This window comes from Nocardioides sp. BE266, assembly GCF_031457855.1.
Classification (GTDB): domain Bacteria; phylum Actinomycetota; class Actinomycetes; order Propionibacteriales; family Nocardioidaceae; genus Nocardioides.
The window spans coordinates 729,638-842,598 of the sequence record NZ_JAURTI010000002.1; the positions used below are offsets into that span (position 1 = coordinate 729,638).

General features: G+C 71.9%; 108 protein-coding genes (2 of these 108 running past the window's edge). 74 read left to right on the forward strand and 34 right to left on the reverse strand.

The window, feature by feature from the left end; all coding sequences use genetic code 11:
* The 3 genes in view from J2X46_RS07865 to J2X46_RS07875 are tightly spaced (at most 15 nt apart) and all read left to right on the forward strand, a layout consistent with a single transcriptional unit that may run on beyond the window.
* Positions 1 to 121, forward strand: partial view of a cupin domain-containing protein gene (locus J2X46_RS07865; RefSeq protein WP_310248904.1) — the 3' end only. Its footprint begins 254 nt before the window's first position; only the last 121 of its 375 coding nucleotides appear in the window; the start codon falls outside the window, past its left edge; the stop codon is at positions 119 to 121.
* Entirely contained in the window at positions 118 to 534 is a 417-nt protein-coding gene (locus tag J2X46_RS07870) for a hypothetical protein (RefSeq protein WP_310248906.1), read from the forward strand. The genes J2X46_RS07865 and J2X46_RS07870 overlap by 4 nt, the downstream gene beginning before the upstream one ends.
* A gap of 15 nt (positions 535 to 549) precedes the next feature.
* Complete coding sequence (locus J2X46_RS07875; protein ID WP_310248908.1) at positions 550 to 2,238, forward strand: hypothetical protein; 1,689 nt, start codon at positions 550 to 552, stop codon at positions 2,236 to 2,238.
* A 37-nt stretch (positions 2,239 to 2,275) separates the two neighbouring features.
* On the opposite strand, the gene J2X46_RS07880 is transcribed toward J2X46_RS07875, so the two are convergent.
* Complete coding sequence (locus J2X46_RS07880) at positions 2,276 to 3,055, reverse strand: exodeoxyribonuclease III (protein WP_310248910.1); 780 nt, start codon at positions 3,053 to 3,055, stop codon at positions 2,276 to 2,278.
* Between the two features lie 152 nt (positions 3,056 to 3,207).
* Here J2X46_RS07880 and J2X46_RS07885 point away from each other — a divergent pair, with 152 nt between their 5' ends.
* Positions 3,208 to 5,019, forward strand: coding sequence for an acyl-CoA dehydrogenase (locus J2X46_RS07885; RefSeq protein ID WP_310248911.1), 1,812 nt, complete (start codon positions 3,208 to 3,210; stop codon positions 5,017 to 5,019).
* Here the strand turns inward: J2X46_RS07885 and J2X46_RS07890 are convergent.
* Together J2X46_RS07890 and J2X46_RS07895 are read right to left on the reverse strand one after the other, a co-directional pair.
* Positions 5,016 to 6,524 carry a PH domain-containing protein gene (locus tag J2X46_RS07890; protein WP_310248912.1) on the reverse strand — a complete coding sequence of 503 codons (1,509 nt, stop codon included), beginning with the start codon at positions 6,522 to 6,524 and terminating at the stop codon, positions 5,016 to 5,018. The two genes, J2X46_RS07885 and J2X46_RS07890, sit on opposite strands and share 4 nt — an antisense overlap.
* Entirely contained in the window at positions 6,521 to 7,024 is a 504-nt protein-coding gene (locus tag J2X46_RS07895; RefSeq protein WP_310248913.1) for a PH domain-containing protein, read from the reverse strand. Before J2X46_RS07895 ends, J2X46_RS07890 begins: the two co-directional genes overlap by 4 nt.
* 213 nt (positions 7,025 to 7,237) lie before the next feature.
* Here J2X46_RS07895 and J2X46_RS07900 point away from each other — a divergent pair, with 213 nt between their 5' ends.
* Complete coding sequence (locus J2X46_RS07900) at positions 7,238 to 8,056, forward strand: M57 family metalloprotease (protein WP_310248916.1); 819 nt, start codon at positions 7,238 to 7,240, stop codon at positions 8,054 to 8,056.
* 96 nt (positions 8,057 to 8,152) lie between these two features.
* Positions 8,153 to 9,229 carry a redox-regulated ATPase YchF gene (gene ychF, locus J2X46_RS07905; RefSeq protein ID WP_310248918.1) on the forward strand — a complete coding sequence of 359 codons (1,077 nt, stop codon included), beginning with the start codon at positions 8,153 to 8,155 and terminating at the stop codon, positions 9,227 to 9,229.
* A gap of 20 nt (positions 9,230 to 9,249) precedes the next feature.
* Here the strand turns inward: ychF and J2X46_RS07910 are convergent, their stop codons facing one another.
* The gene (locus J2X46_RS07910; protein WP_310248920.1) at positions 9,250 to 10,851 is read right to left on the reverse strand and encodes a GGDEF domain-containing protein; all 1,602 of its coding nucleotides are present in this window, start codon (positions 10,849 to 10,851) and stop codon (positions 9,250 to 9,252) included.
* Positions 10,852 to 11,019: 168 nt separating this feature from the next.
* Complete coding sequence (locus J2X46_RS07915; RefSeq protein ID WP_310248921.1) at positions 11,020 to 11,655, reverse strand: hypothetical protein; 636 nt, start codon at positions 11,653 to 11,655, stop codon at positions 11,020 to 11,022.
* Between the two features lie 195 nt (positions 11,656 to 11,850).
* Between J2X46_RS07915 and J2X46_RS07920 the strand changes: the two genes are divergently transcribed.
* Both J2X46_RS07920 and J2X46_RS07925 read left to right on the forward strand, forming a co-directional pair.
* Complete coding sequence (locus J2X46_RS07920) at positions 11,851 to 12,429, forward strand: sigma-70 family RNA polymerase sigma factor (RefSeq protein ID WP_310248923.1); 579 nt, start codon at positions 11,851 to 11,853, stop codon at positions 12,427 to 12,429.
* On the forward strand, positions 12,429 to 12,869 hold the full coding sequence (locus tag J2X46_RS07925) for a hypothetical protein (protein ID WP_310248924.1): 441 nt from the start codon (positions 12,429 to 12,431) through the stop codon (positions 12,867 to 12,869). Before J2X46_RS07920 ends, J2X46_RS07925 begins: the two co-directional genes overlap by 1 nt.
* A gap of 17 nt (positions 12,870 to 12,886) precedes the next feature.
* Here the strand turns inward: J2X46_RS07925 and J2X46_RS07930 are convergent, their stop codons facing one another.
* Both J2X46_RS07930 and J2X46_RS07935 read right to left on the reverse strand, forming a co-directional pair.
* Positions 12,887 to 13,834: a S8/S53 family peptidase gene (locus J2X46_RS07930; protein WP_310248926.1), complete on the reverse strand. Its 948-nt coding sequence runs from the start codon at positions 13,832 to 13,834 to the stop codon at positions 12,887 to 12,889.
* Between the two features lie 114 nt (positions 13,835 to 13,948).
* Entirely contained in the window at positions 13,949 to 14,323 is a 375-nt protein-coding gene (locus tag J2X46_RS07935; protein WP_310248928.1) for a hypothetical protein, read from the reverse strand.
* Here J2X46_RS07935 and J2X46_RS07940 point away from each other — a divergent pair.
* On the forward strand, positions 14,300 to 16,564 hold the full coding sequence (locus tag J2X46_RS07940) for a CHAT domain-containing protein (protein ID WP_310248930.1): 2,265 nt from the start codon (positions 14,300 to 14,302) through the stop codon (positions 16,562 to 16,564). The genes J2X46_RS07935 and J2X46_RS07940 overlap by 24 nt on opposite strands.
* A 59-nt stretch (positions 16,565 to 16,623) precedes the next feature.
* Positions 16,624 to 18,300, forward strand: a complete 1,677-nt coding sequence (locus J2X46_RS07945; RefSeq protein ID WP_310248932.1) for a VCBS repeat-containing protein — start codon at positions 16,624 to 16,626, stop codon at positions 18,298 to 18,300.
* 4 nt (positions 18,301 to 18,304) lie between these two features.
* Here the strand turns inward: J2X46_RS07945 and J2X46_RS07950 are convergent, their stop codons facing one another.
* The 5 genes from J2X46_RS07950 to J2X46_RS07970 form a co-directional block, all read right to left on the reverse strand.
* Positions 18,305 to 18,979 (reverse strand): class I SAM-dependent methyltransferase, encoded by a 675-nt coding sequence (locus tag J2X46_RS07950; RefSeq protein ID WP_310248933.1) that lies wholly within the window; start codon positions 18,977 to 18,979, stop codon positions 18,305 to 18,307.
* Between the two features lie 120 nt (positions 18,980 to 19,099).
* Complete coding sequence (locus J2X46_RS07955) at positions 19,100 to 19,381, reverse strand: hypothetical protein (RefSeq protein ID WP_310248935.1); 282 nt, start codon at positions 19,379 to 19,381, stop codon at positions 19,100 to 19,102.
* Between the two features lie 154 nt (positions 19,382 to 19,535).
* Positions 19,536 to 20,168, reverse strand: a complete 633-nt coding sequence (locus tag J2X46_RS07960) for a GerMN domain-containing protein (protein ID WP_310248937.1) — start codon at positions 20,166 to 20,168, stop codon at positions 19,536 to 19,538.
* A 62-nt stretch (positions 20,169 to 20,230) separates the two neighbouring features.
* Entirely contained in the window at positions 20,231 to 21,610 is a 1,380-nt protein-coding gene (locus tag J2X46_RS07965) for a HAMP domain-containing sensor histidine kinase (RefSeq protein WP_310248939.1), read from the reverse strand.
* Entirely contained in the window at positions 21,607 to 22,344 is a 738-nt protein-coding gene (locus J2X46_RS07970; protein WP_310248941.1) for a response regulator transcription factor, read from the reverse strand. Before J2X46_RS07970 ends, J2X46_RS07965 begins: the two co-directional genes overlap by 4 nt.
* Positions 22,345 to 22,494: 150 nt before the next feature.
* Between J2X46_RS07970 and J2X46_RS07975 the strand changes: the two genes are divergently transcribed.
* Positions 22,495 to 22,905: a PRC-barrel domain-containing protein gene (locus tag J2X46_RS07975; RefSeq protein WP_310248943.1), complete on the forward strand. Its 411-nt coding sequence runs from the start codon at positions 22,495 to 22,497 to the stop codon at positions 22,903 to 22,905.
* Positions 22,906 to 23,128: 223 nt separating this feature from the next.
* Positions 23,129 to 24,622 carry a phospholipase D-like domain-containing protein gene (locus tag J2X46_RS07980; RefSeq protein WP_310248945.1) on the forward strand — a complete coding sequence of 498 codons (1,494 nt, stop codon included), beginning with the start codon at positions 23,129 to 23,131 and terminating at the stop codon, positions 24,620 to 24,622.
* On the opposite strand, the gene J2X46_RS07985 is transcribed toward J2X46_RS07980, so the two are convergent.
* From J2X46_RS07985 to J2X46_RS08000, 4 genes are read right to left on the reverse strand one after another with little or no spacing between them, the layout of a single operon-like run.
* Positions 24,589 to 25,635 (reverse strand): GNAT family protein, encoded by a 1,047-nt coding sequence (locus J2X46_RS07985; protein ID WP_310248948.1) that lies wholly within the window; start codon positions 25,633 to 25,635, stop codon positions 24,589 to 24,591. The two genes, J2X46_RS07980 and J2X46_RS07985, sit on opposite strands and share 34 nt — an antisense overlap.
* Positions 25,632 to 26,048 carry a VOC family protein gene (locus tag J2X46_RS07990; RefSeq protein WP_310248949.1) on the reverse strand — a complete coding sequence of 139 codons (417 nt, stop codon included), beginning with the start codon at positions 26,046 to 26,048 and terminating at the stop codon, positions 25,632 to 25,634. Before J2X46_RS07990 ends, J2X46_RS07985 begins: the two co-directional genes overlap by 4 nt.
* Before the next feature lie 51 nt (positions 26,049 to 26,099).
* Entirely contained in the window at positions 26,100 to 27,005 is a 906-nt protein-coding gene (locus J2X46_RS07995; protein WP_310248951.1) for a pseudouridine-5'-phosphate glycosidase, read from the reverse strand.
* Positions 27,005 to 27,895 carry a carbohydrate kinase family protein gene (locus J2X46_RS08000; RefSeq protein WP_310248953.1) on the reverse strand — a complete coding sequence of 297 codons (891 nt, stop codon included), beginning with the start codon at positions 27,893 to 27,895 and terminating at the stop codon, positions 27,005 to 27,007. Before J2X46_RS08000 ends, J2X46_RS07995 begins: the two co-directional genes overlap by 1 nt.
* Before the next feature lie 45 nt (positions 27,896 to 27,940).
* Between J2X46_RS08000 and J2X46_RS08005 the strand changes: the two genes are divergently transcribed.
* The gene (locus J2X46_RS08005; RefSeq protein ID WP_310248954.1) at positions 27,941 to 28,141 is read left to right on the forward strand and encodes a hypothetical protein; all 201 of its coding nucleotides are present in this window, start codon (positions 27,941 to 27,943) and stop codon (positions 28,139 to 28,141) included.
* A 7-nt stretch (positions 28,142 to 28,148) separates the two neighbouring features.
* Here the strand turns inward: J2X46_RS08005 and J2X46_RS08010 are convergent, their stop codons facing one another.
* Positions 28,149 to 29,354, reverse strand: coding sequence for an MFS transporter (locus J2X46_RS08010; RefSeq protein ID WP_310248956.1), 1,206 nt, complete (start codon positions 29,352 to 29,354; stop codon positions 28,149 to 28,151).
* Positions 29,341 to 29,673 carry a DUF3054 domain-containing protein gene (locus tag J2X46_RS08015; protein ID WP_310248958.1) on the reverse strand — a complete coding sequence of 111 codons (333 nt, stop codon included), beginning with the start codon at positions 29,671 to 29,673 and terminating at the stop codon, positions 29,341 to 29,343. Before J2X46_RS08015 ends, J2X46_RS08010 begins: the two co-directional genes overlap by 14 nt.
* 118 nt (positions 29,674 to 29,791) lie before the next feature.
* Here J2X46_RS08015 and J2X46_RS08020 point away from each other — a divergent pair, with 118 nt between their 5' ends.
* From J2X46_RS08020 to J2X46_RS08030, 3 genes are read left to right on the forward strand one after another with little or no spacing between them, the layout of a single operon-like run.
* A complete protein-coding gene (locus J2X46_RS08020; RefSeq protein ID WP_310248960.1) occupies positions 29,792 to 31,090 on the forward strand; it encodes a cytochrome P450 in 1,299 nt (432 codons plus the stop codon).
* 40 nt (positions 31,091 to 31,130) lie between these two features.
* Positions 31,131 to 32,174, forward strand: coding sequence for a glycoside hydrolase family 43 protein (locus J2X46_RS08025; protein ID WP_310248962.1), 1,044 nt, complete (start codon positions 31,131 to 31,133; stop codon positions 32,172 to 32,174).
* Positions 32,175 to 32,199: 25 nt separating this feature from the next.
* Complete coding sequence (locus tag J2X46_RS08030; RefSeq protein ID WP_310248964.1) at positions 32,200 to 33,006, forward strand: thioesterase family protein; 807 nt, start codon at positions 32,200 to 32,202, stop codon at positions 33,004 to 33,006.
* A gap of 123 nt (positions 33,007 to 33,129) precedes the next feature.
* On the opposite strand, the gene J2X46_RS08035 is transcribed toward J2X46_RS08030, so the two are convergent.
* A complete protein-coding gene (locus tag J2X46_RS08035) occupies positions 33,130 to 34,239 on the reverse strand; it encodes a hypothetical protein (protein ID WP_310248965.1) in 1,110 nt (369 codons plus the stop codon).
* 252 nt (positions 34,240 to 34,491) lie between these two features.
* On the opposite strand from J2X46_RS08035, the gene J2X46_RS08040 reads away from it, so the two are divergent.
* From J2X46_RS08040 to J2X46_RS08070, 7 genes are read left to right on the forward strand one after another with little or no spacing between them, the layout of a single operon-like run.
* The gene (locus J2X46_RS08040; protein WP_310248967.1) at positions 34,492 to 34,923 is read left to right on the forward strand and encodes a hypothetical protein; all 432 of its coding nucleotides are present in this window, start codon (positions 34,492 to 34,494) and stop codon (positions 34,921 to 34,923) included.
* Positions 34,920 to 36,263: a patatin-like phospholipase family protein gene (locus J2X46_RS08045; protein WP_310248969.1), complete on the forward strand. Its 1,344-nt coding sequence runs from the start codon at positions 34,920 to 34,922 to the stop codon at positions 36,261 to 36,263. Before J2X46_RS08040 ends, J2X46_RS08045 begins: the two co-directional genes overlap by 4 nt.
* Positions 36,264 to 36,301: 38 nt before the next feature.
* Complete coding sequence (locus J2X46_RS08050; RefSeq protein WP_310248971.1) at positions 36,302 to 37,138, forward strand: DUF3376 domain-containing protein; 837 nt, start codon at positions 36,302 to 36,304, stop codon at positions 37,136 to 37,138.
* A gap of 37 nt (positions 37,139 to 37,175) precedes the next feature.
* Complete coding sequence (locus J2X46_RS08055; protein ID WP_310248973.1) at positions 37,176 to 37,469, forward strand: hypothetical protein; 294 nt, start codon at positions 37,176 to 37,178, stop codon at positions 37,467 to 37,469.
* 5 nt (positions 37,470 to 37,474) lie between these two features.
* Complete coding sequence (gene mshB, locus J2X46_RS08060) at positions 37,475 to 38,380, forward strand: N-acetyl-1-D-myo-inositol-2-amino-2-deoxy-alpha-D-glucopyranoside deacetylase (protein ID WP_310248974.1); 906 nt, start codon at positions 37,475 to 37,477, stop codon at positions 38,378 to 38,380.
* Positions 38,377 to 38,730 (forward strand): hypothetical protein, encoded by a 354-nt coding sequence (locus J2X46_RS08065; protein ID WP_310248977.1) that lies wholly within the window; start codon positions 38,377 to 38,379, stop codon positions 38,728 to 38,730. Before mshB ends, J2X46_RS08065 begins: the two co-directional genes overlap by 4 nt.
* A gap of 9 nt (positions 38,731 to 38,739) precedes the next feature.
* The gene (locus tag J2X46_RS08070; protein WP_310248979.1) at positions 38,740 to 40,494 is read left to right on the forward strand and encodes a VanW family protein; all 1,755 of its coding nucleotides are present in this window, start codon (positions 38,740 to 38,742) and stop codon (positions 40,492 to 40,494) included.
* A 61-nt stretch (positions 40,495 to 40,555) separates the two neighbouring features.
* On the opposite strand, the gene aspS is transcribed toward J2X46_RS08070, so the two are convergent.
* A complete protein-coding gene (gene aspS, locus J2X46_RS08075; protein WP_310248981.1) occupies positions 40,556 to 41,890 on the reverse strand; it encodes an aspartate--tRNA(Asn) ligase in 1,335 nt (444 codons plus the stop codon).
* A 230-nt stretch (positions 41,891 to 42,120) separates the two neighbouring features.
* Between aspS and J2X46_RS08080 the strand changes: the two genes are divergently transcribed.
* Complete coding sequence (locus tag J2X46_RS08080) at positions 42,121 to 43,074, forward strand: DUF389 domain-containing protein (RefSeq protein ID WP_310248983.1); 954 nt, start codon at positions 42,121 to 42,123, stop codon at positions 43,072 to 43,074.
* A gap of 49 nt (positions 43,075 to 43,123) precedes the next feature.
* Here J2X46_RS08080 and J2X46_RS08085 read toward each other — a convergent pair whose 3' ends face one another.
* Positions 43,124 to 44,041: a GNAT family N-acetyltransferase gene (locus tag J2X46_RS08085; protein WP_310248985.1), complete on the reverse strand. Its 918-nt coding sequence runs from the start codon at positions 44,039 to 44,041 to the stop codon at positions 43,124 to 43,126.
* A gap of 65 nt (positions 44,042 to 44,106) precedes the next feature.
* On the opposite strand from J2X46_RS08085, the gene fdxA reads away from it, so the two are divergent.
* The 8 genes from fdxA (at position 44,107) to J2X46_RS08125 (ending at position 53,468) form a co-directional block, all read left to right on the forward strand.
* Positions 44,107 to 44,433 (forward strand): ferredoxin, encoded by a 327-nt coding sequence (fdxA, locus tag J2X46_RS08090; protein WP_056604759.1) that lies wholly within the window; start codon positions 44,107 to 44,109, stop codon positions 44,431 to 44,433.
* 21 nt (positions 44,434 to 44,454) lie between these two features.
* Positions 44,455 to 45,576, forward strand: a complete 1,122-nt coding sequence (gene dapC, locus J2X46_RS08095; RefSeq protein WP_310248991.1) for a succinyldiaminopimelate transaminase — start codon at positions 44,455 to 44,457, stop codon at positions 45,574 to 45,576.
* Positions 45,577 to 45,818: 242 nt separating this feature from the next.
* Entirely contained in the window at positions 45,819 to 46,811 is a 993-nt protein-coding gene (locus J2X46_RS08100) for a LacI family DNA-binding transcriptional regulator (protein ID WP_310248993.1), read from the forward strand.
* A gap of 4 nt (positions 46,812 to 46,815) precedes the next feature.
* Entirely contained in the window at positions 46,816 to 48,108 is a 1,293-nt protein-coding gene (locus J2X46_RS08105; RefSeq protein ID WP_310248995.1) for a sugar ABC transporter substrate-binding protein, read from the forward strand.
* Between the two features lies 1 nt (position 48,109).
* Complete coding sequence (locus tag J2X46_RS08110; RefSeq protein WP_310248996.1) at positions 48,110 to 49,078, forward strand: sugar ABC transporter permease; 969 nt, start codon at positions 48,110 to 48,112, stop codon at positions 49,076 to 49,078.
* The gene (locus J2X46_RS08115) at positions 49,075 to 49,944 is read left to right on the forward strand and encodes a carbohydrate ABC transporter permease (RefSeq protein WP_310248998.1); all 870 of its coding nucleotides are present in this window, start codon (positions 49,075 to 49,077) and stop codon (positions 49,942 to 49,944) included. Before J2X46_RS08110 ends, J2X46_RS08115 begins: the two co-directional genes overlap by 4 nt.
* Positions 49,945 to 49,981: 37 nt before the next feature.
* A complete protein-coding gene (locus J2X46_RS08120; protein ID WP_310249000.1) occupies positions 49,982 to 51,601 on the forward strand; it encodes a glucoamylase family protein in 1,620 nt (539 codons plus the stop codon).
* A gap of 10 nt (positions 51,602 to 51,611) precedes the next feature.
* Positions 51,612 to 53,468, forward strand: coding sequence for a GH39 family glycosyl hydrolase (locus tag J2X46_RS08125; RefSeq protein WP_310249185.1), 1,857 nt, complete (start codon positions 51,612 to 51,614; stop codon positions 53,466 to 53,468).
* A 91-nt stretch (positions 53,469 to 53,559) separates the two neighbouring features.
* On the opposite strand, the gene J2X46_RS08130 is transcribed toward J2X46_RS08125, so the two are convergent.
* The 3 genes from J2X46_RS08130 to J2X46_RS08140 are packed head-to-tail and all read right to left on the reverse strand — an operon-like array spanning position 53,560 to position 56,054.
* Positions 53,560 to 54,528: a hypothetical protein gene (locus tag J2X46_RS08130; protein ID WP_310249002.1), complete on the reverse strand. Its 969-nt coding sequence runs from the start codon at positions 54,526 to 54,528 to the stop codon at positions 53,560 to 53,562.
* Between the two features lie 13 nt (positions 54,529 to 54,541).
* Positions 54,542 to 55,507: a 2,3,4,5-tetrahydropyridine-2,6-dicarboxylate N-succinyltransferase gene (dapD, locus tag J2X46_RS08135; RefSeq protein ID WP_397213420.1), complete on the reverse strand. Its 966-nt coding sequence runs from the start codon at positions 55,505 to 55,507 to the stop codon at positions 54,542 to 54,544.
* A gap of 7 nt (positions 55,508 to 55,514) precedes the next feature.
* Positions 55,515 to 56,054, reverse strand: coding sequence for a DinB family protein (locus tag J2X46_RS08140; protein ID WP_310249006.1), 540 nt, complete (start codon positions 56,052 to 56,054; stop codon positions 55,515 to 55,517).
* A 52-nt stretch (positions 56,055 to 56,106) separates the two neighbouring features.
* Between J2X46_RS08140 and J2X46_RS08145 the strand changes: the two genes are divergently transcribed.
* The 13 genes from J2X46_RS08145 (at position 56,107) to J2X46_RS08205 (ending at position 70,810) form a co-directional block, all read left to right on the forward strand.
* Positions 56,107 to 56,685, forward strand: coding sequence for a hypothetical protein (locus J2X46_RS08145; protein ID WP_310249007.1), 579 nt, complete (start codon positions 56,107 to 56,109; stop codon positions 56,683 to 56,685).
* A gap of 160 nt (positions 56,686 to 56,845) precedes the next feature.
* A complete protein-coding gene (locus J2X46_RS08150) occupies positions 56,846 to 57,883 on the forward strand; it encodes a hypothetical protein (RefSeq protein ID WP_310249008.1) in 1,038 nt (345 codons plus the stop codon).
* 425 nt (positions 57,884 to 58,308) lie between these two features.
* Entirely contained in the window at positions 58,309 to 61,500 is a 3,192-nt protein-coding gene (gene ileS, locus J2X46_RS08155; protein ID WP_310249011.1) for an isoleucine--tRNA ligase, read from the forward strand.
* A gap of 120 nt (positions 61,501 to 61,620) precedes the next feature.
* Positions 61,621 to 62,811 (forward strand): efflux RND transporter periplasmic adaptor subunit, encoded by a 1,191-nt coding sequence (locus J2X46_RS08160; RefSeq protein ID WP_310249013.1) that lies wholly within the window; start codon positions 61,621 to 61,623, stop codon positions 62,809 to 62,811.
* Complete coding sequence (locus J2X46_RS08165) at positions 62,808 to 63,518, forward strand: ABC transporter ATP-binding protein (protein ID WP_310249015.1); 711 nt, start codon at positions 62,808 to 62,810, stop codon at positions 63,516 to 63,518. Before J2X46_RS08160 ends, J2X46_RS08165 begins: the two co-directional genes overlap by 4 nt.
* A complete protein-coding gene (locus J2X46_RS08170) occupies positions 63,515 to 64,744 on the forward strand; it encodes an ABC transporter permease (protein WP_310249017.1) in 1,230 nt (409 codons plus the stop codon). Before J2X46_RS08165 ends, J2X46_RS08170 begins: the two co-directional genes overlap by 4 nt.
* Before the next feature lie 25 nt (positions 64,745 to 64,769).
* Entirely contained in the window at positions 64,770 to 65,636 is an 867-nt protein-coding gene (locus J2X46_RS08175) for a hypothetical protein (protein WP_310249019.1), read from the forward strand.
* Positions 65,633 to 67,381 carry an efflux RND transporter periplasmic adaptor subunit gene (locus J2X46_RS08180; protein ID WP_310249021.1) on the forward strand — a complete coding sequence of 583 codons (1,749 nt, stop codon included), beginning with the start codon at positions 65,633 to 65,635 and terminating at the stop codon, positions 67,379 to 67,381. Before J2X46_RS08175 ends, J2X46_RS08180 begins: the two co-directional genes overlap by 4 nt.
* 9 nt (positions 67,382 to 67,390) lie before the next feature.
* Positions 67,391 to 68,446: a succinyl-diaminopimelate desuccinylase gene (dapE, locus tag J2X46_RS08185; RefSeq protein WP_310249023.1), complete on the forward strand. Its 1,056-nt coding sequence runs from the start codon at positions 67,391 to 67,393 to the stop codon at positions 68,444 to 68,446.
* On the forward strand, positions 68,443 to 69,225 hold the full coding sequence (locus J2X46_RS08190) for a TIGR00730 family Rossman fold protein (RefSeq protein ID WP_310249025.1): 783 nt from the start codon (positions 68,443 to 68,445) through the stop codon (positions 69,223 to 69,225). The genes dapE and J2X46_RS08190 overlap by 4 nt, the downstream gene beginning before the upstream one ends.
* Before the next feature lie 47 nt (positions 69,226 to 69,272).
* Entirely contained in the window at positions 69,273 to 69,614 is a 342-nt protein-coding gene (locus J2X46_RS08195; RefSeq protein WP_310249027.1) for a DivIVA domain-containing protein, read from the forward strand.
* A 15-nt stretch (positions 69,615 to 69,629) separates the two neighbouring features.
* The gene (locus tag J2X46_RS08200) at positions 69,630 to 70,052 is read left to right on the forward strand and encodes a hypothetical protein (protein ID WP_310249029.1); all 423 of its coding nucleotides are present in this window, start codon (positions 69,630 to 69,632) and stop codon (positions 70,050 to 70,052) included.
* Entirely contained in the window at positions 70,052 to 70,810 is a 759-nt protein-coding gene (locus tag J2X46_RS08205; protein ID WP_310249030.1) for a M14 family zinc carboxypeptidase, read from the forward strand. Before J2X46_RS08200 ends, J2X46_RS08205 begins: the two co-directional genes overlap by 1 nt.
* Before the next feature lie 12 nt (positions 70,811 to 70,822).
* On the opposite strand, the gene J2X46_RS08210 is transcribed toward J2X46_RS08205, so the two are convergent.
* Positions 70,823 to 71,638 carry an enoyl-CoA hydratase-related protein gene (locus J2X46_RS08210; protein WP_310249032.1) on the reverse strand — a complete coding sequence of 272 codons (816 nt, stop codon included), beginning with the start codon at positions 71,636 to 71,638 and terminating at the stop codon, positions 70,823 to 70,825.
* Positions 71,639 to 71,824: 186 nt separating this feature from the next.
* Between J2X46_RS08210 and J2X46_RS08215 the strand changes: the two genes are divergently transcribed.
* From J2X46_RS08215 to J2X46_RS08225, 3 genes are read left to right on the forward strand one after another with little or no spacing between them, the layout of a single operon-like run.
* The gene (locus J2X46_RS08215; protein WP_179617972.1) at positions 71,825 to 71,992 is read left to right on the forward strand and encodes a DUF3117 domain-containing protein; all 168 of its coding nucleotides are present in this window, start codon (positions 71,825 to 71,827) and stop codon (positions 71,990 to 71,992) included.
* 2 nt (positions 71,993 to 71,994) lie between these two features.
* Positions 71,995 to 73,524 (forward strand): leucyl aminopeptidase family protein, encoded by a 1,530-nt coding sequence (locus tag J2X46_RS08220; RefSeq protein WP_310249035.1) that lies wholly within the window; start codon positions 71,995 to 71,997, stop codon positions 73,522 to 73,524.
* Positions 73,524 to 73,862: a hypothetical protein gene (locus J2X46_RS08225; RefSeq protein ID WP_310249037.1), complete on the forward strand. Its 339-nt coding sequence runs from the start codon at positions 73,524 to 73,526 to the stop codon at positions 73,860 to 73,862. The genes J2X46_RS08220 and J2X46_RS08225 overlap by 1 nt, the downstream gene beginning before the upstream one ends.
* A 237-nt stretch (positions 73,863 to 74,099) precedes the next feature.
* Here J2X46_RS08225 and J2X46_RS08230 read toward each other — a convergent pair whose 3' ends face one another.
* Positions 74,100 to 74,759: an O-methyltransferase gene (locus J2X46_RS08230; RefSeq protein ID WP_310249039.1), complete on the reverse strand. Its 660-nt coding sequence runs from the start codon at positions 74,757 to 74,759 to the stop codon at positions 74,100 to 74,102.
* A 207-nt stretch (positions 74,760 to 74,966) separates the two neighbouring features.
* On the opposite strand from J2X46_RS08230, the gene sigE reads away from it, so the two are divergent.
* From sigE to J2X46_RS08245, 3 genes are read left to right on the forward strand one after another with little or no spacing between them, the layout of a single operon-like run.
* Positions 74,967 to 75,578 (forward strand): RNA polymerase sigma factor SigE, encoded by a 612-nt coding sequence (gene sigE / locus J2X46_RS08235; protein WP_310249041.1) that lies wholly within the window; start codon positions 74,967 to 74,969, stop codon positions 75,576 to 75,578.
* Positions 75,578 to 76,078: a zf-HC2 domain-containing protein gene (locus J2X46_RS08240; RefSeq protein ID WP_310249042.1), complete on the forward strand. Its 501-nt coding sequence runs from the start codon at positions 75,578 to 75,580 to the stop codon at positions 76,076 to 76,078. The genes sigE and J2X46_RS08240 overlap by 1 nt, the downstream gene beginning before the upstream one ends.
* Positions 76,075 to 77,544, forward strand: coding sequence for a trypsin-like peptidase domain-containing protein (locus J2X46_RS08245; RefSeq protein WP_310249044.1), 1,470 nt, complete (start codon positions 76,075 to 76,077; stop codon positions 77,542 to 77,544). Before J2X46_RS08240 ends, J2X46_RS08245 begins: the two co-directional genes overlap by 4 nt.
* A 26-nt stretch (positions 77,545 to 77,570) precedes the next feature.
* Here the strand turns inward: J2X46_RS08245 and J2X46_RS08250 are convergent, their stop codons facing one another.
* A complete protein-coding gene (locus J2X46_RS08250) occupies positions 77,571 to 77,831 on the reverse strand; it encodes a helix-turn-helix domain-containing protein (protein ID WP_310249045.1) in 261 nt (86 codons plus the stop codon).
* 101 nt (positions 77,832 to 77,932) lie between these two features.
* Between J2X46_RS08250 and J2X46_RS08255 the strand changes: the two genes are divergently transcribed.
* Genes J2X46_RS08255 through J2X46_RS08265 form a run of 3 tightly spaced genes read left to right on the forward strand, consistent with a single transcriptional unit; the run spans position 77,933 to position 80,814 of the window.
* Positions 77,933 to 78,610, forward strand: coding sequence for a hypothetical protein (locus J2X46_RS08255; RefSeq protein WP_310249047.1), 678 nt, complete (start codon positions 77,933 to 77,935; stop codon positions 78,608 to 78,610).
* 4 nt (positions 78,611 to 78,614) lie between these two features.
* Positions 78,615 to 79,850, forward strand: a complete 1,236-nt coding sequence (locus J2X46_RS08260) for a hypothetical protein (RefSeq protein WP_310249048.1) — start codon at positions 78,615 to 78,617, stop codon at positions 79,848 to 79,850.
* Between the two features lie 58 nt (positions 79,851 to 79,908).
* Positions 79,909 to 80,814: a calcium-binding protein gene (locus J2X46_RS08265; RefSeq protein WP_310249049.1), complete on the forward strand. Its 906-nt coding sequence runs from the start codon at positions 79,909 to 79,911 to the stop codon at positions 80,812 to 80,814.
* Here J2X46_RS08265 and J2X46_RS08270 read toward each other — a convergent pair.
* Positions 80,777 to 82,111: a hypothetical protein gene (locus J2X46_RS08270; RefSeq protein ID WP_310249051.1), complete on the reverse strand. Its 1,335-nt coding sequence runs from the start codon at positions 82,109 to 82,111 to the stop codon at positions 80,777 to 80,779. The two genes, J2X46_RS08265 and J2X46_RS08270, sit on opposite strands and share 38 nt — an antisense overlap.
* A 2-nt stretch (positions 82,112 to 82,113) precedes the next feature.
* The gene (locus J2X46_RS08275) at positions 82,114 to 82,515 is read right to left on the reverse strand and encodes a hypothetical protein (RefSeq protein WP_310249053.1); all 402 of its coding nucleotides are present in this window, start codon (positions 82,513 to 82,515) and stop codon (positions 82,114 to 82,116) included.
* Between the two features lie 193 nt (positions 82,516 to 82,708).
* Here J2X46_RS08275 and J2X46_RS08280 point away from each other — a divergent pair, with 193 nt between their 5' ends.
* From J2X46_RS08280 to J2X46_RS08295, 4 genes are all read left to right on the forward strand, one after another.
* Complete coding sequence (locus tag J2X46_RS08280; RefSeq protein WP_310249055.1) at positions 82,709 to 84,160, forward strand: wax ester/triacylglycerol synthase family O-acyltransferase; 1,452 nt, start codon at positions 82,709 to 82,711, stop codon at positions 84,158 to 84,160.
* On the forward strand, positions 84,157 to 84,501 hold the full coding sequence (locus tag J2X46_RS08285) for a DUF6912 family protein (RefSeq protein WP_310249056.1): 345 nt from the start codon (positions 84,157 to 84,159) through the stop codon (positions 84,499 to 84,501). The genes J2X46_RS08280 and J2X46_RS08285 overlap by 4 nt, the downstream gene beginning before the upstream one ends.
* A 44-nt stretch (positions 84,502 to 84,545) precedes the next feature.
* Positions 84,546 to 86,174 carry an L-glutamate gamma-semialdehyde dehydrogenase gene (gene pruA / locus J2X46_RS08290; RefSeq protein WP_310249058.1) on the forward strand — a complete coding sequence of 543 codons (1,629 nt, stop codon included), beginning with the start codon at positions 84,546 to 84,548 and terminating at the stop codon, positions 86,172 to 86,174.
* 95 nt (positions 86,175 to 86,269) lie between these two features.
* A complete protein-coding gene (locus J2X46_RS08295; protein WP_310249060.1) occupies positions 86,270 to 86,401 on the forward strand; it encodes a hypothetical protein in 132 nt (43 codons plus the stop codon).
* On the opposite strand, the gene J2X46_RS08300 is transcribed toward J2X46_RS08295, so the two are convergent.
* The gene (locus tag J2X46_RS08300) at positions 86,398 to 86,868 is read right to left on the reverse strand and encodes a DUF2505 domain-containing protein (RefSeq protein WP_310249061.1); all 471 of its coding nucleotides are present in this window, start codon (positions 86,866 to 86,868) and stop codon (positions 86,398 to 86,400) included. The two genes, J2X46_RS08295 and J2X46_RS08300, sit on opposite strands and share 4 nt — an antisense overlap.
* A gap of 138 nt (positions 86,869 to 87,006) precedes the next feature.
* Between J2X46_RS08300 and J2X46_RS08305 the strand changes: the two genes are divergently transcribed.
* Positions 87,007 to 91,860, forward strand: a complete 4,854-nt coding sequence (locus tag J2X46_RS08305) for an NAD-glutamate dehydrogenase (protein WP_310249063.1) — start codon at positions 87,007 to 87,009, stop codon at positions 91,858 to 91,860.
* A 10-nt stretch (positions 91,861 to 91,870) separates the two neighbouring features.
* On the forward strand, positions 91,871 to 92,755 hold the full coding sequence (locus J2X46_RS08310) for an SDR family NAD(P)-dependent oxidoreductase (RefSeq protein ID WP_310249065.1): 885 nt from the start codon (positions 91,871 to 91,873) through the stop codon (positions 92,753 to 92,755).
* Here the strand turns inward: J2X46_RS08310 and J2X46_RS08315 are convergent.
* Positions 92,741 to 93,511, reverse strand: coding sequence for a sulfite exporter TauE/SafE family protein (locus J2X46_RS08315; RefSeq protein ID WP_310249067.1), 771 nt, complete (start codon positions 93,509 to 93,511; stop codon positions 92,741 to 92,743). The two genes, J2X46_RS08310 and J2X46_RS08315, sit on opposite strands and share 15 nt — an antisense overlap.
* Positions 93,508 to 94,209, reverse strand: coding sequence for a FadR/GntR family transcriptional regulator (locus tag J2X46_RS08320; RefSeq protein WP_310249069.1), 702 nt, complete (start codon positions 94,207 to 94,209; stop codon positions 93,508 to 93,510). Before J2X46_RS08320 ends, J2X46_RS08315 begins: the two co-directional genes overlap by 4 nt.
* A 120-nt stretch (positions 94,210 to 94,329) precedes the next feature.
* On the opposite strand from J2X46_RS08320, the gene J2X46_RS08325 reads away from it, so the two are divergent.
* From J2X46_RS08325 to J2X46_RS08340, 4 genes are all read left to right on the forward strand, one after another.
* A complete protein-coding gene (locus J2X46_RS08325) occupies positions 94,330 to 95,682 on the forward strand; it encodes an SLC13 family permease (protein ID WP_310249071.1) in 1,353 nt (450 codons plus the stop codon).
* Between the two features lie 4 nt (positions 95,683 to 95,686).
* A complete protein-coding gene (locus tag J2X46_RS08330) occupies positions 95,687 to 96,862 on the forward strand; it encodes a CoA transferase (RefSeq protein WP_310249073.1) in 1,176 nt (391 codons plus the stop codon).
* A gap of 64 nt (positions 96,863 to 96,926) precedes the next feature.
* On the forward strand, positions 96,927 to 98,375 hold the full coding sequence (locus J2X46_RS08335) for a carboxyl transferase domain-containing protein (RefSeq protein ID WP_310249075.1): 1,449 nt from the start codon (positions 96,927 to 96,929) through the stop codon (positions 98,373 to 98,375).
* Between the two features lie 18 nt (positions 98,376 to 98,393).
* Positions 98,394 to 99,287: an alpha/beta hydrolase gene (locus J2X46_RS08340; RefSeq protein ID WP_310249077.1), complete on the forward strand. Its 894-nt coding sequence runs from the start codon at positions 98,394 to 98,396 to the stop codon at positions 99,285 to 99,287.
* 374 nt (positions 99,288 to 99,661) lie between these two features.
* Here J2X46_RS08340 and J2X46_RS08345 read toward each other — a convergent pair whose 3' ends face one another.
* Positions 99,662 to 100,603 (reverse strand): Ku protein, encoded by a 942-nt coding sequence (locus J2X46_RS08345; protein ID WP_310249078.1) that lies wholly within the window; start codon positions 100,601 to 100,603, stop codon positions 99,662 to 99,664.
* Positions 100,604 to 100,687: 84 nt separating this feature from the next.
* On the opposite strand from J2X46_RS08345, the gene ligD (J2X46_RS08350) reads away from it, so the two are divergent.
* From ligD (J2X46_RS08350) to J2X46_RS08380, 7 genes are all read left to right on the forward strand, one after another.
* Positions 100,688 to 101,602 (forward strand): non-homologous end-joining DNA ligase, encoded by a 915-nt coding sequence (gene ligD, locus J2X46_RS08350; protein WP_310249188.1) that lies wholly within the window; start codon positions 100,688 to 100,690, stop codon positions 101,600 to 101,602.
* On the forward strand, positions 101,599 to 102,285 hold the full coding sequence (locus J2X46_RS08355; protein ID WP_310249080.1) for a L,D-transpeptidase family protein: 687 nt from the start codon (positions 101,599 to 101,601) through the stop codon (positions 102,283 to 102,285). The genes ligD (J2X46_RS08350) and J2X46_RS08355 overlap by 4 nt, the downstream gene beginning before the upstream one ends.
* Positions 102,282 to 103,187: a non-homologous end-joining DNA ligase gene (ligD, locus tag J2X46_RS08360; protein WP_310249082.1), complete on the forward strand. Its 906-nt coding sequence runs from the start codon at positions 102,282 to 102,284 to the stop codon at positions 103,185 to 103,187. The genes J2X46_RS08355 and ligD (J2X46_RS08360) overlap by 4 nt, the downstream gene beginning before the upstream one ends.
* A gap of 188 nt (positions 103,188 to 103,375) precedes the next feature.
* Positions 103,376 to 103,522: a hypothetical protein gene (locus J2X46_RS08365; protein WP_310249084.1), complete on the forward strand. Its 147-nt coding sequence runs from the start codon at positions 103,376 to 103,378 to the stop codon at positions 103,520 to 103,522.
* A 22-nt stretch (positions 103,523 to 103,544) separates the two neighbouring features.
* A complete protein-coding gene (locus J2X46_RS08370) occupies positions 103,545 to 104,234 on the forward strand; it encodes a response regulator transcription factor (RefSeq protein ID WP_310249086.1) in 690 nt (229 codons plus the stop codon).
* Positions 104,235 to 104,236: 2 nt separating this feature from the next.
* Positions 104,237 to 105,433: a HAMP domain-containing sensor histidine kinase gene (locus J2X46_RS08375; protein ID WP_310249089.1), complete on the forward strand. Its 1,197-nt coding sequence runs from the start codon at positions 104,237 to 104,239 to the stop codon at positions 105,431 to 105,433.
* 41 nt (positions 105,434 to 105,474) lie between these two features.
* Positions 105,475 to 108,702: a hypothetical protein gene (locus J2X46_RS08380; protein WP_310249091.1), complete on the forward strand. Its 3,228-nt coding sequence runs from the start codon at positions 105,475 to 105,477 to the stop codon at positions 108,700 to 108,702.
* A 24-nt stretch (positions 108,703 to 108,726) separates the two neighbouring features.
* Here the strand turns inward: J2X46_RS08380 and J2X46_RS08385 are convergent, their stop codons facing one another.
* Complete coding sequence (locus J2X46_RS08385) at positions 108,727 to 109,944, reverse strand: M23 family metallopeptidase (protein ID WP_310249093.1); 1,218 nt, start codon at positions 109,942 to 109,944, stop codon at positions 108,727 to 108,729.
* A 185-nt stretch (positions 109,945 to 110,129) separates the two neighbouring features.
* On the opposite strand from J2X46_RS08385, the gene J2X46_RS08390 reads away from it, so the two are divergent.
* The 3 genes in view from J2X46_RS08390 to J2X46_RS08400 are tightly spaced (each overlapping or abutting the next) and all read left to right on the forward strand, a layout consistent with a single transcriptional unit that may run on beyond the window.
* On the forward strand, positions 110,130 to 111,425 hold the full coding sequence (locus J2X46_RS08390) for an ATPase, T2SS/T4P/T4SS family (protein WP_310249095.1): 1,296 nt from the start codon (positions 110,130 to 110,132) through the stop codon (positions 111,423 to 111,425).
* Positions 111,425 to 112,279 carry a type II secretion system F family protein gene (locus J2X46_RS08395; protein WP_310249097.1) on the forward strand — a complete coding sequence of 285 codons (855 nt, stop codon included), beginning with the start codon at positions 111,425 to 111,427 and terminating at the stop codon, positions 112,277 to 112,279. The genes J2X46_RS08390 and J2X46_RS08395 overlap by 1 nt, the downstream gene beginning before the upstream one ends.
* A protein-coding gene (locus J2X46_RS08400) for a type II secretion system F family protein (RefSeq protein WP_310249099.1) crosses the window boundary here: on the forward strand, positions 112,276 to 112,961 show its 5' portion. The gene runs 256 nt beyond the window's last position; 686 of the gene's 942 nt are visible here — the first part of the coding sequence; its start codon is at positions 112,276 to 112,278; its stop codon lies off the right edge, out of view. The genes J2X46_RS08395 and J2X46_RS08400 overlap by 4 nt, the downstream gene beginning before the upstream one ends.

Below are 112,961 nucleotides of genomic sequence, written 5' to 3' on the forward strand. Positions count from 1 at the left end.
GCCGCCCGGGCACCTCCCGCTGATCAGCGCCGGCACCGCCGTGGTCGAGTTCAGCCCGAGCGCCGACCTCGGCCGCACCATGGCGGTCGTCGAGGCCAACCTGGCGGGAGCGGCGTCATGACCGCCGTCGTGGAGGCGACGACGGTGGACGCGGCCGTGGCCCGCCTGGTCGCGTGGCTCGAGCGCGGCGAGACCGACGGCCTCTTCGCGCCCGACACCTTCGCCGACCTCACGTTCCCGCACTGGCGGCTCCAGGTGCAGGGCGCCGAGGCGATGGACCGCCTCAAGAACGAGATGCACCCGCCGGCCGGGCAGACCCGGCTCGAGGACGTCCGCCCCACCCGGACGGGGTACGTCGCCCGGCTCGAGGAGCGTTGGGAGAGGGAGGGCCAGCAGTGGTACTGCCGCGAGGCGTTCATCTGCGACCTCGACGACGAAGGACGCATCACCGAGCTGGCCTACTACTGCACCGGTGACTGGGACGAGGCCAAGGTCGCCGAGCACGCGCAGGCGGTGACGCTGATCCGGCCCTGATGCCACCATGACGACATGGGAGACGGCGAGGTAGCGGCGCGCACGCAGGAGGCGCTCGACCTCGCCGCGACCTACGTCTTCGGCACTGAGCCCGGGCGCATCCCCGCGGTTGTCTTCGAGGCCTACGACGCCACCGACGCGCCCCGCGACCGCGCCCTGCTGGCTGCCGCGCTGGCACGCCTGTGGGCGTACGCCGGCCAGCACGGGCGCGCGGTGCCCTTCGCCGTCGCGGCGGTCGGCCACGCCGAGGCGGCCGGCGACCCGGTCGTCCTCGCCGACGCCCTCGACGCAGCGCTCGCGACCCACTGGGGGCCCGACGATCTCGAGGTGCGGGTCGACCTGACCGACCGGCTCGCCGACGTGGCCGCCCACCTCACCGACGTCGACGCCCGCACGCGTGCCCACCTCTGGCTGCTGACCGTGGCCACCGAGACCCTCGACGTGCCGGGGCTGAACCGCGAGATGCGCGCCCTCGAGCGGCTCGGGGAGGAGAGCGGTCGCGCGCTGTTCTTCGCCGCCTCCCGGCGGCTGATGCTCGACCTGATGCGCGGCAACACCGACACCAGGGCACAGCTCGTGGCGCTGGCCGAGGAGACCCAGGACGAGCTGCCCGATGGACCGCTGGTGGTGGGCGCGATGCGCGGCTACGGCGGAGCACAGGCCGGCGACCAGTCGGCGCTGGAGATCGCCGACTGGGCGGCGCAGCTGGCCGTCGACGAGGGCATCCGCGAGCTCGCCGCCGAGATCGCCTGGATCTACTCGGCCCTCGGACACCCCGACCAGGCCCGGCGGCTGGCCGCGGGGTTCGACGCCCGCGTGCTCCAGCACCTGCCCCGCGACCACAACTACCTGCTCGTCCTCCAGCTGCTCCTCGACCTGGCCCTGCGCGACGGTCTCGACCAGCTGGTCGCCGACGTCACGCCGCTCCTCATGCCCTACGCCGGGCGCGCGGTGGTCAACGCCGGCGCCGTGATGTTCCACGGCGTCACCGACGACACCCTGGCCCGGGCCTGCGAGCGGCTCGGCGACCCGGAGCGCGCGGCCGCCCTGCGGGCCAAGGCGCTGGAGACCTACGAGCGGATCGGCGCGCGCTGGTGGTACGACCGGCTGCTCGCCGCCATGCCGGCCGGTCCCGAGCAGCCGGCAGCGACCGCGACGACCTCCACCATGACCCTGCGCCCCGGCCCGCCCGGGGTCTGGTTGGTCGGCCGGGGTGACGCCGAGTCGGCGCTCCCCGCCAGGAGAGGGTTCGAGCACCTCCATGCGCTCCTCTCGCGGCCCGGCGTCGAGGTGCCCGCGCTCGACCTCGCCGGTGGCGCCGGGACGGTGGTTCAAGGCGGTCTGGGTGAGGTCGCCGACGCGCAGGCGCTGGCGTCGTACCGCCGACGCCTCGCGCAGATCGACGTCGAGCTCGATGACGCCGACGCGGTCGGTGACCAGGAGCGCGGGGAGCGGCTCACGGCCGAGCGCACCGCGCTGGTCGCCGAGCTCGGCTCGGTCACCGGCCTGGGCGGACGCGCCCGTACGAGTGGCGGCAGCGACGAGCGGGCGCGGGTCACGGTCCGCAAGGCGGTCGCAGCCGCGCTGGAGGCGATCCACGCCGTCGACCCGGTGGTGGCACGCCACCTGACGGCCCACGTGCACACCGGGCTGTGGTGCCGCTACGACCCCGACCCGGACGCCCCTGTCGAGTGGCGGCTCTGAGCTGAATTGATCTCAATTCAGCTCGGGCGATGGCCGGTCAATCGAGGTCGACGACCACCGGAGCATGGTCGGACGGGGAGCCGGTGCCCTGGGCGGGGTCGCGCTCGTCGCGGTCGATGAAGGCGCCGGTGACACGCTCGGCGAAGGCGGGCGAGCCGAGCACGAAGTCGATCTTGAGGCCGCGGTCGCGCTCGAAGCGCTGGCGGTAGTAGTCCCAGTAGGTGTAGCCCGGCGCGTGGGCGCGGGTCACCTCGGCGTAGCCGTCGTCGAGGAACGCCTGGAAGGCCGCGCGCTCGGGCGGCGTGACGTGGGTCGACTTGGTGAACTGCGCCGGGTCGAAGACGTCGGCGTCGGTGGGGCAGATGTTCCAGTCGCCGACGAGCGCGGTCTGGCCGTCGAGCCAGCCGCTCGCGGTGGCGCGCAGCCGGGCCAGCCAGTCGAGCTTGTAGACGTAGTGGGGGTCGTCGGGCTTGCGGCCGTTGGGGACGTAGAGCGACCAGATCCGCACTCCACCGCAGGTGGCGCCGATGGCGCGCGACTCGGCGGCGGCATGGTCGCCGTAGGGCGGCATGTCGGTGAAGCCGACCTCGACGTCCTCGAGCCCGACCCGGGAGAGCAGGGCGACGCCGTTCCACTGGTTGAGGCCGGCGACGGCGATGTCGTAGCCGAGCGCCTGCAGCCCCATCAGCGGCAGCTGGTCCTCGCGCGCCTTGGTCTCCTGGAGGGCCAGCACGTCGATCTCGTGGCGCTGCACGAAGGCCTCGACGCGGTCGATGCGGGAGCGGAGGGAGTTGACGTTCCAGGTCGCGATGCGCACGTCCCCACCCTAGGAGTGGCCGCCCACAGAGGTGGACCGACCCTTGTCTCCGGCGGTGCGTGGGGGCATGGTGTCACCACGCCTTTCGGCGCGAACGCCCCTTCTGTCCCGAGCGGAAGGGGCGTTCTGCCGTGTCCGGGTAGCGTCGGCGCGTGCCCACCCCCGCCCAGCTGTCCACGATCCTCTCCGCGCGCGACCTCCAGTTCATGCTCTTCGAGTGGCTCGACGTGGAGCGGCTCAGCGAGCGACCGCGCTTCGCCGACCACGACCGCGACACCTACGACGCGCTGCTGGCGCTGTGCGAGGAGCTCGCCACCGACCGGTTCGCGCCGCACTACCGCCGCAGCGACACCGAGGAGCCGGCCTTCGACGGCGAGAGGGTGCACCTCATCCCGGAGATCCCGGCGGCGCTCGAGGCGTTCGCGAAGGCCGACCTCCTCACGCTCACCCTCGATGCGGAGATGGGCGGCCACCAGGTCCCGCGCGTCGTCGCCGCGGCCTGCATGGCGTGGTTCACCGCCGCCAACATCGGCACGGCGGCGTACTCCTTCCTCACCATGGCCAACGCGGCGCTGCTGCTCGCGCACGGCACGCCCGAGCAGGTCGACCGCTTCGCGAGGCCGATGCTGGAGGGCCGCTTCTTCGGCACGATGACGCTCTCCGAGCCACACGCCGGCTCGAGCCTGGGCGACGTCGTGACGCGCGCGGTGCCGGCCGACGACGGCACCTACCGGATCTTCGGCAACAAGATGTGGATCTCCGGCGGCGACCACGAGATGGGCGACACCATCGTCCACCTGGTGCTGGCCAAGCTGCCGGACGCGCCCGACGGCACCCGCGGCATCTCGCTCTTCATCGTCCCCAAGCACCTCGTCGGCGAGGACGGCTCGGTCGGCGAGCGCAACGACGTCGCACTGGCGGGGATCAACCACAAGCTCGGCAACCGCGGCACGGTCAACACGGCGCCGGTCTTCGGTGGCGGCGCGTTCACCCCGGGCGGCGAACCGGGAGCCGTCGGCTACCTGGTGGGGGAGCCGCACCGGGGCCTGTCCTACATGTTCCACATGATGAATGCCGCCCGGCTCGGGGTCGGCATGTCGGCCACCACGACGGCCTACACCGCCTACCTCAAGTCGCTGGCGTACGCCAAGGAGCGCCCGCAGGGCCGCCGGCTCGCCGGAGCCGACCCCACGTCCCCGCAGGTCCCGATCATCGAGCACGCCGACGTGCGGCGGATGCTGCTGGCGCAGAAGTCGTACGTCGAGGGCGCGCTGGCGCTGAACCTCTACTGCTCGCGCCTGCTCGACCTGCAGGCCACCGCTCAGGACGACGACGAGCGCACCGAGACCGGCCGGCTGCTCGACCTGCTCACTCCGATCGCCAAGTCCTGGCCGTCGCAGTGGGGCCAGGAGAGCAACAGCCTGGCGATCCAGGTGCTCGGTGGGTCGGGCTACACCCGCGACTACGACGTCGAGGCGCACTGGCGCGACCAGCGGCTCAACCCGATCCACGAGGGCACCCACGGCATCCAGGCGCTCGACCTGCTCGGACGCAAGGTGCTGGGCAGCGGCGGCGCCTCGCTGCTCGCCCTGGCCGGGCGGATCGAGCGCACCGTCGCGCGGGCGACCGCGCTGGGCGGCGAGCCGGCCGAGCACGGCGTCGCGCTGAAGGCGATGGTCGACCGGCTCGGCGAGGTCACCATGGCGCTCGCCGGTCTGGGCGATCCCGAGCGGACGATGGCCAACGCGACGGTCTACCTCGAGGCGGCCGGGCACGTCGTCGTCGCGTGGATGTGGCTCGAGCAGCTCGTCGCGGTGGGGGAGCAGGACGGCGACTTCTACGATGGCAAGCGCGCGGCCGCCCGCTACTTCTTCCGCTGGGAGCTGCCCAAGGTGGGGCCGATGCTCGACCTGCTCGCCTCCGGCGACACCACCACCCTCGACATGCACGCGGGCTGGTTCTAGGCAGGCTCGACGAAGGGAGTCAACAGGCCGGGCGTCGCCCGGTCGGCCAGCGCCACGGCGACGTCGAGGCGCACGTCCTTGACGAGCACGTGCTCGTGGCCCGCGGCCGTCGTCGCGGTCAGGTCGGAGAGCCCGATCCGCCGCTGCCACCACGACTGGGCGAAGACCCAGCCGATGATGCCCTCGGTCTCCAGGACCGTCCGGATCCGCGCGAGGTCGCCGCTGCCCGCGACCAGGTGGCGGTCGCCGAGCGCGTGCCCCAGGTGGCGGTACGACGCCTCGCCCACGAGGGAGGCACCCACGAGCGCCGCGACGGCGAAGGCCGTGACCCACGCCCACGACACGTCGAACCACCACGCCGCGACCCCGGCGACGGCGACCACGACGAGGGCGGCGCGCAGCTGGCGGAACCACGCCCGGCGCCGGGCCCTCGGGCCGTGCTCGACCAGCGGGCGGGTGAGCGGGTCGGGGCTCTCCAGCACGGCCTGGCCGACGCCGACGGCCACGTCGCGCGGGCACGGCGGGAGCACCTGGGTGACACCGTCCTCGACGCCGGTGGCCAGGGTGGCCAGCTCGGCGCCGCCGACGACGCGCAGCAGCGCGGGCTCGCGCAGCTCCACGCCGCGCACCTTGGCCTCCTCGACGGTGATCGAGCGGGTCGTGAACAGGCCGTGGGTCAGGTGCAGCGACCCGTGCTCGCGCACGAGCAGGAAGTTCCACCACTGCACGACGTAGCCCCCGACCGCGACCACGACCCAGCCCGCCAGGCTGCCGAAGAAGAGCACCAGCACGACCGCGACCAGGGCGAACTGGGTGATCCAGTGCCACGCCGAGGTCGCGGTCTCCTCGTTCCAGATGGGCAGCTCGTCGGCGAACTGCGAGAAGACACCGAGGGCGCCGGCGAGGATCACCAGCCGCGCCAGGCTGAAGGGGGCGAAGCGCAGCCAGGACCAGTCGATCCGGGCGAGCAGGGTGGGCGCCGGCCGGGTGACTGGAAGCAGCGCCTGGTCGGCCTCGGCCGCGTCGGTCTCGGGTGCCGGGCCGCCGGACGGAGTGGCCTCACGGCGCCGCAGGAGCGTCGTACGGAGGGCGTGCGCGTCGGCGGCAGCCAGGGCGTCGAGCGTGATGCGGTCGTCGTCGACGCCGGTTCCGACCTGGACCTTCTGCAGGCCGAGGATCCGGTGGAGCAGGGAGGCCTCGAGGTCGACGCTGCGCACCCGCTCGAGCGGCGCGGTGGAGGTCTTCTTGTTGAGCAGCCCGCTGCGGACCTGGATCTGCGCGTCGGTGAGGCGGTAGTGCGTGGTGAGCCACGGGATCGCGCCGAGCGCCAGCGGTGCGAGGATCGCCAGCGGCAGGAAGAAGGGCCACCAGCGCATGTCGCTCTGGCTGACGCCGACCAGCGCCACCACGACGGGTACGACGGCCTGCCCGACCGCCTTGACCGGGTCGAGCAGCAGCTTGCGCGGGCTCAGCCGCACCCAGCCGTCGCCGGGGGAGGGGATCACGTCGCGTCGCCCACAGTGGCGGCTGTGATCGCGGTCAGCTGCGCGACGACCTGGCGGGCGACGTCGTCGTCGAGGCAGTCGATGGTGATCGGCCCGGCGGCCGAGGCGGTCGTGACCGTGATCGAGGCCAGGCCGAAGAGCCGCATCAGCGCGCCTTGGCGCGAGTCGACCGTCTGCACGCGGCTGATCGGGGCGATCCGGCTCTGCCGTCCGATCCAGCCAGCGCGCGTGTGGACCGCGGTGTCGGAGACCTCCCAGCGATGCACCCGGAAGCGAATGCGGGGCATCGCCACGACGTGGACGACGGCGAGGATCGCGAGCAGCACGACGAGAAGCCAGGCCCAGCTCGGCACGTCGGGGACGAACAGGGCCACGGCCGCCGCCGCGATGACCAGGACCGCGTCTCCGACGAGGGCCGAGACCCTCCAGTACGGGATCGCCCGCGGCGAGACCTGGTGGGCCGGCGCGCGCAGCACCGGCGTACCCCCGCTGTCACTCATGGGGCGAGTCTTGCAGGCTGCGACCAGCGGCTCGGGGAGGGCCCCGGAACCCCACTCGGCAAAGTTGTGCAATTCGTGAATTGCTCCGCTGAGCGTGAGAACTTCTGCAACTTCATGCAATGCACTTTCCTGACCGAGCGTTCACCTTTCGCCACTGGTCTGGACCGGGTTTGTTGGAAGGGCCAACCGAATCCAACCGGAAGAAGTGAAGCAATGTTGAAGAGCTCGTTCAGTCGGATCGCGACCGCCACGCTCGGGGCCACCGCCCTGGCGTTCACGGTGGCGCCGGGCGCACACGCAGCCCGTGCGCAGGAGGACGTCCCGACCTTCCAGGAGTTCAAGGCGGCGACGTTCCAGGACGTCGGGGGTCAGTACGTCGTGAATGGCGACGAAACCATCGCCACCTCCAACCAGCTGCGTGCCTACTACGAGAAGATGGTCAACTCGCGTGACACCGACTCGCAGTCGCTCGTGGTCAACACCGTCGGCGGGTCCGACGACGTGTGGTCCGCCAGCCAGGCCCAGAACCTCACCTACTGCGTGAGCGACGACTTCGGCGCCGACAAGGCGGCCATGGTGTCGGCCATGCAGTCCGGCGCCGGTCAGTGGGAGGCGGCGTCGAGCGGCGTCGACTTCGTCTACGTCCCGTCCGCGGACGCCAACTGCACCGTGTCCAACAGCGCCGTGTTGTTCTCGGTCGAGCCGATCGAGACCTCGGAGTACATCGCGCGTGCGTTCTTCCCGAGCAGCCCGGCGTCGCAGCAGAACGTGCTGGTGGACGACTCGATCTGGAGCTCCGGCTCGTGGACGCCGTCGAACATCCTTGCACACGAGCTCGGCCACACGCTGGGCTTCCGCCACGAGCACACCCGGCCCGAGGCCGGCACCTGCTTCGAGGACAACAACTGGCGCCCGCTGACGCCGTACGACAGCGCGTCGATCATGCACTACCCGCAGTGCAACGGCTCGTCGAGCGACCTGTCGATGACCAACACCGACCGCCAGGGCGTGGCCTCCGTCTACGGCTCGTGACGTAGCCGCCACCATCGGGGGGAGGGCCCGGCCCGTCTGGGCCGGGCCCTGTCTCGTTTCGCCGGGCGGTCAACGCCCGCCGTAGACTCCCCGCCCGTGGCTCTCACCATCGGCATCGTCGGACTCCCCAACGCGGGCAAGTCGACGCTCTTCAACGCACTGACCAAGAACGACGTCCTCGCGGCGAACTACCCGTTCGCGACGATCGAGCCCAACGTGGGTGTGGTGGGCGTCCCCGACGAGCGCCTCCCGCAGCTCGCGGAGCTCTTCGGCTCGGCGAAGGTGCTGCCGGCCACGGTCGAGTTCGTCGACATCGCGGGCATCGTCGCCGGTGCCTCGCAGGGCGAGGGCCTGGGCAACAAGTTCCTCTCCCACATCCGCGAGTCGGCCGCGATCTGCCAGGTCACGCGCGTCTTCCGCGACGAGGACGTCACCCACGTCGACGGCAAGGTCGACCCCGCCTCCGACATCTCCACGATCTCGACCGAGCTGATCCTCGCCGACATCCAGACCGTCGAGAAGGCCATCCCGCGGCTGGAGAAGGAGGCGCGCGGCGACAAGTCGCTGGCCGCCACCGTCGACGCCGCCAAGGAGGCGCTGTCGGTCCTCGAGTCCGGCACCCGCGTCATCGACTCCAAGGTCGACGTCGACCTGCTGCGCGAGCTGTCGCTGCTGACCGCCAAGCCCTTCATCTTCGTCTTCAACTGCGACGCCGACGAGCTCGCCGACGAAGACCTCAAGGCGAAGATGCGCGAGATCGTCGCGCCCGCCGAGGCGATCTTCCTCGACGCCAAGTTCGAGGCCGAGCTGGCCGAGATGGACGACGACGAGATGGCCCACGAGATGCTCGGCGAGATGGGCATCACCGAGTCCGGCCTCGACCAGCTCGCCCGCGTCGGCTTCGACACCCTCGGCCTGCAGACCTACCTCACCGCCGGCCCCAAGGAGACGCGGGCCTGGACGATCCGCAAGGGCGCGACCGCCCCCGAGGCCGCCGGTGTCATCCACACCGACTTCCAGAAGGGCTTCATCAAGGCCGAGATCGTCTCCTTCGACGACCTCCTCGCCGCCGGCTCCCTGCTCAAGGCCCGCGAGGTCGGCAAGGTGCGCATGGAGGGCAAGGACTACGTCATGGTCGACGGCGACGTGGTGGAGTTCCGCTTCAACGTCTGACGACCCGACGTCGTCGCAGCTCAGGAGCTCATGCTGCCGACGTGGTGCTGGTTGCGCCCACCGCGCTTGGCGACGTACATCGCCTCGTCGGCGCAGACGACGACCGCGTGGATGCTGCGTGCGGGACCGGCCGCTCCGCCGATGCTGACGGTCGGAAGCTGTTGCGGGGCGTCGCGCACCGCGGCAAGGATCCGTCCCGCGGCCAGGTCGGTGTCCTCGGTCCCGGCGCCGGGCAGCAGCACCGCGAACTCGTCACCGCCGATGCGGGCGACGAGGTCGTCCTCGCGCGAGTTCGCATCGATCGCCTGGGCCACCCCCTGCAGCATGGCGTCCCCCGCGGCGTGGCCTTGGGTGTCGTTGACACCCTTGAACTCGTCGAGGTCGATGAAGAGCACCCCGACCGGCCGGTCCTCCTCGGTGTGCGCGAGGGCGTGGAGGTGCCGGTCGAAGGCGCGCCGGTTGGCGACGCCGGTGAGGGCGTCTGTGTCCGCGTCGCGGGTCACCTGCTCGTGCTCGGCCCGCAGCTGCGCGAAGGCGCGCATCGTCTGTGCCGCGGCCAGGGTGCGCTGACGCTGGCGCCACGAGTCGGCGGCCAGCGAGTTGCCGTACTCCAGTGCAGCCTCCGCCGACTTCGACCTGCGCGCGAGGAGCATGCTGTAGGTGTGGGCGAGCGACAGGTAGGTCGGTGACCCGCGCTCCGCGGCCGGCGCCAGCAACAGGGCCTGCTCGATGACGCTCAGGGACTCCTTGTGCCTCCCCTCACGCATCAGGGCGACTGCGAGGAACGGGACGGCCAGCACGTGGTCGTGCGCGTTGCCGAGCTCGCGCACCGCCGGGAGCAGCCGCTGGATGTCCTCGACCGCGCCTCTGGGATCGGGGCCGTCGGAGCGCGCCACGGCCTCGATGAGCAGGCAAGGCTCCCGCCAGGGTGTGACCTCCGGGAGCAGGGCCGCCCCGGCGAGCCTCTCTGCGGCGGCCGCGGCATGCGTGTGAGCGCGTGAGCTGTGCTCTTCCGCCTCTGCCCGGAGACCGACGCGGTAGAGCTCGAGGCACCACCGCAGGTGGAGGTTGGCCAGGTTGATCAACCACATGCTCGGAGCAGCGTCCTCCGGGCTGGAGTGCTCCAGGCTGATCTCGTACGCCGCCTCCTGGTGCGGCAACGCGAGCTCGTAGAGCCGCAGGGGCATGTAGCTGTTGGCGATCGCCACGTGGGCGGTGCTGGCGACGTAGCCGACGGCTCCGCTGAGCTCGAGGGCGGCCTCGGCTGCCGCCAGGTCGACGAGCACAGCATCAGCGTCATACCGGGCGGGGTCCACGTCACCGAGCAGCAACTTGGCCTCGGCTCGCAGCGCCAGGGCGCACGCACGCCACCCCTGCTCGTCGTCCCGCTCCGCCGCGGCCAGCATGTCCTCGGTCGCGGTCAGCCCCGCGGCGGCGTCGTCGTCGATCAGTGCCACCACGCGCGGGAAGTGCATCGCCGCGGGGCCGCCCTCGATCGTCCCGTCACCCAGCTCTCTCAACCGCGTCCCCGCAGTGCTCAAGACCTCGGACGCGTGCCCCACCTGGGCGCGCTGAACGAGGTGCTTGACCTCTTGCAGGAGCGGGCAGTCGTCGGCGACCATGGCTGATTCTCACTCGCACCGCGAGCTGACCGGACGACTTTCGAGTAGTCCTTTGGGGTCATATCCACGGGGTTCCACCGCGCGTCGCGGGGCTCCCCGGCGCCGCGTGGCGACTCCGGGTGGTGGGCGAGCCCCGGTCGGGCCCGCCCACCTCGGGGGTGGTCCGGGCTAGGCGATGGCCTTGCCCTCGTCGTCCTGCGTGGGCAGCCCGTGCTGGACGAACCGCCGGCGCATCTGGTCGATCTCCGGGAGGCGGGCGACGGCCTTGTCACCGGGGCACGCCTTGAAGGCGAACTTCCGGTGCGGGAAGATCGGCGCCCCCCTGCGCACCAGGCCGGCCAGCTCGCGGGCGGCGAAGACCAGGGCGATGGTGCGCACCTGGGCGTCGGTCACCTCGTCCGCGACGTTCTGCATGATCGCCGTCGCGTAGCCGTGCAGGTTGAGGTCGTTGGCGAAGCCCGGCACCTTGCGGTCGTTGACCGTGTGGGTGCCCTTGACGCCGTACGACTGGCCCTCGAAGTAGCGGCCCTCGTTGGTCACCAGGTCCTGATAGCTCACCATCGGCGGCGTCGAGAACCCGAGGGTCTCGATGAAGCGGGCGGACCTGGCGCCGTCGACGAAGCGATCGGTGTCGTCGGTGACCGTGATGTGCAGGAAGTGGAAGTCGGCCGGACCGGCCGGCATGGGGTGCGTCGTACGACGGCGTGCGTAGGAGCCGTCGGCCTGGCGCGGTGATCCCCACTGTGCGCGGGTGAAGCACTCGACGCCGGCGGCACGAAGCACCGGGATCAAGGTGGTGGTCATTGGAATCTCCCTCGTGTGAAGCCCGAGGTACGGGCGTGCCGAGGAGATGCGGGGCGGGGGCCGGCGGATACACGACGCGAGACGTATCCGTGGAGCTGTCCGCGGCCTCGTCTTCCCGACACCGCGCAGCGCCGCTGCCGGGACGCTGCCGGCGCGGCCGGGCCTAGAATCGGTCGACGAGGCGAGGAGGTGGCTGTGGAAGCGACCCATCACTCGCTGCTCGTCGCGGCTCGCGCCGGGGACCAGGCGGCCTGGGACGAGCTGGTCGCCCGGTTCAACAACCTCGTCTGGTCGGTGGTCCGGGGCTACCGGCTCTCGGCAGCGGACTCCGACGACGCCGTCCAGATGACGTGGCTGAAGCTGGTCGAGAACCTCGACCGGATCCGTGACGCGGAGCGCCTGCCGGCGTGGCTGGCGACGACCGCACGCCGCGAGTGCCTCCAGCAGCTGCGTCGCCGGCAGCGCGATGCGATCCCCGTCGACGACACAGGTCTCGACCATGCCGTCGACGATGCCGATCCGGTCGACGCCGCGGTGCTCCTCGACGAGCGCGACGGCGCGCTGTGGCGTGCGTTCACCGCACTCGGCGAGCGGTGCCGTCGGCTGCTGCGGGTGCTGATGGCCAGCCCGCCGCCCAGCTACGACGAGGTGGCGGCGGCCCTGGACATGCCTCGGGGGTCGATCGGACCCACCCGGCAGCGGTGCCTGGCCTCGCTGCGGGCCATCGTCGAGGGCGACGGCGATCTCGTGGCCGCGCTGCGTGAGGAGGAGTGATGAGCGACGACGACGAGCTGATGGCGCGGCTGAGCCGCATCGCCGCCGAGGTGGACTCCCCGCCCGACCTGGTCGCCGAGGCGGCCCGCGCGGCCTTCGTGACCCGCCGGCTCGACGCGGAGCTGGCCGAGCTGGTCAGTGACAGCGACCGCGAGGCCAGCGCCGTACGCGGGTCGGGGCCACGCACGCTCGCGTTCCGGTGGGAGGGGGCGGACCTGGAGCTCCAGCTCGAGCCCAGCTCCGGCGGTCTCGAGGTGCGGGGACTGGTCGCCGGTCCGTCGGGTCCCGTGCTCGTGGTGGTCGACACCCCCGCGACGAGCCGGGAGGTCGAGTCCGACGACCTCGGCTGGTTCAGCCTGGCGGACGTGCCGGCGGGCCCGGTGCGCGTGACGGTGCGCACCGAGCCCGGAGAGGTGTCGACCGGCTGGATCCGGACGTGACCGCGCGGGACGTTGCGCTAGAGCCCGAGCAATCCCTCGAGGCTGGGGTCGGCGTACGAGGTGTCGATGCTTGCGACCCACGGGACACCGTCGACGTGTCGAGGCGCCTCCGTGAGCAGCTTGCGTTCCGCCTCCCGTCCGGTGAGGCTCTTGTCGGCGGCGGCGAGCCGTGCGATGCACCCGGCCACCACGGCCGAGGCGCAGGACGTCCCCTCCCACAGGGCCCAGGTGAGCGTGTTCCTCTTGGCCATCGGGGCTCGCACGTCGACGCCGCGCGCGTAGACGTCGACGTGGCTCCCGTGGTTGCTGAAGCTGGCCACTGTCGGCTTCGAGACAGGGGCGCCCGGCGCCGACTCGTCGACCGCGCCGACCGCCAGCACGCCGGGGAAGGACGCGGGGTACGTCGTCCGCTCCTCGCCGTCGGTGTTGCCCGCGGCCGCGACGATCGAGACGTCCGGCCGGGCACGGATGAACGCCTCCAGGGCTCGTTCCAACGTCCGCGGTGGCTCAACCTCCCAGACCGTGCCACCGAAGGACAGGTTCACGACCCGGACGTCCATGTCGACCGTGAGGGACGCCAGAGCGGCCACGACCGCCTCGTCCTCCCAGTTCTCCACCTGGCTGGCGGCAGGGCCCTGGCGCTCCTTGTCGAGCACTCCCCACATCCGCACGCGCGCCGTCGGTGCCTCGCGGAGCACGATCCCGGCGATGGCCGTGCCGTGCCCGGCCGAGGGGAGGAGGGTCCCGGACTCGCCGTAGAGGCGGTCCTGGTCGTCCTCTCGGCAGTAGGAGACGTGGTCACCGAACCACGGCGCCGGGCGCCCGTCATCGCCCAGGACGATGCCGGTGTCGATGACGCCGACGGTCACCTCGCCGGTGTCCTCCAGGTCAGGGACCGTGACGAGGTCCAGCGTGTACGGGGCGTGGACAGTGCCGGGGACGCGGCCGCCGGAAGCTACGGACATGACTGTTCTCCTTGTGTGGTCCTGAGGTGACGTCGGGTGATGTCGACCGTGAACGAAGATGCGCCGACCCGGACCACGGATACCGTCGACGATAGGCACCAACCCGAGGGGCCGCTAGAGCTCGCGCTGGGTGCGGCGCGGCTGGCCCACACGGACTCCCGGACGGCCGAGCGGCAGGCGCGCGCAGCACTGCAGGCTGGCCCCGGCGACGCAGCGGTCGCCTCGGCAGGCGAACGCGCGCTCGGCCTGGTGGCACTGAGCCGTGGAGACCTGCCGTCGGCGCTTGCTCACCTGCGGCGCGCGGCGCGGGTGGCCGAGCGCGCCGGCGTCGGGGACCGGGCCTGCGAGGCGCGGGGGACCCTCGCGTACGTCGTACTGCTGGCGGGTGCCTCGCGGGCGGCGCTGCGCGAGCTCGACCGGGCAGACGCGACCCGTCCGCAGGGGCTGACTGCCGCGCGACTGTCCATGCAGCGCGGTCTCGTCTTCCATGAGCTGCATCGGCTCGTCGAGGCCGAGGCCAGCCACAGCCAGGCGCTGCGCACGCTCGCGGCGACGGCTGGCGACCCGCTGCTGGAGGGCGACGTGCACGCCAACCGGGCCATGGCGAGGATCAGCCTGGCCGACTGGCAGGGCGCTCGTGCCGACCTCGACGACGCCGCCCGCCTCTACCTCTCCCTCGGGCACCTCGGGCGTACGGCGATGGTGGATCACAACCGGGGCACGCTCGAGGCGCTGCGCGGCGACCTGCCGGCCGCGCTCGTCGCCTTCGACGCGGCCGCCGACCGCTACCGCCTGGCGGGTGTCGATCCCGGGCTCCTCGACGTCGAGCGCGCCGAGGCGTTGCTCGGGGCCGGGCTGGCCGACGAGGCGCAGTCGGCCGCGCGGGCGGCCATCGACCGGTTCGCCGCTGCGGGCAACCGCGTCGACATCGTCCAGGCCCGCCTCACCCTCGCCGAGGCCGCCCTGCTCGCCGGCGACCACGACCTCGCGGCGACCGAGGCCGACCTCGCGCGGACCGCCGCGCGCCAGCAGCGCCGCCCGCGCTGGGCAGCACTGGCCGGGCACCTGCGACTCCGCGCGCGTCACCTCGCCGGCGAGCGGGGGGCGCGATTGCTCGGCGGGGCCCGTCGTACGTCGGCCGAGCTGGCCGCGGCCGACTGGCCCGTGCACGCGGCCGATGCCCGCCTCGTCGCTGCGCTCGTCGCCCTGGACCTCGGCCGGCACGACGAGGCCAGGGCAGAGCTGGCGTCCGTGCGCCGCCACGTGCGGTCCGGCCCGGCCGAGCTGCGCGCTCGCGCCCACCACGCCGAGGCCCTGTGGCGTCGTACGTCGGGCGACCCGGCCGGAGCAGCACGCGCCGTACGCTCCGGGCTGCGCGTGCTCGACGAGCTCCAGGCCGTGCTCGGCGCGAGCGACCTGCGAGCCCACGCGGCCGCGCACACCGCCGAGCTGGCCCGGCTCGGTGTCGAGCTCGCCGTCGACCGGGGTGACGCACGCGGCGCCCTCGCGGCGGCCGAGCGGGCACGTGCGGGGTCGCTGCGCTTCCGATCGGCCCGACCTCCCGACGACGAAGCCCTGGTCGCCGACCTCGCGGCGCTGCGCGAGGTCGAGGCGGAGATCGCGGCGGACGGAGCGCCGTCGGCGGCGCTGCTGGCTCGCCGGGCCGCGGTCGAGGTGTCGGTGCGCGACCGCGCCCGCCACGCCGCGGCGCGACCCGAGGCGCTTCCTCCGGCCGGCTCGGCGGAGGCCCTGACCGGGCTGGTCGACGCCCTCGGCGACCGCACGCTCGTCGAGCTGGTCGAGGCGCACGGGCAGGTGCACGCAGTTGTGGTCCACGGAGGTCGACACCGGCTTGAGACCTGGGCGCCCCTCGCGGACCTCCAGCACCAGGTGCAGCGGCTGCAGGCGGGCCTGCAGTGGCTGACGGCCGGGCGGGCCTCGCCTGCGGTGCTGCGGCTGGTCGACGAGTGCGCCCGGCGTCTCGACGACGTGCTCCCGGTGGGCGCGGTCGGGGCGACCGCCGCGCCGCTGGTCGTGGTGCCGTCGGCGGGTCTCGCCTCGGTGCCCTGGTCGATGCTGCCGTCGTGCGCCGGCCGCGCGATAACGGTCGCGCCGTCAGCGGCCCTCTGGAGCGGCGCCGCGTCCGCTCGCGCTCCCCGCACCGGGGGCGTGCTGCTCGCCCACGGTCCCGGGCTCGCCCACGCCGCCGCCGAGATCCGGGCGGTGGGGCAGCTGCGGCCCGACGCGGTGCGGCTCACGGGCAGCCGGGCTCGGGCCGACGCTGTCCTGGCGTCCATGGACGGGACCGTCACCACCCACCTCGCGACCCACGGCATCTTCCGGGCCGACAACCCGATGTTCTCCCAGCTCCAGCTCGTTGACGGGCCGTTGACGGTCTACGACATCGAGCGGCTGCGCCGGGCTCCCGCCGAGGTGATCCTGGCGTCCTGCGACTCCGCTCGCTGGGGCGTCGTCGGGGGAGAGCAGGTCCTCGGACTGGCGGCCGTCCTGCTGTCGTTGGGCACCCGCACGGTGGTCGCGGCCACGATGCCGGTGCCCGACGCCGCGAGCAGGAGGCTGATGGTCCGCCTGCACCACCACCTCGCCGAGCAGGTGCCGATGGCGCTGGCCCTGGCCCGGGCGCGGGCCGACCTGCTGGGCTCGCGGGGTTACCGTGACCCGGCCGCGATCGTGGCCGCTGCGGGCTACGAGTGCCTCGGCGCGGGCTGAGCAAACCCGTGGGGTCGCGCCGCAGGCGCCCTGCGGCGACGTCTGAGTAGGCTCCGGCTGTGCACGTCCCCCGCCGTGTCGCCCGGATGTCCGGGGCACTCCTCGTGACCGCTCTCCTGCAGACCGCCGTCCCGAGCCCAGCGCTCGCGCCCGCGACCTCGCGTCTTGCGGCCGCCACCTGCACTGCGCAGGGCGGTGGTGGCCCCGTGCAGAAGCCGAAGCGGGTCCGGAACATCCCGACGGGAGAGACCGGCTGGTTCTCCTCCCCGAGCCTGGTCGACCTCGACGGCGACGGGCAGCTGGAGATCGTCGCGCCCTTCTACTCGACGTTCGTCTTCGACGCGCAGGGACGCCTCCTGGGCAAGGGGCAGTCGAGCAAGGGCCGGGTCTACGCGCCGGGTGTGGTGACCGACCTCGAGGGGGACGGCGTACCCGACATCGTCGTCGGCGGCAACGAGGGCACCGTGGCGGCGTACGAGTTCACGGGCGGCAAGCTGAGCCGCAAGCCGGGGTGGCCAGCGTCGACCAACAGCGGCGGCCAGTCGCCCGAGGTCCGCGGGCTCGCCGCCGCCGACCTCGACGGCGACGGCCGGGTCGAGGTCGTCGCGACCACCACCAACACCGCCTCCAGGGGCGCCCAGGTCTTCGTCCTCGACGCGAACGGACGGCTGTTCCAGCCGGGCGGCAACACCCGCGCCTGGCCCCGCAACCGCGGCTACGGTGCCTATGGCGAGAACGTCGGCATCGGCAACATCGACGACGACCCGCAGCTGGAGATCATCACCACCTTCGACAACCACCAGATCCATGCGTTCAACCTCGACGGCACCTCGGTGCTCGCCTCGCCGTGGTTCACGAACCGCGAGTCCGGCTCCGAGGGCAAGCGGATGGCCTGGGGTGACTTCATCCGGTGGGCCAGCCCGAAGGTCGAGCGTCGCCACTACCACCTGCACACCGGTGCCTGGCCGAGCCCGGCGCGCCAGCCCTGGCTGCAGTGGACCGCCTCGCCGCCGTCGGTGGCCGACCTCGACGGCGACGGACGCAACGAGGTGATCGGGCTCCCGAACGTCGAGAAGCACATCCCCTACCGCACGCAGGGCTACGCCTTCATGGTGCTCGACGGCGCGTACGGCGACGGCAGCCGCTCGGCGATGCGGCACCCGGGCTTCGAGAAGCTCGTCGTGTCCAACCGCCCGGTCCACCGCCCGGACGGCGACTGGTACCCGCCCAGCGGCATCCCGGCCCCGACCGTCGTCGACCTCACCGGCGACGGCCGACCCGAGATCGTCGCCGCGCTGCCCGGCGGCCGGGTGTACGCCGTCGGCCCGGACGGCCGCAGGCTCTGGACCCACACGTACGCCCCGAAGCGCGCCAAGACCTTCGCCTCCGAGGTGGTTGCGGCCGACCTGAACAAGGACGGCACCCCCGAGCTCGTCCTCGGCACCTACTCCCTGAAGCGCAACGCCGGCCACCTCATCGTGCTGTCGACTCAGGGCAAGGAGCTGTCGGACACCCGGCTGAAGCACCAGGGCCGCGACGGCAACGGCATCGGCGTACCCGCGGCGCCATCGATCGCGGACCTCACCGGCGACGGCACCCTGGAGATCGTGCTCACCACGTTCGACCACGGGATCGACGTCTACACGGTGCCGGGCTCGGGCACTGGCTGCCTGCCCTGGCCGACCGGCCGGGGGAACACCCTCCGCAACGGCATGGGCCCGGGCACCGCTCCCTAGCTGCTCAGGCCGGCTTGGTCCACGCGATCGTGTGGCGGAAGCCCAGCCTGTGGCGCATCGTCGCGCCGGGCATGACCTCCTCGACCAGCGCGCAGAGGTCGTCGTACGTCATCGTCGGGCCCTGGACCGGGTACGACGCCGGCTGCACGCCGGCCCGGCTCACGCGTGGGTGCTTCACGAAGCCGATCACCGGGTTGGTCACGATCGAGGCGGCGTCCCAGAGGTGGTCCGTCAGCGAGTCCGGCGGAGCGAGACCGACGACGAGGAACCGACCGCCCGGCGCCAGGACGTGTCGCACGTGTCGCAGCGCGGCGGATACGTCGAGGTGGTGCAGCACCGCGACCATGGTGACGAGGTCGAGCGGTCCCTCGACCTCGGTCCAGTCGCCGCCGTCGACCGCGACGTTGGCCAACCCGCCACACCTCTCGGTGGTCCGCAGCCGCATCGCCTCGTCGGCGTCGTTGCCCACGACGTGCCCGATGCGAGGGGCCAGCGCGGCCACCAGTGCGCCCTGCCCGCAGCCGACGTCCAGCGCCGTGTGCCGCTGGTCGGGGAGGTTCGCCAGGATCCACCGGTGGAAGTGGTCGTTGTGGCTCCACGGGTGGCGGGCGTTGAGCCGTGCCATCGCTGACGACACCGAGCCGCCGGCGAACGAGCCCGCCCACTGTCTGAACGCCACGCGCGGCAGTCTGCCGCGTCACCTCCCGTGCCGGTCGCACAGGTGCCTGGACGGTTCTGTTGCGCGTGGGACGACATGTCGTCCCCGCAGCCGAGGAGGCGTCCGAGACGATGGCGCCGGTCAGCTCCGCTTCACGACGAAGTGGACGCGACCGGTGTCCTCGGTCACTGCGTCGAGCAGGTGCCCGTCGACCCTGGGCTCGGCGACCCGGTCGAGGTAGATCCGGGCTCCGTCCTGCTCGACGACCTGGTCGCCCGGCTCCGGTCGCGACGCAGTGCCCACGTGCAGCGTCTCCGTGCGAGGTCCTCGAGCGGCGATCCTCAGTCCGGACCTGCCTCCGGCCATCTTGTGCGCGGTCACCCTGCGCACGACGTCGTGTGCCCGGCGAGTCATCCTGATCATGTCGGCCTCCTGTCGCTGTCGGACTCCGTGCTGAGGACACCTGCCCTCATCACGTACCGCCTCCATGAAGACAGCCGACTGGTTCCGGGACAAGGAAGTCGACACACGTGGCTCAGGACCGTCCGGCGCGCGTCATGGAGCTGTCGCGCGTTCGTCATGTACCGGGCGCGCGGCACCCCAGCTCTGCGGACCCGCTCGCAGCGACGCGGTCGGGCAGGAGCGACGCGTAGTCCTCGGCCGTGGCGGAACCGGAGACGAGCTCCCCGCCGGGCAGGGGGAGCTCGACGGTCTCTCCCGACGTGACCAGCCTGACGGCATCCACGCCGGGGGCCGAGGTCACCGAGAGCACGACCTGTCCCACCACCAGGGGGAGGCGTTCGGCGTCGCCGATCGCCAGCGGGTCGAGCTCGACCTCGGCGGTGCCGTCGTCGACCTCGACGAGGGCGAGCCGCGCGGCGGGTGGAAGTGCGGAGGCCAGCCCGGCCTCCCGCTCGGCGTCGCTCGGCGAGGCGGCCAGTGTCTCCAGCAGCTCGCTCACCACGTCGGCGGCGGGCAGGTCGCAGGACAGATCGACCGCTGCCGGGGTGAGGAGGTCGTCCCGTCCCAGCCAGAACACGAGCGGAACGTCTCGTGGCGCGTTCGCGGTCCCGCCCACTGCCCGCGACGAGGACTCGCCCGTCCCGAGCAGGTTGTAGGGCACGGCGGCGTCCGCCACGACCTCGGTGCGTTCCTCCGCAGGCAGGCCGCAGCCTGCGAGTCCCAGGATCGCACCGAGGGCGAGGCACATCGCCTGCGCCCGCCTCGCATGCGCTGACGGGTGCCTTCGGGTACGACGCCGAGCCGGGCGAATCATCCCTCCACCTCGCTTCTCTCCGCCACGGGCAGGCGGACGACGAACTCCGCCCCGCCCGCCTCGCTGTCGGTGCACCAGGTCGCACCTCCGTGCCTGCGGACGGCCTCGGCGACGATGCTGAGGCCGAGCCCGCTCCCTGTTCCCTCCTTCGCGCCTCCCGCCCGTGCGAACCGCTCGAAGATGCGCTCACGCTCTGCCTCGGCCACACCCGGGCCGTGGTCCCGGACCCGGATGTCGACCTGGGCGCTGCCCGGCACCACGCGGACGTCGACCAGCCCGCCGCCGTGCAGGTCGGCGTTGTGGAAGAGGTTGACCAGTGCACGCACGATCTGCGGTCGATCGACCTCCACTGCGGGGTCGTCGGGTCCGTCCCCGGGGACGAGAAGGTCGCTGCTCCGCCCGCTGGCCGCGAGGGCCTGCCGCACGAGCTCGCGGGAGCCCGTGACCAGCAGCGCCGAGTCGTCGATGCCGGTCTCCAACCGGCCGAGGGCGAGCAGGTCCTCGAGAGCTCGCCTGAAGCGGGAGAGCTCGTCGGCCATCAGCTGCACCGCGCGTTCGGCCTGCGGGTCGAGGCCGTGGGCGCGCTCGAGCAGTGCCAGGCTCGTCGTCAGTGTCGTCACGGGTGTGCGGAGCTCGTGGCTCACGTCCGCCGCGAACCTCGTCTCGCGCTGGATCCTGTCCCGGAGTGCGTCGACCATGTGGTTGAAGGACTCGACCAGCTCGGTCAGGTCAGGATCGTCGGTGCCGCGGAGACGCCGGTGGAGGTCGCCGCCCGAGATGTCCACGGCAGCGCTGGCGACGTCGCTCAACGGCGAGAGCACACGCCGGCTGGCAGCGCGACCCAGTGCCGCGCCCGCAACGGTGGTGAGGACAGCGCCGACGAGCAGGGCGACCGCCAGCGTGTGCAGTGTGTTGTCGAGCTCCGATGCCACTGCCACTTCGTAGTACTGCGCGTCCACCGTGGGCAGCGGGATGCCCACCACGACGGCGTTCGGCTGTGTACGCGACGTCCAGCCCAGACCCACGGAGCCGTCGTCGACGACGGGTCGTACGACGGCGGTGAGCGCCTCTCCCGACTGGTCGAGGCTCGATGAGTACCACTGCCCGCGCCGGTGGACGTACATCGACGCCCCGGCTGGCGGCGCCACCGCGCCCAGTGCCTCGCTCACGCCTGTGCCCGAGGTGGCGAGACCGTCGCGCACCAGTGCCGCGTCGGCGAAGGCCTGTCGCAGTGCCGTGCGCTCACGCTGCTCGAGCAGCAGGTGGCGCGCGGACACGTACGTCCCGAGCGAGAGCGCGACGGAGAGCAGCAGCGCTCCGACGGCGAAGGCGGCCGTCACCGACGACCGCAGCCCGGGGCGTGCGCGGAGGATCACCGCGCGTCGAGCCGGTAGCCGAGCCCGCGCACCGTCACGAGCGTCTGCGGATCCGCCGGGTCGACCTCCATCTTCTTGCGCAACCGTCGGACGTGCACGTCGACGATGCGCTCGTCCCCGAAGAAGCCCCGGTCCCAGACGTGCTCGAGCAGCGCCGTGCGGCTCAGCACACGGCCGAGGTTGTCCGAGAGGACGCACAGCAGCTTGTACTCGGTCATCGTGACGTGGATGTCACGCTCGCCCCGGCGGAGGTGGGCGGCCGCGCGGTCGAAGACGAGGGGACCGTCGCCGGAGTCGAGGACGACGACCTCTGCCTCGTGCGTGAGGGGGTCGCTCGCGGGGTCGGCGTCCGGGGCGCCGGGTGATGCGAGCGACGGCCGCCGGAGCAGCGCACGCAGCCGGGCCTGCACCTCTTCCACGTCGAACGGCTTCGTCACGTAGTCGTCGGCGCCGGCCTCGAGCGCCGCCACGATGTCCTCCACTCCGTCACGCGCGCTGACGACCACGATGGGTGCCTGCGTCTGCGGCCGTACCCGTCGGATGAACGTGAACCCGTCCACTCCTCCGAGCATGAGGTCCACCAGCATGATGTCGACGCTGGCGTCGCCCACGATGCCGAGGGCGGCCTCGGCGTCTCCTGCCTCCTCGACCTCGTAGCCGTCGTCCTCCAGGACGAGACGGAGGGACGTCCGCAACCCGACGTCGTCCTCGAGGACCAGTACGCGCGTGCTCATGCCGTCCATCGAACCATCGTGGCGGACGACGGCCTCCACCCCGAAGCGCCGGACCCGATGTCATGGAACTGCAACACGGTCATCCGGAGGCCGTCATGTGCTCGTGGCAGGGTCGACCGCCGACGCTGTGGACCCCGGTGAGGAGGAACCATGCCCTGGACCCAAGAACTCGTGCCGCTCGGCAGCGGCACGCTGACTCTTGCCGATGAGCGGGACGACGTGCGCGGCATGTCGGTGATGGACGTACGCGACCACCGGGTGGGTGAGGTGGAGGAGCTCCTGGTGGACCCGGGCGAACGTCGGGCACGGCTCCTGGTCGTCGCGTCCGGAGGCATCCTCGGGCTGGGGGAGCACCACAGACTGGTGCCGGTGGACGCCGTGTCCCGCGTACGAGCGCACGTCCGGCTCGAGCGCAGCGACCTCCACGTCGAGTCGGGGTTCGACTACGACCCGGCACCTCTCGGACCGGTCGACTACACCTCGGTCTACAGCTACTTCGGCTACACGCCCTTCTGGGAGGACGGCTACCGGGCGCCGTACTTCCTCGACCGGCGGGGGTGACTCGCCCGCCGCGGGGCGGTGGGCGTTGGGGGAGGGAGCCCCCGGGTCAGGGGCCCGGGGGCTCCTGTGATGCAGCACTCACAACCGCGGCGGTGCGGAGCGCGTCTCCCTCATGAGGAGGTCTTCGGCTGCCTGCCCACCCCGCCATTGCCTGAAGCGTCGGTCGTCGCGGCCGGCCCCACCCGAGACGTCGCCGACGGCGACCAGGAAGGTTCTTGTTCTCGTGTCGAGGTTCGTCATCGCCCTGCTCACCCTGTGCCTCGTGGGAGGCGCCCTCACCGCGGAGACCGTTGCAGCGAGCGACGCGTCGGCTGCGGCCTCGGCGCCGTCGCCCGCGACAGCGCTCACGGCCCGGATGCACGGCGCAAGCCCGTCGGCGAAGCAGGTGACCAGCACGCGCTGGCGCAGGTGGCGAGCACCGCGTGGGCCGTACTTCAACGACCCGCACCGCAAGAAGGGCTACTTCACGATCGAGCGTCAGGTCATCCGGACCATCCGCCACACGCCTCGTGGCTCGACGATCCGGATCGCGGTCTACTCCTTCGACCGGATGCCTGTCGCGAAGGCGCTGATCGCCGCCCACCGTCGCGGGGTCAAGGTCCAGATGCTGCTCAACGACCACCAGTACACGAAGGCCATGCGGGCGATCCGCGCGGAGATCGGCGCGAAGCGCTCGGCGAGCAGCTTCATCTACAGGTGCAAGGCGGGCTGCCGCAGCAAGGCCAACGCGTACAACAACATGCACACCAAGTTCTACTCGTTCTCGCAGGCAGGCAGGTCGAAGGACGTCATCGCCGTCGGCTCGGCCAACATGATGCTCAACGCCGACATCCACCAGTGGAACGATCTCTACTTCACCTCGGGCGACCACCGTCTCTTCCGGCAGTTCGTGTCGCTGTTCAACGACATGACGAACGACTACGACACGCGCCAGTCTCCGCGGTCCTTCTGTGGAACGCCCGCGGGCGCTGCGTGCAACGACAGCGTGGACAAGCACACCGTGTGGGCGTTCCCCAAGCCTTCAGGACCGAGGAACGACCTCGTGCTCGACATGCTCGGCAAGGTCCAGTGCCTCACGCCTGACGGGGCCGGCGGCGTCACCCGGACCCGTCTGGTCCTGTCCATGCACACGATGCGGGGTCGCCGCGGCGACTACCTGGCCGCTGCGATCCGACAGAAGTTCGCCGAGGGGTGCCGGTTCCGCGTCAGCTACGGCCTCATCGGCTACCACACCAAGAAGATCCTCGGCGCCCCCACGAAGCGCGGCAGGATCCCGCTCCGGTCCACCGGGCTGGACTACAACCCCGACGACAACTACGACCTCAACAAGGACGGCAAGGACGACCTGATCCTCAACTACTACAGCCACCAGAAGTACCTCGTCGTCCAGGGCACCTACGACGGCGTGCCCAACTCTCGGCTGGTGCTGACCGGCTCGTCGAACTGGGCCAGCCTCAGCACCGGCAACGACGAGACGTGGTTCACCATCCGCGGGAAGAAGGTGGCGCGGAAGTACGTCCGGAACTTCAACTACCAGTGGCGGCACAAGCGCAACTCGCGCAACGCCTACACCACGACGTACGCCAACTTCCGGGTGGCCCGGATGGTGCCCGGCACGGACGGGACCATGCGTCGCACGTTCGTCACCGAACGACGACGGGTCGTCACGGTCGAGCCCGACCGCTACCGGCCGGGCCCCTTCTGGGAATCCGACTGAGTGACGTCGAGGCTGACGTGGTCGGCCAGCGCGAGGCCGTCGCGCTCGTCGTCCCAGGCCATCGCGCTGATCCGCCAGCCGTCGGCGGTGCGGACGAGCTGGACGGACTTCATGCCGGCGCCGGGGATCCGCTCGCCGTCCATCACGCCGTCCTTGGTGTAGCGGCCGAACCAGTGGGCGACGTCGCCGAAGACGTCCACCCGGCCCCGCCCGGCGTGCTCGCTGAAGCCGGTCAGGGTGCCGTCGGTGAGGATCGTCCGGCGCGGGGAGATGAACGACTCGACGTCATCGAGCTCGGGCGCCACCCCGCACGTCCGTACGACGACCGCGCCGGGCAGCATGACCGCTCGGAGGTCGTCGAGCCGAGCATCGACGTCCGCCGCCGGCCCGGACGTGAAGGCGTCGAGGAAGCGGCGGATGACGTCCTGGATCTCGGCAGTGTCGCTCGAGGGCGAGCGCGGCGAGCGCCACTCGTCTGCGGTGAGCGCGAGGACCAGCTGGGTGACCCAGGCGCCCTTGAAGAACACGCCCTCGACGAAGCGCGCCTCCTGCCGGAAGCCGAGGCGGCCCAGCAGGCGCACGGACGGCTCGTTGCCCTCCACGACGACCGCGGTGATCCGCCGGAACCCGAGGTCGTCGAAGGCGAGGCGGAGCATCGCGGTGGCGGCCTCGGCGGCGTACCCCTGCCCCTGCGCCTCCCTCGCGAAGGCGAAGCCGACCTCCCCCTGCTCGTCGGAGGCCCACTTCATCAGGACCTCACCGATCACCCGCCCCGAGGACCGTTCCTCCACGGCGAGCACCAGCCACTGCCCGTGGGCGAGCAGCTCGGTCTGGGTGAGCTTGACCTTCAGCGTCTCCTCGGTGGCCGCGCGGTCGCGGACCGGCCACGGGACGTAGCGCACCACTTCTGGGTCGCCGTGGAAGCGCGCGAGGTCGTCGAGGTCGTCCATCCGGTGCGGTCGCAGGAGCAGCCGCTCGGTCTCGATCGGCAGATCGACGACGAGCCCGGTCACAGCGCGAAGTGCCCAGGCGCCAGGCTTCGCAGCACGCAGAACTCGTTGCCCTCGGGATCGGCGAGCACCGTCCAGGACTCCTCGCCCGTCTGGCCGACGGCGGCGCGACTCGCTCCGAGCGCCAGGATCCGCTCGACCTCGTCCTCCTGCGACACGTCGACGGGGGAGACGTCGAAGTGGATCCGGTTCTTGACCACCTTGTCCTCCGGGACCTGCGCGAAGAACATCGTCGGCACCACCGGGCCGGAGCGGACCGCCTCGAGCAGCGCCGCGTCGTCCGGCGGGGCGGAGGCGATCTCGACCAGGCCCGGCTCCCGGTCGAGGACCACCCAGCCCAGGACCTCGCACCAGAAGGCGGCGAGCCGTTCGGGGTCGTGGCAGTCGACGGAGATCTCGGTCATGCGTGAGGCCATGCCAGCGATCCAAGCACGTCGACGCGACGGAGTGACTTCGACCGCCCGGCCTCAGACACGGGCCGCGTGCTCCCGCGCGATCGCGGCGCCGAGCCGTGCGTTGTGCTCGACGAGGGCGATGTTCGCCTTCAGCGACTCGCCGTCGGTGATCTCCACGATCCGCCCCAGCAGGTACGGCGTCGCGTCCTTGCCGGTGATGCCGAGCCGGTCCATGTCGGCCAACGCCTGGTCGATGATCAGGCCGATCTCCTCGGCCGGGATCTCGGACGCCTCCGGGATCGGGTTGGCGACGACCACGCCGCCGTCGAGGCCGAGGTCCCACTTCGCCCGCATCAGTGCAGCGACCTCGGCAGGGGAGTCCACGCGCATCGGGGCGGCGAAGCCCGAGGAGCGCGAGAAGAACGACGGGAACTCGTCGGTGCCGTAGCCCAGCACCGGCACGCCGAGCGTCTCGAGCTTCTCGAGCGTCAGGCCGATGTCGAGGATGCTCTTCACGCCCGCGCAGACCACGGCCACCGAGGTGGTCGACAGCTCGGTGAGGTCCGCCGAGACGTCGTACGACGTCTCCGCCCCGCGGTGCACGCCGCCGAGCCCACCGGTGACGAAGACGCGGATGCCGGCGAGGGCCGCGAGCCGCATCGTCGAGGCGACGGTCGTCGCGCCGTGCAGGCCGCGCGAGACGACGTAGGGCAGGTCGCGGATGGAGACCTTGATGACGGACTCGTCGGAGGCGAGCAGCTCGAGGTCGTCGGCCGACAGGCCGATCGTCGGCCTCCCGTGCAGCACCGCGATGGTCGCCGGGACAGCGCCGCCCTCGCGGACGATGCCCTCGACGGTGCGGGCCATCTCGACGTTCTGCGGGTAGGGCATGCCGTGGCTGATGATCGTGCTCTCCAGCGCGACGACCGGCTGCCCGGACGCCAGGGCGTCACGCACCTCGTCGGTGACGGTCAGCATCAGCGGTCCTCCTTCAGGACGTCGGCGAGGTCGGGTCGGACGGTGTGGCTGCTCTCGATGGTGGCCGCTGCCGCGCGGTGGCCCTCGCGGGCCGCGTCGACCGGGTCGGCTCCGCCGAGCCAGGCGGCGATCCAGGCCGCGAGCATCGCGTCGCCCGCTCCGGTCACGTCGACGACGGTGGCAGGCACGGCGGGCAGGTGCACCGGGTCCTCCCCGCGGCTGCACATCCACGAGCCCTCGGCGCCGCGACGCAGCCAGACGTGCTCGACGCCCCGGTCGTGGAGGTCGACGACCGACTCGCGCCAGTCGTCGACGGGCCGGCCGGTGAGCGCCGCGAGCTCGTCGGTGTTGGGGGTGACCAGGAACAGGTCGCGCACGAGGTCGGCCGAGCGCGCCGCCTTGGCGACGGAGACCGGTTCGAAGGCGACGCGCACCCCGGCAGCGGCGGCTGCGGAGAAGGCCCTCGCGACCTGCGGCGCGGCGAGGTTGCCGTCGACCACCACCAGCGCCGCGTCGGCGAGGTGGAGTGTCTCGAGCTCGAGGGCGTCGACGGTCGCCATGTCCGACACCGCCGCCACCAGCTCGCCGCGGTCGTCGAGGACTGCGGTGTAGGTGCCGGTCGCGCCCGGCACGCGTCGTACGGCACCGACGTCGGCACCGCACGCGGCGGTCACCCGCAGCACCTCGTCGCCGAAGGCATCGTCACCCACCGCCGAGACCAGCCGGACCGGGGCGCCGAGCAGGCCCAGGCAGGCGGCGATGTTGCGGCCGACGCCGCCGGGCGAGATGCGGGTCCGACCGGGGTTGCTGGTCGCCGGGACCAGCGGCGTGGACGTGCGCGCGACGACGTCCATGTTCGTCCCGCCGACGACGACCACCCACTGGTTCACGCGCAGATCCTGACAGAGCCGGGGTGCCGGGCGTAGCGTCGACACATGATGTGGGTGACGGGGGTCCTCGTGGTCGCAGCAGTGATCTTCCTGCTCGACCGCCGCCAGAGCAGGCGCGAGCGGGAGGACCTGGCCCGGCCGGGGATCCCGGTGCGCCGTGCCCAGCCGCGCGCCGGCGTCGGCCACCTCGGCGAGGCACCGATCGGCACCCACCACCGCCTCGGCGGCCGCCGGGCAGGCGACTGAGGGTCGCTCAGATCTCGTCGTCGACGTACGACGGTCGCGCCACGCGCAGCCCCGCGAGGGTCAGCGGCACCGACGTGAGCGCGAGCAGCACGATCACCAGCGACCAGCCGTCGGTGGCGTCGCGGAGCAGGCCGACGAGGAACGGGCCGACGGCGGCGAACGCGTAGCCGATCGGCTGGACGAAGCCGGAGAGCTGTGCGGTCACCGACGGGTGGCGCGTGCGGGCGGTGATCAGCGCGATCGCCGTCGGGAAGGCCAGCCCGGACAGGCCGAGCAGCAGGGCCCACAGCCACGGGACGGTCGCCGGGGCGACCATCAGGCCGGCGTACCCGAGCGCGAGCATCACGCCGAAGGAGACCATCCACGCGTGCAGGCCCTGGCTGCGGGCAATGACGGTCGGCATGGCGAGCGCGCCGAGGATGCCGACACCGGAGAGCAGCGCCTGCAGCGCGCCTGCAGTCGAGGCGGACAGGCCGGCGTCGCGGTAGATCTGCGGCAGCCAGCCGAACTGGACGTAGGCGTGCATCGACTGGATGCCGAAGAGGACCGTCAGCGCGACCGCCGTGGGCGAGTGCGCGATCCGGCCGCTCGGTGCCGCGTCGCCACTGACGCTGTGCTCGGCGGGCGAGCGGCGCTCGTGCAGCGCCAGCCACGCCCACAGCGGGAGCGCGACCACCAGGAGCACGCCCCACATGCCGAGGCCGGTGCGCCACGAGCCCGTGGCCTCGGCCACCGGAGCCGTCGTGAGCGCGGCGACGGTGGCGCCGACCACGAGGCCCGTGCCGTAGACCGTCATCAGCACCACCGTGTGGCCGTGGGCCTTGATCCACGGCGGGACCAGGACGTTGCACACCGCCATGCCGGCGAGCGCGAGGACGGAGAGGAGCAGGAACAGCGGGACGCTGTCGGTCGTCACCCGCAGCAGCAGCCCCGCCGCCGCCGCGAGGAGCGCCAGGGCGATGCCCGTCGTCGTGCCGACCTTCCGCGCGAAGGCCACCGCCAGTGCGCCGACCAGCCCGAAGCAGAGCCCGGGCAACCCGGTCATCGCTCCGGCGACGCCTCCGCTCATGCCGAGCCCGTGGCGGACCTCCTCCAGCACCGGGCCGAGCGACGACGCTCCGGGACGCAGGTTGGCCGAGACGAGGACGACGGCGGCGAGCAGGATGCCGAAGGGGAGGGCGCGGCTGCGGGGTCGGGGCTCAGCGTCGGACACGTGCACCGACTCTAGGGAGCACCAGCAGCGCGCCGAGGACGAGGGTTGCCACGACCACGAACGCGGTCGCAGTGCCCTGCCCGCTGAGGTGGCGGAGCACCATGCCGCCGACGAGGGCGCCGAGCCAGACCACGACACCCGAGGCGACTGCGGCGGGCGGACGTCGGGCCACGACGAGCACCGCCCAGCCGACCAGCGCGCCGACGAGGAAGGGCCACGCGGTCGTCCACCAGCCGCCGGCGGTCAGGGTGCCGTAGTGGCTGAGCCGGCCGATCACCGCGAAGAGTCCGACGAGCAGGAGGTCGATCGCGAGCCACATGCGCACGACCCTAGGGCGCCGCCGTGACGGGCTCCCCGGCGGCTGCTGGCGAGGCTGGTAACTCAGGGTTACAGTCGGCACCATGACGTCGCTCGCGTCCCTCCCGGTCCCTCGAGCCATGAGTCGCGAGGTCCGGTCGAGCGTGCACTGGGGCGTGGCCCACGGCCTGCCCACGCTGCTGCTGCGACGGGCCGCCGACCGCGGCGACCTGCAGGCCCGGCTGATCCAGGTCGGGGCGCGCGGCACCGGCGACGTCTTCGACCTGATCGAGGAGATCCGCTCGCGCGGGCCGCTCTACCGCTCGCGCATCGGGTACGTCGCCACCAGCCACGCCGCCGTACGACAGCTGCTCACCAGTGACGACTTCCGTTCCGGCTTCCCGACCAACGAGGGAGCGCTGGGGCGGATCTCCCGCTGGGCCGCGCCGCGGACCCTGCACCCGGTCGAGCCGCCGTCGCTGCTCGTCACCGAGCCACCCGACCACACGCGCTACCGCAAGCTCGTGACGCGGGTCTTCACCATGCGCGCCGTCGAGAAGCTGCGCGAGCGCACCGAGGAGATCGCCACGGAGCTGCTCGACGCTCTCGAGCCGCGGGCGACGAGCACCGTCGACCTCGTCGAGTCCTACTGCGCGCTGCTGCCGGTGACCGTGATCGCCGAGATCCTCGGCGTCCCGGAGGAGGAGCGCGCGCGGGTGCTCGACTTCGGGTCGGCGGCCGCGCCCAGCCTCGACCTCGGGCTGGGGTTCCGGCGCTACCGGTCGGTCTCGCGCGCGCTGGCGCAGTTCGACGGATGGCTCAGCCGGCACCTTGACGACCTGCGCCGCGAGCCGGGTGACAACCTGCTCAGCCAGCTCGTGGCCGTGCGCGACGAGGGCGAAGGACTCGACGAGTCGGAGCTCAAGGCGACGGCGGGGCTGGTGCTGGCGGCCGGCTTCGAGACCACGGTCAACCTGCTCGGCAACGGCATCGCGCTGCTCCACGACCACCCCGACGAGCGCGCCCGGGTGGTGGCCGACCCGGCTCTGTGGCCCAACGTCGTGGAGGAGGTGCTTCGCCTCGACCCGCCCGTGCTGCTGACCGGACGGATGGCGTCCCGCGACACCGAGCTGGTCGGCCAGCCGGTCCGGGCCGGGTCCATGGTCACCGCCATCCTCGGCGGCGCCAACCGCGACCCGGAGGTCTTCGCCGACCCGTTGCGCTTCGACGTCGGCCGCGCCAACGCCCGCGACCACATCGCCTTCTCCTCCGGGCGCCACCACTGCCTCGGCGCCCAGCTGGCCCGGATGGAGGGCGACGTCGGCCTGCGGGCGATCTGGGAGCGCTACCCCGAGCTGCGCCTCGAGCCGGGTGCGCGGCGCCGGGAGACCCGGATCCTGCGGGGCTTCGAGACTCTTCCCGCCACGCTGCGACCCTGACCTCGCCCCGATCCAGCCCTCTCTCGGGTAGGTTCCCCCGGTGCCGAACCGGGGAGCAGTACGCCTGCTCGTGCTGCTGCTGACGACCGTGCTCCTCGCCGTGGGTGGCAGGGCGAGCGCTGACGTCGACGTACCCCGTCCGGTGCTCAACGTGGACTTCCCGGACCCGGCGGTCGTCGAGACGCCGGGCGGCCTGGTGGCGTACTCCACCGGCGACCGCGTGCCGTACGCGTGGGCCCGGCGCGCCGACGGCACGTGGCAGCGCGGTCGCGGCGTGCTCACCCACCGGCCGACCTGGTCGCGCGAGGGCGGCGTCTGGGCCGTCGACGTGGTGCGGGTCAGCGGCGTGTGGCTGCTCTACTACGCCACCCCGGTGCAGGGGATGGGGGAGCACGGCCGCTGCATCGGTGTCGCGCGGTCCTCCTCGGCCCGCGGCCCGTTCCGCCCCGTCGGCAGCGCGCCGCTGGTGTGCCCGTCGTACGCCAAGGTCCCGACGGCGCAGGACCCGATGCTGCCGCGCGACCCGACGCTGCCGCGCGCCGGCGTGATCGACCCGTCCTTCTTCCGCGACGCCGACGGGACGCCGTACCTCGTCTACAAGACCGACCGGACGCCCTCCTCGATCCGGCTCGTCCAGCTCAACGACGAGGGCCAGGGAGTCTCGGCCGGCGCCACCAGCGTGGAGCTGGTGCGGTCGGCCGGGGTGCTGGAGAACCCGTCGCTGGTCGTACGGCCCGAGGGCTACGTGCTGCTCCTGTCGGAGGGGGACTGGACGCGGTGCGGCTACCGCACCCGCTGGATCCGCTCCGCGACCCTGGGCGACTGGACCGTGCCCGAGACCGGGATGCTCCTCGACACCGCGACCACGGGGCTGTGCGGCCCCGGCGGCGCCGACGTCGTCGACGACGGTGCGACGCGGCTGTTCCTCCACGGCTGGACCTGTCGAGGGACGACGTCGCCATGCACGGGGCAGGGCAAGTGGGACCACAAGCCGCGCCAGCGCGGGATCCGGGCGATGTACGCCGCCACGCTGGAGTGGCCGGGTGGTGTGCCACAGGTCACCGGCTGGCTCGAGCCGCGCTGAGCCGCGCCGCACCTAGGCTCGGCGCATGGCTTCCGAGTGGGACACCCACACCGCGCTGACCGCCTCGCGTGAAGGCGCCTTCGACGCCGAGCTCGACCCGGGCTGGGTGGTGGGCGGCGGCGTCAACGGCGGCTACCTGCTCGGCATCATGGGCAAGGCGATCGCCTCGACGGTGCCCGCCAAGCCCCATCCGCTGTCGGTCAGCGCCTACTACCTCTCCGCCTCGCGCCCCGGCCCGGCCCACGTCTCGACGCGGGTGCTTCGGGAGGGAGGCAGCGTCGCGACGGTGGCCGCCGAGCTCGGCCAGGAGGGCACGACCCGCATCACGGCCCTGGCGACGTACGGCGACCTCAGCGCGATGCCGTCCGACGTCGCCACCACGGCCGTCGAGCCGGACCTCCCGCCCCTCGAGGAGTGCGTCCCGGGATCGCTCGCTCCGGAGGAGACCCGACGGATCGCCCCGATCATGGAGCGCTTCGACATGCGCTTCGACCCGGCGTGCGTCGGGTGGGCGATGGGCGCGCCGAGCGGCCGCGGACACATCCAGGCGTGGTTCCGGATGGTCGACGGCCACGACGTCGACCCGGTCGGGCTGCTGATGGTGTGCGACGCGCTGCCGCCGGTGACCTTCGACCTCGGCCGCCCGGGATGGGCGCCGACGCTCGAGCTCACCGTCCACGTCCGGGCCGTCCCCGCGCCGGGCTGGCTCAAGGTCTCCCACCGCACCCGCAACGTCGCCGGCGGCATGTTCGAGGAGGACTGCGAGGTCTGGGACTCGACCGGCCGCCTCGTCGCCCAGAGCCGCCAGCTGGCCATGCAGCCACGCGCCTGAACCGTCGTACTGGCCCTTGAGTCGCCCAGAGACTCAAGGCGTATCCCGGGCGTGTCGGGGGCATCGCTAGCCCTTGAGTCGCCCAGAGACTCAAGGGCTACAGCCGGGCGTGTCACGCTCAGGTCAGTCGAACCAACTGCGGTCCATGGCCACGATCCAGCGGCGGCGGGGGTGCTCGGTGAGTGACCAGATCCGGTCGGTCGAGGGCCAGTAGCTGAGGTCCTCCGGACCCATCGGCAGGGCCCAGCGGTGGACCTTCATCGAGCCGGGTTGCCCGGCGCAGACCGTGCCCGGCATCCACGTCCCGTGGGACACCGTGACGTGGTAGCGACCGCCGGCGATGACGGCGCCCTGCATCTGTCGTACGCCGCCCTCGTCGATGGCCAGCGGCCGGGAGAAGCCGTCGTCCCCTACGGCCAGCTGCCAGGTCGCCGGGTCGAGGGGGTAGCGAGCCAGCCGGGTCGTCGCGTCGGGGTCGGCGGCGTACTCACCCGCGACCAGTGCCGGGGGGTCGGAGCGGCGGTCGAGCGACATGAAGGAGTAGCGCAGCTTCTCGTGGCCCTCGTCGGTGAAGGCCTGGTAGGTGAAGCGGACCGGGAGCACGTAGCGGTGGCCGAAGGAGTAGAGGGTCGAGCCCTCGAGGCCGAACTTCTCCGGGTGGTCGTCGTCGCCCGCGACCCGCATGATGTCGTCGACGCGGGCGGTGACGAAGCCGCGGTTGGTCGCCGCGATGTGGAGGTAGGGCCCGGCCCAGACGATGCCGCCGGCGTGGATGTTCATCGGCTTGAGCTTCAGGTTGCCGGCCTTGTCGAAGACCGGGACCACGAGCAGGACGTGGCGGTACTTCCCGGAGTCGAGGTCGACGAAGGTCACCCGCGAGCCGCGCTGGACGCCGTCCTTGCCCGTCGAGTACCACGTCGTCACCACGACCTTGCGGCCGTCGATGTCTTCCGTGTCGGAAGAGTCGGCGCTGGTGGAGATCCCCTGCGGGTACCAGAGCTCGTCGCGCTCGTCGTAGGCGTCCCAGCGGTACGCCTCGCGCACCGCACGACCGAGCAGCCGGGGCATGACCCGCGCCCGGCGGACGTCGTACTTCAGGTCGGCGAGCAGCCCGTCGAGCCCCGTCGGCTCCCCGAGCACCGCGGCGAGGGCCGCGATCTCGCGGACGTTCTCGTCGGTGCGCTGCAGGTGGACGCCCTCGACGTACGGCGACTCCGACGCTGTCGAACGCACCGTGTCGGCAGCCGCCAGTGACGGTGTCTGGGACGACGTCTCGGTTGTGGGTTCTGGCTCGCCGGGTGGGCGCATCCCCCCACCTTATGCGGGCCCTGGAAGGGCATCGCGAGGGCCGATTGCGGTCGTCCATCCCCTGAACGAGGGACGTTGCCGCGAGGGAGCGCATCGCTGCCGTGGCGGCGCTCTGATGGGAGTTGGCCATCTCGATGGGGGAGCGGACGGGACAACGCGAGGAGAGGGTGACGACTCATGAATGCAGTCGAGGCTGTGGCAATCGTGGCAGCGGCCGGCGGTGCGGGCGGACTGACCGCCTACCTCGCCTCAGGCGGCTTCCGAAAGAAGCTGAAGCTGGAGGAGGGACCGTCTGAGACTGGCTTCGTGGGGACGATGTTCCTGGGAGCCGTTGCCGGCGTCCTCGCGTGGGTGGTCCAAGGACCGCAGGAGTCTCTCGCGGTCACGTCGGCGCTGACCGATGCGCAGGTGCCAACCTGGGGCGACGTGGTCTCCGCGGTGGGCGTCGGCTTGGCGGGATCGAAGTGGCTCGCCCAGAGCTATCAGACCAAGCTGTTCCGGTTCGTGGGCGCCCGAGCGGCGCTCAAGGATCCTGACGCTGACACGGCGGCGGCGATCTCGGGCGGCGACGTGCGCCGTGCCGCCAGCGCGGTGGGGGCGGTGTCGTGAACGGGCCGCCACAGGCGGGCTCGCGACGCGAGGTGCGTCTGGCGCTGGTGATGAACGGTGGCGTGAGCCTCGCCGTGTGGATGAGCGGGGTCACGCGCGAGATCGATGCGTTGCAGCACGCCCACGAGGACGTCCCGGCCGGCTCGAGCCCTGCGCAGGAGAAGTACCTGAAGGTCTGGCAGGACGTGCTGGCCGCTGCCCACCGATCGCGGGTGAGGGTCGACCTCGTCGCGGGGACGAGCGCCGGTGGCCTGAACGGTGCCCTCCTGGCATCCGCCATCGCGCGGGGCGAGCGCCTCGACTCCGAGCTCCGAGACCTGTGGGTGGAGGCGGGAAGTCTCGAGGTCCACAAGCTCATCCAGCCCAAGGGTTCCGACGAGCGATCTCTCCTGGGCGGCGGCTACTTCGAGCAGCAGATCGCGAAGGCACTCGGGTTGGTCAAGGACGCCTCCGGTTCCTTCACGATGGCCGGGCAGGCCGTCGGACGACAGAGCTGCACCCTCCTCACCACGGCAACGGCCTTGAGGACCCCCGGGGCGGACGACCTCGGGCCGGACAGCCGCCGCGTCTATCGGTTCACCCACCGCGTCGACCCAGACGGTGTCGCCGTGACCCCGGGGTGGGCGCAGAGCGACTTCGCGACCCATGCCGCGGCGTTGGCACGGGCCGCGCGTGCGTCCGCATCGTTCCCTGCAGCGTTCAACCCGGTCTTCGAGTCCCCCGACCTGGTGTCGCGGCGGCATGAGCGGATCGACGACGCCGCGTCCTACCTGGTCGACGGAGGCGTCTTGGACAACGCGCCGTTCGGCCCGCTGCTCGACGAGCTGCGCAAGAGGCCCATCGACGCGCCCTTTGATCGTGTCCTGCTCTACATCAAGCCGTCGGGAAGCGGAGACGGGACGACGACTCCGTTGAGCAACAATCCGTCGCCGCTTTCCGTGCTGGGACGCGTCTTCACCGCCTCCCGCGAGCCCGACGACCGGCAGGACGTCGAGGACCTCGTGGGCCTCCGGGACGAGATGCTCTACACGGGCACCATGCCTCACCTGCTCCTCTCGAGGAGCTTCGAACCTGGCTCGTCCATGTCGGGAGACGAGCTGACGGCCTCGGCCACCCCGTTGCTCTCTCACTACCGACGGGGTCGCAGGCAGGCCTTCGAGGTCGAGGCCGACCTCGAGCCGTCGGTCCAGTTCGACGTCCCCGCCATCAGCCCCCTGCCTCAGGAGGGCCCCCTCTTCGGCGCCATGACGCTCGACCAGGCGCCGGGCTCCTGGACCTGGGGCCTGTCCGCCGCCGATCGGATCCTCCGGTGGTGGGGCCGCATCCTGAACGTTCGATGAATGCAGATGGTCCGACCTGCGACGCAGCTTTCGCTGCGGTGTCTGCCGGTCAGCGACTGACCACGGTCCTCTACGAGTCCGGCGACGGCAGCTGGCCCGACGACGCCACGGTCGGCACTGTGGCCGAGCTGATGTGGACGGCCGCCGACGCAATGGCGGCGTGGTTCGCCGAATCCGGGGAGCCGGTGACTGGTCAAGAAGTCATGAGGTCATCGCTCTGCGTCGAGGTGCTCACCATGTCCTTCGCGTGGGGGCACGTGGACTCCAGCAACGTGCCCCGCTTCGCCTACCGCCAGATCACGCCCGCGGTACCGCCGCTGGTGAATCTGGAAGGGGACGGTGAGGCTCCCTACTGGGAGCGCGCTCACCTGTACGGCTCTCGCTGGGGCCACTTCGGAGCCTTCGGTGCGGATGACTGGCGGGCGAGCGACTGGTTGTGGGGGAGGCTCGACGGCGGTCGGCAGCTCGTCGAGCTGTTGGTCGACCCCGGGGACGAGCGCGAGGACCTCTTGCAGAGGCTGGGCAAGGCGATCCTCGACGAGGAGGGGGAGACGCTCGATGCGGTCCAAGGCTCGGCAAGCTCGGTGCGGAACGCAACAGCGACGAGCCTGTGGAAGGCCTTCGTCAAAGAGCTCAAGTCGCCCACGCGCGATGCCATCTTCGCCAAGCTCGAGCGGCTCCCGAGTCAGAACCTGCCTCCTGACGCGGCCGCCATGGTTCTCGCAGCCGTGGGCCGCAAGCGACCCGAGTCGACGAAGGAGAAGTGGTTCGCCAGGCGCAAGGAGAACGCCAAGCTCAGAGTGATCCGTGCCGCGTTCGCCGCTCCACGCGTCTACCTGCGCCACCGGGTCAAGAAGACACTCTCCAGCTCCTGATCGTCGCCCCGAATCCCTGGGCTGCGACACTGCGCGGGTGAGGGCGATCTTCTTCGACGAGGACGACGCGCAGGCGGTCGTCGCCCGGCTGCGGGCCGACGGGTTCGAGGCGCGCCTCGAGCGGGAGCGGCTGGCCGGTGAGGACGACGACGAGGACCACCCCTGGGCGGTCGTCAGCGACGCGCCCGCCTTCATGCTCGAGGTCCTCGTCGACACCCACGACGGGTGGCTCGACGAGGACGAGGCCGCGAACGGGGAACACACAGTGCCGCTCCCGCCGTTGGACCTCCCGACGGCGCCGAAGCGGATCAAGCGCCCCGATCTAGATTGAGGGACATGACAGCCGATCGCCGCATCATGCTGGTGCACGCCCACCCCGACGACGAGTCGATCAACAACGGCGCCACGATGGCGCGCTACGTCGACGAGGGCGTCGCCGTGACGCTCGTGACGTGCACCGCCGGCGAGATGGGCGAGGTGCTGGTGCCCGACCTGGCGTACCTCGCCTTCGAGGAGAAGGGCGGGCTGGGTGAGCACCGCCGCGAGGAGCTCGTCGAGGCGATGAAGGTCCTCGGCGTCACCGACCACCGCTTCCTCGGTGGCTTCGGTCGCTTCCACGACTCCGGCATGGCCTGGCACGAGGACGGCCACGCCATCCCCGCCGAGGAGATCCCCGACAACGCGTTCTGGACCACCGACCTCGTCGAGGCCGCCGACGAGCTGGTCAAGGTGATCCGCGAGGTCCGGCCGCAGGTGCTCGTGACCTACGACCAGTTCGGCGGCTACGGCCACCCCGACCACATCCAGGCCCACCGCGTCGCGATGTACGGCGCCCAGCTCGCCGCCGCGCCGTCGTACAAGCTCGAGCTCGGCGTGCCGCACGACGTCGCCAAGATCTACTGGACCGCCATGAGCGAGTCGCGGATGCGCGAGAGCCTCCGCAAGCTGCGCGAGGCCGGCGACACCGAGACCTTCGCCGGCATGGACCCCGACGGCAAGCTGCCGCCGTTCGTCACGCCCGACGAGCTGATCAGCGCGCGCGTCGACGGCGCGGCCACCGTGCAGCGCAAGATGGACGCGCTGGCCAAGCACGAGACCCAGGTGCAGTCCGACGGGCCGTTCTTCTCCGGCGCCGAGAGCGGTCACTCGTGGTGGTCCGAGGAGTTCTACCGGCTCGTGAAGGGCACCGCCGGCCCGACCGACGCCGAGGGCTTCGAGGCGGACCTCTTCGCCGGTCTGTGAAGGTCCTCGCGGCGCTCGTCGCCGGGGTGCTCTCGGGAGCGGCCGGCACCGTGCTCCACCAGACCTGGTGGGGGCTCGCGCTCGCCCTCGGCACCGGCCTCGTCGTGCTCGCCTGGCTGCCCCCCGGCGGCGTACGCCTCGCCTTCGCGCTGGGCTGGTGCGTGCCTGTCCTGAGGGGCGCGCTGGCCAAGCCGGCAGGCGGCTTCCTCGTCGGAGCCGACACCATGGGGTGGTCGTTCGTGGCGGGCACCTTCGTGCTCCTCGTGGCCGCGCTGGCGACGGTGCGGTCGGGCCGGCGGCCCGTCCCGGGGACCGGCGGGGGTCCAGAGGAACGAGGGTCCGTTACCTAGACTCGCGGCGTGCCGAAGAACCAGCAGCGCAGTGATGGGCAGCCTCGCGAGAAGGCGGGCGCCCGCGTCGTCGTGTGGCTGCTGCTCGGCCTGGTGGTGCTCTTCGGCGGGGCGTACGCCGCCGCGCACTACGTCGCCGGCGACAAGGTTCCGCGCGGCACGACGGTCTCCGGGGTCCGCATCGGCGGGCACTCCCAGGGCAAGGCTGCCGAGGTCCTCCGGGCCGGGCTCGCCGACAAGGTGGCCCGCGACATCGCCACGACGGTCGAGGGCCAGGCCGTGGCGATCGACCCGGCCGAGGCCGGGCTCGGCGTCGACTACGAGGCCTCGGTCGCCGAGGCCGGCGGCGAGGAGAGCTGGGACCCGGTCCGGCTCTGGAACTACTTCACCGGCGGTGACGACACCGAGGCCCAGGTGACCGTCGACGACACCACCTACAACGCCTACCTCGCCGGGCTCGACGAGCAGTACGGCGCCAAGGCCCGCGACGGCGCGGTCGCGTTCGACGGCGAGCGCATCGAGACGACGCAACCGCGCACCGGAGCCGCGCTCGACCCGGCCGACACGCTCGCCGCGCTGCAGACGGCCTTCCTCGCCGAGACGCCCGACGAGGTCGCCCTCGAGATGGCGACCGTCGAGCCCGACATCGACGCCTCCGACGTGCAGGACGCGCTCAACAGCTTCGCCTCCCCGGCCGTCGCGGCGCCCGTCACCCTCAGCTTCGAGGGATCGACCGTGAAGGTCTTCCCGAGGGATTACACCGTGGCCCTCAGCCTGGTGCCGACCAACGGCGAGCTGGTGCCCACGCTCGACCCGGCGAAGCTGGCCGAGGTCGTCGCCACCAAGGTCACCGCCGGCGCCCCGGTCGACGCGAGCATCACGCTCGTCAACGGCAGGCCCCAGGTCGTGCCGGCCAAGCCCGGGGTCACCTTCGACGAGTCCGAGCTCGAGGCCGGCTTCCTCGAGGCGGTCGCCATGCCGCAGGGCGAGCGGACCCTGTCGCTGTCGGCCAAGGTCGCCAAGCCCGGCTTCACGACCAAGGACGCCCGGGCGCTGAAGGTCAACGAGCGGGTCTCCACCTTCACGACGTACTTCCCCTACGCGGAGTACCGCAACGTCAACATCGGTCGCGCCGCGGAGATCATCGACGGCACCCTGCTCAAGCCCGGCGAGACGTTCTCGCTCAACGGCACGGTGGGGGAGCGGACCGAGGAGAACGGCTTCACCAAGGGCTACATCATCAGCGACGGCATCCTCGTGCAGGACCTCGGCGGCGGCGTCTCGCAGATGGCCACGACCCTCTTCAATGCGATGTTCTTCGCCGGCCTCGAGGACGTCGAGCACAAGCCGCACTCGTTCTACATCGACCGCTACCCGATCGGTCGCGAGGCGACGGTCGCCTGGGGTGCCGTCGACCTCCGCTTCACCAACGACACCCCCTACGGCGTCCTCATCGACACCAACGTCACGCCCTCGACCCCGACGACGTCGGGCGTGGTGACGGCCTCGATGTACTCCACGAAGTACTGGGACATCACCACGTCCACCGGTGAGCGCTACAACCTCACCAAGCACAAGACCCGCCGCATCGACTCGCTCACGTGCCACGCGAACGAGGGCTTCGGCGGCTTCGACATCGACGTCACCCGCTACTTCGAGCCGGTCAACGGCAACACCGAGACCCGCGACGACGAGGTCTTCCACACGACCTACACCCCCAGCGACACGGTCATCTGCACCAACCCCGACGCCGTCGACGAGTAGCCGCGCCGTCGACCTCGGTTTCGACACGGGCGCGGGGCGCCCTGCTCAACCAGCGGTCTGGCTACGGCGAGAGGCGGTGCAGGTCGCGCGGGAAGAGCGTGACCTCGCGGACGTTCGCCGCCTCGACGAGCCGGCCGACCCAGCGCTCGAGCCCGATCGCGAACCCGCCGTGCGGCGGCATCCCGTGCCGGAACGCCTGGAGGTACGCCGCATAGTCGGCCGGGTCCTCGCCGCGCGCGCGGATCGCCTCGTCGTACGCCGACGCGCGGTGCAGGCGCTGCCCACCCGTCACCAGCTCGAGCCCCCGGAACAGCAGGTCGAACGCGCGCGAGTAGCGCGGGTCCTCGGGCTGAGGGTGCGTGTAGAACGGGCGCTTCGCCATCGGGTAGCCCTCGACGGCGAGGAAGTCGCTGCCGTGCTCGGCGAGCGCCCAGGCCCCGAGGACGCGCTCGTGCTCCGGGGCGAGGTCGGGCTCGTCGGCCGGGGCGCCGACCAGCTCGAGGGCGTCGGCGAAGTGGATCACCGGGATCTCCTCGGGCACGACCGGCAGCCGCGCGCCGGTGCGTACGACCGCGTCCTCGCACGCTGCGACGGAGGCCACCATCCCGGCCAGCACCTCGCGCAGGACGGCGAGCACGTCGCGGTGGTCGCGGATGAAGCCGAGCTCGACGTCGAGCGAGCGGTACTCCGCGAGGTGGCGCACGGTGTCGTGCGGCTCGGCCCGGAAGACCGGCCCGACCTCGTAGACCCGCTCGAAGACCCCGACCAGCTGCTGCTTGTAGAACTGCGGGCTCTGGGCGAGGTACGCCGGTCGCCCGAAGTAGTCGACCGCGAAGACGTTCGCCCCTGACTCCGTCGCCGACTCGACGAACTTCGGCGTCGCGATCTCCGTGAAGCCGAGCCCGTCCAGCGTGGCCCGGAAGCCCTTCAGCGAGGCCGCCGCCAGCTCCCACCGCGACCGCTGCGCGGGGTGGCGCCAGAGCACGGGCGCGTGGTCGAGCAGCGTCGGCAGCGACGCGTCGAGGGCGGGTCGCCACAGCTCGACCGGCGGAGTCGCCGCAGGCTCGGTGAGCGGCTCGACGACGGCCTCGGTGACCTCGACGCCGCCGGGCGCCTGGGCGTTGGCGGTCGCGGTGCCCGTGACCCGTACGACGGTCTCCTCAGGAGGTACGACGGTCCCGGCCGGAAGCACGACCTGCGCCAGCCCGCTGCGGTCGCGCAGCACGAGGAAGGTGACGCGGGCCAGCTCGCGGCGCCGGTGCACCCAGCCCTCGAGCGTGACGGTCGTGCCGGGCTCGGCGGTGGCGAGCGATGAACAGAGCGCGCGGGCCGTCGGTTGAGGAGGTCGCGCAGCGACCGTCTCGAAACCAGGCTCGGATGGGATTTGTGGTCTCACTACTACCTCCAGGTGGATGAGGCCCTGGAGGTGTGGGCGGGGGCTAGGTCGCGGTGCCACCACACCTTCGCCGGACAGGATCGGTCCGGCCTCTCGTCGGTCACGTCGTACGCACGGACGCCGCTGCGCTGCCGGGTTGCAGGGAGGTTGTCAGGCTCCGTGGCTGTCGCGAGAAGGGTAGGCACGCGCGCGTCCGCGGGGAAATCGGTTTCTGCTGCGACACTGGCGCCGTGCTGGCCCACCTCCGCCTCAACGTGCCGACCGAGCTGAGCGAGGCGGTCGTGGAGCTCCTCCGTGAGCACGACCGCGCGACCAACGTGACCCTGGTGAAGGGCGCGTCGCTGGTGCCAGAGGGAGACCTGGTCGAGTGCGACGTCGCGAAGGAGCTGACCGGTGAGGTGCTGCGGCACCTGAAGGACCTCGGCCTCGGCGAGACCGGCGGCATCCTGGTCTCGACGCCGAGCGCGTGGCCCTTCGCCGCCGCGCGCCGTCTGGAGGAGCAGGCGCCGGGCGACCCCGAAGACGCGGTGATCTGGGACAGCGTGATCGACAAGGGCTACGCGGCGTCCCGGCCCACCGTCACCTTCCACGTGTTCCTCGTGCTCGCCACGCTGCTCGCCGCCATCGCGGTGATCACCGACTCCGCCGTGCTCGTCATCGGCGCCATGGTCGTCGGGCCGGAGTTCGGCACCGTCGCCGCCGTCGCGCTCGGCGTGGTCTTCGGCCGGTGGGGTCTCTGCGTCCGGGCCCTGCGGCTGCTGGTGCTCGGCTTCGCCGTGGCCGTCGTCGTGGTGGCCGTGCTCGCGCTGGTGGCGGACCTGACCGGCCTGGTGACCTCCGGCATGGTGTCGCGACCGCGCCCGCAGACCGGCTTCATCTGGCACCCCGACCGCTGGTCGTTCATCGTCGCCCTGATCGCGGGCGCGGCCGGCGTGCTCGCGCTGTCGACGGAGAAGGCCAACGCGATGGTCGGTGTCTTCATCTCGGTCACCACCGTCCCGGCAGCCGGCAACCTCGCACTGGCCCTCGGCACCTGGACGGTCAGCGAGATCACCGGCTCGCTCGCCCAGCTCGCGGTGAACATCGCCGGCATGGTCGTCGCGGGCGTCGTGGTGCTCGGCCTCCAGCGACTGCTCTGGCAGCGGGTCACCGCCGCCTCGGAGAAGCTCTTCTTCCGCACCTGACGTGTTGCGATGCGATCGTCCTGACGACCGCATCGCACCACGTCGCGGGTCAGGAGCCGACGAGGTAGCGGTTGGTGTGGTGGGTGACGAAGCCGTGCTGCTCGTAGAGCGCGATCGCGCCGGTGTTGACCGTCTCGACGTGCAGCATCGCCGTCGTCGCGCCGCGTGAGGCGCCCCAGTCGAGCACCTCCGCCAGGACGGCCGTCGCGAGGCCCCGGCGGCGGTGCGCCTCGTCGACGAGGAGACCCTCGACGAGCAGCCAGTCCCCGGAGAGGACTCCGCGACCGACGGCTGCCCCGGAGTCCAGGCTCACCGAGACGGCGGTCTCCGACTCGTCGATCTCTGCGGGCGCGTCGGGTGCGAGTCGTCGTACGGACCTCAGGGCTCGTGCCACCGACGCGAGCTGGGCATGGGCATCACCGTCGCCGAGCGACGAGAACCCCAGTGGGGCAAGGGTCTTCTCGACGTGCGAGCCGCGCTGGACCTGGATGTACGCCGCCTGCTCGCGCACCTCGTAGAACTCGCGCACCCGCCACGCCGCGTCGGCCCAGCCGATGCCGGGCTCGTCCATCGCGAGCGCCGAGTTGCCGCGGCGGCGCAGCCGCCCGCCGTGTGGTGGCGACGCCCGCAGCAACCAGTCGCCCAGCGGCTCGGTCTCGATCGAGGTCCAGAGCGCGCCGATGTGGAGCTCCACCTCGCGCGCCGGGACCCGCGCCCGCACCGACGCCCGCGGCGGCACCGGCTTGCCGGTGACCACGTCGGCGAGGGGTACGACGACGGGTCCGTGCCCGTCGCGGTCGATGGTCAGCGTGCCGCCACCCCATGCCGTACAGGTGCCGAGGACGTCGGTCGCGCGGCCGTCGGGGAGCAGGTGCCGGACCACGATCCGCTGCCCGACGACCTGCGGCCCGAGCGTGTGGCTGCCGATCCCGGTCTCGTCGGTGTGGGGTTCTGACGGTTCGGGCACTCCCGGATACTAGAGTGAGCCGACACGTTCCCCCATCCGTGCTCGATCCGTTTCAGGAGGACCTGGTGACCTACGTCATCGCCCAGCCGTGCGTCGACCTCAAGGATCGCGCGTGCGTCGATGAGTGCCCCGTCGACTGCATCTACGAGGGCAAGCGGATGCTCTACATCCACCCCGACGAGTGCGTCGACTGCGGCGCCTGCGAGCCGGTCTGCCCGGTCGAGGCGATCTTCTACGAGGACGACACCCCGGAGGAGTGGAAGGGCTACTACGACGCCAACGTCCACTTCTTCGACGACCTCGGCTCGCCCGGCGGCGCCGCCAAGATGGGCGTCATCGACAAGGACCACGAGCTCGTCGCCGCGCTGCCCCCGCAGGAGCACGACGAGTGACGTCTCACCTTGGTGGTTGAGGTGCGAGCGGAGCGAGCCTCGAAACCCCTCGTTTCGCAGAAGCTCCCGGACTTCCCCTGGGACAAGCTCACGACGTACGCCGCGACGGCGCGCGCCCACGCCGACGGGGTCTGTGACCTCTCGGTCGGCACGCCCGTCGACCCGACGCCCGCAGTCGTCCAGGAGGCGCTGCGGGCCGCTGCCGATGCGCCGGGCTACCCGACGACGATCGGCCTCGAGGCCACGCGCCAGGCGGCCATCGACTGGTTGGGGCGCCGTCACGGCGTGACCGGGCTCGGCCTCGACGGGGTGCTGCCGGTGATCGGCTCCAAGGAGCTGATCGGCTCGATGGCGGTGCACCTCGGCATCGGCGCCGGCGACCTGATCGGCTATCCGGCGCTGGCCTACCCGACCTACGAGGTCGGCGCCGCGCTGGCCGGTGCCGACAGCCTGGCGACCGACTCGCTCACGGCGTTCGGGCCGCGCACGCCCGCGCTGCTGTGGCTCAACAGCCCAGCCAACCCGAGCGGCCGCGTCCTGCCGCTCGACCACCTGCGCAAGGTCGTCGACTGGTGCCGCGAGCGCGGCACGATCCTCGTCTCCGACGAGTGCTACATCGAGTGCGCGTGGGAGGGTGAGCAGCCGCTCTCGATCCTCGACCCGCGCGTCAACGGCGGCTCCCTGAGGGGCATCCTCGCCGTTCACTCGCTCTCCAAGCGCTCGAACCTCGCGGGCTACCGCTGCGCCTTCGTGGCCGGCGACCCCGCCCTGGTCGGCGAGCTCCTCGCGGTCCGCAAGAACCTCGGCCTCCAGATGCCCGCGCCCCAGCAGCGCGCGATGATCGCCGCTCTCGACGACGACGCCCACTCCGTCGAGCAGCACGCCAGGTACGCCGCCCGCCGGGCGAAGCTGAAGGAGGCGCTCGAGTCGGCCGGCTTCCGCGTCGACCACTCCGAGGCCTCGCTCTACCTCTGGTCCACCCGCGGTGAGGACTGCTGGAAGACCGTCGCCGACCTCGCCGAGCTCGGCATCCTCGTCGCGCCGGGGGAGTTCTACGGCGCCGCCGGACGCGAGCACGTCCGGGTCGCCTTCACCGCGACCGACGAGCGCGTCGACGCCGCGGTCGCCCGCCTCGCCGGCTGACGTACTCCATCCCGCATGGGCGGTGGTCCACCCACATTTCTCGGCCGCCGAATGTAGGTGGACCACCGCCCGCGGGCGCGTCCCGCCGTGACTCGCCGGACGGCGGTGGCCCACCCACATTTCCGGGCTGCCGAATGTAGGTGGACCACCGCTCGGCCGGGGGTGGGGGTTGACAGACCCGTGTGACGCCAGTCACGGTGTAACCGGTTTCTGTAACCGGTTTCATCTCGGGAAGGAGTGTTATGGCGTCGACGATCCGCGACGTGGCCCGACGGGCCGGCGTCTCCATCGCCACCGTCTCCCGGGCCATGCGCGACCCCTCGATCGTCAGCGAGCAGACGCTGCGCCGGGTGCAGACCGCGGCCGACGAGCTCGACTACACGCCCTCCCACCTGGGCCGCCAGCTCGCCGAGCGCCGCCATGCCGCCAACGGCATCGTCTTCCCGGATCTCTCCGGTCCCTACTACGCCGAGGTCGTCCTGGGCTACGAGGGCGTCGCCTCCGAGCTCGGGCGCGCGGTGCTGATCCTCGCCACCCACGGACGGCCCGCCGCCGCCGAGATGATCACCCGGCTCGCCGGCCGTTGCGACGGCCTCGTGGTGGTCGCCGGCCACACCGTGCCCGACGAGGTCCTGGTCGGCCTGGCGGAGCGCGGCGTACCCCTCGTGACCGCGGCGCGGCCCGCGGTGCCCGGCGTCGACTCGGTCCGCGCCGAGAACCGCGCCACCGCCGAGGCGCTGGCCACCCACCTCGTCGAGTCGGGCGCCCGGTCGATCACGTTCCTCGGCGACCCCGACGGCGCCCCCGACGTCGCGGAGCGCCTCGCCGGCATCACCGCCGGCGCCGACGCCGCGGGCCTCGAGGTCCGCGTGCTGCCGGTCGCGAGCATGGACGAGCAGGGCGGCGCCCGGGCCGGCGAGGACCTGTGCCAGCGCCCCGGGGACCTCCCCGACGCCATCGCCTGCGCCAACGACGAGCTCGCGCTGGGCCTGATGACCTCGCTGCGCACCCGCGGGATCGTCGTCCCGCGCGACGTCCTCGTCACCGGCTGGGACGACATCATGGCCGCCCGCTACGCCGAGCTGACCACCGTCCGGCAGCCCCTCCACGACCTGGGCGCCACGGCGGCGCGCTTCCTCGACGACCTCATCGAGGGTCGCCGGGCCGAGCCGCGCCACGAGGTGCTCCCCACCGATCTCATCGTTCGATCCAGCAGTTCCCCCCGCGAAAGGTAAGAACATGACCCCCACCACCATCCGACGCACCGCACGCGCGGGCGCCGTCCTCGGGCTCGCCTCACTGGCGCTCGTGGCGTGCGGCCGTGACGCGGGCAGCGACGGCCCCGCCGAGCAGGGTGCGGCCATCGACGAGGGCAAGGCCACCGGCACCATCGAGGTGTGGGCGATGGGCACCGAGGGCGAGGTCCTCGGTGACTTCGCCAAGGCCTTCACCGACGCCAACCCCGATGCCGAGGTCGAGGTCACCGCAGTCCCGTGGGAGAGCGCGCACGAGAAGATCGCCAACGCCATCGCGGCCGGCGAGACCCCCGACGTGACGCTGGTCGGCACGACCTGGATGGGTGAGTTCGCCCAGTCCGGCGGCCTCGACCCGCTGCCCGAGGACCTCGTTTCCTCCTCCGACTTCTTCGACGGAGCGTGGGGCAGCACCGAGGTGGGCGGCACGTCGTACGGCGTCCCCTGGTACGTCGAGACGCGCGTCCTCTACTACCGCAAGGACCTCGCCCAGAAGGCCGGCTGGGACAAGCCGCCGGCTACGTGGGACGAGCTGAAGCAGTTCGCCACCGACCTGCAGGACAAGGGCGGTGCGGAGTACGGCATCCAGCTCCCCGCCGGTGGCACCGGCTCGTGGCAGACGATGCTGCCCTTCGCCTGGTCGGCCGGTGCCGGCGTGACCAACGAGGACGGCACCGAGTACACCCTCGACACCGACGAGATGACGGAGGCGCTGGACTACTACAAGGGCTACTTCGACGACGGCATCTCGCCGACGCGCCTGCTCGACGCCGGTGAGCTCGAGAGCGGCTTCGCCGACGGCACCTACGGCTCCTTCATCTCCGGCCCGTGGCACACCGGCCTGGTCGAGGACCAGGGCGTGACCGAGGACCAGTACGCCGTCGCGATGCTGCCCGGCAAGGACAGCGGCCCGGGCACCTCGTTCGTCGGCGGTGGCGACCTCGCGGTCTTCGCCGACTCCGACAACAAGGAGAGCGCCTGGAAGCTCGTCCAGTGGCTCGCCGACCCGGACACCCAGCAGGACTTCTACGACGAGATGGGCGACCTGCCCGCGGTCTCGGCCGCCTGGGACTCCGGCGAGCTCGCCGAGGACCCGCAGCTGAGCATCTTCGGCGACCAGCTCGACCACACCCTCGCCCCGCCGGCCGTGCCGACGTGGGAGGAGGTCGCCACGGTGATCGACAGCCAGGTCGAGAAGGCGACCAAGGGCGACACCTCCGTCGAGGACGCGGTCAAGGAAATGCAGCGCCAGGCCGCCCAGATCGGCACCGGTCTGTGACATGAGCGCCTCCACCAGCGCCCCTCCGGCGTCCGGGAAGACCTCCCGGGCGCCGGAGCGGGGCACACCCTCTCGCCACGTCGACCCGACGCGGCGGCAGCAGGCGGTGGCCGCATGGATGCTCGCCCTGCCGTTCGTCCTGCTCTTCGTGGTGTTCAGCCTCGGGCCGGTGCTCGCCAGCCTCGGGATGAGCTTCACCGACATGCGGCGCACCGACATCCGCAACCCGTTCGCCGTGGAGCCCGTCGGCCTCGACAACTACGTGTCGCTGGTGCAGGACCCGCTCTTCCGCAAGGTCACCCTCAACACCCTGCTCTACCTGCTCCTCGGCGTGCCGCTGACCATGGCGGTCGCGCTGGCGGTCGCGGTCGGCATCAACCGGATCGAGCGGTTCCGCGGGTTCTTCCGCGTCGGCTACTACCTGCCGGTCGTGACCAGCATCGTCGCGGTGTCGGTGGTCTGGAAGTTCCTCTACCGCGACAACGGCGGGCTCTTCAACACCGTCCTCGGCTGGGTCGGCATCGACGGCCCCGGCTGGCTCGACTCCACGACGCTGTCCCTGCCCTCGCTGGTCCTGATGGCCGTCTGGCGCAACTTCGGCACGCTGATGGTCATCTTCCTGGCCGGCCTGCAGACCATCCCGCAGGAGGTCGCCGAGGCCGCGGAGGTCGACGGCGCCAGCGGCTGGTCGCGCTTCCGCCACGTCACGCTGCCGATGCTCCGACCGACTTTGCTCTTCGGCGCGGTGATCACCGGCCTGGGCTACCTCCAGTTCTTCGAGGAGGCCTTCGTGATGACCAAGGGCGGTCCGCTCGACTCGACCCGCTCGGTCACCTACTTCACCTTCGACCAGTTCGGCTTCGGCAACTACGGCTACGCCGCCGCCGCGAGCTACCTGCTGTTCCTCGCCGTCGTGCTGCTCACCTGGGTGCAGTTCCGCTGGCTCGGCGAGAGGGAGGCTGCCAAGTGACCGTTCTCGAGAAGACCCCCAAGGCTCCGGCATCCCGCGAGGGCGGGGAGTGGCGTCGTACGCCGAAGTGGCTGTACGCCGTCCTCGGCGGCGGGCTCGTGCTCGTCGTGCTGCCCTTCCTCTGGATGCTCGTCTCCAGCATCAAGCCCGAGGCCGAGGTGCGCGCCGTGCCGCCGACCTGGTGGCCGGAGACGCTGACCCTGGAGAACTACGACACCCTGTTCACCAAGCTCGACTTCCCGACGTACTTCATGAACTCGGCGATCGTCGCGCTCGCGGTGACCGCCGGCAACATGGTGTTCTGCTCGATGCTCGGCTACGCCCTGGCGAAGCTCGACTTCCCGGGCAAGCGCGCGCTCTTCGGGATCGTGCTCGGCACGCTGATGATCCCCGGCGTGGTGACGTTCGTGCCGCTCTTCGTGCTGACCACGAAGATCGGGCTGTCCAACACGCTGCTCGGCATGATCCTGCCGTTCGTGGCCGGGCCGTTCGGCGTCTTCCTGATGCGGCAGTTCATCCAGTCGCTGCCCGACGAGCTGATCCAGGCGGCCCGCATCGACGGTGCCGGTGAGCTGCGGATCTTCTTCTCGGTGATCCTGCCGCTGTGCGGGCCGGCGCTCGCGACGCTCGGGATCCTGACGTTCCTCACGTCGTGGAACAACTTCCTCTGGCCGCTGGTGGTGGCGCAGACCGAGGACAAGTACACGCTGCCCGTCGCGCTCGCGCTCTACGCCGTCGGCCAGAACGCCACCCAGTACGGACTCCTGCTCGCCGGCTCCGTGGTCGTCGTGCTCCCCGTGCTCGTCATCTTCCTGGTCCTGCAGCGCCACATCATGCAGGGCATCGCCATGACCGGGATCAAGTAACCGCCCACCCCCTGCTCGGGCAGAGAGGCACACCCCCATGAGAAAGCTCCGCTCACCCCTGACCGCCGCGGTCGTCGGCGTCGCCACGGCCACCCTGATGGCCGTCGCATCCACCCCTGCGGCGACGGCCGGCGACCGCGGCCCATCCACCCCCGGCTCCACGTCCGGCTCCCACCAGCCCGGCTCCACGCGGGCCGTCCTCGAGGGCTACCTCGCCGACAGCTGGGACTCGATGGCCGCGATGACCGACGAGACCACGGGCCTGCCCGCCGACAACATCGGTGGCGACCTCGCCTCGTTGACGCGCAGCACCTACACCTCGCCGACCAACATCGGCGCCTACCTGTGGAGCACCGTCGTCGCCCGCGACACGGGTCTGATCTCGCGCCGCGAGGCCACCGCGCGGGTGCGTACGACGCTCGGCACGGTCGCCGGGCTGGAGAAGCACGAGCCGTCGGGCATGTTCTACAACTGGTACGACCCCGCCACCGGCGCGAAGCTCACCACCTGGCCCGAGAACGGCGACCCGGTCTACCCGTTCGCCTCGAGCGTCGACAACGCGTGGCTCGCCACCGGCCTGCTGGTCACCGAGCGCGCGATCCCGCAGTTGGCCCGCCAGGCCCGCGCGATCCGCTCGCAGATGGACTTCGGCTACTACTACAACCCGGACGAGGGCGTCCGGAAGGACCCGGCCGACACGACCGCACAGGTCGGCGGCCAGATCCGCGGCGGCTTCTGGGTCGACCCGCCTCCGGGCTGCTCGGTCGCGGGCAACTACCGCGGTGACGCGGACGTCTACTTCACCTGCCACCACTACGGCGCCTTCAACACCGAGCCTCGCATGGCGTCCTACCTCGGCATCGCCGCCGGCCAGATCCCGCAGCGCCACTACTTCGGCACGATGCGCACCTTCCCCGCGACCTGCGACTGGTCGTGGACCGAGACCAAGCCGACCGGTGAGTGGAAGCGCTACGAGGGCGTCGACGTCTTCGAGGGCACGTTGCCCTACCGCGGCACCAGGATCGTCCCGACGTGGGGCGGCAGCATGTTCGAGGCGCTGATGGTGCCGCTGTTCGTGCCCGAGGAGACCTGGGGCAAGCGGTCGTGGGGCGTCAACCACCCGCTCTACGTCCAGGGCCAGATCGAGCACGGGATGGACGAGGCCGGCTACGGCTACTGGGGCTTCTCGCCCTCCAACAACCCGGCCGGCGGCTACCGCGAGTACGGCGTCGACGCGCTCGGCATGGACGGCCCGGGCTACACCTCCGACCAGGAGCGCACCGACTGGGACCAGCCCTACGAGGGCTGCCCCGACCGGGCCGGCGAGCCCGCCCCGACGTCGTACGGCGACGGGGTGGTGACGCCGCACGCGTCCTTCCTCGCCCTGCGCTACGCACCGCGTGAGGCCATGGCCAACCTGGCCAACCTGCGCGAGGACTTCGACGCCTACGGCCCCGGTGGCTTCTACGACGCGATCGGCACCCGCAGCGGCCAGGTGTCGCACGAGTACCTCGCGCTCGACCAGGGCATGGTCGTCGCCGCCCTCGGCAACGCCCTGACCCGCGACTCCCTGCGCGACTACGTCAGCCGCGGCGCGATGGAGTCCAAGCTGCGCCCGCTCATGCACGAAGAGGTCTTCACCTCGGAAGGACGATGACGTGACCCAGATGAAGAACGCCCGCACCGACTGGGAGAACCGAATCGGCCAGCGCACCGACCCCACCTTCGGTGGTGACGCCCCGCGGCTCGACCCGCCGACCCACATCCGGGCCGAGGCGGGCGGCCAGCAGGTCACCCTGACGTGGGACGAGGTGCCCGGCGCCGTCGGCTACCAGGTCTACGCCGCCGACGAGCCCTACGGCGACTACCAGCCGGTCGACCACGCCGGCCGCGACGTGCTCGCCGTGCCGCACCCGCCGTACGCCGACACGACCGGCACGCCGGAGCGGGAGCGGTGGTACCGCGTCGCGACGCTGACCGACGTGCACGTCGAGGGCGAGCTCTCCGGCCCGGTGGCGGCGACCCCGCTGCCGGCGGCGAGCTCGCCGGTCGTGGTCGCGGTCGACGCGGACCGCGCCACCGGGGAGCTCCACCGCCCGTGGCGGCCGATGATCGGCAGCGAGCACCTCTCGCACGCCCTGTCGACCGACACGACCGGCGGCCGGGTGATCGGCGAGGAGCTCAGCTCCGCGCTGTCGGCGGCCCGCACGGAGCTCGGCGTGACCCACGTGCGGGCGCACGCGATCCTCAACGACGACGTGGGCGCCTACCGCGAGGTCGACGGCGAGCCGGTGCACGACTTCACCGGCGTCGACCGGGTCTACGACCACCTGCGCAGCCTCGACCTCTACCCGGTCGTCGAGCTGTCCTTCATGCCGCGCGACCTCGCCTCCGACCCGGCCAAGACGGTCTTCGAGTACGAGGCGATCGTCTCCCCGCCCAAGGACTGGCAGCGGTGGCACGACCTGGTCCGCGACCTGACCCAGCACCTTGCCGACCGCTACGGCCTCGAGGACCTCGTGGAGAACTGGTCGTTCGAGGTCTGGAACGAGGCCAACCTCGAGGTCTTCTGGTCGGGCACGCCCGCGGAATACCTGAAGCTGTACGACGTCACGGCCGCCGCCGTGAAGGCGGTCGACCAGCGTCTGCGGGTCGGCGGGCCGTCGTCGGCCGCGTCCGGCTGGGTCGAGGAGCTGCTCACCCACGCCGACGAGTCCGGTGCACCGGTCGACTTCGTCACCACCCACACCTACGGCTCGCCGCCGCTGGACTTCCGGCCCGCGCTCGAGCGCCACGGCCGCGAGGGCGTGCCGATCTGGTGGACCGAGTGGGGCGTCACGCCGACCCACTTCTACGAGGTCAGCGACGCCGTCTTCGCCGGCACCTTCCTGCTGCGTGGCATGGCGTCCGCGATGCGCGACCGCCGGATCGAGGCGCTGTCCTACTGGGTCGTCTCCGACCACTTCGAGGAGCTCGGGCGGCCGCCGGAGCTGCTCCACGGCGGCTTCGGCCTGCGCACGGTCGGCGAGCTCCGCAAGCCCCGATGGTGGGCGCTCGCCCTGCTCGAGGCGCTCGGCGAGCAGCAGCTCCAGGCCGAGGTCTCGGGCGACGGCGCGGACTCCCTCGTGGAGGCGCTCGCGGCCGCCGACGACGGGGGAGAGGTGACGGTCCTGACCTGGAACCTCACCCTCGACCAGACCAAGGCGTCCGGCGCTCCGGGACTGTCCCGCCGCGTCCGGGTCGAGGTGCGCGGCCTCGCTCCCTCGACGTCGTACGTCCTGCGGCACGAGCGGGTCGACGACGAGCACTCCGACATCGCCGCGGTCTGGGGCCGGATCAAGGAGGCCGACCAGGCCTGGCCGACCGACGAGCAGTGGGCAACGCTGCGCGAGGCCGACCGGCTCGACGTGCTGGCCCCCGACTCGGAGGTCACCGCCGACGCCGACGGCTCGCTGGTGGTGGAGTACGACCTGCCGATGCCGGCGATGTCGCTGCTCACGCTGACGCCGCTGCTCGCTGGTTGAGGTGCGAGCGCAGCGAGCCTCGAAACCACGGTGGACCGGGTTTCGAGGCTCGTCGCATGCGCTCCTCGCACCTCAACCAGCGGGGGATCCGTCAGTCGATCACGTCGACGTGCACGTGGTCGCGGTGCTCGAGGATCCTCCGGTCGCCCCGCGAGGACGACGGCACGCGGTAGTCGGTCCAGCCGTCGTCCGAGCGCGAGCCGGCGTGCCAGATCCGGTCGTCGAAGATGATCGTGTTGACGTCGAGGCGGTCTGCGTTGGCCACCAGCCACGTCGCCATCGCCCAGCCGCGCTGCTTGTTCTCGGCGTTGATCGGCCGCACGAAGACGTCGATCGCGCGGCCCTCGTAGTGCGCCGAGCCCTCCATGTGGCCGCTCGAGACGCCACCGGGCTCGAACCCGCCGAGCGACAGTGTGCCGAAGACGTCCTCCAGCTCCTGTCGTACGACGGCCGCGCGGGCGACCAGCCCGCTCGCGTCCAGCGAGTCGCTCGCCTCGTCGGCGTCGCCCGGCACCTCGCACCACATCGACCGAGGTGAGTTGCCCGTCAGCGCCGAGGCGAGGGCGCGACCATCCTCCTCGTGGTCGGCGTACGCCCCGGGGTAGGCCGAGCGCTGCACGGCCTGGGCGGCCTCGGTGATCTCCATCTCGCGGTAGCCGTCGACCTTGGCGAGCGCGTCGTAGAAGGCGTTGGTCGCGTAGACGGGATCCATCAGCTGCTTGACCGAGCCCCAGCCCTGGGAGGGCCGCTGCTGGAAGAGGCCGACCGAGTCGCGGTCGCCGTAGTCGAGGTTGTAGAGCTTGGACTCCTGGAAGGCGGTCGCGAGCGCGATGCTCGCGGCGCGCGCCGGCATCCCGCGCTCGATCGAGATGGCGGTGATCAGTGCGGCGTTCTCGGCCTGCTCGAGGTCGACGTCGACGGTGTGCCCGTCGACCTCCGCGGTGCAGCCGCTGGTCTGGAGCAGGGTCGGCACGCCTCCGCGGTCGACGATCACGAACACGGTCGCCGCCGCGCCGAGGGCCACCACTGCGCCGACGACGGCAGCACGCAACGACGGCACGGACGGTCCCGGGCTAGTTGGCGTGCAGCGCGGCGTTGAGGGCGATGCCCTCGCCCTTCCACGCCACGGCCTCGACGGCGCCGCTGACCGAGTTGCGACGGAACAGCACGTTGCTGGCACCCGAGAGGGTCGCCGCCTTGACCACCTGCGGCTTGCCGTCGATGTCCTTGATGGTGACCTTGGTGCCGGCGGTGACGTAGCAGCCGGCCTCCACCACGCAGTCGTCACCGAGGGAGATGCCGATGCCGGCGTTGGCGCCGATCAGGCAGCGCTCGCCGACCGAGACGACCTCCTTGCCGCCGCCCGACAGCGTGCCCATGATCGACGAGCCGCCGCCGACGTCGGAGCCGACGCCCACGACGACGCCGGCCGAGATCCGGCCCTCGACCATCGAGTTGCCGAGCGTGCCGGCGTTGAAGTTCACGAAGCCCTCGTGCATGACGGTCGTGCCCTCGGCCAGGTGGGCGCCGAGGCGCACCCGGTCGGCGTCGGCGATGCGGACGCCGGTGGGCAGGACGTAGTCGGTCATGCGGGGGAACTTGTCGACGCCGAAGACCTGCACGACGTGGCCGGGTACGACCATCCGGAGCTTGCCGCGCACCTTCTCGAAGCCCTCGACGGCGCACGGGCCGGCGGAGGTCCACACCACGTTGGCGAGCAGGCCGAAGATGCCGTCGAGGTTGACGCCGTGGGGCTTCACGAGGCGGTGCGAGAGCAGGTGGAGCCGCAGCCAGACGTCCTCGGTCGAGACCGGCGCGGAGTCGAGGTCGTCGATCTCGACCAGGCGGACCACGCGGGTGGTGCCGCGCAGGTCGTCCTCGCCACCATCGAGGTGGGCCAGGGCCTCGGACGGGCCACCCTCGGTCGCCCCGAGGACGGGGGAGGGGAACCACGCGTCGAGGACGGTGTCGCCGTGGAGGGTCAGGAGGCCGTAGCCGGAGGCAGCAGTCACCCGGCAAGGGTACGGAAGCCACCCCATCGGGTGACTACTGGCCGGTGCGACCGTCCACGCACTCGCGGACCAGGTCGGCGTGCCCGCAGTGCCGGGCGTACTCCTCGACCATGTGCACGATGATGTCGCGGACCTCCGTCGGGTCGCCGTGCACGTCGACGACGGTGTCGAGGTCGGTGCGGTCGAGGACCTCGCGTGCGTAGGCGATCTCGTCCTGCCACAGTGCGTGCGACTCGCGCACCAGGTCGTCGTCGACGTCGGGGAAGTTGAACCCGGTGTCGCCGCCCTCCTCCTGGAACAGCCGCGGGATGTCCATGCGCTCCTCGATCACCCGGCGGAACCAGCTCTGCTCGACGCGCGCCATGTGGCGTACGAGCCCGAGCAGGGAGATGTTCGACGGCGGCACCGACTTGGTTGCCAGCTGCTGCGCGTCGAGCCCGTCGCACTTCATCGCCAGCGTCCGGCGGTAGTGCTCGAGATAGCCGACGAGGCACTCCTTCTCACCCTTCGTCGGCTGCAGGTCCTGCATCCGGGGGTCCTGGTCCTGGGGCAGCCACATGCCGTCGAAGTTCATGGGGCAACCCAACCGCATGCGGTCGGCGGGCGCGAACGCATAACGTGCCGCCATGGCGTCGGGCGAGCTGATCGTGCTGTTCGGCCCGCCGGCCGTCGGGAAGATGACCGTGGGGCGCGCGGTCTGCGAGGCCTCCGACTTCCGGATGTTCCACAACCACCACACGATCGAGCCGCTGCACGAGGTCTTCGGCCAGCAGAGCCCGGCCTTCCGCACCCTCAACGGCGAGTTCCGCCGCCGGGTGATCGAGGAGGCGGCGGCGAACGACGTACGACTCGTGTTCACCACCGTCTGGAACCTCGCCGGCGAGCGCGACGCCGACTACTTCCGCGAGCTCGTCGCGCCCTACACCGACCGCGGCCTGCCGGTCCGCTTCGTCGAGCTGTACGCCGACCTCGGCACGCGGCTCGCCCGCAACGACGGCGCCGACCGTCTGGCCGCCAAGCCCTCCAAACGCGACCTCGCCGCCTCCGAGGCCCACGTCCGCGAGCAGGAGGTGGCCTTCACGATGAACACCTCGCCCGACATCTCGCTCCCCGCCGACCGGGTGCTCGCCGACTTCCCCCACCTCCGGCTCGACACCACCCACCTCGCCCCGGCGGAGGCCGCGGCCCGCATCCTCGCGATGTAGTCCAGTGGCGAGTGGCTGCCCTTGCCCGATAGTTCAGTGAGATGTGGTCGTCAGATAGCCGCTCAGACGACCATTGGCCACTGGACTACCCCGACGAAAGCGGGAAGATCCGTCCTGTGGATATCGGCTGGGAGGTCGTTCCAGCGGGAAGCCTCAACTCATGTACACCCCGCCGCCCTTCCACGAGCGACGCCCTGACCTCGTCCTGCCGGTGCGCTCGGACCCCACCGGCGTTCGGGGGCCGACGCGTGGCGAGGCGCGAGGGCCGCGCTGGCGTACGACGAGTCGGGGCCTGGTCGTTCCCGCGACCGTCGAGCGGACCGCGGGTCAGAGGGTCGTCGAGGCCGCTGCCGTGCTCGGCGAGGACGAGGCGGTCACGGGGTGGGCCGCCCTGCACTGGGGTGGCGCGGCATGGTTCGACGGCACTCGCGACGGCGTCGTACCTCTCGAGGTACCGGTCGTGGCACGGCGCCACCTCGTCGCCCAGGACGGATTCGCAGTCAGCCAGGAGTTCCTCCACCCCGACGAGATCATCGTGGTCGATGGGCTCCCGGTCACGGTGGCAGTGCGATCGGTCGTCTACGAGATGCGGTACGCCGCCAGCCTGGGCGACGCGATCGTCGCGCTCGACATGGCGTGCTACTCCGACAAGGTCTCGCTCGCAGAGGTGGCGACCTACATCCGCGATCTGGGGCCGGTCACCGGGATCCAACAAGCCCGCGACGCGCTCGCCGAGGGCGAGGAGAACTCGTGGTCGCCCCAGGAGTCGAGGATGCGCGGGGTGTGGACCCGTCGAGCCGGCCTTGCGAGGCCGCTGTGCAACGCCCCGGTCTTCACCGTCGACGGACGGCACGTCGGCACTCCGGACTTCCTCGACCCGGAGCTGGGGCTGTCGGGGCTCTACAACGGGAGCGAGCACCTCACGCTCGTTGGAGCGTCTACGGACCTCAAGCAGGAGGCTGCCTACCGCGACCTCGGGCTCGAGCCGATCGTCATGCTCTCAACCGACTGGCTCGACCTCGACGCCTTCGTCGAGCGCATCCATTCGGCTGCGCGTCGCGCGCGGTCGGCACGCGGGCCGCGGCGGTGGACCGCCGACCCACCGCCATGGTGGACGCCGACACACACCGTCGCCCGTCGCCGCGCACTGGACGACGCCGAGCGCGCCCGGCTCCTGCGCTACCGGCGGGCCGCCTGACTCTCGTTCGACCGGCCGGCGGACCCCGACCCACCACACCGGCGTACTCCAGTGAGATGTGGCTGCCGGGGTAGTCCAGTGAGTTGTGGTCGCCAGGACACACTCATGCCAGCCGTTCGCCACTGGACTACCCCGACAGTCCAGCCACTCGCCACTGGACTACCCCGCCCGGGGCGAACTGATTGGCGCGCCCGCGCGCGAGCGCCGTACGATCGGGGCAGGCGCTTGAGCCGTCATCAGCGGTGAGCCTCGGGAAGAACAGGTACGGCGATCCGGCCGCGGCCCCACTAGAACCCGACGGGTACGGCCCGACACAGCCGCAACGAAGCGGGGATCTCCGGATCCCAAGCGAGGTGGTACCGCGGCACACGTCGTCCTCGTGTCATAAGACCGAGACGTACGACGCACCGCGAGGAGCACCCCAGATGGCCTACCCCAAGGTCTCGCACACCGACGCCACCACCGTGGCCAGCAGCCCACGCTTCCCGGCGATCGAGGAGGCGGTGCTGGCGTACTGGGAGTCCGACGACACCTTCCGGGCGAGCGTCGAGCAGCGCGACGCGGGCGAGAACGGCACCAACGAGTTCGTCTTCTACGACGGCCCGCCGTTCGCCAACGGCCTGCCGCACTACGGCCACCTGCTCACCGGCTACGTCAAGGACCTGATCCCGCGCTACCAGACGATGCGCGGCCACAAGGTCGAGCGCCGCTTCGGCTGGGACACCCACGGCCTGCCCGCCGAGCTCGAGGCGATGCGCCTCAACGGCATCAAGACCACCGACGAGATCGTCGAGCTCGGCATCGAGAAGTTCAACGAGGCCTGCCGCCAGTCGGTGCTGAAGTACACCGGCGAGTGGCGCGACTACGTCACCCGCCAGGCGCGCTGGGTCGACTTCGACAACGACTACCGCACCATGAACCCGGAGTTCATGGAGTCGGTCATCTGGGCCTTCAAGCAGCTGCACGAGAAGGGCCTGGTCTACGAGGGCTTCCGCGTGCTGCCCTACTGCTGGCAGGACGAGACGCCGCTGTCCAACCACGAGCTGCGGATGGACGACGACGTCTACCAGATGCGGCAGGACCCGGCCGTCACCGTCGGGTACGACGTCACCACCGAGGGCCCGCTGAAGGGCGTCAAGGTCCTCGTCTGGACGACGACCCCGTGGACCCTGCCGTCCAACCTCGCCGTCATGGTCGGTGAGGACATCGACTACGTCGTGGTGGACGTTGACGGCACGCGCTACCTGATCGCCGAGGCCCGCCTGGCGTCGTACGCCCGCGAGCTGGGCGACGACCCCGAGGTCACCTGGCGCGGGAAGGGCGCCGACCTCGTCGGTCTGGAGTACGCCCCGCCCTTCTCCTACTACGCCGGCCACGCGAAGGCCTTCCGCCTGGTGCCCGCCGAGTTCGTCACGACCACCGACGGCACCGGGCTGGTGCACACCGCCGGCGCCTTCGGTGAGGACGACAAGGTCGTCACCGACCGCGAGGGCATCGAGGCCGTCATGCCGGTCGGCAAGGACGGGCGCTTCACCTTCCCCGTCGTCGACTACGAGGGCATGCAGGTCTTCGACGCCAACCTCCAGATCATCGACCACCTCAAGGCCGCCACCAGCGGCGAGGCCGCGGGGAGCGTCACGCCCGGCACGGTGCTGCTGCGCCGCGAGACCTACGACCACTCCTACCCGCACTGCTGGCGCTGCCGGCAGCCCCTGATCTACAAGGGCGTCTCGTCGTGGTTCGTCGAGGTGACCAAGGTCAAGGAGCGCCTGATGGCGCTCAACCAGGAGATCCGCTGGGTCCCCGAGCACATCAAGGACGGCCAGTTCGGCAAGTGGCTGGAGAACGCCCGCGACTGGTCGATCACCCGCAACCGCTTCTGGGGCTCCCCGGTGCCGGTGTGGAAGTCCGACGACGAGCACTACCCGCGCATCGACGTCTACGGCTCGTTCGAGGAGATCGAGCGCGACTTCGGGCGGCTGCCGCGCGACAAGGACGGCAACCCCGACCTGCACCGGCCGTTCGTCGACGAGCTGACCCGGCCCAACCCCGACGACCCGACGGGCAACAGCACGATGCGCCGCGTCACCGACGTCCTCGACGTCTGGTTCGACTCGGGCTCCATGTCGTTCGCCCAGGTGCACTACCCGTTCGAGAACAAGGACTGGTTCGAGCACCACTTCCCGGGCGACTTCATCGTCGAGTACATCGGCCAGACCCGCGGCTGGTTCTACACGATGCACGTCCTGGCGGGAGCGATCTTCGACCGCCCGTCCTTCTCGACGTGCCTGAGCCACGGCATCGTGCTCGGCAACGACGGCCAGAAGATGTCGAAGTCGCTGCGCAACTACCCCGACGTGCGCGAGGTCTTCGACCGCGACGGCGCCGACGCGATGCGCTGGTTCCTGATGTCGAGCCCGATCCTGCGCGGCGGCAACCTCGTCGTCACCGAGCAGGGCATCCGCGACTCGGTGCGCCAGGTCCTGATCCCGCTGTGGAACAGCTGGTCCTTCTTCAGCCTGTACGCCAACGCGGCTGGTGACGGCGCCGGCCACGACGCCGTGTGGCGGACCGACAGCGCACACCCGATGGACCGCTACATCCTGGCCAAGCTGCGCGACTACGTCGCCGCGATGACCGACCAGCTCGACAACTACGAGGTGGCCGCGGCGTGCGACTCGACGCGCAGCTTCCTCGACGTGCTCACCAACTGGTACATCCGTCGCTCCCGCGACCGCTTCTGGGAGGAGGACGCCGACGCCTTCGACACCCTCTACACGGTGCTCGAGGTGGTCTGCCGGCTCACCGCGCCGCTGATGCCGCTGACGACCGAGGAGGTCTGGCGCGGTCTCACCGGCGAGCGCTCGGTCCACCTCACCGACTGGCCCTCGGTCGACGACCTGCCCGCCGACGCCGGCCTCGCGGCGTCGATGGACACCGTCCGCGACGTCTGCTCCGCCGGCTCCGCGCTCCGCAAGGCGGCCAACCTCCGCAACCGGTTGCCTCTGCAGTCGCTGACGGTCGTCGTGCCCGACGCCTCGTCGCTGGGCGGCTTCGAACAGCTGGTCGCCGACGAGCTGAACCTCAAGCAGGTCAGCCTCCTCGACCTCGACACCCCCGAGGCGGCGTCGTACGGCGTCGAGCAGCGGCTCACCGTCAACGCGCGCGCCGCCGGACCGCGGCTCGGCAAGGACGTCCAGCTCGCCATCAAGGGCTCGAAGACCGGCGACTGGTCGGTGGCCGAGGACGGCACCGTCACCGCAGGCGGCCTGGCGCTGGTGGAGGGGGAGTACGCCCTCGACACCGTCGCCGGTGACGCGTCGGGCGGCACCGCGACCGGCGTGCTGCCGCGCGGCGGCTTCGTCGTCCTCGACACCGAGGTCACCCCGGAGCTCGAGGCCGAGGGCACCGCCCGCGACCTGGTCCGTGCGGTCCAGCAGGCCCGCAAGGACGCCGGCCTGGCCGTCTCCGACCGCATCGCGCTGACCCTCGCGGGTCCGGCCGAGACGCTCGACGCGGCGCGCACCCACGAGGCGCTCCTCGCCGAGGAGACCCTCGCCACCTCGGTGTCGTACGCCGACGCGGCCGAGGTCGCCGTCGAGGTCGCGAAGGCCTGAGCCCCCACCCACAGGTCCAGCACAGGTGGGAGCCACCTCCGTCACAGACCGCACCGCCAACCTCTCCTCCGAGGCCGCTCCGTCCCCCGCGGGGCGGCCCACCAGTCGAAGGAGAGGTCCGTGCGCGTGGGTTGGCCTGCCAAGAGGTTCTCGACCAGGCGGAGCAAGGTGGTGGCGGGCGCGGTCCTCGCGCTCGCCGTCGCCGCGAGTGCGGGAGGGTGGCTCTGGCTCCGGCCGGACGCCGAGGCTGTCGCTGCCTCGACGACGCAGACCGTCGCCACCTCGACGCTGAAGGAGACCGTCACCGCCAGCGGCACGCTGCGGGCCGCGCGGAGCGAGGACCTGTCGTTCGCTGTCTCCGGCACGGTCCGCGCGGTGCTGGTCGACGAGGGCGACCGGGTGAAGAAGGGCGCGGCGCTGGCCCGGGTGGACGCCACCTCGCTCGTCGCCGCGCGCACCGCCGCCCGGTCGTCGTACGACGCCGCGCTGGCGCAGCTCGACGAGGACGTCGACGACGGTGCGTCCGACGTGCAGGTCGCCGCCGACCGGTCCTCCGTCGTGGCCGCGCGCTCCTCGTGGGTCGAGGCGCGCGAGGCCGTCGACGACGCAGTGCTGCGGGCGCCGATCACCGGCACCGTGGTCGCGCTCGACCTCGCCGTCGGCGACACCGTCGGCTCCAGCAGCACCGGCGCGAGCACCGATCCCGCGTCCGGCAGCGACACCACCTCGACCTCGACCGCGCAGGTCACCATCGCCACCGCGCGCACCTTTGCCGTCGACGCCGAGGTCGCGGCCGCCGACATCGACGGCGTGAAGAAGGGCCTCCAGGTCGAGCTCACCGTCAGCGGTGTCGACGAGACCGTCTACGGGACCGTCGCCTCCGTCGGCGCGGTCGCGGAGACCAGCACGAGCGGCGCCGCGGTCTTCCCGGTCGTCGTCGAGGTCACCGGTCGCCGCACGGACCTCTACGCAGGCAGCACCGCCGACCTCTCCATCATCGTCTCGCAGCGCACCGACGTGATCACTGTGCCGACCCAGGCCGTGGAGACCGAGGACGGACGGGCCTACGTCACCGTCGTCGTCGACGGCACCGAGGAGCGGCGCGACATCGAGATCGGCCAGGCCTCGGGCGCATCCACCGAGGTCACCGACGGCCTCGAGGTCGGCGACACCGTCGTGGTGCCGGGCTTCACCGGACCGGGCGCAGGAAACGGCACGGACCGCGGCGGCCAGCAGGGCTTCCCCGGCGGCACCCCGCCGAGCGGCTTCCCGGGCGGCCAGATGGGCCAGATGCCGGGGGCTCCCCAGTGAGCGCCATCATCGAGCTCGCCGACGTCCGCAAGTCCTACGGCACCGGCGACGCCGAGGTCCACGCCCTGCGCGGCGTCGACGCCCGCGTCGACGAGGGGGAGTACGTCGCCGTCGTCGGCCCGTCCGGCTCCGGCAAGTCCACCCTCATGCACATCCTCGGCTGCCTCGACCTGCCGACCGCGGGCCGCTACCTGCTGGCCGGCGAGGACGTCTCCGGCATGGCCGAGGAGCAGCTCGCCGACGTGCGCAACCGCCGTATCGGCTTCGTCTTCCAGCAGTTCCACCTGCTGCCGACCCTCTCGGCGATCCGCAACGTCGAGCTCCCGCTCGTCTATGCAGGCATCCCCGGTGACGTACGACGACAACGCGCCCTGGCCGCCCTCGAGCGGGTCGGCCTCGGGCACCGCACCGACCACCGTCCGGGCGAGCTCTCGGGCGGGCAGCAGCAGCGGGTCGCCGTCGCGCGAGCGTTGGTCACCGAGCCCGCGCTGGTGCTGGCCGACGAGCCGACCGGCAACCTCGACTCGACGTCGACCCACGACGTGCTGGGCCTGCTCGACGAGCTCCACGACGCGGGTCGCACGATCGTGCTGATCACCCACGAGCACGAGGTCGCCGCCCGGGCGAGCCGCAACCTCGTCATCGACGACGGCGCGATCACCTCCGACGTACCCACCGCGCGCTCCGGCCTGGTGGTGCCGTCGTGAGCTGGTCGGAGACCCTGCGCACCAGCCTCGAGGCGGTGCGGGCCCACCGGATGCGTTCCCTGCTCACGATGCTCGGCATCGTCATCGGCATCGCGTCCGTCATCCTCACTGTCGGCCTCGGCCAGGGCGCGCAGAAGGAGGTCCGCGACCAGATCGACGCACTGGGCCGCAACCTGCTGATCGTCTCGCCGGGCAGCAGCACCGACAGCTCCGGCATGCGCGGCGGCTTCGGCTCGGCCTCGACGCTCGACCTCGACGACGCCACCGCGATCGCCGACGAGACCGTGGCGCCCGACGTCGCCGACGTCGCCCCGGTGACCACCAGCCAGTTGTCGGTCACTGCCGGCGACACCAACTGGACGACCCAGGTCTCCGGCACGACGACCTCGTGGCTCGACGTCCGCGCCCGCACCGTCGCGTCCGGCCGGTTCTTCACGCAGGCCGAGGCGGAGTCGGGTGCCGACGTCGTGGTGCTGGCCTCCGACACCGCCGGTGAGCTCTTCGACCGGGGCAGCCCGGTGGGCCAGACGGTGCGCGTCGACGGCACTGCGCTCACCGTCATCGGCGTCCTCGAGGAGTCCGGCGCCTCGAGCAGCGGGCAGTCCAGCGAGGACGACCAGGCGGTCGTGCCGCTCGCGACCGCGGCCCGGCTGACCGGGACGTCGTCGACGTCGCTGTCCACGATCTACGTCGAGGCCACCGACTCCACGACGCTCAGCGCGGCCTACCAGGAGGTGCAGGCGCTGCTGCTCAACCTGCACGACGTCAGCAGCGACGAGGCCGACTTCACCGTCTCCACGCAGGACTCGCTCGTCGAGACCGCCAACTCGACCAACGAGACGATGACGGTCCTGCTCACCGGCGTCGCGGCGATCTCGCTGCTCGTCGGCGGCATCGGCGTCATGAACATCATGCTCGTCTCGGTCAGCGAGCGCGTGCAGGAGATCGGCCTGCGCAAGGCGCTCGGCGCGACCCCGTCCTCGATTCGCCGGCAGTTCCTCCTCGAGGCCTCGGTCCTCGGCCTGGTCGGCGGACTGCTCGGCCTCGGGCTCGGCATCGTCGGCGCGCTCGTGCTGCCGTCCCTGATCGACCAGACGGTCACCGTCTCGGCCCTCGCCGCGGCCGGCGCGGTCGCCACCGCCCTCGCCCTCGGCATCGGCTTCGGCGTCTACCCCGCCGGCCGTGCCGCCCGGCTCACCCCCATCGACGCGCTCCGCAGCAGCTGAGCCACCACCTCGCAGGAGACCACCCGTGAAGAAGCACCTCGTCCTCGTCCCGGCCGCCCTCGCCCTCACCCTCTCCGGGTGCTCCGGCAGCGCCGACTCGTCCACCGCGACCGACACCACCCCCGCCAGCAGTACGCCGTCCGCAGGCGCCACGCCCGGCGGTGGTGCACCCGGCGGCGACGGCGCAGGAGGCATGGGCTTCCCCGGCGCCAACGGCGAGGTCGCCGCCGTCCAGGGCGACGTGCTCCAGGTGCAGAGCGCGATGTCCGGCCAGGTCGCGGTCACCCTCACGAAGAAGACCGAGATCACCGCCCAGGTGGCCACCGACCTCGATGCGGTCGAGGTCGGCACCTGCGTCGTCGTGATGGGCGGCGCGGACGACGACTCCGCCGCCACCACGGTGCGGATCAGCGACCCGGTGGACGGCGAGTGCACCGGAGGCACCGGCGGCGCCGGTGGCTTCCCCGGCGGTGGTCAGGGTGGTGACCAGGGGAATCGGCCCGAGCCGCCGTCCGGTGCGCCTTCTGACCTGCCGTCCGACATGCCCAGCGACATGCCGTCCGGTGGCCCCGGAGGCGGGCGCGGCAACGTGGTCGCCGGCGAGGTCACTGCCGTCGACGGCAGCGGCTTCACCGTCGCCGCGGTCGCCTTCGACTCCGGCGAGACCACCGACACCGAGGTCACCGTCGACGCCGACACGACCTTCACCACGACCGCAGACGCGAGCGCCGACGACATCACCGTCCGGCGTTGCGTCTCCGCGCGCGGCGAGGCCGACGACACCGGCGCGGTCACCGCCGAGTCGGTCACGGTCAGCGACAAGGTCGACGGCGAGTGCTCGGTCGGCGGCTTCGGTGGCGGGTTCGGCGACCCGGGGGCGAACGCGGCATGAGGCTCCCACGACGTCGTACCGGCTGGCTCGCCCTCGCCGGCCTGTCGTGCGTGCTCGTCGCCGGTGGCGCGAGCGCTGCGGCCGGCTGGGGCAGCAGCCAGGCCGACTACCGCACCGCCACCGCCGCCACGGGGTCGGTGCAGGAGCACCTCGACCTGACCGGCACGGTCAGCGCCAGCGGCCGCACCGACCTCGCCTTCAGGGATGCGGGCACGGTCACCCAGGTGCTGGTCGACCAGGGCGACCACGTGAAGGCCGGCCAGGTCATCGCCCGCACGTCGCGCACCGAGCTGCGCCGCACCCTCGAGCGCGCCCAGGCGACCCTCGATGCGGCGAAGGCCCAGCTCGCGGCCGACCTCGAGTCCCAGGCAGACGCCGTCACCTCGGCGAGCACCGTCAGCGCGACGACGAGCAGCGACTCGTCCACCGCGAGCACCGCGGCCGCGAGGACGACGGCCACCCCCGCGGTGGTCACCGTGGCCGTGCGGACCGCGGCCGACCCGGCGCTCGAGGCCGCACTGGCCCAGCTCGCGGCGCAGCAGCAGGCGGTCCTGGCGGCCCAGACCGCGGCGACGACCGCGCTCGCCACGGCGACGACCGCGCTCGACGCACAGACCACCACCTGCGCGGCCGCCCCGGCCGACCAGGCGTGTGCCGACGCGCTGGTCGCCGTCCAGTCCGCCCAGCAGGCGGCGGCCACCGCGCAGCAGGACCTCCAGACCGCGCTCGACGCGCTCGGCACCACACTCACCAGCGCCGTGGCCGCGCTCGACGCGGCCGCACAGGCCCAGGCCGACGCGCAGGCCGAGGCGCAGGCGCAGCAGCAGGGGGAGGAGGGGGAGCAGCCCGAGCAGGAGCAGCCGCAGCAGAACGAGCAGCCCCAGCAGCAGACCCCGCAGCAGCAGCCCCAGCAGCAGGCGCCGAGCGGCAACCAGCAGGCGCCGTCCGACACGACCGGCCAGGAGTCGCCGTCCGGCTCCGGGGCGAGCACGCCCACCGTGACGGCGGCGACGCTCGCGCGGGACCAGGCCGCGATCGACGAGGCGAAGGCCGCGCTCGTGGCGGCGAAGCAGGCCCATGCCGCCGCCGAGCTGGTCGCGCCGTCGGCGGGCACCGTCCGCTCGCTCGACCTCGCAGTGGGGGACGACGTCTCGGCGGACGGCGTGGTCGCCGTCGTGGTGGCCAAGGGGTCCACGACCGTCTCGGCGGCCGTCGACGTCACCGACGTGTCGGCGGTCGAGGTCGGCCAGCAGGTCGACGTGACCGTCCTCGGCTCCGACGAGCCGGTCACCGGGCGGATCACCTCGGTCGCATCCGCGCCGACGAGCGGCACGACGACGTACCCGGTCGAGGTGGTGCTCGACGCGACGGACCGGACCGTGCCCCTCGGTACGCCGGCCTCGCTGGCGGTCGTCACCGCGTCCGTCGACGACGCGGTCACCGTGCCGACCTCGGCGGTGACGACGTCGCCCATGACGAGCGTGCTGGTGCTGGACGACGACGGGACGACCAGCCGGCGCCAGGTGACCCTCGGCGCCCGCGGCTCGACGCTGACCGAGGTCACCGACGGGCTCGCGGCGGGTGACGTGGTGGTCCTGGCCCAGGTCGACGCCGACGTCCCGACCGGGGACAGCTCGACGACGTTCGGCACGGGCGGCTTCGGATCGGACTTCGGAGGCGGCTTCCCCGGGGGCACGGGCGGCGCGCCCGGAGGCGGGTTCGGCGGGCCGGGTCGGGCTGGTTGAATCGGGGCCATGCGCCTCGACCTCTCCGCCGACGTCGTCACCCTGACCGAGCAGCTCGTCAACACGTTCTCGGTCAGCCACCACGAGCAGGAGATCGCCGACGCGGTGGAGGAGGCGCTGCAGGCGCTGCCGCACCTCACCGTCACCCGGCGCGGCCACACCCTCGTCGCGCGCACCGACCTCGGCCGCCCCGAGCGGGTGGTGATCGCCGGCCACCTCGACACGGTGCCGCTCAACGACAACCTGCCCGCCCGCCGCGAGGACGGCATCCTGCACGGCCTCGGCACGTGCGACATGAAGGGCGGCGACGCGGTGATGCTCAAGCTCGCCGCCGACCTCACCGAGCCCAACCGCGACCTCACCTTCATCTTCTACGAGGCCGAGGAGGTCGACTCGGTCCACAACGGGCTGCGCAAGCTCACCGAGAGCGACCCCGACCTGCTCGCGGCCGACTTTGCGATCCTGATGGAGCCCAGCAACGCCGCGGTCGAGGCGGGCTGCCAGGGCACCATGCGCGTCGACGTGCGCACCACGGGCGAGCGGTCGCACAGCGCCCGCAGCTGGAAGGGCGTCAACGCGATCCACCTCGCCGGACCGGTGCTCGCCCGCCTCAACGACTACGTCGCCCGCCAGCCCGAGATCGACGGCCTGACCTACCACGAGGGGCTCAACGCCACCGGCATCCGCGGCGGCGTCGCCGGCAACGTGATCCCCGACGAGTGCGTCGTCGAGGTCAACTTCCGCTTCGCCCCCGACCGCAGCGGGGCCGACGCCGAGGCGTTCGTCCGCGACTTCTTCGAGGGGTACGACGTCACGGTGACCGACATGGCCGCCGGCGCCCTGCCCGGGCTCGACCGCCCCGCGGCCAAGGCCTTCGTCGATGCGGTCGGCGGCGAGCCGGCGCCGAAGTTCGGCTGGACCGACGTCGCGCAGTTCACCAAGCTCGGCGTGCCGGCGGTCAACTACGGGCCGGGCGACCCGATGTTCGCCCACAAGCAGGACGAGCACGTCCCCATGGAGCACGTCGAGCGCTGCGAGCGCACGCTGAAGGAGTGGCTGGCATGAGCGACCGGGCCAGTGAGCACGCCACTGACCGGATGAAGGGCCCGGTCATCGAGCGCCGCGGCCAGGTCCGCGAGGGCAGCACCACCGACCAGCGGCTGCTGGACTCCCGCGGCCCCACCGACTGGGTGCACACCGACCCATGGCGCGTTCTTCGTATTCAAGCCGAGTTCGTCGAGGGCTTCGGCGCGCTCGCCGAGCTCGGTCCGGCGATCGGCGTCTTCGGGTCGGCCCGCACCCAGCCCGACCACCCCCACTACGCGGTGGCCGAGCAGGTCGGCCGCAAGCTGGCCGAGGCCGACTTCGCCGTGATCACCGGCGGTGGCCCGGGCGCGATGGAGGCGGCCAACAAGGGTGCCTGCGAGGCCGGCGGCGTCAGCGTCGGCCTCGGCATCGAGCTGCCCTTCGAGGCCGGGCTCAACCAGTGGGTCGACAAGGGCATCAACTTCCGTTACTTCTTCGCCCGCAAGACGATGTTCGTCAAGTACGCCCAGGGCTTCGTCGTCCTGCCCGGCGGCCTCGGCACCTTCGACGAGCTCTTCGAGGCGCTCACGCTGGTGCAGACCCAGAAGGTGACGTCGTTCCCCATCGTGCTGATGGGGACGGCGTACTGGCAGGGGCTGCTGGACTGGATGCGCGAGACCGTGCTGGCCGAGGGCAAGATCAACGCCAAGGACCTCGACATGATGGTCGTGACCGACGACGTCGACGAGGCCGTCGGGCTGATGGTCGCCGCCCGCGCCAACCGGTGGCCGACGCCGTCGCCGAAGCGACCCGAGTGAGCTGGTCCGAGTGAGCAGGTCCGAGTGAGCAGGGGAGTGGTCCGCCGATGATGTGGCTCTTCGCCGTCCTGGTGGTGCTCGTGATGGGCGGGGTCGCGATGGTCGCCTCCGGCCGCGGCGGTGCGATGGCGCCGGCGTACGACGACCGGCCCGACCTCGCGCTGCCCGACGACCGTCCGCTCGAGGCCGGCGACCTGCGCTCCGTGCGGTTCCCGCTCGCGCTGCGCGGCTACCGGATGTCCGACGTCGACGCCCTGCTGGCGCGGCTCGCCACCGAGCTCGAGGACGCGCGCCGCACCGATGACCCGGAGGTCGCGCCGGACCCCACTCCCGATCCGGAGGGGTCTGGACCTCAGCCGGGCGCGTCTGGCGACGCCGGTCCCTCCTAGGGCAGGATTCCTCGAATGTCGTTCCCGATCGTCGTCTGGATCCTCACGGCGCTGGCCGCCGTGGCGATCGTGCTGACCCGTCTGCGCCTCAGCGGCGAGGACGCGGCCGGCCAGTTCTCCATCAGCCGCCGGATCACCCTGGTCCACTTCGGCGCGGGCATCGTCGCCCTCGTGCTGTGGCTCGGTGTCCTGGTGGCGCCGGAGGACTCGGTCGTCGGGGGACCGCTCGTCGGGATCATCGCGATCGCCGCCTGGTGGGTCACGGCCGTGTGCGGCCTGCTGATCCTGGCCCGGTGGCTGCCGGCCAAGGGGCGGCACGTCCCGGAGGCCTCCGGCGACACCTGGAGCGACGGGCCGGGGCTGTCGCTCCTCGCCCACCTCGGCATGGTGGTCGGCGTGCTGGTCTTCACCTACGCCTACCTCACTGCGGCGGTCTGATGCGCCGGCTGCTCGCGGCCCTCGGCCTCCTCGCAGCAGGCCTCACGGTGCCGGTGACGACTGCCCCCGCCACCGCCGTCGAGGCCACGTCCCCCGGACGTCCCGCGGTCGTGGAGGTGCGCACGATCGGCCACTCGGTCCGTGGCCGGCCGATCCGGGCCTGGCGGCTCGGAGAGCCCGGCAAGCGGCCGATGGTGCTGATCTCGACGATGCACGGCAACGAGCCCCACACCCGGCGGATCCTGGAGACGCTGCGTGACGGCCGCGCGATCCGTGGCGTCGACCTCTGGGTCGTGCCGACGTACAACCCCGACGGGCTGGCGCGCCACAGCCGCCGCAACGCCCACGGCGTCGACCTCAACCGCAACTTCCCCTTCAGGTGGGCCGACCTCGACGGCAACTACGAGTCCGGCCCGCGCCCGGCCAGCGAGCCCGAGACCCGGGCGATGATGGCGTTCCTCCGGGAGATCAACCCGCGGCGGGTGCTCAGCTTCCACCAGCCGCTGGTCGGCGTCGACACCGACACCAAGGACCCCGGCTTCGCCCGGAAGGTGGCCCGCGCGCTGCGGCTGCCGCGCAAGTCCCTGGACTGCGGCGGCCTGTGCCACGGCACGATGACGATGTGGTTCAACCACCACTTCGCCGGGTCCGCCCTGACCGTCGAGTACGGCGCCCGCCCGCCGCGCCGCCGGATGGTCCGTCAGGCGCCCGGGGCGGTGCTCCACGTGCTGGGCGCCCACCGCACCTCGCGCGGCTGAGCCGGCCGGGGTTCAGCGGCCCTGGAAGACGGGCTTCTCCTTCGCCACGAACGCGTCGACGGCGGCCAGGTGGTCCTCAGTGCCGCCCGTGAGCGCCATCTTCTCGGCCTCGAAGGCCAGCGACTCGTCGAGCGGGTGCGCCGCGGAGTTGGCCACCGCCTGGCGGATCGAGCCGAAGGCGACCGTCGGGCCGGCGGCCAGGCGCGTGGCCAGCTCGCCGACCGCCGCCTTGAAGCCCTCCTCCGGCACCACCTGGGTCGCCAGGCCGAGCTCGAGCGCCTCCTGCGCGGTCACGGTGCGCGGGAAGTAGAGCAGCTCCATCGCCTTCGCCGTGCCGACCAGGCGGGGCAGGGTCCAGCTCGACCCGGTGTCGCACGAGAGCGCGACTCCGGCGAAGGAGGTGTTGTAGCCCGCGGAGTCGACGAGGATCCGGAAGTCGGCGGCGAAGGCGAGGCTGGCGCCGGCACCGGCGGCGACACCGTTGACCGCCGCGACGACGGGCTTCGGCATGGTCGCGATCGCGTGCACGATCGGGTTGTAGTGCTTCTCGACGGTGTCGGAGAGCGGGATGTCGGCCTCGCCCTTGAGCCCGGCGAGGTGCTCCTTGAGGTCCTGGCCCACGCAGAAGGCGCGGCCGCTGCCGGTCAGCACCACGCAGCGCACCGTCGGGTCGTCGGCCACCTGCTGCACGGTCTCCAGCAGCAGCTCCTTGGTGGCCACGTCGAGGCCGTTCATCGCGTCGGGCCGGTTGAGGGTGATGGTGGCGACCGAGTCGACGACGGTGAGCAGGACGGGGGCGGTCTCGCTGGCGGTCAGGGGAGCTGTCATGGGGGCAGTCTGCCGGACGTTCAGCCCACGTCCGTGCGCCCTGTGGTGCCGATCACGTGGGTCATGAGGGATAATGGAGTCGTACGACGCCGATCGGGGCGGCCAGGAACGACTCAGCCGCCTCGATTCGCATGTGAAGAGCCACCATCGTCGAAGAGATGGCTGAACCCAGGAAGAGGTGCGCCGATGGCCGCCATGAAGCCCCGCACGGGCGACGGACCCCTCGAGGTCACCAAGGAGGGTCGCGGCATCGTCATGCGCGTCCCGCTCGAGGGTGGTGGGCGGCTTGTGGTCGAGCTGAACGCCGAGGAGGCAACATCTCTCGGTGACGCCCTCAAGGACGTCGTCGGCTGATCGTGGCCATCTCCACCCAGCTGCCCACGCAGGTCTCTCCACCCGAGTTCGCACTCAGCCCGGCCCTGCCGCACCAGATCGGCGGGGCCGAGGTCTGGGCCTTCCCGGTCCTGGCGGACCCGGACGGGCCCCTTCTCGGACCTGGTGCCGACGAGGCCTCCGAGGCTCTCGGCACCGACCTCCTCGCGGCCCTCGAGGCCGCGCGCGCCACGGGTCGCACCGGTGAGGTCACCACGGTGCCGGTGGCCGCCGGACCCCACGACGTGAGCCTGGTGCTCCTCGTCGGCGCCGGCGACGGGACGGTCACCGACCTCCGTCGCGCCGGCGCGGCGCTCGCCCGCGCCACCAAGGACCGTGCCAGCGTCGTCACCACGCTCGCCGCCATCGCCCCCGTCGAGGGCCTCGGTGCCGTCGTGGTCGGAGCCATGCTCGGCTCCTTCTCCTTCCACTGGCGCTCGACCGGTCCGCAGGAGCGCCCGGTCGCCCGGATCGTGCTGGCCGACGTCAGCGACGACGGTGCCGACGACGAGCTCGCCCGCTCCATCGCGCTCGGTGGCGCCGGCTGGCGCTCGCGGGCCCTGGCCACCGTGCCGGCCAACCTCAAGACCCCCGCCTGGCTCGCCGAGCAGGCCGAGGAGGTCGGCGAGGCCGCCGGCCTCGACGTGAAGGTCTGGGACGAGAAGCAGCTCACGTCCGAGGGGTTCGGCGGCCTGCTGGCCGTCGGCGGCGGCTCGGCGAACCCGCCCCGGCTGATCCGCATGGACTACACGCCCCGCGGTGCCACCAAGAAGATGCCGACCGTCGTCCTCGTCGGCAAGGGCATCACCTTCGACAGCGGCGGCCTCGACATCAAGCCCAGCGAGTCGATGCTCACCATGAAGCGCGACATGAGCGGCGGCGCCGCGGTGATCGCGGCGATGGCCGCCCTGCGCGACGTCGACTGCCCGGTCCGCGTGATCGGCCTGGTGCCGGCCGCCGAGAACTCGATCAGCGGCTCGGCCATGCGCCCCGGTGACGTGATCACCCACTTCGGTGGTCGCACCTCCGAGGTCAACAACACCGACGCCGAGGGTCGCCTCGTCCTCGCCGACGCGATGGCGTACGCCGTCTCGGAGCTCGCGCCGACCGTCCTCCTCGACATCGCCACCCTGACCGGCGCGATGAAGGTGTCGCTGGGCCAGTGGACCGGTGGCTACTTCGCCAACCACGAGGGCCTCGCCGCCCAGGTCGAGGCAGCTGCGGTCGGCTCCGGTGAGAACGTCTGGCGGATGCCGCTCGTGAAGGACTACGAGGACAAGGTGACCTCCAAGATCGCCGACGGCGACAACGCCGCCGGTGGTGCCGGGGCGATCACCGCCGCGCTGTTCCTCCAGCACTTCGCCGGCGACGTGCCGTGGGCCCACGTCGACTTCGCGTCCGCCGCCGAGTCGCCGACCGACCGCCACGAGTGGACCGCCGGACCGAGCGGATACGGTCCGCGCCTGCTGCTCACCTGGCTCGGGTCCGACGACCCGCTGGACGGCATCGCCTGATGCTCGGCCTGACCGTGCGCTGGTCCCTCGCCGACGCCGACCCCGGCGTCGAAGAGCGGCTCGCGAACTACGTCGCCGAGACCTCGCACGCCCGCTTCACCGGCATGACCGGCCTGCGCTTCAAGACCTGGCGCATGGTCCGCGGCGAGTGGTTCGAGGGCTGCTACGTCTTCGCCACCGACGAAGCCCGCGACGAGTTCCAGCGCACCTTCACCGAGGGTGCCGCCGACTCACCCGGCTCGCAGATCATCGGCTCGTCCCCGATCCTCATCGAGGCCTGCGACATCGTCGCCATCGCCGAGGGCTGGGACGGCTTCGCCGCCACGCCGAGGAGCTGATGGCGCTCGCACACCGCCGACCGGGCGGTTGGTCCGCGTCCTGACCGCCGACCGGGCGGTTGGTCCGCGTCTTGATGGTCGACCGGGCGGTTGGTTCGCGTCCGGTCGGCCGCTCACCGTGCCGTACGCGGACGAAGTGCCCGGTCAGCGTTCCTGACGCGGACGAAGTGCCCGGTCAGCGTTCCTGACGCGGACGAAGTGCCCGGTCAGCGTTCCTGACGCGGACGAAGTGCCCGGTCACGCCTCTTCCGGGGCCCATTCCTTCTTGGCGGCGAGCAAGCCGTCGCCGACGGGGAGGAGGACCGGGACGAGGGCGTCGTGCTCGAGGATGGCGCGGCCGAGGTCGCGGATGGTGACGGTCTCCTCGTCGCGCTGGGCGGGGTCGGCGACCCGGTCGTGCCAGAGGGCGTTGTCGAAGGCCACCACGCCGCCGGGGCGCAGGAGCCGCAGCGCCTCCTTGAGGTAGGCGGCGTACTCACGCTTGTCGCCGTCGCAGAAGACGAGGTCGTAGTGGCCGTCGGTGAGGCGGGGGAGCACGTCGAGCCCGGCGCCGGCGATGGTGCGGGCCCGGTTGCCGGGGATGCCGGCCTCGGTGAAGGTCTCCTTGGCGAGGCGCTGGTGCTCGGCCTCGATGTCGACCGTGGTCAGTACGCCGTCGGAGCGCATGCCGCGCAGCAGCCACAGGCCGGAGACGCCGGTGCCGGTGCCGATCTCGACGACCGCGCGCGCGTCGAGGACGGAGGCGAGGAAGCGCAGGGCCGCGCCCGTGCCGCTTCCGATCGGCGAGACGCCGACCTCCTCGGCGCGGCTGCGGGCGGCGGACAGGATCTCGTCCTCGGCCACGAAGTCCTCGGCGTAGGTCCAGCTCGCGGTCTTGATCGGCGCAGTGTGGGGCACGAGCGGACTCTATCGCGCAGCGATCTCCCGACGTGGCCGGGAACACACGAGGCACGTGGGTCGTTGGAGGGGTCGTCGGATGGCGCGGAGTTCTTGGTCGTCGCGCATGAGGTTCACAGGGAACTCTCAGGCACGGTCCCTAGCGTCAGGAAGGACAGCGAACCGTTGCAGCTGCGGTCGAGGAAGACGACGAGCCAGGGGGCACCCGTGGGCGAGCAGGTCGAGACCACCCCGGACCAGGGGTCGGTCCCGGGCGTCGTGCCGAGCTGGGACGAGGTCGTCGAGCAGCACTCCGACCGCGTCTTCCGCCTCGCCTACCGGCTCACGGGCAACCGGCCTGACGCCGAGGACCTCACCCAGGAGGTCTTCGTCCGGGTCTTCCGCTCGCTCGACACCTACACGCCCGGCACCTTCGAGGGCTGGCTGCACCGCATCACCACCAACCTCTTCCTCGACGGCGCCCGCCGCAAGCAGCGGATCCGCTTCGACCCGCTCTCCGACGAGCGTGCCGCCCGGCTGACCAGCCCGGTCGCCGGCCCCGAGCTCGCGATGGCCGACCAGACCTTCGACGACGACATCGAGACCGCGCTCGCCACGCTGCCGCCCGACTTCCGCGCCGCCGTCGTGCTGTGCGACGTCGAGGGGCTGAGCTACGAGGAGATCGCGGAGATCATGGACGCCAAGCTCGGCACCGTCCGCTCCCGGATCCACCGCGGCCGCACCATGCTGCGCAAGGCGCTCGCCCACCGCGAGCCCGCCGCCGGCCGCCAGCGCTACTCCGGCCCCGGCGCGATGCACCCCCGTGGGGCGGTGTCGTGATGACGCACCTCGGCTCCCGCGTGAGCGCGCTCCTCGACGGCCGGCTGACCCCCGAGGAGGAGGAGCGCTGCTGGGCGCACGTCCACGCCTGCCACGCCTGCCGCGACCTCGTCGAGCAGGAGGGCCGCGTCAAGACGCAGCTCGCCCAGCTCTCGCTCGGCCCGTCGTCGTGCTCGCGCGACCTCAAGTCCTCGCTGCTCGGCAGCTGCTCGGCCCTCGCGCCCGAGCCGTTCCCGACCTCGCACCAGCGCCCCCGCCGCGGCCTCGTGGCCATCGGCGGTGGCGCGGCGAGCGCCTGCGTCGTGGGCGTGCTCGCCCTCGGTGTCGCCGGTGCGCCGCGGATCGAGCCGCGCCCGCCGGCCACCGACCTGAGCCGGCCCACCGGCCCTGCCACACCCCTGAGCACCGTGGACGACCGGCTGGTCCGCACCCCGGTCTCACCCTCCCGGACGCCCCTGGCTGAGCGCTTGGTGGCGATTCGGGAGAAGATTGCTCCGTGACCGACGAGGACAAGCCCGACGAGCAGGCGCCCGACGAGCCCACGCAGCCCCTCGCGGGCTGGCGTCCGGAGCCGACGCGCCCGGCGCAGCCCCAAGGGCAGACCTACGGGGAGACCCTCGGCGAGACCCACGAGGCCGCTCCCGAGCCGTCCGCCGACGAGCACCTGATCGCCGGGCCGCCGCCGCAGAGCGAGCCGCCGTCGTACTCCTCACCGCAGCAGCTCTACGACCCGGCGCCGCCGACCGTGCCGCAGGCCGCCCCGCAGACGGTGCCGATGGCACCGCAGTTCGGTCCGCCAGTCGCCGGCCCGGCCTACTACGGCCCCGGTCCCTACGGCCGCCCCGACTACGCGCAGCCGGCCCGCGCCCGCAAGCTCCCCCTCTGGTCCTGGGTCGCCGTGGCGGCCGTCGCGCTCGTCGTGGGTGTCCTCGGCGGCCTCGCGGGGGCAGCCCTCCAGGACGAGCTGTCGTCGAGCGACGGCACCGTCGACAACGGCCTCGACGGCGTCCGCACCCAGAGCGCCGCGCCGCTCGACGCCGACAACGGGTCCGTCCCGGCCGTCGCGCAGGCCCTGCTGCCCAGCACCGTGCAGATCGTGGCCGAGTACGACGGCGAGGCCGCCGGTGCCACCGGGTCGGGCTTCGTGCTCGACCGCGATGGCCACGTCGTGACCAACAACCACGTGGTCGCCTCGGCCGCCGAGGACGACGGCCCGATCGTGGTCATCGACCACGCCGGCGACCGCCACGACGCCACGATCGTGGGTCGCAGCTCGGTCTACGACCTCGCCGTGCTCCAGGTCGAGGAGGCCGACGGCCTCGAGCCCGCGGCCCTCGGTGCCTCCCAGGTGCTCCACGTCGGCGACCCGGTCGTCGCGTTCGGCGCCCCGCTCGGGCTGAGCCAGACCGTGACCTCGGGCATCGTCAGCGCCCTCAACCGGCCGGTCACCACGGGCGACTCCGCCGACGACTCGTCGTACATCAACGCGGTGCAGACCGACGCCGCGATCAACCCGGGCAACTCCGGCGGTCCGCTGGTCAACCTCGCCGGCGAGGTCGTCGGCGTGAACTCGGCGATCGCCACCACCGGTGGCGCGACGACCGAGTCGGGCAACATCGGCGTCGGCTTCGCGATCCCGATCGAGCAGGTTCGCACGACCGTCGACCAGATCCTGCGCACCGGGAAGGCGGAGTACCCCGTCATCGGTGCGCAGGTGCGCACCAGCGGTGAGGCCGACTCCGAGGGCGCGACGATCACCGAGGTCATGCCCGACACCCCTGCCGAGCGGGCGGGCCTGAAGAAGGACGACGTCATCGTCAAGGTGGGCGACCAGCCGGTCAACGACGGCATCGCCCTGATCGTGGCCATCCGCACCCACCGCCCCGGGGAGACCGTCGAGATGTCGGTGCTGCGTGGCGGCGAGGAGCAGGTCGTCGAGGTCGAGCTCGACGGCAAGGTGGGATAGCCGCCCGGCACCGCCGCTCTGGCTGGCTAGAGGTCGGAGGACTCGCTGTCGGCGGACGCTGCGTCGGACTCCACGAACGGGTGGTCCTCGACGAACGACCTGGTCTCGGCGTACATCCGCTGGATGAACTCCTCGAGCTGGGACCTCTCCACGCGCCACTGCCCGCGACCGCCGATCTTGATCGCCGGCAGGTCGCCGCGGCGCACGAGGGCGTAGACCTGCGCGCTGGAGGTGTTGAGCACCTCGGCCACGTCGGCGAGCGTCAGGAAGCGGGGGTCCTCGGGCATGGGGTCATCGTGCCACCGACCCGGGTGCTCGCGGGCGGCGGCCGACGCGACCCTGTGGACAGACAGGTGTGAAGTCGGCCGCGCGCGGCAATGATGCTCGCGTGTCTCGGAAACCTTCTCGGAACCCGTCGCGCGACGGCGGGCTCGCCGACGTCCCTGCGGCCACCCGCACCCGCTCACCCGGATGGCGCGACCCGCGCCTGTGGATCGGCGTCGTCCTGGTCACCGGCTCGGTGGTGGCCGGTGCCCGCGTCCTGGCCGGCGCCGACGACATGACCTCGGTCTGGGCCGCCTCGGGCGACCTCGTCGCCGGTCAGGCGCTGGAGGCCGGCGACCTCTCCGCGACCCGGGTGCGGTTCGACGACGACGCCGACCGGGCGCGCTACCTCGCCGTCGACGACGAGCTGCCGGCCGAGCTCACCCTGACCCACGCGCTCGCGGCGGGGGAGCTGGTGCCGGTCGGCGCGCTCGGCGAGGCGACCGCCGACGACACCGTCTCGGTGTCGATCGCGGTGCCGTTCGAGCACGTGCCGACCGATGTCTCCCGCGGCTCGAGGGTCGACGTCTGGGTGATCGGCGAGGACCGCCGCTCCCGCGCGGCCGCGGAGCTGGTGCTCGACGACGTGCTCATCCTCGACGCGCCGGTCGTCAGCGACTCCTTCGCCTCCGCGACCAGCCGTCAGCTGGTGCTCGCGGTGCCGCAGGCCGAGGAGGAGTCGCTCGCGCAGGTGCTCGCAGCCAGCGGCGACGACCGCGTCCGCGTCGTGGGCCGGGGCTGACGCCGTGATCTGCGTGCTGCTCCTCGCCGCGGGGGAGGGGTGGGAGTCGCCCGCCCTCGCCGACCTCGAGGCGCACCCGGGCGTCGTGGTCCTCAAGCGCTGCGTCGACGTCGACGACCTGCTCGCCTCGGTCACGAGCGGCCAGGCGGACGTCGCGGTGCTTTCGCTCGACGCACCCGGCCTCGACCCCTCGAGCATCGCCCACCTGCGCCGCCACGCGGTCCGTCCGGTGGCCGTCACGACCGCCTTCGCCGAGGACCTCGACGTCCGCGAGCACGCGCAGCGCCTCGGCATCGGCGCCGTGGTCGGCGCCGGCCAGCTCGCCACCCTGCCCGAGGTCGTGACGACCGTCGAGGACGTCGCCGACACGCGCGTCCGCGCCGACGAGCCCGCGCCCCTGCCGGTCTCCGACGGCGAGTCCGGCCGCCTGGTGGCGGTGTGGGGACCCGCCGGCGCCCCGGGTCGTACGACGATCGCCACCAACCTGGCCTGCGAGGTGGCGCGGCGCGAGGCGGGCGTCGTCCTGGTCGACCTCGATCCCTACGGCGGTGCGGTGGCCCAGCAGCTCGGTGTGCTCGACGAGGTCTCCGGGCTCCTGTCGGCGTCGCGGCTGGCGGCGGCCGGCCACCTCGAGGAGCGCTTCGCCTCCGTCTGCCGTGCCGTCGGCGACCACCTCGCGGTCGTCACCGGGCTGCCCAGGCCCGACCGATGGCGCGAGGTCCGCCCGGCCCATGTCGAGCAGCTGCTGGAGCAGGCCCGCGGCCTCGGCGACGTCGTGGTCGACACCGGGTTCAGCCTCGAGGACGACGCGGGCTCCGACTTCGGCGGCCGGCCGGGCCGCAACGCGCTCACCCTGGCGGCGCTCGAGCAGGCCGACGAGGTGGTGGTCGTCGGCGCCGCCGACCCGGTGGGCCTGACCCGCCTCGCCCGCGGCCTGGTCGACCTGCGCGAGCTCACCGGCGGCGTGCCGGTCCGGGTGGTGGTCAACCGGATGCGGGGGAGCATCGGCTGGTCAGAGAAGGACATCGCGGGCATGGTCGAGGGGTTCAGCCGCGTCGCGGGCCTCCACTTCCTGCCCGAGGACCGTGCCGCGACCGACCGGGCGCTGGTCACCGGGCGGCCGCTGGCGGAGCTGGGCGACTCCTCGCTGGTGCGCAGCCTGACTGCGCTGACCGACGCGGTCTTCCCGGCCTCGGTGCGCCCGGCGGCCACGGGCGGCCGGCGTCGACGACGAGCTTGAAGATTCTGGTTTTCGTCAAGAATTCGTTAAGTTGGAGTCTGATTCAGAGGAGACTCCGATGGTTGACACCATGCGTACGACAGGCCTCGCCCTCGTCGCCCTGTCCCTGTCGCTGACCGCGGCGCCCGCCCTTGCAAAGGCTCAGGGCACGACGGGCAACGACGTGATCACCGGCAACGCCCGCGCCAACCACATCATGGCGCTCGGCGGCCGTGACCGCGTCTCCGCCAACGGCGGCAACGACACGGTCTACGCCGGCAAGGGCAACGACGTCGTCACCGGCGACGACGGTGACGACTGGATCACCGCGCAGCCCGGCAACGACTGGGTCAACGGCGGCCTCGGCAACGACAAGATCGACGGCGGCTCGGGCGACGACACGATCTACGGCGGCGAGGGCAACGACGTCCTGGCTGCGAACGTCGGCAAAGACGTGGTCTACGGCGAGGCGGGCAACGACCTGCTCGGTGGCAACAACGGCGACGACCGCCTGTTCGGCGGAGAAGGCTCCGACAAGCACATCGGTGGTGCCGGCAACGACTGGATCGACGGTGGTCCGGGCGATGACGGCGCGATCCAGGGCGGCCCGGGCAACGACGTGCTGATCGACGGCGACGGCAACGACTGGCTCGTCAAGGGCGACGAGGGCGACGACACCGTCTTCCTCGGCCCCGGTGCCGACAAGGTCTTCACCGAGCAGGGCAACGACACCATCTACGTCCTGCCCGACGGCATGGTCGACAAGATCCGCTGCGACGACGGCGGCCAGGACCAGGGCTCCGACGACCACGTCGTCTTCGTGGGCTGGCGCGACCCCGCCGACCAGGTCGATCCGTTCGGGACGTGCGAGCACGTCTCGGTGACCCAGGAGCTGCCCGCGGGCTGGCCCTACGGCCCGGTCGGCCAGCGCCCGGCGATGCAGCGGGTCACGCCGCGAACAGCAGGTACAGACCTCCCGCGGTGAACCCCACCATCGCCATCAGCAGCGGCAGCTGACCGGTGAGGTGGTGGCGCGGCGGCAGCAGCTTGATCGCCCGGTCGTGCGCGGCGACCACGCCGACCACGTGCCCGAGCACGACCGCGAGGACCTTGGTCACCGCCAGGAACGTCGGGTGCAGCGAGATCCAGTAGTTGACCTGCAGGTCGGCCGTGCCGAGGTAGTCGTCGCCGCGGCTGAACGGGTCGCTGAGCTGGATCAGCGTCTGCTGGCCGTACTCGATGAAGAACGTCAGGTAGTGGGCCACGATGTAGCCCACGATGATCGGCACGACGGAGTGCGCGAAGAGGCCGGGCAGCGCGCGCCGCGGGGTGTCACTGGTGACGCCGGTGGCCATGGTGGCAGCGGTGAGGATCAGTGCGACGCCGCCGGAGAACACGATCAGGGCGAGGGTGTCGGGCACGATCCGCGGGATCGACATCGACTGCACGAGGCCGAGCCACTCGCTCGACTCGCGGAAGGAGTCGAACGCCGTGCTGCCGAACAGGACGCCGACCACGCCGACGAGGCCGGGTCGCGCGACCAGGGTGTCGAGGTTGGCGAGCGGGCTGCGGACGACCAGCACCCCGTCACGGTGTCCCCAGATCGACAGCTTGGCGACCAGCGAGGAGTAGACCTCGAACGGGTCGGCGCGGGCCAGGAACGTCGTACCCCACACGGCGGAGCCGATGAGCATGATCCCGAGGTAGGCCGCGCACCACAGGCGCACCGGCCCGAGGTCGGTGGCGTGCGGGTAGACCAGCTCGAGCCACACGAAGGAGAACAGGCCGAGCGCGGCCGGCCAGTAGCCCAGGCGCGCGGGGTACTCGTACAGGCCCTGTCCCTCGGGCACGCCGGAGACCTTGGCGAAGAGCATGGCGATCGTGCGCGCGGGGCTGATCGCCTTGAAGAACGGGCCGAACAGCAGGGACGTGGGCACGATGCCGACCCACAGGAACACGTAGAACACCCCGAGGAACGGGTTGATCAGGGTGTCCTTGCCGAAGACCGCGGCGGCCGCGACGTAGAGGAAGAACGCCATGCCGAGCACGCGCAGCGCGATCGCCAGCGCGCGTGAGGAGGCGAAGCGGTCGAGCCACACCGGCGCCGGGCGCCCGCTCGTCGCGGCGTCGTAGCGCGGCTCGCGCCACGCGACCGCGAGCACGGTGAAGGAGACGACCAGTGCCGCGACGGCGCCGGCGATCGCCAGCTCCGAGGGGATCGGCAGGTCCTTCGCGCCCCCGAGCCCGTGGGCGGAGATCCGGCCCAGGTCCAGCTGGCCCACCCTCAGCGGACTTCGAGCTGCAGGATGATCGAGGCGGGCTCGTGGCTCTCCACCTCGACGACGCCCGGTCGGTCGATGGTGATCTCGTGCTCGCTCGTGCCGGCGTCGTAGGCGATCTCCTGCTCGGGCGTGCTGTGCACGTGGAGCTCGCCGGCCACGTCGGAGGTGATCGTGAGGTCGAGGGTCTGGCCGACCTCGAGCTCGACCCGCTCGCCGTTGGGGGTGAAGGTGTCGCCGTCGCGCGTCACGGTGACGGCCACGGCGTCGCCGCTGCTCGAGGAGCTGCTCGGCGACTCGCTCGACTGCGAGGACGGGGTGTCGTCGTCACTGCCGCCGCAGGCCGAGAGGCCGAGGGCGAGCACGAGGGCGAGCGGGGCGAGGCGCGACAGGCCGCGACGGGACACAGACTTCTCCTTCAGACGACGAATGCCACGTGACGGTGACCACGACACCGGTCGGGTCACATGCTCTGCCAGAATCCCATGCGGGACAAGCGCCACCGACGAGAGGGCACCACATGAGTGAGCGCAGCGAGCGAGTCATGCAGCACGGCGTGACTTGTGCCTCATGCGCGCACGGAGCGAAGCGAGTACGTGCATGAGTATTCGGCTTCGGCCGCGGGACCTGGCCATCCTGGCCGCCGAGTCCCCCACGACGCCCATGCACAACGCCACGGTCGAGATCTTCGACCCGGGCGACTCGGGCTTCGACCACGACCGGCTGGTGCAGCTGATCGCCGACCGCATCGCCTTCGTCCCGCGCTACCGCCAGCGGCTCCAGCTGGTGCCCGGGCGGCTCGCCAACCCGGCCTGGGTCGACGACGAGAACTTCGACCTCGGCTTCCACGTACGACGCTCGGCGCTGCCGCGACCCGGCACGATGGACCAGCTGCGCGAGCTCGTCGCCCGCATCGCGTCCCGCCCGCTCGACCGCACCCGGCCGCTGTGGGAGTGCTACTTCGTCGAGGGCCTCGAGGGCGGCCGCGTCGCGCTGCTCACCAAGAGCCACCAGATCCTCGTCGACGGCCGCGAGACCGTCGACATCGGCCAGGTGCTGCTCGACACCTCACCCGACCGCTCCACGCTCGGGCACGACGACGACTGGCGCCCGCACCGCACGGCCGGCCCGGTGGCGGCCGCGCTCAACGCGGTGACCGACACGCTGGAGAGCCCACGCACCCTGTGGTCGACGACGCGCGCAAACGCCGAGGCGGTGGGCCGCCAGGCCAGCGCCACCGGCGCCCGGGTCGCCGAGGTCGCCAACGCGCTGGCCGGGCGTGGCCCGGTGCACTCGACCCCGGTCCACCGCCGGCTGTCGCAGCAGCGCCGCTTCCTCGCGATCCGCACCGAGCTGTCCGACTACCGCGCGATCCGTGAGGTCCACGGCGGCACGGTCAACGACGTCATCCTCGCCACGCTGGCCGGCGGCCTGCGCGGCTGGCTGATGACCCGCGCCGAGTCGATGGGCGGGCTGAAGACCATCAAGGCGATCGTGCCGATGTCGGTCATCGACGACGAGCTCGAGGCGACCTCGCTCGGCAGCCAGATCAAGGGCCACCTCGTGAACCTGCCGATCAGCGAGCCCAGCCCGGTGGTCCGGCTGCACCAGGTCAGCTACGACCTCAAGGCCCACCGCGACAACGGCCGCGCGGTCTCCGCACGCCGCCTGTCCGGGATCGCGGGCTTCGCGCCGACGACGTTCCACGCGCTCGGCTCGCGCCTCGCGGCCGCGGAGCTGCGCCACGGCTTCCACGTCTCGATCACCAACGTGCCGGGCCCGCAGTTCCCGCTCTACGCCGACGGCGCGCGGATGCTGGAGTCCTACCCGGTGCACCCGCTGCTGCCCGACCACCCGCTCGCCATCGGCGTGACGTCGTACGACGGCGGGGTGTTCTACGGCATCACCGCCGACCGCGACGCCGTACCCGACGCCGACACCCTCGGCCAGTGCGTGCTCGAGGCGCTCGACGAGCTCAAGGACTCCGCATCCGACACCCGCCCGCGCGCCCCGCGGGGCAGGGGCGGGTCGGGCCGGAAGGCACGCAGGTGACCCGCCGCTACCTCCCCAGCACCCTCACGCGCCTCGCGGACGAGTGGGAGGCCGACGGCCCCGAGGTCCTCGACCCGGTGGTCGCCGACGACGACGGCGAGGAGACCGAGTACGCCGCCCTGATGACCGCCGCGGACGCCTCGGCCGAGCTCCTGGCCGGGCTGCCGGACGGTCGGCGGCGACGTGTCGTGGTGGTGGCCGAGACCGCCACCGCGGAGGGTCCGATCACCTGGCGCGACGTGGTCGCGGTGCACGTCGACGACCGCGACGACGCGGATCCCGACGACGACCTGGCGTGGTGGGCCACGCAGGAGATCGGCGACCTGCTCGGCTCCCTCTGACGGCCACTTTGAGGCGCGTGCGCCTCTCTGACACGATCAGCCGCATGGACGCGATCACCTTTCCTCCGGCTCCCACCAACGAGCCGAACCTGACCTATGCCCCCGGGAGCGCGGAGCGGGAGACCCTCGTCGCCGAGCTGGCCCGGTTGGAGAAGAAGCAGCACTCCCTGCGCGCCGTGATCGGCGGCAAGCGACGCAACGGTGGCGGGGCGGAGATGAAGGTCGTCCAGCCCCACGACCACGCCCACGTGCTCGGCACGTTCAAGAACTCCACGACCAAGGACGCCGAGGCCGCGGTCAAGGCCGCCACAGACGCCGCGCCGGCGTGGCGCGCGATGCCGTTCGACGAGCGCTGCGCGATCATCCTCAAGGCCGCCGACCTGCTGGCCGGCCCGTGGCGCCAGACGCTCAACGCCGCCACCATGCTGGGCCAGTCGAAGACGGCCTTCCAGGCCGAGATCGACGCGGCGTGCGAGCTGATCGACTTCTGGCGGTTCAACGTCCACTACGCCAAGCAGATCCTCACCGACCAGCCGATCGCGAACAGCCCGGGCATCTGGAACCGCACCGACCACCGCCCGCTCGAGGGCTTCGTCTACGCGATCACGCCGTTCAACTTCACCGCGATCGCGGGCAACCTGCCCACCGCTCCGGCGCTGATGGGCAACACGGTCATCTGGAAGCCCTCGCCGACGCAGCAGCTGGCCGCGTCGCTGACGATGGAGCTGCTGGAGGAGGCCGGCATGCCGCCCGGCGTCATCAACATGCTGCCCGGTGACGGCCTCGACGTGTCGAAGGTGGCGCTCTCGCACCGCGACCTGGCCGGCATCCACTTCACCGGCTCCACCCCGACGTTCCAGCACCTGTGGCGCACGGTCGGGGAGAACATCTCCGGCTACCGCTCCTACCCGCGCATCGTGGGCGAGACCGGCGGCAAGGACTTCATCGTCGCCCACCCCTCGGCCGACCCCGACGTGCTGCGCGTGGCGATGATCCGCGGTGCGTTCGAGTTCCAGGGCCAGAAGTGCTCGGCGGCGTCGCGTGCCTACGTCCCGAAGTCGGTCTGGGCCAAGATCAAGGACCAGCTCATCGCCGACACCGAGGCGCTGACGATGGGTGACGTCACCGACCTGACCAACTTCATGGGTGCGGTGATCGACGACCGGGCGTTCGCCAAGCACAAGGCCGCGATCGCGCGGGCGAAGCGGCAGAAGCACCTCACCGTGCTCGCCGGCGGCCAGGTCGACGACTCGGTCGGCTACTTCGTGCGCCCGACGATCATCGAGTCGACCGATCCGACCGACCAGATGTTCTCCGACGAGTACTTCGGCCCGATCCTCGCCGTCCACGTCTACGACGACGACCGCTTCGAGAAGGTCGTCGACCAGATGGAGTCGTTCGCGCCCTACGCCCTCACCGGCGCGATCATCGCCCAGGACCGCGCTGCCATCGCGTGGGCCCGCAAGACGCTGCGCTTCGCGGCCGGCAACTTCTACGTCAACGACAAGCCGACCGGCGCGGTCGTGGGCCAGCAGCCCTTCGGCGGCGCGCGCGCCTCGGGCACCAACGACAAGGCCGGCGCCGCGGTCAACCTGCTGCGCTGGACCTCGCCGCGCTCCATCAAGGAGAACTTCGTGCCCCCGAAGGAGCACCTCTACCCGCACCAGGGCTGACCGGGTCGTCGTGCGGCGCGAGTCCGGCATGACGGTCAGATGACCGCCGCACGACCACCGATCACCTGGACGACGCCGGGTGAGAGGATCGAGCAGTGATCCCACTCCACATGGGTGCACTGCACCCCTTCGAGCAGGGGCTGACGCTCCTGCTGGCCTTCGGGCCGTTCGTGGTGCTCGGGATCGTGGTCTGGCTGCGCAGCCGCGAGCACATCGACGAGGACTAGCGCTTCAGCCACTCCACGCCGACGCGGTGCTCGATGTCGAGCGCCTCCTTGAACAGCCCGGCGACCAGCGACTCGATCTTGCCGCCGACCAGCGGGATCCGGACGCTGAGCACCAGGTCGACCTGCTCGGTCGTGGTGCCGCCGGACTCCACGAGCTCCATCGTGCCGACCGCCTCGCCGGGCTTGCCCGGGATGGAGAGCTCGACGTCGCAGCCCGTCGGGGAGGTCCAGGTCTCCTTCTGCACGATCACGATCTCGTCACCCACCAGCTTGGCCGCGAAGGACGGCAGGTCGGCCGACGAGCGGACCTGCTCGATCGTGACGAGGTCGCCGTCGATCGTCGCCGAGCCCCGCACGACCTTCTGCTGGCGCAGCACCTCCTCGCGGAAGGCCTGGTCGTCGAGCATCGCGGCCACGGCCTCGGCCGGGGCGTCGTACGTCAGCTGCTTGGTGAGCTTCGTGCTCATCGAACCACCGCATTCTGTGTCGTCGTCGTGTCGTCAATCAGGGTCGGACTGCCCGCCCATCATGGCCGAGATGCGGACGTGACGCGCGGGTAGGACCCTGTGTTGTGAGGCTCACACGACGGGTTCTAGGGTCGGAGCGTGGCGACGCCGGAGGAGACCAAGGACCAGCAGCTCGACGCAGCGACCGAGGAGCGCCCCGAGTGGGGTGACCTGCTCCGTGCCTACTACCGGCACGTGGCTCCGGAGGAGGTCGCAGAGCGCTCCCCGGAGGACCTGTTCGGCGCCCTGGCCTCGCACCGCGAGCTCGCCGCGTCGCGCCCACAGGGCACCGCGGCCGTCCGCGTCGTGACCCCGACGATCGCAGACGCCGGCTGGTCGGCGTCGGGCCGCTCGGTGGTCGAGGTCGTCACCGACGACATGCCGTTCCTCGTCGACTCGGTGGGCATGGAGCTCAGCCGCCTCGGCCACAACGTCCACGCGGTGATCCACCCGCAGTTCAACGTCGAGCGCGACATCACCGGCGAGCTCCAGCACGTCCACGCCCACGAGCCGCAGGCCGGCGACCAGGCCGGCACCGAGTCGTGGATGCACGTCGAGATCGACCGCACCGACGACGAGGAGGCCGCCGAGATCACGGCAGGGCTCCAGCGGGTGCTGCGCGACGTACGCGAGTCGGTCGAGGACTGGGACAAGATGCACGCCCAGGCGCTGGCCGTCGTCGCCGAGCTCGACGACAACCCGCCGCCGCTGCCGGCCCAGGAGGTCCGGCAGGGCCGCGACTTCCTGCGCTGGCTGGCCGACGACCACTTCACCTTCCTGGGCTACCGCGAGTACCAGCTCGAGGCCGAGGAGGGTGCGCCCGAGGAGTGCGGCCTGCGCGCCGTGCCCGGCTCGGGGCTCGGCATCCTGCGCCACGACCAGGACCTCTCGAGCGCCTTCGCCAAGCTGCCGCCGCTGGTGAAGGCCAAGGCGCGCGAGAAGACGCTGCTCGTGCTCGCGAAGGCCAACTCCCGCGCCACGGTGCACCGTCCGGCGTACCTCGACTACGTCGGCGTCAAGACGTTCGGCCCCGACGGAGAGGTCGTGGGGGAGCGCCGCTTCCTCGGCCTCTTCTCCAGCGCCGCCTACACCGAGTCGGTGACCCGGATCCCGGTGCTGCGCGAGAAGGTCACCGAGGTGATGAAGCGCGCCGAGTTCGACCCGCGCAGCCACGCTGGCAAGGCCCTCATGGACACGCTGGAGAACTACCCGCGCGACGAGCTCTTCCACACCTCGCCGGCCGACCTGGCGCCGGTCGTGCAGGACGTGATGTTCGCCCGCGAGCGTCGCCAGCTGCGCGCCTTCGTGCGCCGCGACACCTACGGCCGCTACGTCTCGATCCTCGTCTACCTCCCGCGCGACCGCTACAGCACCGCGGTGCGCGAGCGCTTCTCCGAGATCCTGCGCGACGACCTCGGCGGCGAGCACGTCGAGTTCACCGCCCGGGTCAACGAGTCGACGACCGCGCGCGTGCACTTCGTGGTCCACCCGCCCAAGGGCGGCCAGATCCCCGAGATCGACGTCCCCGAGCTCGAGCGCCGGCTGATCGAGGCGTCCCGCTCGTGGCGCGACGACTTCGTGGCAGCCGTGGTCAGCGAACACGGCGAGGACCGCGGCTCGCGGCTCGCCCGCGCCTGGGCCGACGCCTTCCCCGAGGCCTACAAGGAGGACTACGGGCCGCAGCGCGGCTCCGCCGACCTCGGCCGGATCGAGGCCATAGAGGGCGACGACGGCATCGACCTCGCGCTCTTCGACACCGACGAGAAGGCCGGCACCTACCGCCGCGGCGAGTCCCGGCTCAAGGTCTTCCGCGTCGGTGAGCCGCTCTCCCTGAGCAGCATGCTCCCGATGCTCACCTCGATGGGCGTGGAGGTCGTCGACGAGCGCCCGTACGAGCTCGCCGGCCTGTCGCGGCCGTCGTACATCTACGAGTTCGGGCTGCGCCACGGCCGGGTGCTGCCGCCGCACGAGCGGCAGCTGTTCGCCCAGGCGCTGCGCGCGGTCTGGGACGGCTACAACGAGATCGACGGCTTCAACCAGCTCGTGCTGGCGGCCGGGCTGACGTGGCGGCAGGCCACCGTGCTCCGGGCCTATGCCAAGTACCTCAAGCAGGGCAACTCGCCCTTCGCCCTCGACTACATCGAGGAGGCGCTCCGCAGCAACGTCGACATCACCCGGCTGCTCGTCGAGCTCTTCGAGTCGCGCTTCGACCCCGGCCGCAGCGACCGCGCGCTCGAGGCCGATGCCGAGGCGCGGGTGGCCAAGGTCGAGGCGATCGAGGAGCGGCTGGCGAAGGCCCTCGACGACGTGGTCAGCCTCGACCACGACCGCATCCTGCGCTCCTACCGCACGCTGATCCGAGCGACGCTGCGCACCAACTTCTTCCAGCGCACGGCCGAGGGCGAGGTCCACCCGTACATCTCGTTCAAGCTCGAGCCGTCGGCGATCCCCGACCTGCCCGAGCCGCGCCCGCGCTACGAGATCTTCGTCTACAGCCCGCGCGTCGAAGGCTCGCACCTGCGCTTCGGGCCGGTGGCCCGCGGCGGCCTGCGCTGGTCGGACCGACGCGACGACTTCCGCACCGAGGTGCTCGGCCTGGTCAAGGCGCAGATGGTGAAGAACACCGTCATCGTGCCGGTCGGCTCGAAGGGTGCGTTCTTCTGCAAGCAGCTGCCCGACCCGTCCGACCGCGACGCGTGGCTGGCCGAGGGCGTGGCCTGCTACAAGACCTTCATCTCCGGCCTGCTCGACATCACCGACAACCTCGTCGACGGCGAGACGGTGCCACCGCGCGACGTCGTACGCCACGACGGCGACGACTCCTACCTCGTCGTCGCCGCCGACAAGGGCACCGCGACGTTCTCCGACATCGCCAACGGCGTCGCGAAGGACTACGGCTTCTGGCTCGGCGACGCCTTCGCCTCCGGAGGCTCGGTCGGCTACGACCACAAGGCGATGGGCATCACCGCCAAGGGCGCGTGGGTCTCGGTGCAGCGCCACTTCCGCGAGATGGGCGTCGACTGCCAGGCCGAGGACTTCACCGCGGTCGGCATCGGCGACATGTCCGGCGACGTCTTCGGCAACGGCCTGCTCTGCTCCGAGCACACCCGGTTGGTGGCGGCGTTCGACCACCGCGACATCTTCCTCGACCCCGACCCGGACGCCGCGTCGTCGTACGCCGAGCGCCGCAGGCTCTTCGACCTGCCCCGCTCCAGCTGGAAGGACTACGACACCTCCCTGATCTCCGAGGGCGGTGGCGTGTGGCCGCGCTCGGCGAAGTCGATCCCGGTTTCCGCGCAGGCGCGCGCCGTGCTCGGCCTCGACGCCGGCGTCACCGCGATGACGCCCGCCGAGCTGATGAAGGCGATCCTGCTCGCCCCGGTGGACCTGCTCTGGAACGGCGGCATCGGCACCTACGTGAAGTCGTCGGAGGAGACCAACGCCGACGCGGGTGACAAGGCCAACGACGCGATCCGCGTCAACGGCGAGGACCTCCGCGCCAAGTGCATCGGCGAGGGCGGCAACCTGGGGTTCACCCAGCTGGGTCGCGTGGAGTACGCCCGCTACGGCGCCAACCGCGAGGGCGGTCGGATGAACACCGACTTCATCGACAACTCCGCCGGCGTCGACACCTCCGACCACGAGGTCAACATCAAGATCCTGCTCGACAAGGTCGTACGGGCCGGTGGGATGGACGAGCCCGCCCGCAACGAGCTGCTCGCGGAGATGACCGACGAGGTCGGCGCGCTCGTGCTGCGCGACAACTACGAGCAGAACCTCGCCCTCGCCAACGCCGAGGCGCACGCGCCCTCGCTGCTGCACGTGCACGAGGACTGGATGCGCGCGCTGGAGAAGCGCGGGGTGCTCAACCGCGACCTCGAGGGGCTGCCGTCCACCCGCCAGGTACGCCGTCGCCTCGACCGCAAGCAGGCGCTGTCAGGGCCCGAGCTGTCGGTGCTGATGGCGTGGACCAAGATCGTGCTCGCCGACGAGCTGGTCGAGTCCGACCTGCCCGACGACCCCTATCTGCGCGACGACCTGCTGGCCTACTTCCCGAGCCGGATGAAGCCCGAGCTCGAGACGGCGATGGAGGAGCACCCGTTGCGCCGCGAGATCATCGTGACCCAGGTGGTCAACGACCTGGTCAACGGCGCCGGCATGACCTTCTGGCCGCGACTGGCGGGGGAGACGGGGGCCAGCGCGGCCGACCTGACCCGCGCGAACTTCGTGGCGCGGGAGATCTTCGGCTCGCTGCAGCTGCGGCAGGAGATCGCGGCCCTCGACAACCAGGTGCCGGCCGAGCGGCAGACCCGGATGCGCATCGAGATGCGCACCCTGGTCGAGCGCGCCTCGCGCTGGTTGGTCACCACCCGGCGCCCGCCTCTCGACTCGGGTGCGACTGTCGAGTTCTTCCGCGAGCGGGTGCAGGCCGTGATGGCCGAGCTGCCGAGCATCATGAGCGGCCACGAGCTCGACGACTACGTCGCCCGCGCCGGCCGGCTCACGCACCAGGGCGTCTCCGACGACCTGGCCTCGCGGGTCGCGGTGCTGGCACCGGCCTACGCCCTGCTCGGCATCGTCGAGACCGCCGACCGGCTCGGTCTCGACCCGGTCGAGGTGGCCCGCGTGCACTTCGCGCTGGGCGAGCGCCTCGGCCTGCCGGCGCTGGTCGAGCGGATCTTCGCGCTGCCGCGCGACGACCGCTGGCAGACCATGGCCCGGGCCGCGGTGCGCGACGACCTCTACGGCGTGCACCAGCAGCTCACCGCGCAGGTGCTGGAGACCACCAGCGCCGACGACCCGGCACCGGCCCGCGTCGCCGCGTGGGAGAACTCCGACGAGGAGCTGGTCGGCCGCTCGGCCGCGACCCTCGAGGAGATCTGCCGCGAGGAGACCGCCGAGCTGGCCCGCCTGTCGGTCGGCCTGCGCGTGGTGCGCGGCCTGCTGTCCTGATGGCGGCCTGATGGGACTGCTCTGGGTCACGCCCCGGGCCCGGCTGCGCAGGCTGGCGGGCCGGGGCGGTCCCAGCCCGCTGGCCGGTCGGACGGTGCTGGTCACCGGGGCGAGCTCCGGCATCGGCGAGGCGACCGCGCTGCTGGTGGCCGCGCGTGGCGCCCACGTGGTGCTGGTCGCCCGGCGGGCCGACGAGCTCGCTCGGGTCCGCGCCTCGATCGAGGCCGCGGGCGGGCGCGCGTCGTCGTACACCTGCGACCTGACCGACCTCGACGCGATCGACGCGCTGGTGGAGCGGGTGCTCGCCGACGTCGGCACGGTCGACTACCTCGTCAACAACGCAGGCCGCTCGATCCGGCGCTCGCTGGACCTGTCCTACGACCGGTTCCACGACTTCGAGCGCACCATGGCGATCAACTACTTCGGTCCGTTGCGGCTGACCATGGGCCTGCTGCCGGCGATGCGCGCGCAGGGCTTCGGACACGTGGTCAACATCGTCACGTGGGGCGTGCAGATGAAGGCGCCCAAGTTCGCCGCCTACATCGCCTCCAAGACCGCGCTCGACACGTGGTCGCGCATCGCCGGCCGGGAGACGTACGACGACGGCGTCACGTTCACCAACATGAGGTTCTCCCTGGTCGCCACCGCGATGGTGGTGCCGACCGACGCCTACGACAACCGCACGAGCATGAGCGCCGAGCAGGCCGCCGCGAAGGTGGTGCGCGCGCTGGAGGACCGGCCGGTCACGTGGGACACCGTGCCGGGCCGCATCGGTGGTGTGGTCAACGTGGTCGCGCCGCGGCTCAGCGATGCGTTGATGGCGCGCTTCCACCGGTCGGTGCCGGACTCGGCGGCCGCCCGGGGTGCAACGCCTGAGGTCTCAGAACAGCAGTAGCGCGGCCACGATGCCGGCCGCGACGACGGCCCAGCGGAACGCGGCGTCGGGCAGCTTGCGACCCACGCGGGCGCCGACGTAGCCCCCGACGAGCGAGCCGGCAGCCAGCAGCGCGGCGACGTCCCAGCGCGGGTCGGCGACGACGACGAAGATCAGCCCGGCGACGATGTTGCCGACCATCAGCGACAGCGTCTTGAGGCCGTTGACGATGCGCAGCTCGAGGTCGGTGCCGATGCCGAGGACGGCCACCATCATCACGCCCGCACCGGCGCCGAAGTAGCCGCCGTAGACGCCGGTGATGGTCGCGAAGACCGTGGTGGCGGGGGACATGTGCCGCCGCTCGGCGAGGGCCTCGCCGTGCCGCTCCTCGTGGCGCGCCCGCAGCCAACGGGCGATGCGGGGCTGCACGCCGACCAGCAGGCAGGTGAAGAGGATGAGGAACGGCACGATCGCCTCGAAGACGCCGGGCGGCAGGCCCAGCAGGAGCGCGGCGCCGAGGACCGCGCCGAGCGCGCAGACGACGACGATCGCCTTCGCGACCGGGCCGGCCTCGCGCACCTCGTCGCGGTAGCCCAGCACGCCTCCGAGGCCGCCCGGGATCAGCCCGAGGGTGTTGGAGACGTTGGCGACCACGGGCGGCAGGCCCAGTCCCACGAGGACCGGGAAGCTGAGCAGCGAGGCGACGCCGACGGTGGACGAGAGCACGCCGGCACCGAATCCGGTCGCCAGGACCAGGACCGCGTCGAGTGCGGTCACGGCTGCTCGCGGAGGAGGGCGACGTCACTGACCATCGCCACGTGGGCGTGCATGGCCTCGGACGCCGCCTCGGGGTCGCCGGCGCGGATCGCCTCGGCGATCGCTCGGTGCCCGGCGAGGGAGTCCTGCGGGCGACCCGGCTGGCCGAGCGACTCGATGCGGGTCTCCTTGATGAGGTCGCCGATCTCGTCCATCAGCCGCGCGAGCAGCAGCGAGTGGGCGGCCGCGGTGACCGCGCCGTGGAAGCGCTCGTCGCCCTCGACACCGCGACCGCCGGCCTCGATGTCGGCCTCCATCGCGGCCAGGGCGTCGTCGATGCGGGCGAGGTCGTCGTCGGTGCGGCGGCTCGCCGCGAGGGCGGCGATCTTGGTCTCGAGCGCGTCGCGGGTCTCGATGACCTCCGGGAGCCGGTCGGCGTGGCTGCGGATCGCCTCGACGATGCGGGTCGCCTGCTGCTGGCGCGCGGTCACGACGGTGCCGTCGCCGTGGCGTACCTCCACCACGCCCACCACCTCGAGCGCGACGAGCGCCTGGCTGAGGGTCGCGCGGCTCACCCCGAGCCGTTGCGCGAGCTCGCGCTCGGGCGGCAGCTTGTCGCCGGCCTGCAGCCCGTTGTCGGCGATCCACGACGAGATCTGGCCGGCCACCTGCTCGTAGAGCCGGGTCCGCATCAGTCGCGGGGGGAAGGAGTCGGACATGGGGACACCCTATTGACTGGTGGCTCATTGTGCTATTGGCTAGGCCACTGAGCCAAGCATGTGGTGAGGGTCACCCCCGTCCCTCCGTGCCGGCTCGGACATCGACTCGGAGGTGGACCCATGGGTCCGGAATGGATTGCGATCCTCGCGCTGGTCGCCCTGTTCGTGGTGGGCACGCTGCTGCCCATCAACATGGGCGCCCTGGCCTACGTCGCGGCGTGGCTGGTGGGCATGTACTCACTGGGGCTCGACGAGAAGGAGATCCTCGCCGGCATCAGCGCCGACCTGGTGCTCACCCTGATCGGCGTCACCTATCTCTTCGCCATCGCCCGGCAGAACGGCACGGTCGACCTGATCGTCCGTACGGCGGTGGCGTCCGTGGGCGGTCGCGTGGCGCTGATCCCGTGGGTGATGTTCGCGGTCACCGCGGTCATCACCGCGATCGGCGCGGCCAGCCCGGCCGCGTGCGCGATCATCGGCCCGATCGCGCTGGGCTTCGCCGGCCGCTACGGCATCAGCCCGCTGATGATGGGCATGTTCGTCGTGCACGGCGCGCAGGCCGGCGGCTTCTCGCCGATCTCGATCTACGGCACGATCACCAACTCGGTCATGGAGGACGCCGGTCTCGGCGCCTCGCACCTGACCATCTTCTTCTCCAGCCTGGCCGTGAACACCGTGATGGCCGCAATCCTCTTCGTGGTGCTCGGCGGCCGGAAGCTGCTCACGCTGCGCATGGACGGCGACGGTGAGCTGGTCCAGGTCGGCGCGTCCACCGAGGGCGACGGCGGCCGGCGGGTGCACCCCGACCGCTCGGACGCCCGTTCGGCGACCGGAGCCACGCCCACGACCGGCACCCCCAACCCCGGTGACGCCGGCACGACCCTCGAGCACGTCCTCACCCTGATCGCCTTCCTCGCGGTCGCGGTCGTCGCCCTGGCCTTCGACAAGAACATCGGCTTCGCCGCGATCACCGCGGCGGTCGTGCTCTCGATCCTCACGCCGAAGGCCTACAAGGACACCGTCAAGCAGATCGCCTGGCCGACCGTCCTCCTCGTCGCCGGCGTCAGCACGTACGCCACGATCCTCACCACCGCGGGCTCCCCGGAGTTCGTCGGGAAGTGGGCCGCCGGGCTCGGTGCGGCCGCCATCGGCGCGTTGATCCTCTGCTACGTCGGCGGCGTCGTCTCGGCGTTCGCCTCCTCCACCGCGCTGCTGCCGGTGATCATCCCGATCGCGATCCCGCTCGTCGCCGAGGGCGGCCTGTCGGCCGGCTTCTTCGTCGCGGCGCTCGCGGTCAGCTCGACCATCGTCGACGTCAGCCCGTTCTCCACCAACGGCGCCCTGATGCTGGCCAACAAGCCGGACACGATCGACGAGAGCACCTACTACAAGCAGATCCTCGGCTACGCCACGATCGTCACCCTCGTCGGCCCGCTCCTCGTGTGGGCCGCCCTCGTCCTCCCTGGATGGTGAACCCATGACCGGACCCCTCTCCGACCTCCTCGTCGTCGACCTCACCCGCGCCCTCGCCGGGCCGCACGCCACCCAGATGCTGGGCGACCTCGGTGCCCGCGTGATCAAGGTGGAGGCGCCCGGCAGCGGCGACGACACCCGCGGCTGGGGGCCGCCGTTCGTCGGCGAGCCCGACGCGCGCCAGTCGACGTACTTCCTGTGCACCAACCGCAACAAGGAGTCCATCGCGCTCGACCTCAAGGACGAGGCCGACAAGGACGTCCTGCTCGGCCTGGTCGACCGCGCCGACGTGCTGGTGGAGAACTTCCGCACCGGCGTCCTCGAGCGGCTCGGCCTCGGCATCGAGGAGCTGATGCGCCGCAACCCGCGGCTCGTCGTCCTCTCGATCACCGGCTTCGGTCACGACGGGCCCGAGGGCGGGCGCGCGGGCTACGACCAGATCGCCCAGGGCGAGGCGGGCCTGATGTCGCTCACCGGCTCCGGGCCCGACGACCCGCAGCGCGTGGGCGTGCCGATCGCCGACCTGCTGTCCGGGATGTACGGCGCCTACGGCGTGCTCGCCGCGCTGCACGAGCGGCACGCCACCGGCAAGGGCACCGTCGTCCGCACCTCGCTGCTGGCCTCGGTCGTCGGCGTGCACGCCTTCCAGGGCACGCGCTGGACCGTGGCCGGCGAGGTCGGCCGGGCACAGGGCAACCACCACCCGTCCATCGCGCCCTACGGGCTCTTCCACTGCCGCGACGGCGCGGTGCAGATCGCGCTGGGCAGCGAGGGCCTCTGGAAGAAGTTCTGCGCGGGCTTCGGGCTCGACCCCGACGCCGCCGGGCTCGCCACCAACGGTGAGCGCGTGGGCAACCGTGACCGCGTGATCTCCGTCGTCGAGGAGGCCTTCGCCGACTGGGACTCCGAGCCGCTGCTCGCCCGGCTGGCCGAGGTCGGCGTGCCGGCAGGCAAGGTCCGCACCCTCGACGAGGTCTACGAGTGGGACCAGGTCGCCAGCCAGGGCCTGCTCCTCGACGTCGAGCACACGACGCTCGGCCACCTCACCCTTCCCGGCCCGCCGCTGCGGTTCTTCGACGCCGCCGGCACCGAGGTCACCCGCAAGGACCACTCGGCGCCCCCGTTGCTCGACGAGCACGCGGACGAGATCCGCGCGTGGGTCGGCGGAGGCGGCGCATGAGTACACCCCACGACGTTCTTCTCCTCCGCTGCGATCCCCCGAACAACGCCGCGGGGACCCCGTGATGAGTCAACGCTTCACGGCACGCGAGCTGCTCGACCTGGTGCTCGACGAGGGCACCTTCGCCTCGTGGGACGAGCCGGTCGACCTGTCGTACGCCGACCCCGACTACCGCGCCGCCCTCGAGGCCGCGGCCGCGAAGGCCGGCACCGACGAGTCCGTGCTGACCGGCCGGGGTGAGGTCCGCGGCCGTCCGGTGGCCGTGGTCGTCAACGAGTTCCGGTTCCTCGCCGGCTCGATCGGCAGGGTCGCGGCCGACCGGATCACCGCTGCCGTACGACGTGCCACGGCCGAGGGCCTTCCGCTGCTCGCCAGCACCGCTTCGGGCGGCACCCGGATGCAGGAGGGCACGCCCGCCTTCGTGCGGATGGCCGAGATCTCCCGCGCGCTGATGCACCACCGAGCCGCCGGGCTGCCCTACCTCGTGCACCTGCGGCACCCCACGACCGGCGGGGTCTACGCCTCGTGGGGCTCGCTCGGTCACGTGACCGTCGCCGAGCCCGGTGCGCTCGTCGGCTTCCTCGGCCCGAAGGTCTACGAGGGCCTCAACGGCCGGCCGTTCCGGCCGGGTGTCCAGGTCGCGGAGAACCTCGCCGCCGCCGGCGTGATCGACGGCGTCGTCGCGGCGGAACACCTCCCCGACATGGTCGACCAGGCGCTGGCCGTGCTCGTCGACGCGCCCGGCCCGGGCCGCCTGCCCGTGCGGGCGTCGCGCCCGATCGGCGACCGGACCGCGTGGGACAGCATCGAGCGCACGCGTCGTACGGACCGGGTGGGGGTGCGCGACCTGCTCGCCCACGGCGCCACCGGCACCCTCCAGCTGCGCGGCACCGACGAGGGCGAGCGCGACTCCAGCGTCTTCGTCGCGCTGACCCGCCTCGACGACCAGCCGTGCGTGGTGATCGGCCAGGACCGGTCGCGCCAGGTGCCCGGTCACGCGATGGGGCCCGGCGCGCTGCGCGAGGCACGGCGCGGGATGCGGCTCGCCGAGGAGCTCGGGCTGCCCCTGGTGAGCATCATCGACACCCCCGGCGCCGAGCTGTCGCCCGAGGCCGAGGAACGCGCCATCGCCGGCGAGATCGCCCGCTGCATCGCGACCCTGACCACGATGACCGCGCCCACGGTCTCGGTCATCCTCGGCCAGGGCTGCGGGGGAGGAGCGCTCGCCTTCCTGCCGGCGCAGTCGGTGATCGCCACCGAGCACGCCTGGTTGTCACCGCTGCCGCCGGAGGGCGCGAGCCTGATCGTGCACGGCGACGTCGACCACGCGGCCGAGATGGCGACCCGGCAGCGCGTCCGGGCCGCCGACCTGCTCGCCGACGGGGTCGTCCAGCACGTGGTGCCCGAGGTCGAGGGCGAGTCGCCCCGCGACCTCGCCGTCGCCGTGGCTGCCGAGATCGGCACCCGGCTGCGCGAGCTGTCGGGTCGTGCGCCGGTGGCCCACGCCTCCTGAGCCGTGCCACGATCGGGCATGGCCTCCGGAGCGCAGTCGCTGACCCTTCCCGACGGACGCGCGCTGGAGTTCCTGACCGGCGGCGACGAGGGCGGGTTCCCGCTCGCCTACCACTCCGGCACCCCGAGCGCCGCCGTCGTCGACCCGCTCATCTGGGCGGCTGCGGAGCGCGCGGGCCTGCACCTGGTGACGTACTCCCGGCCGGGGTACGGCGCCTCGACGCCGCGCCCGGTCCCGGACGCCTGGCCGGTGCCGATCGCCGCCGACGCCGACGACACGGCCGCCCTGCTCGACCACCTCGGGATGGGGGACTTCGTCACCCTCGGCTGGTCGGGCGGCGGGCCGCGCGCCCTGGCCTGCGCCGCGCTGCTCCCGGGGCGCTGCCGCGCGGCCGCGACGCTGGCCGGCGTCGCGCCCGCCGACTCGGCGGACTGGGCCGACGGCATGGGCGAGGAGAACGTGCGGGACTTCGAGGCCGCGCGCCAGGGCCGCGTGTCCTACGGACCGATCGCCGCCGAGCAGGCCGCCGACCTGGCGACGGTCACGGCGGCCGACATCGTGGCGTCCATGGGCGACCTCGTCGACGAGGTCGATGCCGCGGCGCTGTCCGACGAGATCGGCGCGTCGGTCGCGGCGTCGTTCAACCACGCCGTGGCCCAGGGCCCCGGCGGCATGGTCGAGGACACCCTCCAGATCGTGCAGCCGTGGGGCTTCGACCTCGCTTCCATCGCCGTACCGGTCGCGGTGTGGCAGGGCGCCCGCGACCGGATGGTGCCCTTCGCCCACGGTCAGTGGCTGGCCGACTCGATCCCCGGCGCCCGCGCCCACCTCTACGACGACGAGGGCCACATCTCCCTCGTCGCGAAGATCGACGAGATCCTCGCCGACCTGCGCGCGATCGCCGGGCTCTGACCGCGCGGGCGGTGCGTGAGGGGGATTCCGCGGCTCTCGAATCCCCCTCAGCCACCGCTCGACGGCATCTCGTACCCCGACTCGCCCACGGTCGGTGCGTGAGGGGGATTCCGCGGCGGTCGAATCCTCCTCACGCACCGCTCGGGCGGTGGACCACCCACATTCCGCACGTCGGAAAGGGAGGTGGATCACCGCCCACCGGCGTGGCGGCGCGAGTCCGCAGCTCGGGCGGTGGCCCACCCACATTTCGTACGTCGGAAGTGGAGGTGGATCACCGCCCACGGGCGTGGCGGTGCGAGTCCGCAGCCCGGCGGTGGCCCACCCACATTTCGTACGCTGAAAAGGGAGGTGGATCACCGCCCAGATACGGGCGGTCAGCTGGCCTTCTTGGCCGCCGTCTTCTTCGCGGCGGTCTTCTTGGCCGTCGACTTCTTGGCGGCAGCCTTCTTCGCCGGGGCCTTCTTGGCGGCCGACTTCTTGGCCGCGGTCTTCTTCGCAGGCTTCTCGTCGTCGGCCTCGTCGACCTCCTCGCCCCGGGCGGTCTTCGCCGCGGCGACGGACTTCTGGAGGGCGGCCAGCAGGTCGACGACCTCGCCGGAGGTCTTGGTGGAGGTCTCGGTGCGCTTGATCTCGCCGCCCTCGATCTTCGACTTCACCAGGGCCTCGACGGCACCGGCGTAGTCGTCCTCGAACTCGGTGGCGTCGAAGTCGCCGGCGAGCGTCTCGACGAGCATGTGGGCCATCCTCACCTCGGCCGGCTTGGCGTCGTCGACCTCGACCTTGAAGTCGGGCACGCGCACCTCGTCGGGCCACATCATCGTCTGGAGAACGATGACCTCGCCGGCCTCGGTCTCGCGCACCCGGAGCACGGCGATCGTGGTGCGCTGGCGCAGCGCCACGGTCACCACAGCCATCCGGTCGGCGTCCTTGAGAGCCTGGCGGAGCAGGGCGTAGGGCTTGGCGCCCTGGCCCTCGGGCTCGAGGTAGTAGGACTTCTCGAACAGCAGCGGGTCGATCTGCTCGCGGGGCACGAACTTCTCCACCGCGATCTCGCGCGACGACGTCGACGGCAGCTCGGCCATGTCGTCGTCGGTGAGGATGACCATCTCGCCGTCCTCGGTCTCGTAGCCCTTGGCGATGTCGGCGTAGGCCACCTCCTCGCCGTCGAGGGAGCAGACGCGCTGGTACTTGATCCGCCCGCCGTCCTTGGCGTGCACCTGCCGGAAGGACACGTCGTGGCTCTCGGTGGCGGCATAGAGCTTGACGGGGACGCTGACCAGGCCGAAGGAGACGGCACCCTTCCAGATCGCTCGCATGCCACGACGATAGCCGTCACATCAGACACACGTCTCCCTCCAGATGGGGGACCCGGGGATGCCAGACTGGCCCGCGTGCGCCCCATGCTCGCCAGCAAGACCGACCGCGTGCCGACCGGCGCGCAGTGGCTGCACGAGGTCAAGTGGGACGGCGTGCGCGTGCTGGTCGACGTACGTGACGGGGTGGCGCGGATGACCAGTCGCAACGACAACAACGTCACCGCCGCCTGGCCGGAGCTCAGCGACCCGCCCCTCGGCGACCGCGACATCATGGTGGACGGCGAGGTGATCGCCCTCAACGAGCGCGGGGTCCCGGACTTCCGCACCCTCCAGCACCGGATGCACCTGCGCAACGCCAAGGAGGTCGCGCGTCTGGTGAAGAGCGTGCCCGCCACGCTGATGGTCTTCGACCTGCTCCGGCTCGACGGCGAGGACCTCACCGGCCGGCCGCTCGAGGAGCGCCGTGCGCTGCTGGAGGAGCTGCCGCTCGCCGACTCGAGGTGGCAGGTCCCGGCGGCGTACGACGACGGCGACATGCTGTTCGCCGCCACCCTGCAGCAGGGGCTGGAGGGCGTGGTGAGCAAGCGCCGCACGTCGCGCTACCGCTTCGACCAGCGCAGCGAGGACTGGCGCAAGCTCGCCCACCGCCACCGCGGGTCGTTCGTCGTCGGCGGCTGGCGCCCCCAGGTCGGTACGACGAACCGGCTGGCCGCGCTGCTCGTCGGCGAGCAGACCGCCGACGGGCTCCTCTACCGCGGTCGCGTGGGCAGCGGGATCGCTGGCCTGACCAGCAAGAAGCTCGCCGACCTCCTCGCGCCGCTGACCAGCGAGACCAACCCGTTCGCCGACGAGGTGCCGCGCGTCGACGCCGAGGGCACGTTCTGGGTCGAGCCCCGCGTGGTCGTCGACATCGACACCCACGGCCTCGGCTACGAGCGCCTGCGCCAGCCGTCGTACCAGGGCGTGCGCACCGACCTGACTCCTGAGGACCTCTCGTGAAGACGCTCGCCACCCTCCTCGCCGCAGCGTGCCTCCTGGTGGCCGCACCCGCCGCCCACGCCGACAGCGTCACCCTCGGCGGCGTCCGCGTCGAGCTGCGCCCCGGCACGAGCCAGGTCGTCACCGTCGACCACACCCGCGGCGTGCGGGCCACGGTCTCGCTGTGGCGGCTCACCGACGCGGGCTGGAAGCGCGGGCTCACCACCCGCGACGGCCGCACCGGCTACGGCGGCCTGGTCGACGGTGACCGCCGCAGGCAGGGGAGCGGCACCACCCCGCTGGGCACCTACGGCCTCACCTCCACCTTCGGCACCCACGGCACCGACCCGCGCGCGGCGCTGCCGCACCACCGGATCCGCCGCGGCGACTTCTGGGTGCAGGACAACCGCTCGCCCTACTACAACCGGCTGCGCAACCAGCGCGACGGCGGCTTCCGCTGGTGGCTGCCGTCCTCCGACGCCAACTCCTCCGAGCGGCTGACGGACTTCCCACGGCCGTACGAGTGGTCGATCGTCACCGACTTCAACGTCGAGCAGGTGCGCCACCGCGGGTCGGGGATCTTCCTGCACGTCAACGGCCGGGGCGCGACCGCCGGCTGCGTGAGCGCGCCGCGACGTGTCATCCGGAAGCTGGTCACGGTGCTCGACCCCGCACGGGTCCCGGTCATCGGGATCGGTCGATGAGCCCGGCCGCACAGGAGGTCCAGGTCGACGTCGAGGGCCGCACCCTGACGATCAGCAACCTCGACAAGGTCCTCTACCCGCGCACCGGCACGACCAAGGGCGAGGTGCTGAACTACTACGCCCAGGTCTCCCCGGTGCTCCTGCCGCACCTGAAGGACCGCGCGGTCACCCGGATCCGCTGGCCCCACGGCGTCGAGAAGGCGAGCTTCTTCGAGAAGAACGCACCCGCCGGCACGCCGTCGTGGGTGCGTACGGCCGAGGTGCCCACCACCGGCTCGCGCACCGGCAAGGGGGACGGCACGCTGCGCTTCCCGATCTGCGACGACCTCGCCACCCTCACCTGGCTGGCCAACCTCGCCGCCCTCGAGCTGCACGTCCACCAGTGGACCGTCGAGCCCGACGGCACCCCACGCCACCCCGACCGCCTCGTCATCGACCTCGACCCGGGTGAGCCCGCCGGGCTCCACGAGTGCGCGCAGGTGGCACTGCTCGTCCGCGAGGCGCTCGCCGCGCGCGACCTGACCTGCACGCCGGTGACGAGCGGCAGCAAGGGCCTGCACCTGTACGCCCCGGTGGACGGCAGCCTCGACAGCGAAGGCACCACCGCCCTCGCGAAGGAGGTCGCGGAGGCCCTCCAGCAGGAGCACCCCGCCCTGGTGACGAGCGTGATGACCAAGGCCAAGCGGCCGGGCAAGGTCTTCCTCGACTGGTCGCAGAACTCCGGGTCCAAGACGACCGTGTCGCCGTACTCGCTCCGCGGTCGTGAGCGGCCCACGGTGGCCACCCCGCTGACCTGGGCCGAGGTCGAGGAGGGCGCCGAGGACGAGCTGGCGCTCGACCAGCTCACGATGGACGAGGTGCTCGAACGCGTGGCCGAGCTGGGTGACGTGTTCGAGGCGTGACCCGCCTGTTACCCGACCGGATGCCCGTTGCGCGACGGATTCCTGCCCGTTCCCGCCCGAAAGTCGTCGAATGGCGCTGAATTGCGCCCGAACGGGCCCGAAAACTGTGGGAAAGAGTCCGGGTTCTTTTACCTCGGGGTAACCCCATCGAGGATCGGCTGTGGATCGCCGACCAAGAGTCTTGACCCATGTCCCGCATCGCCCTGATCCCCGTCGCAGTCATCCTGGCTGCTGGTTCGGTCGTGGTCGGATCGGGCGGCGCCGGGTCGGCCGAGCCGGTCCACACGTCGGTCTCCCAGCAGGTCGACATGGAGATTCCCTCCACCTCCCGCTGATCGCCCCTCTATGCTCCTTCGCATGGCGCACGACGTACTGGTGGTTGAGGACGAGGAAGACATCGCCCTCCCGTTGATGCGCACCCTGGAGCGTGAGGGCTACGACGTCAGCCGAGTCTCGGGCGGTGCGGACGCGGTGACCTTCGTCGTCGAGGAGGGACCCGCCGTGGTGATCCTCGACCTCGGGTTGCCTGACATGGACGGCATCGACGTGTGCCGTCAGATGAGATCCGGTGGCTACCTCGGCGGCATCATCATGGTGACCGCCCGCGCAGGTGAGCTCGACCGGGTCGTCGGCCTCGACGTCGGTGCCGACGACTACCTCGCCAAGCCGTTCGGCCTCGCCGAGCTGCTGGCGCGGGTGCGCGCGCTGCTGCGCCGCAGCGCCCACGTCGAGAAGGACGACACCACGGTGGTCACCTCCTCCGGCCTCAGGATCGACGCCGCCTCGCGGCGCGTGCACCTGGGCGACAAGGAGATCGCGCTCACCGCCAAGGAGTTCGACGTGCTGGCCGTCCTCGCCTCCCACCACGACAAGGTGGTGCCCCGCGAGACGCTGATGAACCAGGTCTGGGACCAGAACTGGTACGGCTCCACCAAGACCCTCGACGTGACGATCGGTCGCCTGCGCAGCAAGCTCGAGGCTGCCGACGCGGGTGAGCGGGTGGTCGCCATCCGAGGCGTCGGCTTCCGCTTGGAGACCGGCAGCTAGGGGTGCGCGAACGGCTCACCCTGGCCTTCGTCGGGCTCACCCTCGCCCTGCTGGTGCTGGTGGGGGTCGTGCGTGGCGTGTGGCTCTCCCACTCGGTCCGCGAGGACGAGCTCGACACGCTCGGCGAGCACGCCACCCAGGTGGCGATCGTCTTCGACCGGCGATTCGACAGCGGGCTGCCTGTGTCGTCGCTCCAGCTCCAGGACCTCACCGACACCGACACCCGGCTCACGGTCAGCCACCCCAACTCGCCCGACCTCACCGCGACGGGCGACCAGTTCCGCGACGACGACGTCCGGGGCGAGCAGCTGCTCGTCAGGAGGACCGTCGGCGAGACCACCGTGGTGGCGCTGCAGAGTGACGCCCACGTGCGGGCGAGCACGCAGGACCTCGTCGTCTCGCTGGTGGGCATCATGCTGGTCGCGGTGCTGCTGGCCATCGGCTTCGGGCTGGTGATCGCGCGCCGGCTCTCGGAGCCGTTCGCCGCGCTGGCCCGCAACGCCGAGGCGCTGGGCCGGGGGCGCTTCGACATCGACCTGCCCGACTCGAACATCCCCGAGGTCGTCGCGCTCGGCGCGGCCCTCAAGACCAGCGCGCAGAACCTCGAGCACGAGTTCCAGCGCAACCGCGAGTACGCCGAGCTCGCCAGCCACGCGCTGCGCACCCCGATCACCGCGCTGCGACTCGAGCTCGACGAGCTGCTGGTCGGCCGGGACCTCGACGACGACACCCGGCTCGCGCTCACGCGGTGCCTGGCCGGTGTGATGCGGCTGCAGGACACCATCGGCGAGCTGGTCGACGCGGGTCGCGGCCGCGGCCTCCTCGGTCGTACGACGGTGCCGCTGCACGACCTCGCGCGCGCCCTCGAGCGCCGGTGGAGCCAGCGGCTGCCCGACACGTGCGAGGTCCGGACCCGGGTGGAGCAGGGCGGTGACCTCACCGTCCTCCCCGGACCGGTGGAGCAGGTCCTCGACAGCGTGCTCGCCGACGTGTGCGCACACGGCACCGGACCGGTGACGGTCCGGCTCGAGGCCGAGGAGAGCCACGTCCGCATCTCGGTCACCGCGCGGCCCCAGAAGACGCCCCCGTCCGAACGCCCCGACGCCGACCGGGGTGCCTCGATCACCGAGGTGCTGGGCGGTCGCTGGGAGGGTGACGCCCTCGCAGGTGGTCTGGACATCCTGCTGCCCCGGCGCTGACGCTTCTTTACCAAGCGTCACAGGAGGGCCACCATGCCCCTATGGGCACCCTGGCCCCATGGAGGAGGGTTCAGGACCTCGGGAACGACGTGCCGCACGCCCCGGGGTCGCAGCCGCGCGCCGCGCTGGAGCTGCGGGTCCACGGCGTGCACGGCACCTCGCCGGCCTCGATGCTCGGGGTGAAGGACCCTCGCCAGGTCGCCGGCGACGGCATCACCGGCGTCTTCCGCGCCGGGGGCGAGCTCCCGCGACGTGAGCTCCGCCCGGGGCACGCGGTCGAGGCGTACTCCTGGGGTGCCCTCACCTCGGCGGTCCGCGGAGCGCTCGGCTGGGTGCAGCGGGTCCTCTGGCTGGGCCTGCTGCCCTTCGCGCTCGTCAACCTCGCCTACTGGGCCCGCCTGCACGTCGGCACGGACACCCGTACGGGTCGCTGGGGCGCTGGTGCGGTCCGCTGGGCAGCCCTGCTGCTCACCATGCTGATCGTGCTGACCACCTGCCTGATCTCCCTCGACCTCGTCGCGTGGCAGTGCTACCGGGGCGGGACCAAGAGCTGTGACGTGCTGCCCGACCGGCTCGACTTCATGATGATCCTGGCGCCGAGCCAGCGGCTTGCGGTGGCCTCGCTCGTGCCGCTCGCGGCGATCGGGCTGATGTGGTTCCTCTCCCGCCAGACGCTGGCCCGCTACGAGGCGTCCACCGACCCGTACGAGCTCGGCCGGGCCAGGGCCGAGCGGGACGCGGCCGAGCGGGCCCGCGCCGCGCGGGCGGCCGAGCAAGCGAGCGTCCCCACCCCGGCGTCCGGTCCGACCGCTGCGCCGGCCGGCACGCCCGCGGCCGACGAGCGGTCCCGCCTGCGGCGGTTCTGGGCCTGGGTGATGGGGGACGGCGAGGTGGAGCAGGTCCGGGACGCCCACCTGCTGCAGCTGGCCCGGTTCTGGTCCTCGACCCGGCGCACGGTGAGGCTGCAGGCGATCCACCTGGCCGCCGCGGTCGCGACGCTGATGGCGTACCTCGGGGTGCAGCAGTGGAAGGTCACGGGCCACCCGAACCCGTGGGCCGTGGCGGGGTTCGCGATCCTGCTGACCTGCTTCGTCGCGGCGGCGCGGCTGCACCCGCAGGACGTGGAGTACTTCGGGCCCCGGGTCGACGAGAAGGGTCCGCACGACGTCTGGGCGCCGTGGCTGATGCGGCTGTCGGTGGTCCTCGTGCTCACGCAGCTCGCCTGGCTCGCCTCGCCCTCGGTGGCCGAACGGTCGCGCGTCGACTGGAACTCGGGCATCGGCTGGTGGGGCCACAACTTGTGGTTCATCGGCACCTTCGTCGCCCTGTCCGCGGTCAACATCGCGGTCTTCGCCGCGGGACGGATGAAGCCGCGAGGAGCCATCGCGACGATCGCGCTCTTCGTCATCGCGGTCATCGTGGCCGCCTGGGTGAGCGTGCGCAGGGAGGGCGTCACGGAGCGCGTCGAGGTCGCGCTCCTGCTGGGCGGTGCCCTCCTGCTGGCGATCGGGTTCTTCGTGTGGATGCTGAGGTGGCAGTGGCGGCAGGCGCGTCCGAGCCGCCGGCTGTGGGCCAAGGCCTGGTACGGCGGTGCCCCGGCGGTGCTGATCGGCGCCGCGGGCTGGATCGCCCTGCTGTTCACCACGGCTGCGGTGACCGCGGCCGCGGAGTACCTCAACGGCCCGGACCAGTCGGTCTCGGACCTGACCTCGGACTGGGAGACCGTGCGGGACTCGACGGCGCCGACCAACGCCACTGCCGGTGCGAGGGACGACACGATCCGGCTCTCGGAGGGGGCCGTGCTGCGTGACGGCATCGTGGTGCTGCCGTCGTCGCCGCAGAGGCCGGCGCAGCTGGTGCGTGGCGTCATCGTGGTCGACCGTGCCGAGGTCCTCGCCGCGGTGGACCTGACCAAGCCGCTGCGGGACACCGTCGTCTACTCGGGTGTGCTCGGCCTCGAAGACACCACGCTGGAGGTCATCGACACGTGCTGGGTCGCGTCGTCGATGGATCCGCCGCCCTCGTGCCACCCCGACACCGACCAGTTCGAGTCGGCTGCGGAGGTGCCCGTGAAGTCGCAGGAGCTGGTGGTGGCGCCCGGGGGTCGCATCCGCCTCGCGGTCGCCGACCCTCCGACGACGCCGCTGGTGGTGCCACAGGTGCTGATCTGGGCTCCGATCGTCCAGGTGTTGTGGGCCCTGCTGGCCGCCCTCGTCGCCGCGGGCTGCTTCATCCAGCTCAAGGCGCGGGTCTACGGCCGGATCAAGCTGTTGGCGCACCTCGACGGTGTGCCGACGGAGTCGCGCAACGAGATCCGCCGCAAGCGGCTGCGCGCGGCGTACGCCCACCGTGCCGAGCGGCTGCTGGAGCTGCTGGGAGGCGTGACGGTGGCGTCGGTCCTGCTCCTGCTGTGCCTGTCCGCCACGGGGATGCCGCCCAACGTGCTGGTCAGCACGCTGCTCCCCGACTGGCGCAGCGACCTCCCGCACCTGCTCGCCAGCGTCTCGCTCTACGTCGTGCTGGGTCTGAGTGCCGGCTTCGTGCTCCTCAGCAGCTACGTCCGGCGCTCGGAGGCGACCCGCAAGGCCGTGGGCATCCTGTGGGACCTCACCACCTTCTGGCCGCGCGCGGCCCACCCGCTGAGCCCACCCTGCTACGCCGAGCGGGTGGTCCCCGAGCTGTCCACGCGGATCCGCTGGGCGCGCCAGCACGGCGCATCGGTGGTGGTCTCCGGCCACAGCCAGGGATCGCTGATCGCGGCGGCTACCCTCATCAGGCTCGACGAGGAGGAGCTGAAGGGCGTCACGTTCGTCACCTACGGCAGCCAGCTGCGTGCGCTCTACGGCCGCGTCTTCCCGTGCGTCCTGGGGCCGGACGTGCTCGGCTACGACCCCACCGACGGCGCGCCGAAGTTCAACGACCCGCGGCCCGACGCCCCGCGGCTGCTCACGACGTACCATCCCCACCCGCCCGGCAAGGAGCCCAGGACGCTGTGGGACCTGCTCGGAGAGGACGGCTGGTACAACTTCTTCCGTCGCGCCGACCCGCTGGGCTGGCGGGTCTTCTCCGACGAGGACTCCACCCACGACGTGGTGACGCCCGAAGTGCCGCCGCGGCGCGCCGGCGACCCCGGCCCGACCGTCGCGACGCACAGCGGCTACCAGCACACGGCCGAGTACCGCGGCGTCGTGTGCACGTGGCTGCGGGAGACCCTCGTCGAGGAGGCCGACTGGGAGATCGGGCAGGTCAAGCCGCTGCCCGAGCCCTGACGGCCACGATTTCCCGTACGACGCTCAGCCGGCGTTGTCGGACGTCACGGTGTCGCCGGTGGCGGGCTGCTGGCAGTCGGCCCCGAAGGTGTGCGCGACCGAGCTGCCCCAGTCGGTCGAGTCGGCCTGCACCTGGAAGTGCAGGTGAGGGCCGGAGGAGCGCCCTGTGTTGCCCGACAGGGCGAGCACGTCTCCCTGCGCGACCACGTCGCCGACGTTGACCCGGACCTCGTTGGGCTTGAGGTGGAAGTACCAGCTGGTGAACCCGCCCGCGTGGCGCAGCCGGACGACGTTGCCCCAGTAGTCCCGGGAGTCCGCCGGGACGGTCGTGCTGCTCGGGCTGATGTTGGTCGTCAGGCTCTCCTGCACCCACTCGACCGTGCCCGAGCGGGCCGCGCGCACCTCGGTGCCCTCGTCCATGTCGAAGTCGAACGCCCAGGCCTGGACGCCGGTGTGCGAGTCGGGCGGGGTGCTGTTGTTGCCCTGGCCGACGCGGCGCGAGTCGCCGCCCTTCCACGGGTACTTGTAGGCGCCGAACGGGTCATCCTGCGCGCCCAGGGACGCGATCCGCAGGCCGCGCGGGAAGTAGGCGCCGTCCTCGGTCGAGAAGTCGACCTCGCACCGGCGCGAGCTCCACCACTGCTCACCGGAGCCGGGGCGCCACACGGCGGCGTACCTCCCGTCCTCGCTCCACAGCGAGGTCAGCCGCAGGCCTTCGGCGAAGAACTGCCGGTCGAAGGCGGCGAACTCCCCGAAGGACAGCCCCCACTTGACCCACTGGGTGCCGGTGCCAGGCTGCCAGACGGCGGCGATCCGCCCGTTGCGCATGAACAGGGACGTGACCCGCAGACCTTGGGGGAAGAAGACCGAGTCGTGGCCCGTGAACTCGTCGTCGGTCATGCCCCACTTGACCCACTGGGTGCCGGTGCCGGGGCGCCAGACGGCCGCGATCCGGTCGCCGTGCAGGACGAAGGTGGTGACGCGCAGGCCTTGCGGGAAGAAGTTCGCGTCGTGGGCCTTGAACTCGTCGTCGGTCATGCCCCACTTGACCCACTGGGTGCCCGTGCCGGGGCGCCAGACCGCGGCGATCCTGCCCTCGTGGAAGGCGAGGGAGGTGACGCGGAGCCCCTGGTGGAAGAACACGGCGTCGTGGGCCTTGAACTCGTCGTCGGTCATGCCCCACTTGACCCACTGCGTGCCGGTGCCGGGCTGCCAGACCGTGTTGAACGCGATGTCGCCCATGTCCGCTCCCTCGTGCCTCGAGATCTCGGGTCCTCCATCGTGCGCGCCACGCCTCCGGGCGTCGAGCAGCGCTAGACCGGTGCGCGGCCGGGCGGTTGTCCACAACCTTTACCTGGGCTCTGTTTGTGCCGCTCGAGTCTGGGTAGCGTCACCGGTGCACGTTCTCGGGAAGCAGGGGCACCACCATGGCCACAGATCGGCTGGATCGCGCGACCGCGCTCGCGCGGCCCGATGCCCACGACGACCTCGTGCGCCAGCTCGACGGGCAGCTGCGTGAGCGGGTCCGCCGCGAGGGTGTCGACCCGCAACGCGAGGCGGTCGTCGTACGCCGCATCGCCGAGGACGTGGTTCGTGACCACGACCAGCTGAGCCTCACCGGCGCCGTGGCGCCCGTCGCCGACGACGGCGCGATGGTCGGGGAGCTCGTCGCCCGGGTGGCCGGGTTCGGCCCGCTGCAGCCGTTCCTGGACGACCCCGAGGTCGAGGAGATCTGGATCAATGACCCCAGCCGGGTCTTCATCGCCCGGCGCGGGCGCCACGAGCTGACCAACCTCCGCCTCGACGCGGCACAGGTCAACGAGCTCGTCGAGCGGATGCTCAAGTCGAGCGGGCGGCGCCTCGACATCAGCACTCCGTTCGTCGACGCGATGCTGCCCGAGGGCCACCGCCTCCACGTCGTGCTCGAGGGCATCACCCGAGGCTTCACCGCGGTCAACATCCGCAAGTTCCTGTTGCGCGCCCACCGGCTGTCCGACCTCGTCGCCCTCGGCAGCCTGACGCCGCAGGCCGCCCGGTTCCTCGAGGCGTCGGTGCGGGCCGGCCTCAACATCCTCGTCGCCGGCGGCACCCAGGCCGGCAAGACCACCATGCTGAACTGCCTGGCCGCTGCCGTGCCCGGTGGCGAACGGGTGGTGAGCGCCGAAGAGGTCTTCGAACTGCGCTTCAGCCACCCCGACTGGGTCGCGATGCAGACCCGTCAGGCCGGGCTGGAGCAGACCGGTGAGATCGTGCTGCGCGACCTGGTGAAGGAAGCGCTGCGGATGCGGCCGAGCCGGATCCTCGTCGGCGAGGTGCGCGCCGCGGAGTGCCTCGACCTGCTGCTCGCCCTCAACTCCGGCCTGCCCGGGATGTGCACGCTCCACGCCAACAGCGCCCGCGAGGCCCTCGTGAAGATGTGCACTCTGCCCCTGCTCGCGGGCGACAACATCTCGGCGCGCTTCGTGGTCCCGACCGTCGCGACGTCCGTCGACCTCGTGGTGCACCTCGGCGTCGACGCCGACGGCACCCGGCGGGTCAACGAGATCGTCTCCGTGCCGGGTCGGGTCGAGGCCGACGTGATCGAGGTCGAGCCGATCTTCGTGCGCGATGCGGCCGGGCTCCGGCGTACGGGCGGGGTTCCGGCCCGGACCGATCGCTACGAGCGCGTCGGCATCGACGTGCACCAGGTGCTGGCCGCCGACCGCGGGCCGGGTGAGCCCTGATGGGTGCGCTCGTCGGGCTCGGCGTCGGTGTCGGGCTGATGCTGGTGTGGGCAGCCTTCGCGCTGCCGCGAGCGCCGCGGCAGGAGGCTCGCGCACCGTCCGCCCTCGCGCGGCTGCTCGGCCGGGCCGGGCTGGGCGACGTGACGCCGGCCGGCGTGGTGACCCTGTGCGCGGTGCTCTTCGCGGTCGTCTTCGCGCTCGTGCAGGCCGTGTCCCGCACCGCACCGATCTCGTTCGCCTTCGCCGCGATGGCGTCGTACGCCCCGATCCTGGTGCTGCGGCAACGGGCCACACGGCGGCTGCGCGACTTCGCCGAGGTCTGGCCCGAGGCTGTCGACAACCTGGCCAGCGCCGTGCGTGCGGGGCTCTCGCTGCCCGATGCCGTGTCCGCGCTCGGCACCACCGGGCCGGAGGCGCTGCGGCGCGACTTCGCGCAGTTCGCCCTCGACTACCAGGTCACCGGGCGCTTCGGCGAGTGCCTCGACCGGCTCAAGGACCGGCTCGCCGACCCCGTCGGCGACCGCGTGGTCGAGGGCCTCCGGCTCGCGCGTGAGGTCGGCGGTGGCGACCTCGGCCGCCTGCTGCGCAACCTCTCCGGCTTCCTCCGCGACGACGCCCGCACCCGCTCCGAGCTGGAGTCGCGGCAGGCCTGGACGATCAACGGCGCGCGCCTCGCGGTGTCCGCCCCCTGGATCGTGCTGCTGCTGATGTCGTTCCAGACCAGCGCGATCCGCCACTACGCCTCGCCCGGCGGCGTCCTCGTCCTCGGCGTCGGCTTCACGGTCTGTGTCGTCGCCTACTGGGCGATGATGCGCATCGGTCGGCTGCCGGTCGAGAAGCGGATCCTGTCGTGAGCACCCTCGTGTGGGGCGCGCTGCTCGGCGCGATCGGCGGCTCCGGGCTCGTGCTCGTCGTGCTCCGGGTGAGCGTGCTGCGCCGACCCCAGCTCTCCGAGCGGGTCCTGCCCTTCCTGCGCGACCTGCCGCTACGCGACCAGGCCCCGGTGCTCCGCACCTCGTCCTCCTCGCCCACCTCGGCAGCCGCCGGCATCTTCGGGCCGGTGCTGCGCTCGGCCGCCGACGTCGTCGAGCGGGTGATGGGCGGCAGCTCGTCCGTACGCCGCCGCCTCGAGCGCGCCGGCATCGACCGCACTGTGCAGGAGTTCCGCATCGAGCAGGTCCTGTGGGGCCTGGTCGGGTTCGGCGCGGCCGCCGGGCTCAGCCTCGTTCGCACCCTCGGCGGGGTGGGCAGTCCCGGGTCCGCGCTCGTGTTCTGCGTGCTCGGCTTCGTCCTCGGCGTCTTCATGCGCGACAACCGGCTGAGCACCCAGGTGAAGGTGCGCGAGCGGCAGATCCTCACCGAGTTCCCCACGATCGCCGAGCTGCTCGCGTTGTCGGTCGCGGCGGGGGAGAGCCCGGTGTCAGCGCTCGACCGCGTCGTCCGACGCAGCAACGGCGCGCTCTCCCAGGACCTCGCGGCGGTGCTCGGCCGGGTGCGCACCGGCGAGCCCGTGGGCCAGGCCTTCGAGTCCCTCGC

Bases quoted from the DNA above. Each gene is read 5' to 3' on its own strand.
- J2X46_RS07915 (WP_310248921.1), bottom strand. From the start codon at position 11,655: ATGACCACCACCTTGATCCCGGTGCTTCGTGCCGCCGGCGTCGAGTGC.
- J2X46_RS08200 (WP_310249029.1), top strand. From the start codon at position 69,630: ATGTCGTTCCCGATCGTCGTCTGGATCCTCACGGCGCTGGCCGCCGTG.
- J2X46_RS08370 (WP_310249086.1), top strand. From the start codon at position 103,545: ATGGCGCACGACGTACTGGTGGTTGAGGACGAGGAAGACATCGCCCTC.
- J2X46_RS08380 (WP_310249091.1), top strand. From the start codon at position 105,475: ATGGGCACCCTGGCCCCATGGAGGAGGGTTCAGGACCTCGGGAACGAC.
- J2X46_RS08345 (WP_310249078.1), bottom strand. From the start codon at position 100,603: ATGCGAGCGATCTGGAAGGGTGCCGTCTCCTTCGGCCTGGTCAGCGTC.
- J2X46_RS08395 (WP_310249097.1), top strand. From the start codon at position 111,425: ATGGGTGCGCTCGTCGGGCTCGGCGTCGGTGTCGGGCTGATGCTGGTG.
- ligD (WP_310249082.1), top strand. From the start codon at position 102,282: ATGAGCCCGGCCGCACAGGAGGTCCAGGTCGACGTCGAGGGCCGCACC.
- J2X46_RS07875 (WP_310248908.1), top strand. From the start codon at position 550: ATGGGAGACGGCGAGGTAGCGGCGCGCACGCAGGAGGCGCTCGACCTC.
- J2X46_RS07935 (WP_310248928.1), bottom strand. From the start codon at position 14,323: ATGGAAGACGAGACCGCGCTGCATGGACAGTCGCGCGGCAGTCAGCCC.
- J2X46_RS08180 (WP_310249021.1), top strand. From the start codon at position 65,633: ATGAGGCTCCCACGACGTCGTACCGGCTGGCTCGCCCTCGCCGGCCTG.
- J2X46_RS08310 (WP_310249065.1), top strand. From the start codon at position 91,871: ATGGGACTGCTCTGGGTCACGCCCCGGGCCCGGCTGCGCAGGCTGGCG.
- J2X46_RS08280 (WP_310249055.1), top strand. From the start codon at position 82,709: ATGAGTATTCGGCTTCGGCCGCGGGACCTGGCCATCCTGGCCGCCGAG.
- J2X46_RS08340 (WP_310249077.1), top strand. From the start codon at position 98,394: ATGGCCTCCGGAGCGCAGTCGCTGACCCTTCCCGACGGACGCGCGCTG.
- J2X46_RS07995 (WP_310248951.1), bottom strand. From the start codon at position 27,005: ATGCTGACCGTCACCGACGAGGTGCGTGACGCCCTGGCGTCCGGGCAG.
- J2X46_RS08020 (WP_310248960.1), top strand. From the start codon at position 29,792: ATGAGTCGCGAGGTCCGGTCGAGCGTGCACTGGGGCGTGGCCCACGGC.
- J2X46_RS08125 (WP_310249185.1), top strand. From the start codon at position 51,612: ATGAAGAACGCCCGCACCGACTGGGAGAACCGAATCGGCCAGCGCACC.
- J2X46_RS08265 (WP_310249049.1), top strand. From the start codon at position 79,909: ATGGTTGACACCATGCGTACGACAGGCCTCGCCCTCGTCGCCCTGTCC.
- J2X46_RS08225 (WP_310249037.1), top strand. From the start codon at position 73,524: ATGCTCGGCCTGACCGTGCGCTGGTCCCTCGCCGACGCCGACCCCGGC.
- J2X46_RS08190 (WP_310249025.1), top strand. From the start codon at position 68,443: ATGAGCGACCGGGCCAGTGAGCACGCCACTGACCGGATGAAGGGCCCG.
- J2X46_RS08030 (WP_310248964.1), top strand. From the start codon at position 32,200: ATGGCTTCCGAGTGGGACACCCACACCGCGCTGACCGCCTCGCGTGAA.
- J2X46_RS07955 (WP_310248935.1), bottom strand. From the start codon at position 19,381: ATGATCAGGATGACTCGCCGGGCACACGACGTCGTGCGCAGGGTGACC.
- J2X46_RS07970 (WP_310248941.1), bottom strand. From the start codon at position 22,344: ATGAGCACGCGCGTACTGGTCCTCGAGGACGACGTCGGGTTGCGGACG.
- J2X46_RS08110 (WP_310248996.1), top strand. From the start codon at position 48,110: ATGAGCGCCTCCACCAGCGCCCCTCCGGCGTCCGGGAAGACCTCCCGG.
- J2X46_RS08215 (WP_179617972.1), top strand. From the start codon at position 71,825: ATGGCCGCCATGAAGCCCCGCACGGGCGACGGACCCCTCGAGGTCACC.
- pruA (WP_310249058.1), top strand. From the start codon at position 84,546: ATGGACGCGATCACCTTTCCTCCGGCTCCCACCAACGAGCCGAACCTG.
- dapD (WP_397213420.1), bottom strand. From the start codon at position 55,507: ATGGGGTGGCTTCCGTACCCTTGCCGGGTGACTGCTGCCTCCGGCTAC.
- mshB (WP_310248974.1), top strand. From the start codon at position 37,475: ATGACAGCCGATCGCCGCATCATGCTGGTGCACGCCCACCCCGACGAC.
- J2X46_RS08335 (WP_310249075.1), top strand. From the start codon at position 96,927: ATGAGTCAACGCTTCACGGCACGCGAGCTGCTCGACCTGGTGCTCGAC.
- J2X46_RS08365 (WP_310249084.1), top strand. From the start codon at position 103,376: ATGTCCCGCATCGCCCTGATCCCCGTCGCAGTCATCCTGGCTGCTGGT.
- J2X46_RS08320 (WP_310249069.1), bottom strand. From the start codon at position 94,209: ATGTCCGACTCCTTCCCCCCGCGACTGATGCGGACCCGGCTCTACGAG.
- J2X46_RS08100 (WP_310248993.1), top strand. From the start codon at position 45,819: ATGGCGTCGACGATCCGCGACGTGGCCCGACGGGCCGGCGTCTCCATC.
- J2X46_RS08205 (WP_310249030.1), top strand. From the start codon at position 70,052: ATGCGCCGGCTGCTCGCGGCCCTCGGCCTCCTCGCAGCAGGCCTCACG.
- J2X46_RS08120 (WP_310249000.1), top strand. From the start codon at position 49,982: ATGAGAAAGCTCCGCTCACCCCTGACCGCCGCGGTCGTCGGCGTCGCC.
- J2X46_RS08385 (WP_310249093.1), bottom strand. From the start codon at position 109,944: ATGGGCGACATCGCGTTCAACACGGTCTGGCAGCCCGGCACCGGCACG.
- J2X46_RS08300 (WP_310249061.1), bottom strand. From the start codon at position 86,868: ATGAGCACGAAGCTCACCAAGCAGCTGACGTACGACGCCCCGGCCGAG.
- J2X46_RS07895 (WP_310248913.1), bottom strand. From the start codon at position 7,024: ATGAGTGACAGCGGGGGTACGCCGGTGCTGCGCGCGCCGGCCCACCAG.
- J2X46_RS07975 (WP_310248943.1), top strand. From the start codon at position 22,495: ATGCCCTGGACCCAAGAACTCGTGCCGCTCGGCAGCGGCACGCTGACT.
- J2X46_RS08105 (WP_310248995.1), top strand. From the start codon at position 46,816: ATGACCCCCACCACCATCCGACGCACCGCACGCGCGGGCGCCGTCCTC.
- J2X46_RS08325 (WP_310249071.1), top strand. From the start codon at position 94,330: ATGGGTCCGGAATGGATTGCGATCCTCGCGCTGGTCGCCCTGTTCGTG.
- J2X46_RS08015 (WP_310248958.1), bottom strand. From the start codon at position 29,673: ATGTGGCTCGCGATCGACCTCCTGCTCGTCGGACTCTTCGCGGTGATC.
- J2X46_RS07960 (WP_310248937.1), bottom strand. From the start codon at position 20,168: ATGTGCCTCGCCCTCGGTGCGATCCTGGGACTCGCAGGCTGCGGCCTG.
- J2X46_RS08390 (WP_310249095.1), top strand. From the start codon at position 110,130: ATGGCCACAGATCGGCTGGATCGCGCGACCGCGCTCGCGCGGCCCGAT.
- J2X46_RS08040 (WP_310248967.1), top strand. From the start codon at position 34,492: ATGAATGCAGTCGAGGCTGTGGCAATCGTGGCAGCGGCCGGCGGTGCG.
- J2X46_RS08195 (WP_310249027.1), top strand. From the start codon at position 69,273: ATGATGTGGCTCTTCGCCGTCCTGGTGGTGCTCGTGATGGGCGGGGTC.
- J2X46_RS08140 (WP_310249006.1), bottom strand. From the start codon at position 56,054: ATGAACTTCGACGGCATGTGGCTGCCCCAGGACCAGGACCCCCGGATG.
- J2X46_RS07900 (WP_310248916.1), top strand. From the start codon at position 7,238: ATGTTGAAGAGCTCGTTCAGTCGGATCGCGACCGCCACGCTCGGGGCC.
- J2X46_RS07910 (WP_310248920.1), bottom strand. From the start codon at position 10,851: ATGGTCGCCGACGACTGCCCGCTCCTGCAAGAGGTCAAGCACCTCGTT.
- ligD (WP_310249188.1), top strand. From the start codon at position 100,688: ATGCTCGCCAGCAAGACCGACCGCGTGCCGACCGGCGCGCAGTGGCTG.
- J2X46_RS08250 (WP_310249045.1), bottom strand. From the start codon at position 77,831: ATGCCCGAGGACCCCCGCTTCCTGACGCTCGCCGACGTGGCCGAGGTG.
- J2X46_RS07940 (WP_310248930.1), top strand. From the start codon at position 14,300: ATGCAGCGCGGTCTCGTCTTCCATGAGCTGCATCGGCTCGTCGAGGCC.
- J2X46_RS07870 (WP_310248906.1), top strand. From the start codon at position 118: ATGACCGCCGTCGTGGAGGCGACGACGGTGGACGCGGCCGTGGCCCGC.
- J2X46_RS07930 (WP_310248926.1), bottom strand. From the start codon at position 13,834: ATGTCCGTAGCTTCCGGCGGCCGCGTCCCCGGCACTGTCCACGCCCCG.
- J2X46_RS08330 (WP_310249073.1), top strand. From the start codon at position 95,687: ATGACCGGACCCCTCTCCGACCTCCTCGTCGTCGACCTCACCCGCGCC.
- J2X46_RS08005 (WP_310248954.1), top strand. From the start codon at position 27,941: ATGATGTGGGTGACGGGGGTCCTCGTGGTCGCAGCAGTGATCTTCCTG.
- J2X46_RS08240 (WP_310249042.1), top strand. From the start codon at position 75,578: ATGACGCACCTCGGCTCCCGCGTGAGCGCGCTCCTCGACGGCCGGCTG.
- J2X46_RS07925 (WP_310248924.1), top strand. From the start codon at position 12,429: ATGAGCGACGACGACGAGCTGATGGCGCGGCTGAGCCGCATCGCCGCC.
- J2X46_RS08210 (WP_310249032.1), bottom strand. From the start codon at position 71,638: ATGACAGCTCCCCTGACCGCCAGCGAGACCGCCCCCGTCCTGCTCACC.
- J2X46_RS08145 (WP_310249007.1), top strand. From the start codon at position 56,107: ATGGCGTCGGGCGAGCTGATCGTGCTGTTCGGCCCGCCGGCCGTCGGG.
- ileS (WP_310249011.1), top strand. From the start codon at position 58,309: ATGGCCTACCCCAAGGTCTCGCACACCGACGCCACCACCGTGGCCAGC.
- J2X46_RS08150 (WP_310249008.1), top strand. From the start codon at position 56,846: ATGTACACCCCGCCGCCCTTCCACGAGCGACGCCCTGACCTCGTCCTG.
- J2X46_RS07990 (WP_310248949.1), bottom strand. From the start codon at position 26,048: ATGGCCTCACGCATGACCGAGATCTCCGTCGACTGCCACGACCCCGAA.
- dapE (WP_310249023.1), top strand. From the start codon at position 67,391: ATGCGCCTCGACCTCTCCGCCGACGTCGTCACCCTGACCGAGCAGCTC.